Annotated in this window: 101 protein-coding genes, 2 tRNA genes, 4 pseudogenes and 1 riboswitch (2 of these 108 running past the window's edge); of the genes and pseudogenes, 60 read left to right on the top strand and 47 right to left on the bottom strand. The window is 71.4% G+C overall.

The window, feature by feature from the left end; all coding sequences use genetic code 11:
• The 3 genes in view from ABZ478_RS21540 to ABZ478_RS21550 are tightly spaced (each overlapping or abutting the next) and all read left to right on the top strand, a layout consistent with a single transcriptional unit that may run on beyond the window.
• Positions 1–663: the 3' end of a hypothetical protein gene (locus ABZ478_RS21540; protein ID WP_359551813.1), read on the top strand. The gene continues 1,509 nt to the left of window position 1, outside the view; only the last 663 of its 2,172 coding nucleotides appear in the window; its start codon lies off the left edge, out of view; its stop codon occupies positions 661–663.
• Entirely contained in the window at positions 656–1,303 is a 648-nt protein-coding gene (locus ABZ478_RS21545) for a hypothetical protein (protein ID WP_359551816.1), read from the top strand. Before ABZ478_RS21540 ends, ABZ478_RS21545 begins: the two co-directional genes overlap by 8 nt.
• Positions 1,303–1,755 (top strand): hypothetical protein, encoded by a 453-nt coding sequence (locus ABZ478_RS21550; protein WP_359551819.1) that lies wholly within the window; start codon positions 1,303–1,305, stop codon positions 1,753–1,755. Before ABZ478_RS21545 ends, ABZ478_RS21550 begins: the two co-directional genes overlap by 1 nt.
• Before the next feature lie 7 nt (positions 1,756–1,762).
• Here the strand turns inward: ABZ478_RS21550 and ABZ478_RS21555 are convergent, their stop codons facing one another.
• On the bottom strand, positions 1,763–2,218 hold the full coding sequence (locus ABZ478_RS21555) for an N-acetyltransferase (RefSeq protein ID WP_359552046.1): 456 nt from the start codon (positions 2,216–2,218) through the stop codon (positions 1,763–1,765).
• A gap of 264 nt (positions 2,219–2,482) precedes the next feature.
• Between ABZ478_RS21555 and ABZ478_RS21560 the strand changes: the two genes are divergently transcribed.
• On the top strand, positions 2,483–3,250 hold the full coding sequence (locus tag ABZ478_RS21560) for a response regulator transcription factor (protein ID WP_359551822.1): 768 nt from the start codon (positions 2,483–2,485) through the stop codon (positions 3,248–3,250).
• Here ABZ478_RS21560 and tamR read toward each other — a convergent pair.
• On the bottom strand, positions 3,209–3,706 hold the full coding sequence (gene tamR / locus ABZ478_RS21565; protein WP_358928808.1) for a MarR family transcriptional regulator TamR: 498 nt from the start codon (positions 3,704–3,706) through the stop codon (positions 3,209–3,211). The genes ABZ478_RS21560 and tamR overlap by 42 nt on opposite strands.
• Before the next feature lie 89 nt (positions 3,707–3,795).
• Between tamR and ABZ478_RS21570 the strand changes: the two genes are divergently transcribed.
• The gene (locus ABZ478_RS21570; RefSeq protein WP_359551824.1) at positions 3,796–4,611 is read left to right on the top strand and encodes a trans-aconitate 2-methyltransferase; all 816 of its coding nucleotides are present in this window, start codon (positions 3,796–3,798) and stop codon (positions 4,609–4,611) included.
• Between the two features lie 3 nt (positions 4,612–4,614).
• Entirely contained in the window at positions 4,615–4,986 is a 372-nt protein-coding gene (locus ABZ478_RS21575; RefSeq protein ID WP_359551827.1) for a VOC family protein, read from the top strand.
• On the opposite strand, the gene ABZ478_RS21580 is transcribed toward ABZ478_RS21575, so the two are convergent.
• The gene (locus tag ABZ478_RS21580) at positions 4,983–5,660 is read right to left on the bottom strand and encodes a TetR/AcrR family transcriptional regulator (RefSeq protein ID WP_358928813.1); all 678 of its coding nucleotides are present in this window, start codon (positions 5,658–5,660) and stop codon (positions 4,983–4,985) included. The two genes, ABZ478_RS21575 and ABZ478_RS21580, sit on opposite strands and share 4 nt — an antisense overlap.
• Positions 5,657–6,664 carry a fatty acid desaturase gene (locus ABZ478_RS21585; protein ID WP_359551830.1) on the bottom strand — a complete coding sequence of 336 codons (1,008 nt, stop codon included), beginning with the start codon at positions 6,662–6,664 and terminating at the stop codon, positions 5,657–5,659. The genes ABZ478_RS21580 and ABZ478_RS21585 overlap by 4 nt, the downstream gene beginning before the upstream one ends.
• A gap of 304 nt (positions 6,665–6,968) precedes the next feature.
• Between ABZ478_RS21585 and ppc the strand changes: the two genes are divergently transcribed.
• On the top strand, positions 6,969–9,701 hold the full coding sequence (gene ppc, locus ABZ478_RS21590; RefSeq protein ID WP_359551833.1) for a phosphoenolpyruvate carboxylase: 2,733 nt from the start codon (positions 6,969–6,971) through the stop codon (positions 9,699–9,701).
• 71 nt (positions 9,702–9,772) lie between these two features.
• On the opposite strand, the gene ABZ478_RS21595 is transcribed toward ppc, so the two are convergent.
• The 8 genes from ABZ478_RS21595 to ABZ478_RS21630 form a co-directional block, all read right to left on the bottom strand.
• A complete protein-coding gene (locus ABZ478_RS21595) occupies positions 9,773–10,468 on the bottom strand; it encodes a hypothetical protein (RefSeq protein WP_359551836.1) in 696 nt (231 codons plus the stop codon).
• Positions 10,469–10,604: 136 nt separating this feature from the next.
• Positions 10,605–11,108: a hypothetical protein gene (locus ABZ478_RS21600; RefSeq protein ID WP_359551839.1), complete on the bottom strand. Its 504-nt coding sequence runs from the start codon at positions 11,106–11,108 to the stop codon at positions 10,605–10,607.
• Positions 11,109–11,160: 52 nt separating this feature from the next.
• On the bottom strand, positions 11,161–11,763 hold the full coding sequence (gene pth, locus ABZ478_RS21605) for an aminoacyl-tRNA hydrolase (RefSeq protein WP_359551841.1): 603 nt from the start codon (positions 11,761–11,763) through the stop codon (positions 11,161–11,163).
• A gap of 70 nt (positions 11,764–11,833) precedes the next feature.
• The gene (locus ABZ478_RS21610) at positions 11,834–12,433 is read right to left on the bottom strand and encodes a 50S ribosomal protein L25/general stress protein Ctc (RefSeq protein ID WP_359551843.1); all 600 of its coding nucleotides are present in this window, start codon (positions 12,431–12,433) and stop codon (positions 11,834–11,836) included.
• A 204-nt stretch (positions 12,434–12,637) separates the two neighbouring features.
• Positions 12,638–13,618: a ribose-phosphate diphosphokinase gene (locus ABZ478_RS21615; protein ID WP_359551846.1), complete on the bottom strand. Its 981-nt coding sequence runs from the start codon at positions 13,616–13,618 to the stop codon at positions 12,638–12,640.
• Between the two features lie 141 nt (positions 13,619–13,759).
• Complete coding sequence (gene glmU, locus ABZ478_RS21620) at positions 13,760–15,208, bottom strand: bifunctional UDP-N-acetylglucosamine diphosphorylase/glucosamine-1-phosphate N-acetyltransferase GlmU (RefSeq protein ID WP_359551849.1); 1,449 nt, start codon at positions 15,206–15,208, stop codon at positions 13,760–13,762.
• A 131-nt stretch (positions 15,209–15,339) separates the two neighbouring features.
• Positions 15,340–15,415: transfer RNA gene (locus ABZ478_RS21625), tRNA-Gln, on the bottom strand.
• 7 nt (positions 15,416–15,422) lie between these two features.
• Positions 15,423–16,313: a helix-turn-helix domain-containing protein gene (locus ABZ478_RS21630; protein WP_359551852.1), complete on the bottom strand. Its 891-nt coding sequence runs from the start codon at positions 16,311–16,313 to the stop codon at positions 15,423–15,425.
• A 166-nt stretch (positions 16,314–16,479) separates the two neighbouring features.
• Between ABZ478_RS21630 and ABZ478_RS21635 the strand changes: the two genes are divergently transcribed.
• Positions 16,480–17,778: a histidine kinase gene (locus ABZ478_RS21635; RefSeq protein ID WP_359551854.1), complete on the top strand. Its 1,299-nt coding sequence runs from the start codon at positions 16,480–16,482 to the stop codon at positions 17,776–17,778.
• A 142-nt stretch (positions 17,779–17,920) separates the two neighbouring features.
• On the opposite strand, the gene ABZ478_RS21640 is transcribed toward ABZ478_RS21635, so the two are convergent.
• Complete coding sequence (locus tag ABZ478_RS21640; RefSeq protein WP_359551857.1) at positions 17,921–18,415, bottom strand: SUKH-3 domain-containing protein; 495 nt, start codon at positions 18,413–18,415, stop codon at positions 17,921–17,923.
• 94 nt (positions 18,416–18,509) lie between these two features.
• A complete protein-coding gene (locus tag ABZ478_RS21645) occupies positions 18,510–19,022 on the bottom strand; it encodes a YwqJ-related putative deaminase (protein ID WP_359551860.1) in 513 nt (170 codons plus the stop codon).
• Between the two features lie 262 nt (positions 19,023–19,284).
• Here ABZ478_RS21645 and ABZ478_RS21650 point away from each other — a divergent pair, with 262 nt between their 5' ends.
• From ABZ478_RS21650 to ABZ478_RS21660, 3 genes are all read left to right on the top strand, one after another.
• The gene (locus tag ABZ478_RS21650) at positions 19,285–20,280 is read left to right on the top strand and encodes an SMI1/KNR4 family protein (protein WP_359552048.1); all 996 of its coding nucleotides are present in this window, start codon (positions 19,285–19,287) and stop codon (positions 20,278–20,280) included.
• Positions 20,281–20,290: 10 nt separating this feature from the next.
• On the top strand, positions 20,291–23,209 hold the full coding sequence (locus tag ABZ478_RS21655) for an SUKH-4 family immunity protein (protein ID WP_359551863.1): 2,919 nt from the start codon (positions 20,291–20,293) through the stop codon (positions 23,207–23,209).
• 202 nt (positions 23,210–23,411) lie between these two features.
• On the top strand, positions 23,412–24,347 hold the full coding sequence (locus ABZ478_RS21660) for a cellulose-binding protein (RefSeq protein WP_359551865.1): 936 nt from the start codon (positions 23,412–23,414) through the stop codon (positions 24,345–24,347).
• Between the two features lie 30 nt (positions 24,348–24,377).
• Here the strand turns inward: ABZ478_RS21660 and ABZ478_RS21665 are convergent, their stop codons facing one another.
• Both ABZ478_RS21665 and ABZ478_RS21670 read right to left on the bottom strand, forming a co-directional pair.
• The gene (locus ABZ478_RS21665; RefSeq protein ID WP_359552050.1) at positions 24,378–25,958 is read right to left on the bottom strand and encodes a cation acetate symporter; all 1,581 of its coding nucleotides are present in this window, start codon (positions 25,956–25,958) and stop codon (positions 24,378–24,380) included.
• Positions 25,959–26,011: 53 nt separating this feature from the next.
• Positions 26,012–26,419 carry a DUF485 domain-containing protein gene (locus ABZ478_RS21670; protein WP_359551868.1) on the bottom strand — a complete coding sequence of 136 codons (408 nt, stop codon included), beginning with the start codon at positions 26,417–26,419 and terminating at the stop codon, positions 26,012–26,014.
• A 604-nt stretch (positions 26,420–27,023) separates the two neighbouring features.
• Here ABZ478_RS21670 and ABZ478_RS21675 point away from each other — a divergent pair.
• Both ABZ478_RS21675 and ABZ478_RS21680 read left to right on the top strand, forming a co-directional pair.
• Positions 27,024–27,812, top strand: coding sequence for an ABC transporter ATP-binding protein (locus tag ABZ478_RS21675; protein ID WP_359551869.1), 789 nt, complete (start codon positions 27,024–27,026; stop codon positions 27,810–27,812).
• A complete protein-coding gene (locus ABZ478_RS21680; RefSeq protein WP_359551872.1) occupies positions 27,809–30,391 on the top strand; it encodes an FtsX-like permease family protein in 2,583 nt (860 codons plus the stop codon). Before ABZ478_RS21675 ends, ABZ478_RS21680 begins: the two co-directional genes overlap by 4 nt.
• A gap of 79 nt (positions 30,392–30,470) precedes the next feature.
• Here the strand turns inward: ABZ478_RS21680 and ABZ478_RS21685 are convergent, their stop codons facing one another.
• The gene (locus ABZ478_RS21685) at positions 30,471–30,845 is read right to left on the bottom strand and encodes a type II toxin-antitoxin system VapC family toxin (RefSeq protein WP_359551875.1); all 375 of its coding nucleotides are present in this window, start codon (positions 30,843–30,845) and stop codon (positions 30,471–30,473) included.
• Positions 30,842–31,114 carry a type II toxin-antitoxin system prevent-host-death family antitoxin gene (locus ABZ478_RS21690; protein WP_359551878.1) on the bottom strand — a complete coding sequence of 91 codons (273 nt, stop codon included), beginning with the start codon at positions 31,112–31,114 and terminating at the stop codon, positions 30,842–30,844. Before ABZ478_RS21690 ends, ABZ478_RS21685 begins: the two co-directional genes overlap by 4 nt.
• 198 nt (positions 31,115–31,312) lie before the next feature.
• Between ABZ478_RS21690 and mfd the strand changes: the two genes are divergently transcribed.
• The 4 genes and pseudogenes from mfd to ABZ478_RS21710 all read left to right on the top strand — a co-directional run bounded on the left by mfd (position 31,313) and on the right by ABZ478_RS21710 (position 37,240).
• Entirely contained in the window at positions 31,313–34,843 is a 3,531-nt protein-coding gene (gene mfd, locus ABZ478_RS21695) for a transcription-repair coupling factor (RefSeq protein WP_359551881.1), read from the top strand.
• A 217-nt stretch (positions 34,844–35,060) separates the two neighbouring features.
• A pseudogene (locus tag ABZ478_RS21700) lies at positions 35,061–35,522 on the top strand (HNH endonuclease family protein); the annotation flags it as partial.
• 129 nt (positions 35,523–35,651) lie between these two features.
• Positions 35,652–36,434 (top strand): HNH endonuclease family protein, encoded by a 783-nt coding sequence (locus tag ABZ478_RS21705; RefSeq protein ID WP_359551884.1) that lies wholly within the window; start codon positions 35,652–35,654, stop codon positions 36,432–36,434.
• Positions 36,422–37,240 (top strand): hypothetical protein, encoded by an 819-nt coding sequence (locus ABZ478_RS21710; protein WP_359551886.1) that lies wholly within the window; start codon positions 36,422–36,424, stop codon positions 37,238–37,240. The genes ABZ478_RS21705 and ABZ478_RS21710 overlap by 13 nt, the downstream gene beginning before the upstream one ends.
• Before the next feature lie 19 nt (positions 37,241–37,259).
• Here the strand turns inward: ABZ478_RS21710 and ABZ478_RS21715 are convergent, their stop codons facing one another.
• The 4 genes from ABZ478_RS21715 to ABZ478_RS21730 form a co-directional block, all read right to left on the bottom strand.
• Complete coding sequence (locus ABZ478_RS21715) at positions 37,260–37,739, bottom strand: hypothetical protein (RefSeq protein ID WP_359551888.1); 480 nt, start codon at positions 37,737–37,739, stop codon at positions 37,260–37,262.
• An 8-nt stretch (positions 37,740–37,747) separates the two neighbouring features.
• Positions 37,748–39,883, bottom strand: a complete 2,136-nt coding sequence (locus ABZ478_RS21720) for a hypothetical protein (RefSeq protein ID WP_359551891.1) — start codon at positions 39,881–39,883, stop codon at positions 37,748–37,750.
• Positions 39,880–41,613, bottom strand: a complete 1,734-nt coding sequence (locus ABZ478_RS21725; RefSeq protein WP_359551894.1) for a hypothetical protein — start codon at positions 41,611–41,613, stop codon at positions 39,880–39,882. The genes ABZ478_RS21720 and ABZ478_RS21725 overlap by 4 nt, the downstream gene beginning before the upstream one ends.
• 74 nt (positions 41,614–41,687) lie before the next feature.
• Positions 41,688–43,172, bottom strand: a complete 1,485-nt coding sequence (locus ABZ478_RS21730) for a tyrosine-type recombinase/integrase (RefSeq protein ID WP_359551896.1) — start codon at positions 43,170–43,172, stop codon at positions 41,688–41,690.
• Between the two features lie 84 nt (positions 43,173–43,256).
• On the opposite strand from ABZ478_RS21730, the pseudogene ABZ478_RS21735 reads away from it, so the two are divergent.
• A pseudogene (locus ABZ478_RS21735) lies at positions 43,257–43,520 on the top strand (HNH endonuclease family protein); the annotation flags it as partial.
• A gap of 49 nt (positions 43,521–43,569) precedes the next feature.
• The gene (locus ABZ478_RS21740; protein WP_359551899.1) at positions 43,570–44,313 is read left to right on the top strand and encodes a GNAT family N-acetyltransferase; all 744 of its coding nucleotides are present in this window, start codon (positions 43,570–43,572) and stop codon (positions 44,311–44,313) included.
• A gap of 24 nt (positions 44,314–44,337) precedes the next feature.
• Here ABZ478_RS21740 and ABZ478_RS21745 read toward each other — a convergent pair whose 3' ends face one another.
• On the bottom strand, positions 44,338–45,090 hold the full coding sequence (locus ABZ478_RS21745; RefSeq protein WP_359551902.1) for a hypothetical protein: 753 nt from the start codon (positions 45,088–45,090) through the stop codon (positions 44,338–44,340).
• A gap of 126 nt (positions 45,091–45,216) precedes the next feature.
• Positions 45,217–45,891 carry a hypothetical protein gene (locus ABZ478_RS21750; protein ID WP_359551905.1) on the bottom strand — a complete coding sequence of 225 codons (675 nt, stop codon included), beginning with the start codon at positions 45,889–45,891 and terminating at the stop codon, positions 45,217–45,219.
• 189 nt (positions 45,892–46,080) lie between these two features.
• Here ABZ478_RS21750 and ABZ478_RS21755 point away from each other — a divergent pair, with 189 nt between their 5' ends.
• From ABZ478_RS21755 to ABZ478_RS21825, 15 genes are all read left to right on the top strand, one after another.
• The gene (locus ABZ478_RS21755) at positions 46,081–48,168 is read left to right on the top strand and encodes an N-6 DNA methylase (RefSeq protein WP_359551908.1); all 2,088 of its coding nucleotides are present in this window, start codon (positions 46,081–46,083) and stop codon (positions 48,166–48,168) included.
• 147 nt (positions 48,169–48,315) lie between these two features.
• Positions 48,316–48,978 carry a hypothetical protein gene (locus tag ABZ478_RS21760; RefSeq protein ID WP_359551911.1) on the top strand — a complete coding sequence of 221 codons (663 nt, stop codon included), beginning with the start codon at positions 48,316–48,318 and terminating at the stop codon, positions 48,976–48,978.
• A gap of 38 nt (positions 48,979–49,016) precedes the next feature.
• Positions 49,017–50,510, top strand: a complete 1,494-nt coding sequence (locus tag ABZ478_RS21765; RefSeq protein ID WP_359552051.1) for a protein kinase — start codon at positions 49,017–49,019, stop codon at positions 50,508–50,510.
• 125 nt (positions 50,511–50,635) lie between these two features.
• Positions 50,636–51,463 (top strand): glycoside hydrolase domain-containing protein, encoded by an 828-nt coding sequence (locus ABZ478_RS21770; RefSeq protein ID WP_359551914.1) that lies wholly within the window; start codon positions 50,636–50,638, stop codon positions 51,461–51,463.
• Positions 51,464–51,609: 146 nt separating this feature from the next.
• On the top strand, positions 51,610–52,257 hold the full coding sequence (locus ABZ478_RS21775; RefSeq protein ID WP_359551917.1) for a SurA N-terminal domain-containing protein: 648 nt from the start codon (positions 51,610–51,612) through the stop codon (positions 52,255–52,257).
• Positions 52,258–52,402: 145 nt separating this feature from the next.
• The gene (locus ABZ478_RS21780) at positions 52,403–53,371 is read left to right on the top strand and encodes a nucleoside triphosphate pyrophosphohydrolase (protein WP_359551920.1); all 969 of its coding nucleotides are present in this window, start codon (positions 52,403–52,405) and stop codon (positions 53,369–53,371) included.
• A gap of 45 nt (positions 53,372–53,416) precedes the next feature.
• Positions 53,417–54,706, top strand: a complete 1,290-nt coding sequence (locus ABZ478_RS21785; protein WP_359551922.1) for a cytochrome P450 — start codon at positions 53,417–53,419, stop codon at positions 54,704–54,706.
• Positions 54,707–54,854: 148 nt separating this feature from the next.
• The gene (locus tag ABZ478_RS21790; RefSeq protein ID WP_359551925.1) at positions 54,855–55,913 is read left to right on the top strand and encodes a transglycosylase family protein; all 1,059 of its coding nucleotides are present in this window, start codon (positions 54,855–54,857) and stop codon (positions 55,911–55,913) included.
• Between the two features lie 176 nt (positions 55,914–56,089).
• Positions 56,090–56,262, top strand: a riboswitch (cyclic di-AMP (ydaO/yuaA leader).
• A gap of 4 nt (positions 56,263–56,266) precedes the next feature.
• The gene (locus tag ABZ478_RS21795; protein ID WP_359551928.1) at positions 56,267–56,959 is read left to right on the top strand and encodes a transglycosylase family protein; all 693 of its coding nucleotides are present in this window, start codon (positions 56,267–56,269) and stop codon (positions 56,957–56,959) included.
• A 339-nt stretch (positions 56,960–57,298) separates the two neighbouring features.
• Positions 57,299–58,606 (top strand): phosphopyruvate hydratase, encoded by a 1,308-nt coding sequence (gene eno, locus ABZ478_RS21800; RefSeq protein ID WP_359552052.1) that lies wholly within the window; start codon positions 57,299–57,301, stop codon positions 58,604–58,606.
• Positions 58,607–58,728: 122 nt separating this feature from the next.
• On the top strand, positions 58,729–59,205 hold the full coding sequence (locus tag ABZ478_RS21805) for a septum formation initiator family protein (RefSeq protein ID WP_358928874.1): 477 nt from the start codon (positions 58,729–58,731) through the stop codon (positions 59,203–59,205).
• 82 nt (positions 59,206–59,287) lie between these two features.
• On the top strand, positions 59,288–59,827 hold the full coding sequence (locus ABZ478_RS21810) for a DUF501 domain-containing protein (RefSeq protein WP_358928876.1): 540 nt from the start codon (positions 59,288–59,290) through the stop codon (positions 59,825–59,827).
• Positions 59,824–60,780 (top strand): Ppx/GppA phosphatase family protein, encoded by a 957-nt coding sequence (locus ABZ478_RS21815; RefSeq protein ID WP_359551931.1) that lies wholly within the window; start codon positions 59,824–59,826, stop codon positions 60,778–60,780. The genes ABZ478_RS21810 and ABZ478_RS21815 overlap by 4 nt, the downstream gene beginning before the upstream one ends.
• Before the next feature lie 579 nt (positions 60,781–61,359).
• Positions 61,360–62,742, top strand: coding sequence for an NAD(P)/FAD-dependent oxidoreductase (locus tag ABZ478_RS21820; protein ID WP_359551934.1), 1,383 nt, complete (start codon positions 61,360–61,362; stop codon positions 62,740–62,742).
• 211 nt (positions 62,743–62,953) lie between these two features.
• Entirely contained in the window at positions 62,954–64,243 is a 1,290-nt protein-coding gene (locus ABZ478_RS21825) for a cyclopropane-fatty-acyl-phospholipid synthase family protein (RefSeq protein ID WP_359551936.1), read from the top strand.
• Positions 64,244–64,308: 65 nt separating this feature from the next.
• Here the strand turns inward: ABZ478_RS21825 and ABZ478_RS21830 are convergent, their stop codons facing one another.
• Together ABZ478_RS21830 and ABZ478_RS21835 are read right to left on the bottom strand one after the other, a co-directional pair.
• Entirely contained in the window at positions 64,309–66,837 is a 2,529-nt protein-coding gene (locus tag ABZ478_RS21830; protein ID WP_359551939.1) for an FtsX-like permease family protein, read from the bottom strand.
• Positions 66,837–67,607, bottom strand: coding sequence for an ABC transporter ATP-binding protein (locus tag ABZ478_RS21835; RefSeq protein WP_358928886.1), 771 nt, complete (start codon positions 67,605–67,607; stop codon positions 66,837–66,839). The genes ABZ478_RS21830 and ABZ478_RS21835 overlap by 1 nt, the downstream gene beginning before the upstream one ends.
• 391 nt (positions 67,608–67,998) lie before the next feature.
• On the opposite strand from ABZ478_RS21835, the gene ABZ478_RS21840 reads away from it, so the two are divergent.
• The 3 genes from ABZ478_RS21840 (at position 67,999) to ABZ478_RS21850 (ending at position 70,416) form a co-directional block, all read left to right on the top strand.
• Positions 67,999–68,085: transfer RNA gene (locus tag ABZ478_RS21840), tRNA-Leu, on the top strand.
• Positions 68,086–68,237: 152 nt separating this feature from the next.
• Positions 68,238–69,410 (top strand): 4-hydroxybenzoate 3-monooxygenase, encoded by a 1,173-nt coding sequence (locus ABZ478_RS21845; RefSeq protein ID WP_359551941.1) that lies wholly within the window; start codon positions 68,238–68,240, stop codon positions 69,408–69,410.
• A gap of 145 nt (positions 69,411–69,555) precedes the next feature.
• Positions 69,556–70,416, top strand: coding sequence for a Bax inhibitor-1/YccA family protein (locus ABZ478_RS21850; protein WP_359551944.1), 861 nt, complete (start codon positions 69,556–69,558; stop codon positions 70,414–70,416).
• 112 nt (positions 70,417–70,528) lie between these two features.
• On the opposite strand, the gene ABZ478_RS21855 is transcribed toward ABZ478_RS21850, so the two are convergent.
• Complete coding sequence (locus ABZ478_RS21855; RefSeq protein WP_031173022.1) at positions 70,529–70,759, bottom strand: DUF4287 domain-containing protein; 231 nt, start codon at positions 70,757–70,759, stop codon at positions 70,529–70,531.
• Positions 70,760–70,857: 98 nt separating this feature from the next.
• Between ABZ478_RS21855 and ABZ478_RS21860 the strand changes: the two genes are divergently transcribed.
• Positions 70,858–71,169, top strand: coding sequence for a hypothetical protein (locus ABZ478_RS21860; RefSeq protein ID WP_359551947.1), 312 nt, complete (start codon positions 70,858–70,860; stop codon positions 71,167–71,169).
• Between the two features lie 26 nt (positions 71,170–71,195).
• Here ABZ478_RS21860 and ABZ478_RS21865 read toward each other — a convergent pair whose 3' ends face one another.
• The 3 genes from ABZ478_RS21865 to ABZ478_RS21875 form a co-directional block, all read right to left on the bottom strand.
• Positions 71,196–71,987, bottom strand: a complete 792-nt coding sequence (locus tag ABZ478_RS21865; RefSeq protein WP_359551950.1) for a hypothetical protein — start codon at positions 71,985–71,987, stop codon at positions 71,196–71,198.
• A gap of 273 nt (positions 71,988–72,260) precedes the next feature.
• On the bottom strand, positions 72,261–73,481 hold the full coding sequence (locus ABZ478_RS21870; RefSeq protein WP_359551952.1) for an acetyl-CoA C-acetyltransferase: 1,221 nt from the start codon (positions 73,479–73,481) through the stop codon (positions 72,261–72,263).
• A gap of 272 nt (positions 73,482–73,753) precedes the next feature.
• On the bottom strand, positions 73,754–74,773 hold the full coding sequence (locus tag ABZ478_RS21875) for an SGNH/GDSL hydrolase family protein (protein ID WP_359551955.1): 1,020 nt from the start codon (positions 74,771–74,773) through the stop codon (positions 73,754–73,756).
• A gap of 161 nt (positions 74,774–74,934) precedes the next feature.
• Between ABZ478_RS21875 and ABZ478_RS21880 the strand changes: the two genes are divergently transcribed.
• Complete coding sequence (locus ABZ478_RS21880) at positions 74,935–76,326, top strand: cystathionine beta-synthase (protein WP_359551958.1); 1,392 nt, start codon at positions 74,935–74,937, stop codon at positions 76,324–76,326.
• Positions 76,327–76,730: 404 nt separating this feature from the next.
• Here ABZ478_RS21880 and ABZ478_RS21885 read toward each other — a convergent pair whose 3' ends face one another.
• A complete protein-coding gene (locus tag ABZ478_RS21885) occupies positions 76,731–77,162 on the bottom strand; it encodes a hypothetical protein (protein WP_359551960.1) in 432 nt (143 codons plus the stop codon).
• A 177-nt stretch (positions 77,163–77,339) separates the two neighbouring features.
• Between ABZ478_RS21885 and ABZ478_RS21890 the strand changes: the two genes are divergently transcribed.
• Positions 77,340–78,203 (top strand): MurR/RpiR family transcriptional regulator, encoded by an 864-nt coding sequence (locus ABZ478_RS21890; protein WP_359551962.1) that lies wholly within the window; start codon positions 77,340–77,342, stop codon positions 78,201–78,203.
• 96 nt (positions 78,204–78,299) lie between these two features.
• Positions 78,300–78,884 (top strand): hypothetical protein, encoded by a 585-nt coding sequence (locus ABZ478_RS21895; protein ID WP_359552054.1) that lies wholly within the window; start codon positions 78,300–78,302, stop codon positions 78,882–78,884.
• A gap of 12 nt (positions 78,885–78,896) precedes the next feature.
• Here the strand turns inward: ABZ478_RS21895 and ABZ478_RS21900 are convergent, their stop codons facing one another.
• The 5 genes from ABZ478_RS21900 to ABZ478_RS21920 all read right to left on the bottom strand — a co-directional run bounded on the left by ABZ478_RS21900 (position 78,897) and on the right by ABZ478_RS21920 (position 82,607).
• Entirely contained in the window at positions 78,897–79,271 is a 375-nt protein-coding gene (locus ABZ478_RS21900; protein WP_143631312.1) for a hypothetical protein, read from the bottom strand.
• 10 nt (positions 79,272–79,281) lie between these two features.
• Positions 79,282–79,782 carry a roadblock/LC7 domain-containing protein gene (locus tag ABZ478_RS21905; RefSeq protein WP_359551965.1) on the bottom strand — a complete coding sequence of 167 codons (501 nt, stop codon included), beginning with the start codon at positions 79,780–79,782 and terminating at the stop codon, positions 79,282–79,284.
• 34 nt (positions 79,783–79,816) lie between these two features.
• Complete coding sequence (locus ABZ478_RS21910; RefSeq protein ID WP_359551968.1) at positions 79,817–80,635, bottom strand: transcriptional regulator; 819 nt, start codon at positions 80,633–80,635, stop codon at positions 79,817–79,819.
• A complete protein-coding gene (locus ABZ478_RS21915; protein WP_199210805.1) occupies positions 80,632–81,021 on the bottom strand; it encodes a hypothetical protein in 390 nt (129 codons plus the stop codon). Before ABZ478_RS21915 ends, ABZ478_RS21910 begins: the two co-directional genes overlap by 4 nt.
• Before the next feature lie 179 nt (positions 81,022–81,200).
• The gene (locus ABZ478_RS21920; protein ID WP_359551970.1) at positions 81,201–82,607 is read right to left on the bottom strand and encodes a diaminopimelate decarboxylase; all 1,407 of its coding nucleotides are present in this window, start codon (positions 82,605–82,607) and stop codon (positions 81,201–81,203) included.
• 106 nt (positions 82,608–82,713) lie between these two features.
• Between ABZ478_RS21920 and hutU the strand changes: the two genes are divergently transcribed.
• From hutU to hutI, 4 genes are all read left to right on the top strand, one after another.
• The gene (hutU, locus tag ABZ478_RS21925; RefSeq protein ID WP_358928916.1) at positions 82,714–84,378 is read left to right on the top strand and encodes a urocanate hydratase; all 1,665 of its coding nucleotides are present in this window, start codon (positions 82,714–82,716) and stop codon (positions 84,376–84,378) included.
• A gap of 134 nt (positions 84,379–84,512) precedes the next feature.
• Entirely contained in the window at positions 84,513–85,715 is a 1,203-nt protein-coding gene (locus tag ABZ478_RS21930; RefSeq protein WP_359552056.1) for an allantoate amidohydrolase, read from the top strand.
• Positions 85,712–87,064: a formimidoylglutamate deiminase gene (locus ABZ478_RS21935; protein WP_358928920.1), complete on the top strand. Its 1,353-nt coding sequence runs from the start codon at positions 85,712–85,714 to the stop codon at positions 87,062–87,064. The genes ABZ478_RS21930 and ABZ478_RS21935 overlap by 4 nt, the downstream gene beginning before the upstream one ends.
• A 53-nt stretch (positions 87,065–87,117) precedes the next feature.
• On the top strand, positions 87,118–88,293 hold the full coding sequence (gene hutI / locus ABZ478_RS21940) for an imidazolonepropionase (protein WP_359551972.1): 1,176 nt from the start codon (positions 87,118–87,120) through the stop codon (positions 88,291–88,293).
• Between the two features lie 22 nt (positions 88,294–88,315).
• On the opposite strand, the gene ABZ478_RS21945 is transcribed toward hutI, so the two are convergent.
• Together ABZ478_RS21945 and ABZ478_RS21950 are read right to left on the bottom strand one after the other, a co-directional pair.
• Complete coding sequence (locus ABZ478_RS21945) at positions 88,316–89,860, bottom strand: RICIN domain-containing protein (protein ID WP_359551974.1); 1,545 nt, start codon at positions 89,858–89,860, stop codon at positions 88,316–88,318.
• A gap of 284 nt (positions 89,861–90,144) precedes the next feature.
• Entirely contained in the window at positions 90,145–91,038 is an 894-nt protein-coding gene (locus ABZ478_RS21950; RefSeq protein WP_359551976.1) for an RNA polymerase sigma factor SigF, read from the bottom strand.
• Between the two features lie 247 nt (positions 91,039–91,285).
• Here ABZ478_RS21950 and ABZ478_RS21955 point away from each other — a divergent pair, with 247 nt between their 5' ends.
• The 3 genes from ABZ478_RS21955 (at position 91,286) to ABZ478_RS21965 (ending at position 93,507) form a co-directional block, all read left to right on the top strand.
• Positions 91,286–91,663, top strand: coding sequence for an anti-sigma factor antagonist (locus ABZ478_RS21955; RefSeq protein WP_199210801.1), 378 nt, complete (start codon positions 91,286–91,288; stop codon positions 91,661–91,663).
• A gap of 281 nt (positions 91,664–91,944) precedes the next feature.
• On the top strand, positions 91,945–92,505 hold the full coding sequence (locus ABZ478_RS21960) for an ATP-binding protein (RefSeq protein ID WP_359551978.1): 561 nt from the start codon (positions 91,945–91,947) through the stop codon (positions 92,503–92,505).
• A 642-nt stretch (positions 92,506–93,147) separates the two neighbouring features.
• Positions 93,148–93,507, top strand: a complete 360-nt coding sequence (locus ABZ478_RS21965; protein ID WP_359551979.1) for a hypothetical protein — start codon at positions 93,148–93,150, stop codon at positions 93,505–93,507.
• A gap of 84 nt (positions 93,508–93,591) precedes the next feature.
• Here the strand turns inward: ABZ478_RS21965 and ABZ478_RS21970 are convergent, their stop codons facing one another.
• Positions 93,592–95,130 (bottom strand): oligopeptide:H+ symporter, encoded by a 1,539-nt coding sequence (locus ABZ478_RS21970; protein ID WP_359551981.1) that lies wholly within the window; start codon positions 95,128–95,130, stop codon positions 93,592–93,594.
• Between the two features lie 490 nt (positions 95,131–95,620).
• On the opposite strand from ABZ478_RS21970, the gene ABZ478_RS21975 reads away from it, so the two are divergent.
• Positions 95,621–96,298 (top strand): response regulator transcription factor, encoded by a 678-nt coding sequence (locus ABZ478_RS21975; RefSeq protein ID WP_143631351.1) that lies wholly within the window; start codon positions 95,621–95,623, stop codon positions 96,296–96,298.
• Positions 96,299–96,340: 42 nt separating this feature from the next.
• Positions 96,341–97,612, top strand: a complete 1,272-nt coding sequence (locus ABZ478_RS21980; RefSeq protein ID WP_359551983.1) for an ATP-binding protein — start codon at positions 96,341–96,343, stop codon at positions 97,610–97,612.
• A 40-nt stretch (positions 97,613–97,652) separates the two neighbouring features.
• Here the strand turns inward: ABZ478_RS21980 and ABZ478_RS21985 are convergent, their stop codons facing one another.
• Complete coding sequence (locus ABZ478_RS21985; protein ID WP_359551984.1) at positions 97,653–98,162, bottom strand: GtrA family protein; 510 nt, start codon at positions 98,160–98,162, stop codon at positions 97,653–97,655.
• 182 nt (positions 98,163–98,344) lie between these two features.
• Between ABZ478_RS21985 and ABZ478_RS21990 the strand changes: the two genes are divergently transcribed.
• Both ABZ478_RS21990 and purE read left to right on the top strand, forming a co-directional pair.
• On the top strand, positions 98,345–99,505 hold the full coding sequence (locus ABZ478_RS21990) for a 5-(carboxyamino)imidazole ribonucleotide synthase (protein WP_358928940.1): 1,161 nt from the start codon (positions 98,345–98,347) through the stop codon (positions 99,503–99,505).
• On the top strand, positions 99,502–100,026 hold the full coding sequence (gene purE, locus ABZ478_RS21995; protein WP_359551986.1) for a 5-(carboxyamino)imidazole ribonucleotide mutase: 525 nt from the start codon (positions 99,502–99,504) through the stop codon (positions 100,024–100,026). The genes ABZ478_RS21990 and purE overlap by 4 nt, the downstream gene beginning before the upstream one ends.
• 215 nt (positions 100,027–100,241) lie before the next feature.
• Here purE and ABZ478_RS22000 read toward each other — a convergent pair.
• Positions 100,242–100,524 (bottom strand): annotated as a pseudogene (locus tag ABZ478_RS22000) (RNA-guided endonuclease TnpB family protein); the annotation flags it as partial.
• A gap of 161 nt (positions 100,525–100,685) precedes the next feature.
• On the opposite strand from ABZ478_RS22000, the gene ABZ478_RS22005 reads away from it, so the two are divergent.
• Together ABZ478_RS22005 and ABZ478_RS22010 are read left to right on the top strand one after the other, a co-directional pair.
• On the top strand, positions 100,686–101,873 hold the full coding sequence (locus tag ABZ478_RS22005) for a dipeptidase (protein WP_359552058.1): 1,188 nt from the start codon (positions 100,686–100,688) through the stop codon (positions 101,871–101,873).
• Between the two features lie 299 nt (positions 101,874–102,172).
• A pseudogene (locus tag ABZ478_RS22010) lies at positions 102,173–102,355 on the top strand (membrane dipeptidase); the annotation flags it as partial.
• Positions 102,356–102,382: 27 nt separating this feature from the next.
• Here the strand turns inward: ABZ478_RS22010 and ABZ478_RS22015 are convergent.
• Complete coding sequence (locus ABZ478_RS22015) at positions 102,383–102,784, bottom strand: VOC family protein (RefSeq protein ID WP_359551988.1); 402 nt, start codon at positions 102,782–102,784, stop codon at positions 102,383–102,385.
• A gap of 14 nt (positions 102,785–102,798) precedes the next feature.
• Positions 102,799–103,155: a VOC family protein gene (locus ABZ478_RS22020; RefSeq protein WP_358928946.1), complete on the bottom strand. Its 357-nt coding sequence runs from the start codon at positions 103,153–103,155 to the stop codon at positions 102,799–102,801.
• 114 nt (positions 103,156–103,269) lie between these two features.
• Here ABZ478_RS22020 and ABZ478_RS22025 point away from each other — a divergent pair, with 114 nt between their 5' ends.
• Complete coding sequence (locus ABZ478_RS22025) at positions 103,270–103,803, top strand: CGNR zinc finger domain-containing protein (RefSeq protein WP_359551989.1); 534 nt, start codon at positions 103,270–103,272, stop codon at positions 103,801–103,803.
• Positions 103,804–103,895: 92 nt separating this feature from the next.
• Here the strand turns inward: ABZ478_RS22025 and ABZ478_RS22030 are convergent, their stop codons facing one another.
• On the bottom strand, positions 103,896–105,239 hold the full coding sequence (locus ABZ478_RS22030; RefSeq protein WP_359551991.1) for a UDP-glucose/GDP-mannose dehydrogenase family protein: 1,344 nt from the start codon (positions 105,237–105,239) through the stop codon (positions 103,896–103,898).
• A gap of 180 nt (positions 105,240–105,419) precedes the next feature.
• Here ABZ478_RS22030 and ABZ478_RS22035 point away from each other — a divergent pair, with 180 nt between their 5' ends.
• The 3 genes from ABZ478_RS22035 (at position 105,420) to ABZ478_RS22045 (ending at position 107,991) form a co-directional block, all read left to right on the top strand.
• Complete coding sequence (locus ABZ478_RS22035) at positions 105,420–106,577, top strand: acyl-CoA dehydrogenase family protein (protein WP_359551993.1); 1,158 nt, start codon at positions 105,420–105,422, stop codon at positions 106,575–106,577.
• A 161-nt stretch (positions 106,578–106,738) separates the two neighbouring features.
• Positions 106,739–107,101 carry a four-helix bundle copper-binding protein gene (locus ABZ478_RS22040; RefSeq protein WP_359551995.1) on the top strand — a complete coding sequence of 121 codons (363 nt, stop codon included), beginning with the start codon at positions 106,739–106,741 and terminating at the stop codon, positions 107,099–107,101.
• 71 nt (positions 107,102–107,172) lie between these two features.
• Positions 107,173–107,991: a class I SAM-dependent methyltransferase gene (locus tag ABZ478_RS22045; RefSeq protein WP_359551997.1), complete on the top strand. Its 819-nt coding sequence runs from the start codon at positions 107,173–107,175 to the stop codon at positions 107,989–107,991.
• On the opposite strand, the gene ABZ478_RS22050 is transcribed toward ABZ478_RS22045, so the two are convergent.
• The gene (locus ABZ478_RS22050; RefSeq protein WP_359551999.1) at positions 107,988–109,283 is read right to left on the bottom strand and encodes an LCP family protein; all 1,296 of its coding nucleotides are present in this window, start codon (positions 109,281–109,283) and stop codon (positions 107,988–107,990) included. The two genes, ABZ478_RS22045 and ABZ478_RS22050, sit on opposite strands and share 4 nt — an antisense overlap.
• A 119-nt stretch (positions 109,284–109,402) precedes the next feature.
• Between ABZ478_RS22050 and ABZ478_RS22055 the strand changes: the two genes are divergently transcribed.
• Positions 109,403–109,951, top strand: a complete 549-nt coding sequence (locus ABZ478_RS22055) for an acyl-CoA thioesterase (protein WP_358928958.1) — start codon at positions 109,403–109,405, stop codon at positions 109,949–109,951.
• A gap of 95 nt (positions 109,952–110,046) precedes the next feature.
• On the opposite strand, the gene ABZ478_RS22060 is transcribed toward ABZ478_RS22055, so the two are convergent.
• On the bottom strand, positions 110,047–111,432 hold the full coding sequence (locus ABZ478_RS22060; protein ID WP_359552001.1) for an LCP family protein: 1,386 nt from the start codon (positions 111,430–111,432) through the stop codon (positions 110,047–110,049).
• Between the two features lie 295 nt (positions 111,433–111,727).
• Between ABZ478_RS22060 and ABZ478_RS22065 the strand changes: the two genes are divergently transcribed.
• The gene (locus ABZ478_RS22065) at positions 111,728–112,756 is read left to right on the top strand and encodes a glycosyltransferase family 2 protein (RefSeq protein ID WP_359552002.1); all 1,029 of its coding nucleotides are present in this window, start codon (positions 111,728–111,730) and stop codon (positions 112,754–112,756) included.
• A gap of 64 nt (positions 112,757–112,820) precedes the next feature.
• Here the strand turns inward: ABZ478_RS22065 and ABZ478_RS22070 are convergent, their stop codons facing one another.
• Positions 112,821–112,938, bottom strand: the 3' portion of a protein-coding gene (locus ABZ478_RS22070) for an LCP family protein (protein WP_359552004.1). It continues 1,472 nt past the right edge of the window; the window shows 118 of its 1,590 coding nt (coding positions 1,473–1,590); its start codon lies beyond the right edge, outside the window; the stop codon is at positions 112,821–112,823.

Consider the following 112,938-nt stretch of genomic DNA (forward strand, 5'->3'; position numbering starts at 1 on the left):
CCCGGAGGACTCAACGTCACGGATGTCACGCGCTTCCTTTCGGCCACCTCCGCGGATCCCGCCGGACGTGCCGGGATCATCTACGGGGAGAGTATCTACACCGGAAGCCTCCTGGAGGAGCACCTGTCGCACCCCGGTCACTTCGACGGCGACCAGAAGCAGGTTCTCAATGACATCGGCAGAAACGCCGGAATCATCGAGGGGATCGTCGGGCACTCGGCGGCGAACTCGGAAGTCGGTCAGTCCATCCAGGGTGAGAAGGACTACAACGACGCCTTGAAGGCCAAGGGGGACTTCGCCAAGAACTGGGTCAACATCGCCTTCACCGGCCTCAAGGTTCCCGAACATCTGGGCGGCGAGCTCATGGGGTCCGTGGTGGGCGGTGGGGCCGGAGCCGTCGCCGGTGCGGCCATCGACCGCCTGATCGACGGGCAGCAGGCGAGCGGTGCCGAGGACGAGGGGCTGTACTACTCCAGCAAGGACCTGTTCGCGATGCGGAACTCGGTCGGTCAGCAGACGATCTGGTCGGTCGACGACGCCTTGGCCCGCCATCACGTGAATCTGCCAAAGGACGAGATTGACGACTCGGTGGGGCAGGCCGTCAACGACGGCTGGAAAGACGCCGACTACTACCTGAACCGTTCGAAGGTGAAGTATGGCTGAGAGAGGTTCTGGCCGCTGGTGGAAGACCCACTCCGTAAGAGGGTTCTTCGCGGCCACGGTCATCCTCGTGCTGGTGTGCGGCGGTCTCTTCGTGTTCTTCGTGAAGGGGCTGTACCTACTCCCGGACAAGGTGTGCGAAGGCTCGGTCCAGCGGGACGTCGTCATCCGGACCCTTCCGCGGGCGCGGGCGGCGGACGAATGGTCGGATCACCGCGGCAGGGGGACCGACTTCATGTTCGGCTGCCGTGTCTCCACCAGCGGTGACTCGATCCTGTCGGGGAGCGTGAACCTGCGGGAGTCGTCGAAGGACGACTGGGAGCGGGGTTACGGCAGTGACGGGGGCACCCGCGTCGTGCGGACCTCGGCGGGCCGCGTGGCGGGGCTGGCACAGCTCGACGACGACGGCGGCGTCGCCTCCGTGTACGTGCCCTGCGAGCCGAAGGACGCGGAGGAGACGTCCGGGCCCCGTGCCCTGGTGGCGGAGGCCGGTGTGACCGGGAAGAGCAGGGCCTCGGGAACGGCCCGGCGCCAGGACCTGACCGACTTCGCCTATCAACTCACCCAACATGCCTACGCGCTGGCCGGGTGCAAAGGGCCGAGCGACTTTCCCAAGCGGCTGCCGCGCTACGGGGACCACTGATGGACGATGACGAGATCCGGTCGCGCCTCGACGGGCGGGGGCGGGTCGAGATCAGTGGTGGGGCGTCCTTGCGGGAGCGGGCCGTGCCGATCGCGTACGCGCTGGGCTACGAGCTGATCCGCACCGAGCGGACCCGGGGCCCCGGCCGAGTGTTCGGCCTTCCGGCTCCTGTCACCGTGCGTCTGTTCTTCCGGCGCGACGACGATCCCCGGGCCCGGCGCCGGGCCGAGCGGACCATCGAGCGGTTGCGGGCCGGTGGGCCGGTACTGGCGGACGACGAACCGCCGCCTGCTCCGCCACCTCCGCCCGGTCCGCCACCGCCCCTCGTCCACCGGCCGCCCGCGCCCCGGCCCCGGCGCTCGATGGAACCGCAGCCGCCTCCGCCGGTGGGGCCGCCCCGGCCGCGGATCCCGCCCCGCCCGGCGTATCCGCCTCCGCCGCACCCGAGGTGACCCGGCGTCAGGCGAGCCGTTTCGTCAGGGTGTACTCCGTGAGGCCCGGGGGATAGTCGGGGATCACGCACACCACGTCGTAGCCCTGCTTCCGGTAGAAGCCGGGGGCCTGGAAGTCCCAGGTCTCCAGGCGGGCGGTGGCGCAGGCGCGGTCGGTGCGGGCGATGTGTTCGGCGCGGGACAGCAGGCGGGAGCCGAGGCCCGCGCCGCGGTGGCGGGCGTCGACCCACAGGTAGGTGACGTGCAGCCAGGTCGCCCAGGTGTGGCCGACCAGGCCGGCGGCCAGGTCCCCCGATTCGTCCAGTGCCCACACGTGCAGCGGGACCTCGCGCTCGCCGGGCGTGCCCCGCAGGGCCGAAAGGACCGGGGACGCCGCCGTGTTGGTGTCCCGCAGCCGGGAGCGGAGCAGATCACGTCGGCCTCTGTCGACTTCCGCCTCAATACGAAACATGCGGCACACCATAAACGTGCCGGACGGCCAGTTCTGCAAATCGACTTCCGCCGCGTGCCCGCATCCGTACTCTGTGGAGCAGCGCCGGTGGGGGCCGGTGCTGATCAGGGGGCGAGACAGACGGGTACGGCGCCCGTGGTGGGGGTAGCAGTGTCCGCAACGGCGGCGGCCGTGCGGTCGGCGTCTCTCACCGCGGGTGTCGGATCCGAGCGGGTCGTCGTTTCTCCGGACCTTGGTTATCCCCTGCTCCACGCGGAGCCCGGGGAAGGGGGCTTCGTGGTTCGCATCCGAGTGCTGGTCGTCGACGACCACCGTATCTTCGCCGAGTCGCTCGCGGCCGCGCTGGCCGCCGAGCCCGACGTCGACGTCTTCGCCGCGGGCAGCGGCCCGGCAGCGCTGCGCTGTCTGGAGCGCGCGGCCGCCGAGGGCCGCCGTTACGACGTCCTCCTCGTGGACGCCGATCTGGGCGGCGCGCTGCCCGGCGTGCGCCCGGCCGTGCCCGTGCACGACGGCGACGAGGAGGGGCTGGTCGACGGGCTCTCGCTGGTCGCGGGCGTGCGCTCGGCGCAGCCCGGGGTGCGGACGGTGGTCCTCGCCGAGAAGGACGATCCGCGGCGGGCCGCCCTCGCCCTGCAGGCCGGCGCCTCCGGCTGGGTCGCGAAGGACTGCTCGCTGTCCCGGCTGCTGACGGTGATCCGGGGTGTGCTGCGCGACGAGACGCATCTGCCGCCCGCCCTGCTCACCGGCGTCCTCAAGGAAATGACGGCCGCCCGCAAGCACCGCACCGAGAGCGAGCGGCTGGTGGAGTCGCTGACCCCGAGGGAACGGGAAGTGCTGCGGTGCATGGTCGCGGGGCTCGGCCGCAAGGCCGTGGCCGAGCGGCTGTTCCTCTCCCCGCACACCGTGCGCACCCACATGCAGAACGTCCTCGGCAAGCTGGGCGTCCACTCGACGCTCGCCGCCGTCGCCCTCGCCCGCAGGGCGGGAGTGGGGCCGGCCGAACTAACCGGGGATGTTGTCGAACGGGGCGGTCAACTGGCGTAGCAGGCTGGCGAGTTCGGCGCGCTGGGCGCGGGAGAGCTCGGCGAGGATCGCCCGCTCCTGCTCCAGCAGGCCCGCCAGTGCCTGGTCCGCGCGGTCCCGGCCGGTGTCGGTCAGCCGGACCAGCACGCCCCGCCGGTCGCTCGGGTCGGGCAGCCGCTCCACCAGGCCCTTCTTGGCGAGCCGGTCGATCCGGTTGGTCATCGTGCCCGAGGTGACCAGGGTCTGTGTCAGCAGTTGCCCGGGAGAGAGCTGATAGGGGGTCCCCGCGCGCCGCAGCGCGGTCAGCACGTCGAACTCCCAGGGCTCAAGCTGATGTTCGGCGAAAGCGAGCCGGCGCGCGCGGTCCAGGTGCCGGGCCAGCCGGCTCACCCGGCTGAGTACCTCGAGCGGCTCCACGTCGAGGTCCGGGCGCTCCCGGCGCCACGCTGCGACCAGCCGATCGACCTCGTCCTCCATGGAGATCAGTGTAGTGGTTGTGTCGACATGAAGTCTCTTGATGTCGAGTCTCTTGACATCAAGACAGTTCTCTCGGGAGAGTGAACGGCATGACGACACCCACCTGGGATCCCGCCCAGTACCTCCGCCACGCCGGCCACCGCGCCCGCCCCTTCGCCGACCTCCTCGCCCGCGTCCCGGACCTCCCCTCCCACCGGCCCCGCGTCGCAGACCTCGGCTGCGGCCCCGGCAACGTCACCACCCTGCTCGCCGGACGCTGGCCCACCGCCCACATCACCGGCTACGACAACTCGCCCGAGATGCTCGACAAGGCGCACGTCGACCACGAGGGCCCCACGGCCGGCGGCGGCCGGCTCGACTTCGCCCACGCCGACGTCCGCACCTGGACGCCGGGGGAGCCGTACGACCTGATCGTCTCCAACGCCACCCTGCACTGGGTGCCGGGCCACGCCGACCGCTTCGCCGACTGGATCGCGGGCCTCACGCCGGGCGGCACCCTCGCCTTCCAGGTCCCCGACAACATCGACGCCCCGCTGCACGCCCTGATGCGCGAACTCGCCGCCACCCCGCGCTGGAAGCCCCTCCTCGGCGACGTCCTGCGCCCCGAGGACTCCGTGCACACCCCCGGCGCCTACCTGGACCGCCTCGCCCGCCTCGGCTGCGCGACCGACGTCTGGCAGACGACGTACCTCCACGTCCTGACCGGCGAGGACCCCGTCCTCGACTGGGTCAAGGGCACCGGCCTGCGCCCCGCCCTGACCGCACTCGCCGACGACCCCGAGGCCCGCGACGCCTTCGTCACCGAGTACCGCGACCTGCTCCGCGCGGCCTACCCGAGCGCCCCGTACGGCACGGTCCTGCCCTTCCGCCGGCTGTTCGCGGTCGCCGTGAAGAAGGGGGAGTGAGGCATGCTCGCCGCGCTCGACCACGTCCAGCTCGCCATCCCGCCCGGTTCCGAGGACACCATGCGGGCCTACTACGCCGGCGTCCTCGGCATGACGGAGATCCCCAAGCCGCCGGTGCTCGCCGCGCGCGGCGGCTGCTGGTTCCGGGCGGGGCCGGTCCACCTGCACCTGGGCGCCGAGGAGGACTTCCGGCCTGCCGGGCAGGCCCACCCGGGACTGCGGGTCACCGGCATCGAGGCCTACGCGGCCCGGCTCACCGCCCACGGAGCACCGGTCACCTGGGACGACGACCTGCCGGGCCACCGGCGCTTCTTCTCCGCGGACCCGGCCGACAACCGACTGGAGTTCCTGGAGCCCACCCCGGACACCGCCTAGGCCTTCCGGTGCCCTATCAGCCGCGGCTTCTGCTCCAGGCCGTCCAGCCCGTGCCAGGCCAGGTTCACCAGGTGCGCCGCGACCTCCGCCTTCTTCGGGCGGCGCACGTCCAGCCACCACTGGCCGGTCAGCGCGACCATGCCGACCAGCGCCTGGGCGTACAGCGGGGCCAGCTTCGGATCGAAGCCGCGGGACTTGAACTCGCGCCCCAGGATGTCCTCCACCTGGGTGGCGATGTCCGAGATGAGGGAGGCGAAGGACCCCGTGGACTGGGGGATGGGGGAGTCGCGGACCAGGATGCGGAAGCCGTCCGTGTACTCCTCGATGTAGTCCAGGAGCGCGAAGGCCGCCTGCTCGCACAGCTCACGCGGATGCCCGGCGGTCAGCGAGCCGGTCACCATGTCCAGCAGCCGCCGCATCTCGCGGTCGACCACCACCGCGTACAGCCCCTCCTTGCCGCCGAAGTGCTCGTACACCACCGGCTTGGACACCCCGGCCTTCGCCGCGATCTCCTCCACCGACGTGCCCTCGAAACCCTTCGCCGCGAAAAGGGTGCGACCGATCTCCAGCAGCTGCTGGCGACGCTCGGCGCCGGTCATACGGGTCCGGCGGGTCCGCCGCTGCTTGTCGTTGCCCGGAGTGCTGCTGGAGTCGGTCGCCACGGCGTCAATCATGCCGCCTCGGCCGCTTCCTTCCGGAGCCGGGAGTCTCCTTCACCGTCGTTGCGCCGCGAATCGATACGCGAGCGTGACGGCCAGCGCACGTCGTACGCCCAGCCGAGCAGTTCGAACCAGCGGATGAACCGCGCGGAGGAGTCGATCTGGCCGCGCATCACACCGTGCCGCGCCGACGTCGGGTCGGCATGGTGCAGGTTGTGCCAGGACTCCCCGCACGACAGCACCGCCAGCCACCACACGTTGCCCGAACGGTCCCGCGACTTGAACGGCCGCTTGCCCACCGCGTGGCAGATCGAGTTGATCGACCACGTCACATGGTGCAACAGCGCCACCCGGACGAGCGAACCCCAGAAGAACGCGGTGAACGCGCCCCACCAGGACATCGTCACCAGCCCGCCGACCAGCGGCGGAAGCGCCAGGGACACGACCGTCCACAGCACGAACTGGCGGGAGATCGCCCGGAGCGCCGGGTCCTTGATCAGATCCGGCGCGTACTTCTCCTGCGGGGTCTGCTCCTCGTCGAACATCCAGGCGATGTGCGCCCACCACAGGCCCTTGATCAACGCCGGGACCGTGTCCCCGAACCGCCAGGGCGAGTGCGGGTCACCCTCCGCGTCGGAGAACTTGTGGTGCTTGCGATGGTCGGCCACCCAGCGCACCAGCGGCCCCTCGACCGCCAGCGACCCCATGATCGCCAGCGCGATCCGCAGGGGCCGCTTCGCCTTGAACGAGCCATGGGTGAAGTACCGGTGGAAACCGATCGTGATGCCGTGGCACCCCAGGAAGTAGAAGAACACCAGCAGGCCCATGTCGAGCCAGCTCACCCCCCAGCCCCAGGCCAGCGGCACGGCCGCCACCAGTGCCAGGAACGGCACCGTGATGAACAGGAGCAGCGTGATCTGTTCGATCGAACGCTTCTGCTCACCGCCCAGCGTGGCGGAGGAGATGGAGGTGTCGTTGGCCTTGCGGGCTTCGTCGATCACATCGGAACTTGAGGTCATGCGCGTCCCCTGTGGGGTCTCGGGTCGTGGCAGATGCCGGGCCGCCGGAACCGGGCGGGAATGGAGCGACCTTCCCTACGGTCCCGTAACCTACGGCGTCGTAAGTATGGCAGCGTGCTGTTCGGCGGCAAGAGCCCAAGAGCCTGCGCGTCCGAGTGGACACCTATCCTTGTAGTCGGTCGGACAGCGCGGTCCGCTCTGATTCCTTCCCGGACCCCTCGGCCCGTATGCGGCACCCGCCGCGCGGTGGACGGACGTCCGGGTTCCCTCCAGACGAGCTTCAACACTGCAAGGAGCCGCACCTGTGAGCAGTGCCGACGACCAGACCACCACGACCAGCAGCGAGCTGCGCGCCGACATCCGCCGGCTGGGTGACCTCCTGGGCGAGACCCTCGTGCGTCAGGAAGGCCCCGAACTCCTCGACCTGGTCGAAAAGGTCCGCCGCCTCACCCGGGAGGACGGCGAAGCCGCCGCCGAGCTGCTGCGCGGTACCGAACTGGAGACCGCCGCCAAGCTGGTACGAGCCTTCTCCACCTACTTCCACCTCGCCAACGTCACCGAGCAGGTCCACCGCGGCCGCGAGCTGCGCGCCCGCCGCGCGGCCGAGGGCGGCCTCCTCACCCGCACCGCGGACCGCCTCAAGGACGCCGACCCCGAACACCTGCGGCAGACCGTCGAGCACCTCAACGTCCGCCCCGTGTTCACCGCGCACCCCACCGAGGCCGCGCGCCGGTCCGTCCTCAACAAGCTCCGGCGCGTCGCCGCGCTCCTGGACACCCCCGTCCTCGACTCCGACCGCCGCCGCCACGACATCCGCCTCGCCGAGAACATCGACCTCGTCTGGCAGACCGACGAACTGCGCGTCGTCCGCCCCGAACCCGCCGACGAGGCCCGCAACGCCATCTACTACCTCGACGAACTGCACGCCGACGCCGTCGGTGACGTCCTCGAGGACCTCACCGCCGAACTCGAGCGGGTCGGCGTCAAGCTGCCCGACACCACCCGCCCCCTCACCTTCGGCACCTGGATCGGCGGCGACCGCGACGGCAACCCCAACGTCACCCCCCAGGTGACCTGGGACGTCCTCATCCTCCAGCACGAGCACGGCATCAACGACGCCCTGGAGATGATCGACGAACTGCGCGGCCTGCTCTCCAACTCCATCCGCTACGCCGGAGCCACCGAGGAACTGCTGGAGTCCCTGAACAGCGACCTCGAACAGCTGCCCGAGATCAGCCCCCGCTACAAGCGCCTCAACGCCGAGGAGCCCTACCGGCTCAAGGCCACCTGCATCCGGCAGAAGCTGGAGAACACCAAGCAGCGCCTCGCGGGCGGCACCCCCCACCAGGACGGCCGCGACTACCTCGGCACCGGCGAACTCCTCGCCGACCTCCGCATCATCCAGACCTCCCTGCGCGAGCACCGCGGCGCCCTCTTCGCCGACGGCCGCCTCGCCCGCACCATCCGCACCCTCGCCGCCTTCGGCCTCCAGCTCGCCACCATGGACGTCCGCGAACACGCCGACGCCCACCACCACGCCCTCGGTCAGCTCTTCGACCGCCTCGGCGAGGAGTCCTGGCGCTACGCCGACATGCCCCGCGACTACCGGGCCCGGCTCCTCGCCAAGGAACTGCGCTCCCGCAGGCCCCTCGCCCCCACCCCGGCCCCCGTCGACGCCGCCGGCGCCAAGACCCTCGGCGTCTTCCAGACCGTAAAGAAGGCCCTGGAGGTCTTCGGACCCGAGGTCATCGAGTCCTACATCATCTCCATGTGCCAGGGCGCCGACGACGTCTTCGCCGCCGCCGTCCTCGCCCGCGAGGCCGGCCTCGTCGACCTCCACGCCGGCTGGGCGAAGATCGGCATCGTCCCGCTGCTGGAGACCACCGACGAACTGCGCGCCGCCGACACCATCCTCGAGGACATGCTCTCCGACCCGTCCTACCGGCGCCTGGTCGCGCTGCGCGGCGACGTCCAGGAGGTCATGCTCGGCTACTCCGACTCCTCGAAGTTCGGCGGCATCACCACCAGCCAGTGGGAGATCCACCGCGCCCAGCGCCGGCTGCGCGACGTCGCCCACCGCTACGGCGTGCGGCTGCGCCTCTTCCACGGCCGCGGCGGCACCGTCGGCCGCGGCGGCGGCCCGTCCCACGACGCCATCCTCGCCCAGCCCTGGGGCACCCTCGAGGGCGAGATCAAGGTCACCGAACAGGGCGAGGTCATCTCCGACAAGTACCTCATCCCCTCCCTCGCCCGCGAGAACCTGGAACTGACCGTCGCGGCCACCCTGCAGGCCTCCGCCCTGCACACCGCGCCCCGCCAGTCCGACGAGGCCCTCGCCCGCTGGGACGCCGCCATGGACGTCGTCTCCGACGCCGCCCACGCCGCCTACCGCGAACTCGTCGAGGACCCCGACCTGCCGACGTACTTCCTCGCCTCCACGCCGGTCGACCAGCTCGCCGACCTGCACCTGGGCTCGCGGCCCTCCCGCCGCCCCGGCTCGGGCGTCTCGCTCGACGGACTGCGCGCCATCCCGTGGGTCTTCGGCTGGACCCAGTCCCGCCAGATCGTCCCCGGCTGGTTCGGCGTCGGCTCCGGCCTCAAGGCCCTGCGCGAGGCCGGTCTCGACACCGTCCTGGACGAGATGCACGAGCAGTGGCACTTCTTCCGCAACTTCGTCTCCAACGTCGAGATGACCCTCGCCAAGACCGACCTGCGGATCGCCCAGCACTACGTCGACACCCTCGTCCCCGACGAGCTCAAGCACGTGTTCGACACCATCAAGGCCGAACACGAGCTGACCGTCCGCGAGGTCCTCAAGATCACCGGCGAGGACGAACTCCTCGACGCCGCCCCCGTCCTCAAGCAGACCTTCGCCATCCGCGACGCCTACCTCGACCCGATCTCCTACCTCCAGGTCGCTCTGCTCAAGCGCCACCGCGACGCGGCCGCCGCCGACGCCACCGCCGACCCGCTGCTCGCCCGCGCCCTGCTCCTCACCGTCAACGGCGTGGCGGCGGGCCTGCGCAACACCGGCTGACAGCCCCCACCGCACACACGGGTGCCCCCGCGGTCGCACGACCACGGGGGCACCCGTCCGTATCAGCCGGCTCAGCCGCGCCGCACCCGCCGGGCCACCAGATAGCCACCCGCGCCGACCAGCACCGCAGCGGCGGCCGACAGCAGGCCCACCGGAGCACCGTTGCCCGTCTCCGCCAGGTCGCCACCGGCACCCTGGGCGGACGGCGACGAGGACACTGCCGGGGACGGCGAACCGGACGCAGGCGCACCCGGCACCGAGCCGGACGAGGACGACGGCGAAGCGGCGGACGAGGAGCCCGGCGCCGAAGCGGACGGCGACGCCGAACCGGACGGCGCGCCCGCGCCCCCCTCGGAGCCGGCGCAGTCCGTCCAGAACACCTTGTGCTTCGCCGCGCCCTTCTCGCCCTCGAAGTTCCAGAACAGCTTGTAGTGACCGTCCGGCAGCGACAGGTCCTCCGTGCGGCCGTGACCGCCGGTGTCCAGCGTGAGCGCGCCGGACTTCACCGTCTCGCCCTTCACGGACGCCGTCGGCGCCCAGGCCTCGATGTGCCAGTCGACCCGCTGCACGCCGTCGAAGCCGAAGGCGTCCAGGTAGAACGTGCACACGTGCGGCTCGTTGCGGCGCGGCTCCTCGCCGGTCCGGGCATCGTGGATCTTCACAGTGCCGTTGTCACCGGGAGCGGTGGCGTGAGCGGCGGCGGGGACGGCGAACAGCGCCGCCGAGGCGACGGCGGTCAGAGCGCCGACGCGAATGAGGGTGGGCATAGGGCAGTCCATCTACGCGACAGGGACGGGAAGATGTGGAGGGGGCGGTTCAGCTTCCGGCCCGGCCGGGTGCCCGGTCAATCACGAACGGACAACACACAAGTCCCCTACACACGTGAAGAACGCCCCAACACCGTCACAGCGACACGAACGCCGCCGTCAGCAGCGCCGCCCCCGCTCCGGCCAGCGCCCACGCCACCCGGATCCACCGCATCCCGCCGGCCACCACGACCGACGCCAGCAGCAACGCCCCGCCGAACGGCACCCACGCGTACAGCACACCCGCCGGACCCGACCGCACCACCTCGGCCGACCCCGGCTTCACCACCACGTCGTACGTCCGCCCCTTGCGCACCGCGACCGTCCGCTCGATCTCCACGTGCGCGCGCGCCCCGGCACCCGCGGAGGCCGGCGTGAACGGACCGGAGCAGACGTCCCCCGCGCACTCCGCCACCCGCATCGTGCCCCGCTCACGCCCCTTGGTCAGCATCACGTGCTGCGCGGTGCCCCAGGAACCCCACACCCCCGCGAAAAGGATCAGCGCGGCGATGGCGCCCATCGCCGCGACCCGCCCGAACCGCAACGCGGTCACGGAGGCCTGGCGGGCGGTGGTGGCTGAGGCAGGCATGGCGGGGATCATTGGCCATACCCCTACTGCCGGTCAACTCCGGGGCGGGTCAAGACCCGACAAGTCAGGAGTTGTAGGTGCTCTGCGCCCGCTCCAGACCCTCCGTCACCAGACACTCCACCGCATCCGCCGCCCGGTCCACGAAGTAGTCCAGCTCCTTGCGCTCCGACGACGAGAAGTCCTTCAGCACGAAGTCCGCCACCTGCATCCGCCCCGGCGGCCGGCCGATCCCGAACCGCACCCGGTGGTAGTCCGCACTCATCGCCTTCGTCATCGACTTCAGACCGTTGTGCCCGTTGTCCCCGCCGCCCAGCTTCAGCCGCAGCACCCCGTAGTCGATGTCCAGCTCGTCGTGCACCGCGACGACGTTCGCCGGCGGCACCTTGTAGAAGTCCCGCAACGCGTTCACCGGACCACCCGACAGATTCATGTACGACATCGGCTTCGCCAGGATCACCCGGCGGTTCGCCGGCCCCACCGGACCGATCCGCCCCTCCAGCACCTGCGCCTGCGCCTTGCCCGCCCGCTTGAACTTCCCCCCGATCCGCCCGGCGAGCAGGTCCACCACCATGAAACCGACGTTGTGCCGGTTCATGGCGTACTCCGGCCCGGGATTGCCGAGCCCCACGATCAGCCAGGGGGCACCTGCGGGAGTGCTCACGTCCATGTCTCCTTGATACGCGCCAGCCGCCGTCCCCCACGGGGAACAGCGGCTGACGAAACGACGACTACGAGGATCAGGCCTCGGCGACCTCTTCGGCGCCCTCGGTCTCCTCGCCCTCCACGGCCTCCTCGGCCTGCGCGGCCAGGACCTGCAGGACGACAGCGTCCTCCTCGACGGCCAGGGTCACGCCGGACGGCAGGGTGATGTCCTTGGCGTGGATGGAGGCACCGGCCTGCAGGCCCTCGACGGAGACGGTGACGGCCTCGGGGATGTGCGTGGCCTCGGCCTCGACCGGCAGCGCGTTCAGCACGTGCTCGAGCAGGTTGCCGCCCGGGGCCAGCTCGCCCTCGGTCTGCACCGGGATCTCGACCGTGACCTTCTCGCCGCGCTTGACCAGCAGCAGGTCGACGTGCTCCAGGAAGCCCTTGATCGGGTCACGCTGCACGGACTTCGGGATCGCCAGCTCGTTGGTCTTGCCGTCGATGTCCAGCGAGATCAGGACGTTCGGCGTACGCAGCGCCAGCAGCAGCTCGTGGCCCGGCAGGGTCAGGTGCAGCGGCTCGGAACCGTGGCCGTACAGGACACCGGGAACCTTGTCCTCACGACGGATACGACGGGCGGCACCCTTGCCGAACTCGCTGCGCGTGGCGGCGGTGAGCTTCACCTCGGACATGCTGATCACTCCTCGAAAACAGAGACGGACGTGGTCACCCGGCCACGAACGGCCTGCTACGAAGAGCGCGTCGATAACGGATCGCCGTACCCCGTGAAAACGGGAACGGCCTCCCTCGCCGAGCAACTGCAGCAGTCTACTCGGCAGGGGAGGCCGCCTCCAAAAGGATCTTCAGCTAGCCCGCGAAGGCGAACTGCAGAAACCTCACTGCTCGTCGAAGAGACTGGTCACCGACCCGTCCTCGAACACCTCACGCACCGCACTCGCGATCGTCGGAGCGATCGACAGAACCTTGATCTTGTCCAGATCCCCCGCCAGCTCACCCGGCGTCGGCAGCGTGTTCGTGAACACGAACTCACTCACCCGCGAGTTCTTCAGCCGGTCCGCCGCCGGACCGGACAGCACACCGTGCGTCGCCGTCACGATGACGTCCTCCGCACCGTGCGCGAACAGAGCGTCCGCCGCCGCACAGATCGTGCCACCGGTGTCGATCATGTCGTCCACCAGGACACAGATACGGCCCTTCACATCACCGACGACCTCGTGCACCGTGACCCGGTTCGCCACGTCCTTGTCCCGCCGCTTGTGCACGATGGCCAGCGGCGCGCCCAGCCGGTCGCACCAACGGTCCGCCACCCGCACCCGGCCCGCGTCCGGCGACACGACCGTCAGCTTCTGCCGGTCCACCTTGCCGCCCACGTAGTCCGCCAGCAGCGGCAGCGCGAACAGGTGATCCACCGGACCGTCGAAGAAGCCCTGGATCTGGTCCGTGTGCAGATCCACGGTCAGAATCCGGTCCGCACCCGCGGTCTTCATCAGATCCGCGATCAGACGCGCCGAGATCGGTTCACGACCCCGGTGCTTCTTGTCCTGCCGCGCGTAACCGTAGAACGGCACGATCACCGTGATGGAACGAGCCGACGCACGCTTCAACGCGTCGATCATGATGAGCTGCTCCATGATCCACTTGTTGATCGGCGCCGTGTGGCTCTGGATCAGGAAGCAGTCGGCGCCGCGCGCCGACTCCTGGTAACGCACATAGATCTCGCCGTTGGCGAAGTCGAAGGCCTTCGTCGGGACAACCCCGACACCCAGCTGCTGGGCGACCTCCTCGGCAAGCTCGGGGTGGGCGCGGCCGGAGAAGAACATCATCTTCTTCTCGCCGGTCGTCTTGATCCCGGTCACAGCACAGTCTCCTCAGAGGTCTCTAAAAGCCAGCCGGCTGCTCAAGCCACCACTCGGCTCGGCGCGAGAGGCCGAATCAGCTGGTAGGGGTGCGGTTGTCCACTTGTCACGGTACGCCGTGTTCGACGCACTCGTTTCCCGTCAGTCCTCGTCAGGGCCCTGCCGGGACGCCGCCTCGGCCGCCTTCGCGGCCGCGCTCCCAGGACGCTTACGAGCCACCCAACCCTCGATATTCCGCTGCTGACCACGGGCCACGGCCAGCGAACCGGGCGGCACATCCTTCGTGATCACGGACCCGGCAGCGGTGTAAGCACCGTCCCCGACCGTGACAGGAGCCACAAACATGTTGTCCGACCCCGTCTTGCAGTGCGACCCGACGGTCGTGTGGTGCTTGCTCTCCCCGTCGTAGTTCACGAACACACTCGCCGCACCGATGTTCGAGAAATCACCGATCGTCGCATCACCGACGTACGACAGATGCGGAACCTTCGTCCCCTCACCGATCGACGAGTTCTTCGTCTCCACGTACGTACCGATCTTGGCCTTCGCACCGAGACGCGTACCGGGCCGCAGATACGCGTACGGACCCACCGACGCCCCCGCACCGATCCGCGCACCGTCCGACACCGTGTTGTCCACCCGCGCACCCGCACCCACACGGGTGTCGTTCAGCCGGCTGTTCGGACCCACCTCGGCACCCTCACCGACCAGCGTCGCACCCGACAGCAGCGTGTTCGGATACACCACCGAGTCCCGCTCGAACGTCACCGTCACGTCCACCCACGTCGACGCCGGATCCACGACCGTCACACCGTCCAGCATCGCCAGCGTCAGCAGACGGTCGTTCAGGATGCGACGCGCCTCCGCGAGCTGCACCCGGTTGTTGATCCCCGCGATCTCACGGTGATCACCGGCCACCGACGCACCCACCCGGTGCCCCGCCTCACGCAGGATCCCGAGCACGTCCGTCAGGTACTCCTCGCCCTGACTGTTGTCCGTCCGCACCTTCTTCAGCGCGTCCGCCAGCAGCCGCCCGTCGAACGCGAACACCCCGCTGTTGATCTCCCGGATCGACCGCTGGGCGTCCGACGCGTCCTTGTGCTCCACGATCGCCGTCACCGCACCCGACGCCTCGTCGCGCACGATCCGGCCGTAACCGGTCGCGTCCGGAACCTCCGCCGTCAGGACCGTCACCGCGTTGCCGTCGGCGGCATGGGTCTCCGCGAGCCGCCGCAGCGTGTCCGCGGTCAGCAGCGGAGTGTCCCCGCACACCACGACCACGGTCCCCTCGACCGGCCCGCCCAGCTCCTCGAGCCCCATCCGCACCGCGTGCCCGGTGCCGTTCTGCTGCTCCTGCACGGCCGTGCGGACGCCGGGGTCGATCTCACCCAGGTGCGCGGCGACCTGCTCACGGGCGTGCCCCACGACGACGACCAGGTTCGCCGGATCCAATTCACGGGCGGCGGCCAGCACATGGCCCACGAGGGAACGGCCGCAGATCTGGTGCAGGACCTTAGGTGTGGCCGACTTCATACGGGTGCCCTCACCCGCTGCAAGAACGACGACGGCTGCCGGGCGAATGGCGCTCACGGGGTTGCCCTTCGGCTCTGGATCGGTGGGGGTGACAGCCGCAGGATACCGGGGGGACTTGTGGCGGATATGAGTGCGGGCCCTGACGGTGCTGTCACCGGTCAGGGCCCGAACCTGGATCTTGTGTGCTGTGGCTCCCCCGCAAGGATTCGAACCTTGTCCTGCAGGTACCAAAAACCTGTGTGCTGCCAGTTACACCACGGGGGACAGCGCCTCAGACCATACCCGAGGAGGGCGGTGCCGTGATCCCGGAGACACCGTCCACGATGCCTCTCCACCAGCCGTCGATGCGACGGTACAGCTCTGCCCCCTGTAGAACGCTGATCACAAGACAGCCCCGGTAGTCCTCGCCCACATTCTTGCGGACGGTCTTCGGGTTGTGCTTCTTGATGGTCGTCCGCTGGAAGGTGTCGGCTCCGACGCCCACGAGGTCGGCCCAGTACTGGATGGCGCCCTCGACGTCACCTGTCGCGTGGATCATGAGACGGCACCGGCGCCGGTCGGGCTCGACGCCGAGCAGATCCAGCCAGGCGAGATAGACCCGGATCACGCCTGGATCGCTGTTGACGAACTGTACGTTCTCGCGCCGGGCATACGGCTTGTCCTTCGCGCCCTCTGCCCAGTAGAGAGCGACGCCTGTCAGGAACAGATCCCGTTCGGACAGCTTGCCGACCGAGCCGGCCGCTGCCCGCTTCGTTGCTTCACGCTCGCGGTCCACGGCTGCGTATTTGTGTGCCAGCCCCGCACGCATCAGCTCCTGTTGCTCCTCCGGTGTGTAGCGCGGAGTCGGCCTCGGCAGGTCCCGCACCCACAACGAGACCGAGCTCCTGGAGCAGCCCAGCGCCGCCTGGATCCGGTCGTAAGTCCACCCCTGGAGGCGCAGTTCCCGGGCCTTCTCCCGGAGGTCGTCCTTGGCGTTCGGGCGTTTCGTCCATTCCGGGGGCGGTTCGCCCTTCACGAGCTGGTTGAGGATGTCGTTGTTGAAGACCTTCAGCTCGTCGCGGATCTGCCGGAGGCTGTGCCCCTCCCGGCGCAGTGCGACCGCTCGCTTCCGCAACGTTTCGAAGTCCTCGTACCTGCCGTACCTGCCCGGTGAATGTGTCATAGGCATACCGTCCGGGCGGAATGATCGGCTCCGGGGTCGAACGGGTGGGGTTCAGCTGTTCGAGGGATTCCGGCGGGTTCAGGTGCCATTCGATTACGGAGTGTGGTGTGTGGAGGTAGGTGAAAGTCACCGGAAATGGCACGGCCGCCGCCCGTAGGCTGGAGGCATGACCACGACGGGGGAAGAGCGCACCAGGGCCCTGACCGGCCCGTGGTGGTGGGCCAGGTGGCGCAGTGCGGTGCTCGACGGGAGTCTCGCGCTGGTGTCGGCCGTGGAGTGCGGTGCGGAGGGGATTCCGTTCGCCCGGGACGCGGGTGTCCCGGTGTCGGTGGGGATCGTGTTCGGGTTGGTCGCCGGCTCGGTGCTGCTGGTGCGCAGGAAGTGGCCGATCGCCGTCGTGCTGGTCGCGATCGCGATCACGCCGGCCCAGATGGGCTTCCTGATGGGCATCGTGGGGCTGTACACGCTGGCGGCGTGCGAGCTGCCGCGGCGGATCATCGTGGCGCTGGCGGGGATGTCGCTGGTGGGCACGATGATCGTGACGTTCGTGCGGGTGCGGCAGGACATGGCGCGGGGTGATCTGACGCTGGGCGACTGGTTCGTGCCGTTCGCCTCGATCACGACGTCGCTGGGGCTGACGGCTCCGCCGGTGCTGCTCGGTCTGTACGTGGGTGCGCGGCGCCGGTTGATGGAGAGTCTGCGGGAGCGGGCGGACTCGCTGGAGCGGGAGCTCCAGTTGCTCGCGGAGCGGGCGGAGGAGCGGGCCCAGTGGGCGCGCAACGAGGAGCGGACGCGGATCGCGCGGGAGATGCACGACGTGGTCGCGCACCGGGTGAGTCTGATGGTGGTGCACGCGGCGGCGTTGCAGGCGGTGGCGCGGAAGGATCCGGAGAAGGCGGCGCGGAACGCCGCGCTGGTGGGGGACATGGGGCGGCAGGCGCTGACGGAGCTGCGGGAGATGCTCGGGGTGCTGCGGGCCGGGGAGGACGCGGGGCGGCGGGCGGCTGCGGTGCCGTTGGCGGCGGTGGGGGTGGCCGCGGCGCGGGCGGCCGGGGTGGCCGAGGAGGAGGGGCCGTGTCTGTCGGAGCTGGAGGAGTTGGTGGGGCAGTCGGCCGCGGCGGGGATGGCGGTCGATCTGTCGGTGGAGGGGGAGGTGCGGTCGTATGCGGCGGAGGTGGAGCAGACGGCGTACCGGGTGGTGCAGGAGGCGCTGACGAACGTGCACAAGCACGCGGGGGGCGCGAAGACGTATGTGCGGCTCGCGCATCGGGGTGGGGAGATCGCGATGCAGGTGGAGAACGGGCCGCCGCCGGAGCCGGGGTCCGCGTCGGCGGCGGGGCTGCCGTCGGGTGGTAACGGTCTGGTGGGGATGCGGGAGCGGGTGCTGGCGCTGGGCGGGGTGTTCGTGTCGGGGCCGACGGATGTGGGGGGTTTCCGGGTGTCGGCGGTGATTCCGGCGGTGTGAGGGGTGCGGCCGGCGTGGTGTGTGTCGGGTGTCGCCGTCCTCGGCCGAGTCGGGTGCTGCCGGTGGTCCCGGTGGTCCCGGTGGTCCCTGTGATCTCGGTGATCGGCGTGCCCGGGTGCCGGGCGGTGTCTGGTGTCCGGTGTCAGGCGGTGGTGAGGCGGGCGGGTATGGCGCCGGCGACGAGGGTCGACAGGGCCTGGTCGATGTCGGGGCCGAGGTACCAGTCGCCGGTGTGGTCGAGGGCGTAGACGCGGCCTTCGGTGTCGATGGCGAGGAGGGCGGAGGTGTCGGTCTCCTCGCCGAGGGGGGTGACCTCGGTGCCGAGGGCGCGGCCGAGGTCGCCGAGGGTGCGGGCGAGGTGGAGGCCGTGCAGGGGGTCGAGGTGCACGGTCGCGGGGGCGACCTGGCGGCCGGGGCCGGTGGGGGTGATGTGCAGTCCGCCGAACTCGGCCCAGGCTTCGACGGCCGCGGGGAAGACGGTGTGCTGGTGTCCGGCGGGTGAGGTGTGCTCGCGCAGGGTGTCGGCCCAGTACTCCGCTTGCTTTATGTCCCAGCGCCCGGGTTGCCAGCCGGCGGCGCGGAGGGCGGCGTCGACGGGGACGGGGAAGCGGGTGGTGGAGGTGCGGTCGGGGTGCATCTGCCCTTCGATCGTCGTGCGGGTGGTGCGGTGGTGCGGTGGTGCGGTGGTGCGGGTGGTGCGAGGTGTTCTCGTCGTGCGGGGTTCCGGGGGCTCAGTCGTCGGCGGCGGGGTCGACGACGCGGACGCCGAAGTGGGCGCTCAGGGCGGTGCAGGCGCGGCAGGGGGTGGCGAAGTTCCCGTGGAGGGGGTCGCCGTCCTCGCGTATACGGCGGGTGGTGAGTTTGGCCTGTTTGAGGACTTTGCGGGCTTCGCCGTTGGTCATGGGTTTGCGGGCGGCGCGCTTGCTGCGGGCGGCGTCGGCGGCGGTGATGTGCCGGGAGATGAGGATGGTCTCGGCGCAGCGGCCGGTGAAGCGGTCGCGCTGGGCGCTGGTGAGGGTGTCGAGGAAGTCCTGTACGAGGGGGTGCAGGGCGGGGGGCTGGTCGCCGCGGGCGGCGGTGCCGGTGAGGGTGGTGCCGCGGACGGAGAGGGCGGCGGCGATGGTGGGGAGGATGCCGTCGCGGCGGTGGTGGAGGGCGGGGGCGGGGGGTGTGGGGGTGCCGCTCCAGCCGATGCGCGGGTCGCCGGCCCGCACGTCGGTTCCTCCGGTCTGCATCGCGTTCATGTGCGTTTTCCCTCCCCGGGTGTGCCCCGAAGGACACAGAGTGCCAAATGCCGTGGCTGGTGCGGAAGCTGGGGCGGCGCGACACGCCCGGGTCGGGTTATGCCGTCACGTTGGGGTGACGGCTGGTCACGGAAGTGGGGGCGGGATGTGGCGGGGTGGGGCGGCGGGCCGGTGACCGGTGTGCGCGTACCGCTTAGGCTGTCGGCATCCGCGATCGACACCGCCGTTCAGGCCAGAGAGAACGCCGCAGGGGGCAACCGCCATGACGACAGGTCGGCTCGGGCAACAAGCCGCGCCGCCGAACGCGGCATATGCCGGGCAGGTCGTGCACTTCCCGGATCCGGTTCGGGCGGCACGTCACCCGAGAGGGGTACGGGTCGATGAGCATGGTTACCCGGATTTCTCTGCGTACGCGCGCGCGGCGGCGGAGATCGCCGATCCGCCGGAGGGTTTCGGGGTCGACGAGCTTCGGCTGACGGACTATGTGTCGGCGAACGCGGCGTCGGCCGCGGCGGGGCACGAGTTGTGGGACACGGTGCCGGATGTGGCGACGCCGCACGGCTGGACGTGGCATCACGTGGTGGGTTCGCGGCGGCTGGAGCTGGTTCCGGTCGATGTGAAGGCGCTGCTGCGGCATCACGGCGGGGTGGCGACGACGCGGGTGGATCACGGCAAGCGTGGTACGCGCCCGTTGCAGGAGACGCGTCCGGCGCACTTCGGGCTGCCGAAGTCGGGTGTGGCGGTGACGGAGTCGCAGGTGCAGGGCGTGGAGGAGGAGCTGGGGTATCGCCTTCCGGGCGCGTACCGGTCGTTCCTGAAGGCGGCGGGCGGCTGTGCGCCGGTGGGTGCCGCGCTGGACGCCGAGCTGGGGCTGTTGCTGGACCAGCCGTTCTTCACGGTGCGGGACGAGGCCGCGGTCAACGACCTGGTGTACGTCAACAAGTGTCTGCGTGACCATCTGACGAAGGACTACCTGGGCGTCGGTTTCGTGCAGGGTGGTCTGCTCGCGGTGAAGGTGCGCGGTGAGCGGCTCGGTTCGGTGTGGTTCTGCGCGTACGACGACGCGCGGGACGTGGACGCGTCGTGGTCGCCGGCGGAGCGGGTGGAGCGGTTGCTGCTGCCGTGCGGTGACGACTTCGACGCGTTCCTGTCGCGGCTGGCGGGCAATCCGCCGGAGTTGGAGACGGTGGCGAGTCTGATGGTGGACGGCGGTTTCGCGCGTGCCGTTCCGGTGTCTTCCGTGCCGGTGGGGGAGTGAGCTGCGAGCGATGGTGACCTTTGCGCAGGCGCAGGAGCGCGCCGAGGAGTGGATCAACGGTGACGTGCCCGCGTACCAGCATCGTGAGGTGCGGGTGCGGGAGTTCGAGCTGGGCTTCGTGGTGTGGGGCGAGGACCGTGCGGAGGGGCCGCGTTCGGACGCGGGCGGGCAGCGTCTCGTCATCGCCCGGGACAGTGGTGAGGCGACGTTGTGGCCGGCGCTGCCGGTGGGTGAGGTGATCCGCCGGTACGAGGAGGAGTACGGGCGCGTCGACGAGGTGCGGGACGCGGTGCCGGCGCCGGCCCGGGTGGATCTGAATCAGACGTCGTTCCTGCTGACTCCGCCGGAGTGGTTGCAGGAGGCGGCGGACAAGCTGGGTATTCCGGATCGCCGGTCGGGGGAGTCGTCGGGGGCCGCGGCCGCCGCCGCGGATTCCGGTGCTGTCGCCGCCGGTTCGGGTGCGGTGGGCGGGGCGCTCGCCGAGACGCAGGCCGGGGTGCCGGTGGCGGAGCCCTCGGACGCGGTTCCGGGGATGCCGGCCGGTGCGGGTGCGGCGGGTGGTTCCGGGAGCGGTGCCGCGTGGCCGGCCGCCGGGTCGGGCGCCACGCCGGGCGCGGGTGTGGCCGACGCGCCGGGTGCGCCGAGTGCGCCTGCCGGTGGGCCTGTTGCGCCGGGTGCGCCTGCCGGTGGGCCCGTTGTGCCGAGTGCGCCGGAGGCGCCCGCGGGGGCCACGCCGTGGGCGGGTACGGACACCAACGCGGATTCCGGTGAGGATCGTTCGGTGCCGTTGCCGGCGACGGTGTTCGCGCCGCCGCTGGGTGACCCGGACGGCGATGTGCCGCGGCCGCCGGCCGCCGCGCCGGACGCGAAGACCGCGCTGATGTCGGGCGGCAGTGCGCTGCCGCCCACGGCGGTGGCGCCGGCGCTGGGCGCCGAGGGCCGGCCGGGAACGCCGAACGTGCCGCCGGGTGCGCCCGGGACTCCGCCTGCTGCTCCGCCCGCCGCTCCCGCCGGGCCGGGTGCCACGCCTCCGCCGCCTCCGGGCATGCCGTCGTACGGTCATCCGCAGCCGCCGGCGGGACCGGGCGCGCCCGCGCCGGGTGTCGGCGCGCCGCTTCCGGGTGCCACGCCTCCGCCGCCTCCGGGTGCGCCGACGTACGGCTATCCGCAGGCGCCGGGCGCGGTGCCGGACGCGCCGCGGCCGCCGGCCGGTCCGGAGCGGCCGCTCGCGCCGAACGCCGGGGAGATCGCGGACGCGGCGACGAGCAAGGCGGCGCCGCCGCCGCGCAAGCCGCGCGCCGGGCTGGGCACGCCGCCTCCGCCGCCGGGCGCTCCGGGTACGCCGGGCGCGCGTCCGGGGAGTACGCCCGCGCCGCCCGCGCCCGGTGCTCCGGGCGCGCCCGGGGGCGGGTACGTGCCGACGCAGCTGGTGTCGGCGCTCGGCCCCGAGGGCCCCGGTGCTCCGGGCGCTCCCCAGCCGCCCGGTGCGCCGGGTGTTCCCGGGGGTACGCCGCCGGGCGACGCCCCCCACGCGGCCACGGTGCTGGCCACCCCGGGCATGCCGATGCCTCCCGCCCCCGGTGCCCCCCAGCCTCCGGGCGCCCCCGGTGTTCCCGGCGCGCCCGCTGCCCCGGGTGCCCCGGGCGGTGGGCGTGGTGCGGTGCACCACGCGGAGACCGTGCTGGCGGCGCCGCCGGTGGGGGGCCCGGGAGCGCCGCCTCCGCCTCCGCCGCCGCCCGCGGCCGGCCCGCCCGGCCCGCCCGGCCCGCCCGGCATGCCGCCGGGTGCCCCGGGCGTTCCGGGGCCGATGGGCGCCCCGCAGCCGCAGCCGCAGCCGCAGCCGCAGCCCCATCCGCAGCCGATGCCGCAGCAGCAGATGCCGCCGGGTGCGATGCCGCCGCCCGGTGGCCCGCTGCCGGGGCAGCCTCCGGCGTACGGCTATCCGCAGCAGGGGCAGCCGACGGTGGGTCCGGGGTATCAGGCGGTGCTGCGCTACCGCGCGCAGGACGGTTCGGAGCAGCAGCTGATCCGGCGTTCGGCGCCGGGCACGCCGCATCCGGAGTGGCAGATCTTCCATGAGCTGCGGGCGATGAACGTGCCGACGGACCAGGTGCTGGAGCTGCACACGGAGCTGGAGTCGTGCGAGCTGCCCGGGGCGTACTGCGCGCGGATGATCCGGGAGCAGTGGCCGCAGGCGCGGATCACGAGCATCGCGCCGTACGGCACGGACCACGCGAGCCGGCAGCAGGGCATGCAGCAGTTGCTGGCGCACCAGGGTGAGCTGCACCAGGTCGCCGACGGCCCGGCCCGGCCGGCTCCGGTGCGGGCGCCGCTGCCGCCGGTGCAGCCGGCGCCGCCGGTCCCGCCGGAGGTCATCGGGCAGGAGCTGGCGGCGGTGTTCGGGCCGGGGGTGTTCCGGTTCGAGCAGCAGGCCGTGTCGCGGCAGGGTGTGCCGCCGGTCGTGGCGCACACGCTGGTGGTGGCGGGGCTTCCGGTGGACCTGGGTCCGTTCTTCTGGGCGCAGGCCCAGCCGGGCCGTCCGGTGCCGACGCTGGCGGAGCTGGCGGCTGAGCGCGGGGTGCAGCCGGCGCCGGACGCGGGGTCGTACCTGGTGATGGGTACGGACTTCGGCCGGGCGGTCTGTGTGCAGTACGGGACGGCGAACATCGTGGCCGTTCCGGTGGAGGCCGGGCCGGGTGGTGCTCCGGTGCCGCCGCAGTTCGTGAACACCGGTCTGCCGGAGTTCGCGCGGTGCCTGGCGCTGCTGGGGCGGATGTGGCGGCTTCGGCACGGGCTCAACCAGGAGCAGGCGGGCCGCTGGACGGTCGACTTCCAGGCGCAGCTGGCCGCTCTGGACCCGGCGGCGCTGGGTTCGCCGGAGAGCTGGTGGTCGGTGCTGCTGGAGCAGATGTGGGACGGGCTGCTGTAAGCCCTTGCCCGCTGAGGCCCGCTCCTCTCATGCCCTTCACGCGTGTGCGTGGAGGGCATGAGTGTTTTCGCGCGTGTCGTCGCGTGAGATTTCGGCCGTGACATCTCTGCGGAGTGTCGTGTTATGCATACTTACGACCTGTCTAGCAGGATATGCGCTAAATCATTATGTCGTGTATGTCCGGCGGAGAGGGGCTCCCAGGGTGAGCAGCGCATCGACGACGCCGTACGGCCTGGAGACCGTCCGGGGGCGCGGCTACCGCCCCGATCAGGTCGACACCTATCTGGAGGCGCTGTCGCAGGACCGGGACGCCGCGTGGGAGCGCGCCGCGCGGCTGACCGTGCTCGCCAAGGACATGGAGGCGGAGGCGGCGCGGCTGCGCGAGACGGTCGGGGAACTGGTGCCGCAGACGTACGAGTCGCTGGGGGAGCGGGCGGCGCACCTGTACCAGCTGGTGCTGCGGGAGGCGGCGGAGGTACGCGAGGGTGCGCGGCGGGCGGCGCGGGAGGAGATCGCCGAGGCCGAGGCGTACGCCCTGGACGTGCACCAGGCGGCCCGGGAGGCGGCGGACGCGCTGCGCGAGGAGGCCGTGGAGCATGCCCGCCGGCTCGTCCTCGCCGCGCGCGCGGAGGCCGACGAGCTGCGGATCGGCGCGCGGCGCGGGGTGAAGGAGCGGCGCGGGGAGGCGCTCGCCGCGCTGCGTGAGGTGCGCGAGCGCATCGACGGACTCTCCGCAGAACAGGCCGGGCAGCAGGCGGAGCGGCTGGCGGCGGCGCGGCGCGAGGAGGCCGAGCGGCTGGTCGCGCTGGAGGCCTGCCAGGCCGAGCGGATCGCCGGCGCGGAGGCCCGGGTCGCCGAGGCGGAGCGGGCGCTCCGCGAGGCCGAGGAGGCCGCGCGCCGCTGCGAGGAGCAGGCGCGGGTGCGTGCCGTCGAGATCGTCGACGAGGCGCACACGGAGGAGAAGCGCATCGCCCAGGAGACCGAGCGGGTGCTGCGCGAGCACAGCGAGATGTGGGACGAGGTGCAGACGCACATGGACTCCGTGCGCAACAGCCTCCTCACCCTGACCGGCAGGGTGGAGCAGGAGCAGCAGGTGGCGTCCGGGGCGGGGCTGCGCGAACCGGAGGACACCCCCTGACGCGGCGGCGGTGCGCCGCGTCGCGCCGGCTCAGCCGCCCCTGCGGACCGCGCCCGCCAGGATCCAGCCCTCCACCGCCTCGTACTGGCGCCGCTGTTCCTCCGCCTTGCGGCGGCCGGAGGCGACCGTGCCCAGCCAGCCGAAGAAGAAGCCGGCCGGGATGGAGACGATGCCGGTCGTGGTGAACGGGAACCAGTTGAAGTCGGCGCCGGGAAAGGCCGAGGCGGGCGAGCCGGAGACGAGGTTGGTGCCCGGCATGAGCAGCAGCACGGTCAGGGAGCCGCCGAGCAGGGTGCCCATCAGTCCGGCGCGGGTGTAGCGGCGCCAGAAGAGGCTGTAGACGAGGGCGGGGGCGAGCGCGGAGGCGCCGAGGCAGAAGGAGAGCGTCACCAGCGGCTGCAGGCTGTGGTGCTGCACCAGGGTGGCCAGCAGGATCGTGGGCACTCCGATGGCGAGGGCGGAGAAGCGGGCCAGGGCCATCTCCCGGCGGGCCGGCATCTCCTGTACCCGGGCGGCGAACACGTCGTGGGCCAGGGAGTTGGCGCAGGCGAGGATCATCCCGGCGACCGAGGCGAGCAGGGTCAGGAAGAGTGCCGTGGTCACCAGGGTGAACAGGAAGCTCTCCGTCGTGGACACGTCCACGCCGAACGCCGCCCGTGAGCCCAGCAGGTAGGCGGTGTTGCCCTGCTTGTCGGCCGCCGCGATCGCCGAGCGGCCCACCAGGGCCGTGGCGCCGAACCCGACCACCGTGATGACCAGCACGAACAGGGCCACCAGCGACACCGCCCAGGACAGCGAGCGGCGCACCTGACGGGCACTGGAGGCGGTGTACATGCGCATGGTGATGTGCGGCAGGCAGGCGCCGCCGAGGACGATGGTCAGCTCGGAAGTGATCATGTCCAGGCGGGCGCCCGAGTGCCCGGCGAACTGCAGCCCGGAGTGCAGGAAGGCCGGGCCGGCGCCGCTCTGCCGTGCCGCGGCCTGGAACAGGGCGCCCGGGTCCCAGTCGAAGCGGTGCAGGATGAGTACGGCGACGACGGCGCCGGAGCCGAGCAGCATGACGATCTTCAGGATCTGGATGAGGGCGGTGCCCTTCATGCCGCCGATCGCCGCGTAGGCGATCATCAGGGCGCCGAGTCCCACGACGCAGCCGGTCTTCAGCGACTCGTTGGAGAAGCCCAGGATGAACGCGATGAGCTGTCCGGTGCCGGCGAGCTGCACCAGCATCAGCGGCAGCAGCGAGGCGATCGTCACCACGCAGGCCGTGATCCGCACGGCGCGCCCCGGCATCCGGCGGGCCAGCGCGTCGCCCATGGTGAACCGGCCCGCGTTCCGCAGCGGTTCGGCCAGCAGGAACATCAGCAGCAGCAGCGACAGGGCGGTGCTGAGGGCGAGTACGACACCGTCGTAGCCGCACAGGGCGATCACTCCGCCGGTGCCGAGGACGGTCGCCGCGGAGATGTAGTCCCCGGCGATGGCCAGGCCGTTGCGCAGCGGGGACAGGGTGCCGTAGCCGGTGTAGAACTCGTCGAGGTCGTCGCGGTCCGGGCCGGTCATCACGCACAGCAGCAGGATGAGGGTGGCCACGGCGGAGAAGGCGACCAGCGACATGGCCTGGCCGGAGCCGCTGAAGCCGGAGACCTCCGGCGCGAGGGCGCGGGCGGTCACCGGATCGCTCCCCGCCGCGCGTCCAGTTCGGCCTCCTTGCGGATGCGGTCGGCGAGCGGGTCGACATGGCGGCGCGCCGTGTGCTCGTACAGGGCGATCGCCAGCCAGGTGACCGGGAGTTGGAGCAGGGCGAGCAGCAGGCCGGCCGGGATGCCGCCGGCGAGGTCCCGCGTCATGACGTCCGGGGCGTACGCGGACAGCACGAGGAACAGCGTGAAGTAGCCGAGTGCGGTGAGGGTGGCGGTGCGCCGCTGCCAGCGGTAGGCGCCGCGCAGCAGGCGCAGGTCGCTGTGGTGCCCGAGGGGTTCGCGGGCCGGGGCGCGGTGCGGGCGCGGCGGTTCGGGGGGTACCGGCTGCCAGGGGTAGGTCGGGTACGACGGGGAGTGCGGCGGGTCGTAGGACATCCCGGGGCTCCTTGCGTGGCTCGGGTCCGTGGCGGCGGACCGCAGGGAGGTAGGGGGTGGGAAACGGAGTCACGCACGCTACTCGCGGGTGTACGGCCGCGTGGGCTTTTCACCGAACTGGCCGGTCGGTATGCGCTTACTCCACCGAACCGTGTCCCGCCCGTGTTGTTACCCGCGTTAACCAGGGCGTTCGCGATGCCGCACCCGCACCGCCCGCCGGTGTGAAGCCGCGCTGGGCGCCCGTGACTTGAACCTGACGCGACGGGAGGGTGGAGCCTTTCCGGGGCGGAGGGTGGAGCGGACCCCGAGTGTGTCTCCACCCGACGGTGGACGACCCCTAGGGGTATCTCCGTACTACGGGTCGGGGAGGGTTCGTCCCGGCGGAGGACGAGGAACGCCCACCGCCGTCCTTAACCTGGCTTTACGCCGCCGGGGGGCGGCTGACCGAACCGGCGGGGGTGGGGTTTTCCCCCGCACAACAGGGGGCTTCGCACCAGCGCGCGGCACGCCCGCCGCACGCCAGACTCGGCGTCGTACCCGCAACAGGCGCACCGCGACACCGGGGCGCACCCACCGACCTGTCGACCGACATAGGAGACGTACCGTGACATCGGCTGTGACCATTCCCAGGCACGGGGGCACTGGAAGGCCTACGGCCGTTGCCGCGCGGGCCCGGCAGGTCGTCAAGGCGTACGGGTCCGGCGAGACCCGCGTCGTGGCGCTGGACCACGTCGACGTGGACATCGCCCGCGGCCAGTTCACCGCGATCATGGGCCCCTCGGGGTCCGGCAAGTCCACCCTGATGCACTGCCTCGCCGGCCTGGACACGGTGACGAGCGGTCAGATCTACCTGGACGAGACCGAGATCACCGGCCTGAAGGACAAGAAGCTCACCAAGCTGCGCCGGGACCGCGTCGGGTTCATCTTCCAGGCGTTCAACCTGCTGCCCACGCTGAACGCGCTCGAGAACATCACGCTCCCCATGGACATCGCCGGCCGCAAGCCGGACCGGGCGTGGCTGGACCGGGTCGTGGAGACGGTCGGGCTGGCCGGCCGGCTCAAGCACCGGCCCACCCAGCTCTCCGGCGGCCAGCAGCAGCGGGTCGCCGTGGCCCGCGCGCTCGCCGCCCGCCCGGAGATCATCTTCGGTGACGAGCCGACCGGAAACCTCGACTCGCGCGCGGGCGCCGAGGTGCTGGGCTTCCTGCGCCGCTCGGTGACCGAACTCGGGCAGACCATCGTGATGGTCACCCACGACCCCGTCGCCGCCTCCTACGCCGACCGCGTGCTCTACCTCGCCGACGGCCGGATCGTCGACGAGATGCACCAGCCGACGGCCGAGCAGGTGCTGGACCGCATGAAGGACTTCGACGCCCGGGGGCGCACGTCATGACCGTGCTGAAGACCTCGATGCGCAACTTCTTCGCCCACAAGGGCCGGATGGCGCTGTCGGCGATCGCGGTGCTGCTGTCGGTGGCCTTCGTCTGCGGGACGCTGGTGTTCACGGACACGATGAACACGACGTTCGACAACCTGTTCCAGGCGACGTCGTCGGACGTGCAGGTCAGCGCCAAGGACTCGTCCGACACCGGCGAGACCACCTCGGGCACCGGCAAGCCCCCGGTGATGCCGGCCTCCGTGGTCGGCGAGGTGCGCGGGGCGGAGGGCGTCGGCAAGGCCGAGGGAACCGTCTTCTCCACCTCGGTGACCGTGGTCGACCACGACCTCGACAAGCTCTCGCCCACCAGCGGTGCCCCGACCGTCGTCGGCGGCTGGAACGACAACGACGCCCGCACCATGAAGATCACCTCCGGTACGGCCCCCAAGGGGTCCGGCCAGGTCATGGTGGACGCCGACACCGTCAAGAAGCACCACCTGAAGATCGGTGACGAGATCGGCATCATCAGCGTCGTCGGCACGCACCACGCGCGCGTGTCCGGCATCGCCACCTTCACCGTCACCAACCCCGGTGCGGCGATCTTCTACCTGGACACGGAGACCGCCCAGCGGACCCTGGTCGGCCGGACCGGCGTGTACACCAACGTCAACGTCACCGCCGCCAAGGGTGTCACCGACGACCGGCTGAAGAAGAACGTGGTCGCCGCGCTCGGCCGCGGCTACAAGGTGCAGACGGCCAAGGAGATCGCCGACGCCAACCAGAAGCAGCTCCAGGGCGTTCTGAACGTCATGAAGTACGCGATGCTCGGCTTCGCCGGTATCGCCTTCCTGGTCGGCATCTTCCTGATCATCAACACCTTCTCCATGCTGGTCGCCCAGCGCACCCGTGAGATCGGTCTGCTGCGGGCCATCGGCTCCTCCCGCAAGCAGGTCAACCGGTCGGTGCTCATCGAGGCCCTGCTGCTCGGCGTGATCGGCTCCGTGCTCGGTGTCGGCGCGGGCGTCGGCATCGCCGTCGGCCTGATGAAGCTCATGGGCCAGATAGGCATGCACCTGTCCACCGACGACCTGACGGTCGCCTGGACCACCCCGGTGCTGGGCCTGCTCCTCGGTGTCGTCGTCACCGTGCTTGCGGCCTACCTGCCCGCCCGGCGCGCCGGCAAGGTCTCCCCGATGGCCGCGCTGCGCGACGCGCACGCCCCCGCCGACGCCAAGGCCGGGATCGTCCGGGCCGTCATCGGCCTGGTCCTGACCGGCGCCGGTACCGCGAGCCTGTTCGCGGCCGCCACAGCCGACCAGGCCAAGGGCGGCTCCGGCTGGCTGGGGCTCGGCGTCGTGCTCACCCTCATCGGCTTCGTCGTCATCGGCCCGCTGCTCGCCGCCGGCCTGGTCCGCGTCCTCGGCATGATCATGCTGCGGATCTTCGGCCCGGTCGGCCGGATGGCCGAGCGCAACGCGCTGCGCAACCCGCGCCGCACCGGCGCCACCGGCGCCGCCCTGATGATCGGCCTGGCCCTGGTGGCCTGCCTGTCGGTGGTCGGCTCCTCCATGGTGGCCTCCGCCACCGACCAGCTCGACAAGACCGTCGGCACGGACTTCATCATCCAGAACGACAACCAGGGCGGCCTCATCAACCCGCAGTCCGTGCGCGCCGTGAAGAACACGCCGGGCCTGGAACGGGTCACCGAGTACAAGCTCCTGGACGCGTCCCTGACCACCCCCGACGGCCAGGTCTCCAAGAAGGAGACGATCAACGCCGCCGACCCGACCTACGCGCGGGACCTGCGCACCGAGACGGTCGCCGGCACGCTCGCCGACGCGTACAAGCCCGACTCGATGTCCGTCTTCGAGGGCTTCGCCGAGAAGCACGGCATCAAGCTCGGCTCCACGGTCTCCGTCGACTTCAAGAACGGTTCGACGGCCAGGCTGACGGTCCGCGCGATCACCAGCGACGAGGCCGTCGTCGACAAGGGCGCCATGTACGCGTCCATCCCGACGGTCGCGAAGTACGTGCCCGCCGACCGGATGCCGCTGGACATGCTGGTGTTCGCCACCGCCAAGGAGGGCCGGCAGGACGCGGCCTACAAGGCGCTGAAGTCGGCCCTGCACCAGGACCCGAGCCTGACGGTCCGCGACCAGACCGACTACAAGCAGGCCCTGAAGGACCAGATCGGCCAGCTGCTCAACATGATCTACGGCCTGCTGGCGCTCGCCATCATCGTCGCCGTCCTCGGTGTGGTGAACACCCTGGCCCTGTCGGTGGTCGAGCGGACCCGGGAGATCGGCCTGATGCGGGCCATCGGCCTCTCCCGCCGGCAGCTGCGCCGCATGATCCGCCTGGAGTCCGTGGTGATCGCGGTCTTCGGCGCCCTGCTCGGTCTCGGCCTGGGCATGGGCTGGGGCGCGACCGCCCAGAAGCTGCTGGCACTGGAGGGCCTGAAGGTCCTGGAGATCCCCTGGCCGACGATCATCACGGTCTTCGTCGCCTCGGCCTTCGTGGGCCTGTTCGCCGCCCTGATCCCGGCGTTCCGGGCGGGCCGGATGAACGTACTGAACGCCATCGCGACCGAGTAGCCACCCCGGACGGGGGACACGGGGGCACGGGGGGCCCGGCGCCGAGAAGTCACGGGGGACTTCTCGGCGCCGGGCTTTGTCATGCGGGGAGGACCCGGACGTCGTACTTCGGGATCCAGGCGTCGCGGGTGACGATCGTCAGGCCTTCCAGCTGAGCCTGGGCGACGAGAGCGCGGTCGAACGGGTCGCGGTGGTGCAGCGGCAGCCGCCCGGCCCGGAGTCCGTGGCCCATGCTGATCGGAAGAGGCCTCAGCTGGCAGTCACGAACGCGCTCCGGCAGGTCGGCCGGCGCGTCCAGCTTCCCCAGGGCCTGCTTGACCGCGAGCTCCCACGGTGTGACAGCGCTGACGTAGGTCTCGGGCTCCGTGTCGAGCAGTCCCTTGATCTCGTCCGAGAGCTGCGGGGAGTCGAGCAGCCACCAGACCACGACGTGCGTGTCCGCCAGAAGCCTCACGCGTCCGCCTCCCGGCCCAGGCCGAAGGTCTCAGCGAACCCCGGGTCGTCGGACAGGTCGTCGAAGTCGTCGTGGAACACCACCGGCTCCGTCAGGGAACCGCGGGCCGTCCGCTGCACGACGGGCCGAAATGGCACCACCTTCGCCACCGGCTCCCCCGCCCGGCTGATCACAACCTCTTCCCCGGTTTCCACGAGCTGCAGTATCCGGGAGAAGTTGGTCTTGGCGTCGTGGACGTTGTACTGCCGCTGCGCGTCCTGCGTGCTCATCGGGACTCCCGGAGGCTGGACTAGGTGGACTAGCTACTGGGCTAGCCCTGTGTTCACGGTAGCGCCGCCTCCCTCCACCGGGCCAGCGTGTTCACTCCGACGGGTGACAGGAGCCCGGGCGACGTACCCTGGGAACCCCCGGCCCGCCCCGCGTGTCGGGTGGTTCGCGTTGCCCATACCCGGACGGAAAGCCTCTTCATGAGCCTGCACGGTCTGCTCGACGCCGTAGTCAAGGACCCCGCCCTCGCCGAAGCGATCGAGGCGGCGGACGGCAACCGCATGCACGTCGACCTGGTCGGCCCCCCGGCCGCCCGCCCCTTCGCGGTCGCCGCCCTGGCCCGCGAGACCGGCCGGCCGGTGCTCGCGGTCACCGCCACCGGACGGGAGGCCGAGGACCTGGCCGCCGCCCTGCGCACCCTGCTGCCCCCGCAGACGGTCGCGGAGTACCCCTCCTGGGAGACGCTGCCCCACGAGCGGCTCAGCCCGCGCAGCGACACCGTCGGGCGCCGCCTCGCCGTACTGCGCCGCCTCGCCCACCCCAGCGCCGACGACCCCGAGACCGGCCCCGTCTCCGTCGTCGTCGCCCCCGTGCGCTCCGTGCTCCAGCCGCAGGTCAAGGGCCTCGGCGACCTGGAGCCGGTGTCCCTGCGAACGGGCCGGAGCGCCGACCTGAACGAGGTCGTCGAAGCCCTCGCGGCCGCCGCCTACGCGCGCGTGGAACTCGTGGAGAAGCGCGGCGAGTTCGCCGTGCGCGGCGGCATCCTGGACGTGTTCCCACCCACCGAGGAGCACCCCCTGCGCGTCGAGTTCTGGGGCGACGACGTCGAGGAGATCCGCTACTTCAAGGTCGCCGACCAGCGCTCCCTCGAGGTCGCCGAGCACGGCCTGTGGGCCCCGCCCTGCCGCGAGCTGCTGCTCACCGAGGACGTGCGCACGCGCGCACGTGCCCTCGCCGAGGAGCACCCGGAGCTGGGCGAACTGCTGAACAAGATCGCCGAGGGCATCGCGGTCGAGGGCATGGAGTCCCTCGCCCCCGTCCTGGTCGACGACATGGAGCTGCTGCTCGACGTGCTCCCCGGCGGCGCCATGGCCGTCGTCTGCGACCCGGAGCGGGTCCGCACCCGCGCCGCCGACCTCGTCGCCACCTCCCAGGAGTTCCTCCAGGCCTCCTGGGCCGCCACGGCGGGCGGCGGCGAGGCGCCCATCGACGTCGGCGCCGCCTCCCTGTGGTCCATCGCCGACGTCCGCGACCGCGCGCGCGAGCTGGACATGATGTGGTGGTCGGTCTCCCCGTTCGCGGCCGACGAGCAGCTCGACGCGGACACCCTCAAGCTCGGCATGCACGCCACCGAGACCTACCGCGGCGACACCGCGCGAGCCCTCGCCGACACCAAGGGCTGGCTCGCCGACGGCTGGCGCACCGTCTACGTCACCGAGGGCCACGGCCCGGCCGCCCGCACCGTCGAGGTGCTCGGCGGCGAGGGCATCGCCGCCCGCCTGCACGCCGACCTCGGCGAGCTGAGCCCCTCCGTGGTGCACGTCTCCTGCGGCTGCATCGACTACGGCTTCGTGGACCCGGCGCTGAAGCTGGCCGTCCTCACCGAGACCGACCTCTCCGGCCAGAAGGCCTCCGGCCGCGACGGCGCCCGGATGCCGGCCCGCCGCCGCAAGACCATCGACCCGCTCACCCTGGAGGCGGGCGACTACATCGTCCACGAGCAGCACGGCGTCGGCCGCTACATCGAGATGGTGCAGCGCACCGTGCAGGGCGCCACCCGCGAGTACCTGGTCGTGGAGTACGCCCCCGCCAAGCGCGGCCAGCCCGGCGACCGCCTCTACATCCCCACCGACCAGCTCGAGCAGATCACCAAGTACGTCGGCGGCGAGGCCCCCACCCTGCACCGCCTCGGCGGCGCCGACTGGACCAAGACCAAGGCGCGCGCGAAGAAGGCCGTCAAGGAGATCGCCGCCGACCTGATCAAGCTCTACAGCGCCCGCATGGCCGCCCCCGGCCACGCCTTCGGCGCCGACTCGCCGTGGCAGCGCGAGCTGGAGGACGCCTTCCCCTACGCGGAGACCCCCGACCAGCTCACCACCATCGCCGAGGTCAAGGAGGACATGGAGAAGTCGATCCCCATGGACCGCCTGATCTGCGGCGACGTCGGCTACGGCAAGACCGAGATCGCGGTGCGGGCCGCCTTCAAGGCCGTACAGGACGGCAAGCAGGTCGCCGTGCTCGTCCCCACCACCCTGCTGGTGCAGCAGCACTTCGGGACGTTCTCCGAGCGGTACGCGCAGTTCCCGGTGAGCGTGAAGGCCCTCTCCCGCTTCCAGACCGACACCCAGGCCAAGGCCGTCCTGGAAGGTTTGAAGGAAGGCTCGGTGGACGTCGTCATCGGCACCCACCGCCTGTTCGCCTCCGAGACCAAGTTCAAGGATCTCGGCCTGGTCATCGTGGACGAGGAGCAGCGTTTCGGCGTCGAGCACAAGGAGCAGCTGAAGAAGCTCCGCGCCAACGTCGACGTCCTGACCATGTCCGCCACCCCGATCCCGCGCACCCTGGAGATGGCGGTCACCGGCATCCGGGAGATGTCCACCATCACCACCCCGCCCGAGGAGCGGCACCCCGTCCTCACCTTCGTCGGGCCGTACGAGGAGCGGCAGATCGGCGCCGCCGTCCGCCGTGAACTGCTGCGCGAGGGTCAGGTCTTCTACATCCACAACCGGGTCGAGTCCATCGACCGGGCGGCGGCGCGCCTGCGCGAGATCGTCCCCGAGGCGCGGATCGCCACCGCGCACGGCCAGATGTCGGAGTCCGCGCTGGAACAGGTGGTCGTCGACTTCTGGGAGAAGAAGTTCGACGTGCTGGTGTCGACCACGATCGTCGAGTCCGGCATCGACATCTCCAACGCCAACACCCTCATCGTGGAGCGCGGCGACAACTTCGGCCTGTCCCAGCTCCACCAGCTCCGCGGCCGCGTCGGCCGGGGACGGGAGCGGGGCTACGCCTACTTCCTGTACCCGCCGGAGAAGCCGCTGACGGAGACCGCGCACGAGCGCCTCGCCACCATCGCCCAGCACACCGAGATGGGCGCGGGCATGTACGTCGCCATGAAGGACCTGGAGATCCGCGGCGCCGGAAACCTCCTCGGCGGCGAGCAGTCCGGGCACATCGCGGGTGTCGGCTTCGACCTGTACGTCCGCATGGTCGGCGAGGCCGTCGCCGACTACCGGCGGCAGTTGGAGACCGGCGAGATCGAGGAGGAGCCGCCGCTCGAGGTCAAGATCGAGCTGCCCGTCGACGCCCACGTCCCGCACGACTACGCCCCCGGCGAGCGGCTGCGCCTGCAGGCGTACCGCGCCATCGCCTCCGCGAACTCGGAGGAGGACGTCAAGGCCGTCCGCGAGGAACTCACCGACCGCTACGGCAAGCTGCCCGAGCCGGTGGAGAACCTGCTGCTGGTGGCCGGGCTGCGGATGCTCGCGCGCGCGTGCGGCGTCGGCGAGATCGTGCTGCAGGGCAACAACATCCGCTTCGCGCCGGTGGAGCTGCGCGAGTCGCAGGAGCTGCGGCTCAAGCGGCTCTACCCGGGCACGGTCATCAAGCCGGCCGCGCACCAGGTCCTCGTCCCGCGGCCGAAGACCGCGAAGGTCGGCGGCAAGCCGCTCGTCGGCCGCGAACTGCTCGGCTGGGTCGGCGAGTTCCTGGCCTCGGTCCTGGGGTCGTAAGAAGTCCCGGACACGGGGCGGGAGGGCGTGGCCTCCCGCCCCGCCGCCGTGGTGCGGTGGCCGACGGCGGAGCGCCGAATTTCGCGGTGATCGTCCCGATTGCGGCCCTGTCGCCCCTTTGAGCCCCATCTGCTGTGCGCCGCACGCCCGTTACGGTGGACGCGGACACGATCCGCCCGCACAGCGGGGCGGACAGGGCGAGCGAGGGGGACGCACCGTGACGCGTCTGAGGGGCGGGGCGGTCGCCGCGGCGGTCGTCATGGCGGTCTCCGTGGCCGGCTGCAAGAGCGACGAGATCGGCGGGTCCTCCGGCCCCCAGGAGAAGCCGCGCGGGGGAGCGGCCCTGGCCGCCGCCGACTCGCTGACCGTCAAGGGACGCGCCCCCAAGACCGGGTACTCGCGCGAGCGTTTCGGTTCCGCCTGGGCCGACACCGACTCCAACTCCTGCGACACGCGGGACGACATCCTCAAACGCGACCTGGAACAGGTGCGGTTCACCGACGGGGACTGCAAGGTCTCCTACGGCCTGCTGAAGTCTGACCCCTACTCGGGCAAGGACATCACCTACCGGCGCGGCCGCAGCCAGGTCGACATCGACCACCTCGTCGCCCTCTCGGACGCCTGGCAGAAGGGCGCCAAGTACTGGGCGCCCGGCAAGCGCATAGCCCTGGCCAACGACCTTATGTTGGCGGCGTAGATGTCTCACGGTGATGTGCCTCATGAGCGGGGTATGCGTTCCGCCGAGCTGTGTCTCACGGGTGATGGGTTCCGGCTCGGTGGACGAACGGGCCGGTGGAAGGGCGGGAAAATGACAGGGCGCGCGAACCGGGCTGTTCGTGCGGCGGCGGCGGGCTGTGTGGCGTTGGTGCTCGGTGCGGGGCTGGCGGGGTGCAAGGCGAGCGATCTGCCGGAGGCGAAGAACTCGCCGGGCGGCGGATCAGCGACGTCGGCGGGCGCGCACGGGACCAGCCCCCTCGCAGACCCTGACGGAACGAAGCCGGGGCTGGCCGCGATCACCTCCCAGAAGGACAAGGACGCGGCGCGCGAACTGATCTCCAAGCTGGCCACCAGGGGGCGCGGCCCGAAGACGGGCTACGAGCGTGAGAAGTTCGGCTATGCATGGATGGATACGGCGGACGGCGTGCCACTGGCGCACAACGGCTGTGACACCCGGAACGACTTGCTGAAACGCGATGGCCAGAAGGTCACCTTCCGGTCCGGTTCGGACTGCGTGGTCGTCTCGATGACCCTGTACGACCCGTACACCGGCAAGGACATCGCCTGGAAGAAGGCGAAGGCCACCGAGGTCCAGATAGATCACGTGGTCCCGTTGTCGTACGCCTGGCAGATGGGGGCTTCCCGCTGGAGCAAGGACAAGCGGGAGCAGCTGGCCAACGATGTGCTCAATCTGCTGCCGGTCTCGGGCTCCACGAACTCCGCCAAGCGTGACTCCGGTCCGGCGTCCTGGCTGCCGCCGAACAAGACGATCCGCTGCTCGTACTCGGTGCGGTTCGTGCAGGTGGCGGAGAAGTACGAGCTTCCTGTTACGGCGGCGGACAAGCAAGCGATGATGAGGCAGTGCGGCGGGTGACGCGGCAGCCGGCAGCTCTGTTGGCATGGACCGAGAACGGCTCGCTCTGTGGGCTTTCGAACGCTGGGGGCATCGTGGCACAGGCCGATTTCGACTACGAGGGTGCGCTCGCGTACGCGCGCAAGCACCTTGCCTCCCTCGGGGTTACCGCCGAGGCCGGCAATCTGGCCAATGCGGCGGCTATGGGGATCACCCAGATGGTCTGGAGGAATGGGCCCATCGAGGACGCGCACGCGGGCGCCAGAGGCCGACGCAACGGCCTGCACGATGGTGTCATGTTCGCGCGCAACACGTGGGTCTACAGCCAAGCGTTGGAAGCGGTGCGGAGCAGTGACCAGTACGCCCTGCTCCGGTTCGAGAAGCAGATCCTCGACCGAGAGCTCGTCTGGCCAGGCACCTCGGGCAACCTGACACAATTCGGATACGGCGCTCTGGGTGAGATCAAGAAGCATGCCAAGAAGCGCATCGACTACCTGATGTTCCTTGAAGAGCAGTTTCAGCGCGAAGAGTTCATGCTCCTGACCTCGATCCAGGGCTTCGGAGCATCCGACCACTTCGGGATGCCTGGCTGGGAACCACGCGTCCGAGCAGCGATCGAGCGCATCCGCGGGGACGATCCCGAGTTCGTGACGCGCCTCAAGACCGTCTACGACATCGACTTCGGCGAGATCATGAAGAAGGCCCCCGCAGTCGTCCACGACGATCTGCCCGAAGTCGAGCGAGCTTTGCTAGACGCGCCGTACGAGCTGGGTGCTCAAACACTGGACTGGTTCGCCTGGAACCCGGTTCTCGACCGAACCCCGTGAGTGAGACCAGCCAGGAGTCTCACTGCAGCGGGCTGACGATGCTGTGGGGTGCTGTCGACAGGGCTTGTCGCAGTTTGTGCGCATCCGCTTCCAACTCGGCGTTCCGCAGGGCGAGCACCTGGATCTGGTTCGCGTATGCCGCGACTATGGCACGCAACTCCCGGATCTCGGCCCCCTTCTCCCGGCGTAGTTCCCGCTGGGACTGCTTCAGTCGCGTGACTTCCTGCCTGAGCTCGTCGGACTCCGGACGCCTGGCCTCGGGAGCGCTGAGAATCCCCTTGATGACTGCCGCGACGGGCGAGCGGTAGTACGAGGCCCGGGAGACGCCGGCCTCGGCGGAGATGTTCACCGCCGAGGTGCGGCCGTCGGTGATCTCAGGGCGGCCGAGCATGAGCTGCTCGAAGGCGTGCATGATCTTGTGGTCGACATCGGTCAGCCCGAGGTTCTCCCGGGCCAGGCGGGCGAAGGCCGTGCGGACGGTCATGAGGGTCTCGTTCATGGAATCGGTCATCGGTGGGTGTTCTCGTAGTCGATCTCGGCGATCAGGTGGGTGAGCGTGGCCAGGTGCTCGGTGATGGCGAGCTGCTGGAGTCGCGGGAGGTCGGTCGCCTCGCCCAGTTCGGCTTGTGCCATGTCGTGCGCCCGTTCCAAGCGGGGCAGGTGGACGGCGGAGCGCCGTGAGTTGGGGCAGCGCATGCACATGTCCAGCATGGGGACGGGGCGCCCCAGGGGCTTGGCGCGCTTGCGGCACACGGCCGTCTCCGCTTGGTAGAAGCAGTCGTTGAGGACGCCTGGGTGCAGGGTCTTCGTCAGATGTTGCAGCAGCGTCCGGAGCCGGGAAGGACGGGCCACGGCACCGGGCAGGTCGCCGAGTTCGCTGCGGATGCGGTCGAACTCGGCCTCGATGCGCTGGGCGGCGCCACCTGCGGAGTGGCCGCCTTCGTTCCAGTCGTGGTAGAGGTCCTCGACGTAGTCGAGTTTGGCGACGGCCTCCTCGGCCGCGACCTCGTCGGCGAAGCCGGAGGCGGAGGTTCCCGCGTATCCCTCGAACATGGTGATCGCGGCGTGTTTGTACTGGCGGGCGCCCGCGACCACCCCGAAGGGTTGGTGGGCGATGTGCCACGCGAGGGTGCGCCGGAACTGCCTGGTGTCGAAGGCCCAGGGAAGTGCCGTGGGCGCTGGCGTGTCTTCCTCGGCTTCGTCCTCCTCGTCCGGCGAGTGCCCGTTCGGGGACGTCGTCGTCAGCGGGATGTAGAGCTCGTCCGAGGTGCTGAAGAGCTCGTTGAGGTGGTCGCGGAAGGCTCTGATGCGCGGGGGCATGTTGCTGAGGAGGACGTACCCGTTGCGGCCGCCGCCGTCGTAGCCGAAGAGGTGGCCGGGGTCGTCGTTGATCTCCCTGAGAACAGCGACGGCCCGGTGCACGACGTCCAGGACGACCCACTCGGCTTCGTCCCCGCTGAGCTTGCGGTCCTTACCCTTGTATACCCGCCCCCGGAGTTTGTACCGGGGACGACCGTCGGCTCCGATCTCGGTGGACGCGCAGTCGCGGCCCAGCTCACGCACTTCCACGTCCCGCATCCCCGACAGATAGGCGATGACGGTCCAGCAGGCCGTTCGCAGGAAGGACAGCTCGTTGGCCAACGTGAAAGGGCTGAGTCGCGGGCGCCACGGCCTGCCGGTGGCCGGCCACTCGGACATCGGAGTGTCGAGGCCGCCTTCCTCATAGCCGATGTCCTCGCCGGCCTGCGCCATCAGCGGTCGCAGGTGTGCGGCGTTGCCGCAGCCGCTCAGAAGGGAGACGAGGCGGTGGTTCGGGCTCTGTGGTACGCCGTCGACAGTGACGGCGTCGGGCACGGTGTGCGCGGTCTCGCGGGGGAGAGCGGGAATACCCCGACCGGCCGCGCGGCGTTCGGCGATAAAGGCCAGAACCCGTTCGCGTGCCTGGCCGTAACCGAGGTTCTGGCCCTTGCGCGCTGCTTCGAGCGCGGCGATCTCCCGCTGGGCGGCGAGGATGTCGCCGCTGGCCATATCCACGTAGAAGACCGCTGCCCGCAGCAGGGGCGCGACGACGTCCTCGGGGATGCGTGGGGTGGCGTTCTCTCCCTTGACCCGCCGCATCCCGGCGACGGCGTAGGCGCTGCGGCCGTTCCAGGGGAGGACGTTCAGCCGGTCCTGAGACAGGAACGGCCCGTGGGCCGCGAGGTGCTTGAGAAGCGTGATGTTACGAACGGTATTGCTCGGGCTGGGCTTCCACCTCTTCAGCACGGCATCCAGGTGGGTGCGGCCGACGGCGGACAATCGTGGTGCACCCACCTCCCCCAGGTCGTTCATCACGGCAATGAAGACGCGTAGCTCTCCGGCCGCTGCCGTGGCCTTCATGGGGCCGAGGCCCAGGGACCCCCGGCGGAGGCGGGAGGCGACGAACTCCTTCGCTGTACGCCGTGTCATCGGATCGCCGATCTGCGTGAAGTCGAGCCGCCACGTCCGCCACGTGCGGGGCAGCACGCACCGCAGATCCCACACGTCTTCGGACAGGAGCGGACCTCGGCTCGGCAGACCTTGCGTGAGCCGCTCCGGGAGCACGTACTCCGAGGCCGGGGACAGGTCGTGATCACTGGTCCGCGGCTTGGGAACGGCAGTCATGCGATGACCTCCAGGAACGACGGGGGCAGCAACAGGCGATCGCCACCGCCCTCGGCGATGGCCTGCGCCGTGGCGATCTGGCGCGTGCTGAAGCGGGCGCGGACACCGTGGACGATGCGATCCCACGCGAGGCCGAACCGCGCGATCCACTCCGCGGCGGGATACTCCTCGCGCTGCCGCTCCAGGAAGTCCAGGAAGGACAGCAGGCTCGGCAGGTGGCGGCTGGTGAACACCGCGTTCGGGCATTCCAGGCACCCCCAGGCCGGGACGGGGCAGGCCGCCCCGGGCTTGCGCGCGAACGGTGAGGCGAAGAAATCGCGGCAGGAGGCGAGCCATACGTCCTGCTCGCCGGAGAGCGCCGACTCGATCTCCCGCGCGGTCAGCGATGCCTGGCCGTCGTCGAGCCGGGCGCCGTCGTCCGACAGCACCACCGGCGGGGCCAGCGCAACGCCCAGCGCCTGTGCAAGGCCCGCCTCCACCGCCTGGTCGTGGGTCTCTTCGTGGGCGCCGATGTCGGCGTAGTGCTGCGCAGCGACCGGCCGGGTGTGGCCGGAGGCGAAGTCCTCAAGAACTCCGCCGGCCCGCAGGTACTGACGGGACTTGACGGTCTTGCGCACCCGCCGCAGGTCGAGGGCGACAGGCCCGCCGTCGCGGTCGGTGAGGCAGTCGAGCCCACGCTCGGACATCCACTGCCGGGTCACGGCCGACCAGCCGTGAGGACCGTCGTCGAAGGGCGCACGAGCTTGTCCATGACCACCGACGTCGCACCACAGCGCGTTGCTGCCGATCAGCTCACGGGTGTGTTTCGTCAAGCGCAGGGCCAGCCGGATCACGCCACCGGGGAAGCGCAGCGAGCCCCCGTCGGCGACCCTGACCGTCTTGTGCGTGGCACCCGGGGCACGCTTCTTGACGTAGGCGATGCTGACGTAGCCGCGAGCCGGACTCGCCAGGCAGTCGGCGCGCAGCTGCCGGATGCACTCGGGTTCCATGCCCGTCTGGCAGGCGAGCAGGAGCAGGAAAGCCACCAGGTCCCTTGCGGTGAGGTGGAGACGACCGTTGAGTTCCTCTCTTCCGCCCCAGCAGCGGAGGACCTTGTACGAGGCGTCGTCGGCGGTCAGCGGGCCGTGGTGTGCGATGTACCAGAGGACGTTCCCCAGCCGGTCCCACCCGTGTTGGCGCGGGTCGCGGCCCGTAGCCGCCAGCTTCTCACCCTCCAGGATTCGGTCGCGGATGCGGGCGACGTCGTCCCGGGCAGCGGTCTCCAGCGCGTCGAGCACCGGGAACGGATACGCGTCGAGAGGCTTCGACGCTCGGTGGGCCGACGCCGACGTGAAGCCCAGGCGGGCGTGAAAGGCAGCTCCGAAGGCGTGGGGGTGCGCCTCGTGCACCAGCTTCAGCAACCGTACGAGGTACGTCATGGTGAGGTACGGCTCCTTGCTCGTCCCTCCGTACTGAGCGATCAGACGCGTCTCGAACGCGTCCAGAAGATCGGGCTCCAGGTCGCTCAGACGCAGCTCGGCGGCGGAATCCGGCAGGGCAGCAGCCGTGAACTCGACGAACTCCCGGATACGTTTGACGACGTAACGCACGCCACTGCGGTCACGCAGGGTGCCGGGAGCGCTGACGACTTCGGCGAGTGCGGCGGCGAGTGCCCGGGTGAGACGGGGACACGGGAGTCCTGACAGGTCGATGTTTTCGGGACTCCCGTTGAGATCCACGGTGAAGATCACGGGGCCGATCGTCGGCACGGGCTCGGTTGCGGCTGGGGGCTCGACAGCGGTCGGGAAGCGGACGCGACGCGGGCTCACCGGTCCTCCTCCGCATCCAGGCGGATCCGCTCGAAGGCGGCGGCCTGCTCGTCCCAGTCGCCGAGCGCCGCGAGCACGATCTCCTGGGCCTCGTCCAGCACGTCGAGGTACGTGTAGACGGTCGTCTCGTGGCGATGGCCGAGCAGGAGCTGGAGCTTGCGCAGCGGATTGCCGATGAGCAGTCGTTTCACCTCCGCGTGGGTGAACCGGCGGTCCTCACGCATGCCGAGTGCCCGCACGGTCTGTCGCAGCAGCAGGCCGAGCATGTGCACCGCGAACGTGTGCCGCAGCGTGTGCGGGTGGACATCGAAGTCGAGCCCGAAGCCGGCACACCGCTCGTTCGCTCGCTGGAAGACCGACTGCCAGGTACTGCGCCGCAGCGGCAGCCCGTTCTCACCGAGCCACAGGCACAGGGGGCCGACGACGTCTCCTCGGCCGTCGACCTGGACGAGCCGTGCCCGGTCCGCCGCACCGATGCGCGAGTACGACCAGCTCGCTCCGTTCTCGACCACCAGCGCATGCCGACTTGCCCGGCGTACCGGCAGTTGGTCCGCAGCCGCTTCGTACCCGCCTCGGACGCGCCGCCGCTGCACCAGCTCGTCACGCTCCATACCGACGTAGTGGTGCAGGTCGCGGGCCACCCGGGGACGGACGTACACCGTGCGTGCCCTGCCGCGCTTGGCCACGGCGGCCGAGACGGTGATGTCGCCGATCAGGCGTCTGCCGGTCACCGGCGGAAGTTCCGTCGTCAGCAGGCTCGCGGCCTCGCCCAGCCGCATGCCGGTGCAGACCAGGAGATCGGCGAAGAGAGCGTTGCGTTCGCCATTGCGCCCGCGCCACCTGACGTCCGGGGAGCCGTCCGGCAGCAGTCCGCGCAGTCCGACATCCCGCCAGAGCATGAAGTCCTCGTGCGACAGGAACCGGATCGGCTGTCGGGGCACTTCGGGCTCGGCGTCGGCGTTGACCCGTACGCGCTTCGGTCCCTGCGGCGACACCACGGTCTTGTCGATGTATCGGAACGGCTCAGCAGGCAGCAGTTCCTCGTACAGCGACCACTGCACCCACTTGTCGAGTGCGGCGACGGAGCGGTTCCAGGTCGCCACCGAGATGCTGCCCGGTCCGTCGCCGTGCAGGCGTACGGCCTTGTAGGCGCGGAGGTCGGCACCGTCCGTGTCCCAGATGGACTTGCCGCCCCGGGACTCGTGGAGGAAGCGGCAGTAGAGCATGACGTCGGTGCTGTAGGCGATGCGGCTGTTCTCCGATCGCACGCCCCAGTTCTCCAGGTCGCGCAGGAAGCGGTTCAGGCGGAGGTCGTAGCTGCCGTCCGGACCGAGGATGAAGGGTCTGCCCTCGTCGGCGCCGGCTCGCTGAAGGATCGAGTCCCCGTCGAAGGGAAGTGGGTCGATGGCCGGTGCCCCGAGTGCCGTCCGGTGCAGCAGCACTGGCGTCTCGGAACCGGCATCCGCTTCTTCTGACTCCATCGCGTGCGAGCCACCCTCCCTGTGAGACAAGCTGTACGCGCACATAACGGGAAGAGTGGTGAGACAGTTACGAGTACCGACATAAACGACCCGCTCAACCTCCTCGCGGTCGACGCGAGCGCCAACCGCGGCAAGGGCGACGGCGACACGGCCACCTGGCTGCCGCCCGCCAAGGGCTACCGCTGCGTCTACGTCGCCGCCCAGGTGGCGGTGAAGAAGAAGTACGGCCTGTGGGTCACCTCCGCCGAGAAGGCCGCGATGAAGAAGGTGCTCGCCACCTGCCCGGACCAGAAGCTCCCCACGGGCGGCAACCCCACGAACGCCCCGGAGCGCTTCAAGGCCCGGTGAGCGGCAATTCGGTTTCCCGGGGCGATCCGCACCGCCTACGGTGACCCGCATGGACGTGAGGGTAAGCAGCGTCGCCGAGCGGCCCGACCGGCTCCCGGCGGTGTTCGAGATGGCCGACACCTGGCCCGAGTTCGTGACCAGCGACCCCGTGGGCAACGCCCACTACGGCCGCATCCCCACCGAACTGCCCGAGTACGCGCTGTTCGCCGAGGACGAGCGCGGTGAGGTCGTCGCCCACGCCTTCAGCGTCCCCTTCTCCCTCGCCGCCGAGGGCCGGGGAACCCTGCCTGCGCGCGGCTGGGACCAGATCCTGCTGTGGGCCTTCGCCGACCTGCGCCGCGGCACCCGCCCCGACACGGTCAGCGCGATCTCCGTCGTCATCGCCCCGCACGCCCAGGGGCAGGGCCTGTCCGCCCGGATGCTCTCGGCGATGCGGGACAACGCCCGCGCCCGCGGCTTCGGCGAGGTCGTCGCCCCCGTCCGCCCCAGCGCCAAGCACCATGAACCGCGCACCCCGATCGCCGAGTACGCCCACCGGGTCCGCCCCGACGGCCTGCCGGAGGACCCGTGGCTGCGGGTGCACGCCCGCGCCGGTGCCACCATCGACTCCGTCGCCACGGCCTCCATGACCGTCGGCGCCTCCCTCGAGGAGTGGCGCCGCTGGACCGGGCTGCCGTTCGACACGCGGGGGGACGTCGAGGTGCCCGGCGCGCTGGTCCCGGTCCACTGCGAACCGGAGCGCGGGTACGCCGTCTACGTCGAGCCCAACGTGTGGATGCGGCACCCGCTGTGACCCGGCGCCGGGCCCGGCCCGGACTCAGCCGCCCAGGGCGTCCAGGTCGATGACCTTCCCGGCGGGCTTCCGCGCCGGTACGGGCTTGTCGTAGTCGCTGAAGGACAGGTGCACCGGCTCCTTGGCGCCGGCCGCGCTGTCGACCTGGAGCAGATACGGCTTGCCCTCGGTCGCCACGTACAGCGTGTAGCGGTCCTTGCCGTCCTTCTCGTGCAGCACGATCGCCGGGGTGCCGCCGACCGTGGTGGTCTTCCCGCGGGTGGCGTCCGAGCTGACGTCACCCGCGCCGGCCAGCACCGAGTTCAGGTCGCAGAAGCCCGCGATGTCCTTGGCGTCCTGGCCCTTCACCGCCATCTTGGTCCACTTCCCGGCCAGCATGTCCACCGCCGCGTCGGTGTCGGCCTTGGACTCACCCTTGCTCTGGGCGCGCAGGAACGCCTCGTCGTACTTCATGTAGACGGTGCTCCCGGTCTTGACCAGGTCGGCCTTGCCCTGGCCGCCCATGCTCATCGTGCCGGCGCACTCGCCCTTCTTGTCCAGGGCCATGTCGAGCCCGATGGTGCCCGTGCTCTCGTCGTCGGCGACATCGCCCTTCATCCGCAGCGAAGAGGCCCCGGTGGTGGCCTTCAGCGCGCGGTCGGCGATCTCGCCGCCGCTCAGCCCGGCGAACGGGCCCTCCGGCTTGCTGTCCGCCTTGTCCTGCCCCGGCAGACAGCCGGTGATTCCCGCGGTGGCCGCGGCGATGAGACAGATGGCGGCAAGTGCGGTTCGGCGCATGACAGTTCCTTGCTGGGAGAAGTGGGATGAGATGTGGTGGCGAGTGGAGCGGTGCGCCGTGCGGTGCGGTGCGTTGCGCGGTGGGCGCCCGGTGGTGGAGCGGTGCGGTGGTGAACGGGGCGGCGGTCAGGCCGTCTTCTTCCAGTTCCCGCAGCCGGTCGTCTTGAAGTAGGCGTCGCCGGCGCCGACGGTGACGACGGCCGTGCCCTTCACGTTGTTGTTGGCGATGATCGAGTCGAGCCCGTGCTCGGCGTCCTTGTCGCGCTCCCAGTAGCAGGAGTCGTCGCTGTTGCCGGCCGACTTGTAGGTGCCCGGCGCGATGTCGGTGCCGACCTTGAACATGCCGCCGTCGCCGTCCATGGCGGAGGCCGGTGAACCCTTCGCCTTCACGGCGACGGCCTCCCAGTCCGCGCAGCCGTGCGACTTGAACAGCTTGTCGCCGGCCTTGACGGTGACGTAACTCGTGCCCGAGACGTTGTCGTTGGCGAGGATGGAGTCCATCTCGCCCGAGGCGTCCTTGGCCCGCTCCCAGTAGCACATGCCGTCGGTGTTGCCGGTGGTGCGGTAGGTGCCGGGCTTGATGTCGGAGCCGACCTGGAACTCGCCGTCCCCGTCGAAGGCGGCCTTCTTCTTCGCCGCCGCCCTGCCGCCGGCTTCCTTTCCGGCGCCCTTGTCCTGCTTCGAGCCGGGCCGGTGCGCGGCGGACGCCGAAGTGTCCTTGCCGTCGTCGGCGTTGGCGGACACGGCGGCGATGACGACGACCCCGACGACCGCGCCCAGCGCGATCTTGCCCATACCCATGACGGAACCCCTCCCCGATGCGGCGACCGCCCCCTCCGGCCGGCCGCTCGTTCGCTGGGTCAATAAGAGCAGAGCCTGTGAACCGAGTCAACACGGTTCACAAGTTCTCGGCAGTACACGTCCGTGAAGCCGTGGATCTTGTGTACGCCGGTATGCTCGGCGCACAACGGGACGAGGGGAGCGGGGCCGGTGCAGGACAACGCGACAGAGGTGACCGCCGCCGGCATCGCGCGGCTCGCCGGTGTGGGCCGGGCCGCCGTCAGCAACTGGCGCCGCCGGCACGCCGACTTCCCCAAACCGGTCGGCGGCACCGAGACCAGCCCGTCCTTCGCGCTCGCCGAGGTGGAGGCATGGCTGCGCGAGCAGGGCAAGCTCGCCGAGGTCCCGTTGCGCGAACGCGTCTGGCAGCAGCTCGCCGGGCATCCCGAGGGCCCGGTCACCGCGCTGGTGCACGCGGGCTGCGTGCTGCTGCTCATCCATGAGCGCCCCACCGTCTGGCTGGACGTGAGCGCGGGCTCCGACGAACGGCTGGCCGCGATGCTGCCGGGCGCGCTGGAGCAGGTGCTGGCTGTGAACACCCCGCCACCTGTGAACACCGGCGCCCCCGCTCACACCCGGCCGTCCACTCACACCCCGCCCGCCGCCCCCACTCCCGCGCTGCACACCCCGACCGGCCCCCAGCTCCTCCCCTCCGCCCCCCTCCTGCGCGGCGCCGCCGAACTGGCCGCCGAGACGGGGGCGCGGCAGACCTTCGAGTTCCTGCTGGGCCGCCACCTGGACGCCAACCCGCGCCAGTACACGCTGACCCCGGCCGAACTCGCCCGGCTGATGGCCGACCTCGCGGGCCCCGCCCGCACCGTCCTCGACCCGGCCTGCGGCACCGGCGCCCTGCTGCGCGCCGTCGACACCCGCCCCGGCCAGGAGCTGTACGCCCAGGACGGCGCCCCCGACCTCGCCGCCCTCACCGCCCTGCGCCTCGGACTGCAGTCCCGCGCCGTCGTGCACGCCGCCGTCGGCGACACCCTGCGCGCCGACGCCCACCCGGAGCTGCGCGCCGACGCCGTGCTGTGCCACCCGCCGTTCAACGAGCGCAACTGGGGCCACGACGAACTCGCCTACGACGCCCGCTGGGAGTACGGCTTCCCGGCGCGCACCGAGTCCGAGCTGGCCTGGGTGCAGCACGCGCTGGCCCGGCTGGCCGACGGCGGCACCGCCGTACTGCTCATGCCGCCGGCCGCCGCCTCCCGCCGCTCCGGCCGCCGGATCCGCGCCGACCTGCTGCGCCGGGGCGCGCTGCGCGCCGTCGTCGCGCTGCCGGTCGGGGCGGCGCCGCCGTACAACATCCCGCTCCACGTGTGGGTGCTGCGCCGGCCCGACCGGACGCCCGCGGCGCCCGAGGTGCTGCTCGCCGACACCGGGCGGTTCGCCGGTGAGGCGCGCGGCGGTCCCGACTGGCAGGCGGTGCGGGACGCCGTGCTCGACGCCTGGCGCGCCTTCGAACGCGCCGGGCGGCTGGTGGAGCGGCCGGGGCTGGCCCGGTCCGTGCCGGTCATCGAACTCCTCGACGACGACGTCGACCTGGCCCCCGCCCGCCACCTGCCGCCCGCGGCGGCCGCCGACGGCGCGGAGCAGCTCACCGCGGTGCGCGAGCGCCTCGGCGAGACGCTGCGGCTGACCGCCGACCTCACGCCGCCCCCCGCCGACCCGGCGCCCCCCACGCGCTGGCCGCTCACCACCGTCGGTGAACTCGCGCGCGGGGGCACGCTGGTGCTGCGCACCGGCGGGAACGGCGGCCGCGCGCGCGTGCCCGTCCTCACCGACCACGACGTGCTCGCCGGAACGGCGCCCTCCGGGATGCTGCCGGAGAGTGACGAGGAAGCCGTGCTGACGGAAGCCGGTGACGTGGTCGTGCCGGTGCTCGGCGGCGGCACGGTGGCGCGCGTGATCGGCGAGGCGACGCGGGGCGCCGCCCTGGGCCGCAACCTGGTGCTGCTGCGGCCCGATCCGGCGGCGCTGGACCCGTGGTTCCTCGCCGGCTTCCTGCGCGGCTCGGCCAACCACCGCCAGGCCAGCAGCTATGCCTCCACGGCCACCCGCCTGGACGTGCGCCGTCTCCAGCTGCCCCGGCTCCCGTTGGACGAACAGCGGCGCTACGGCGCGCGGTTCCGCGCCCTCGAGGAGTTCGAGCGGGCCGTGCGGCACGCGAGCCGGCTCGGGGAGCAGTTGGTGCGCGGGATGTACGACGGGCTCACGGACGGCACCGTCGCGCCGGATTGACGTTGCTCCCGGACAACGGTTCGGTACAACACGGACCGCTTGTCCGTGCCGGGCCATATGCTCGAAGCGACCATCGCACGAGCGGCGTCAGCCCGGCGGAGCACACCGGGCGGACAGGTACGTCCATTTCAGGCATCAGGAGCAGCCATGCAAGGCCACGGCTACGCACAGCCGGTGAAGCAGCCGCCGCACCCCGCGGGGCTGGTCTTCCTGCGCGTGCTGTTCGTGGCGGTCGCGGTCCTCAGCATCGGCATGCTCGCCTGGGTGATGCTGCTGCGACTGGCCGCCGTCACGCGCAGGTCGCTGGACTGGGGTCTGTTCGTGGCGCTGCTGGCCGCCGACATCCTCAGCATCGTCCTGCTGGGCAGCGAGCCCGGCGACGAGGTCCACACCACCGGTGGTTACCTGGGCGTCCTGCTGCTCCTGGGCGCCCTGGCGGCCGCGCTCGTGTACTACCTCGTGGCGGAGATCCGGCACTACCAGAGGCTCCGGCAGGCGTACGCCGGCGCCGCGGTGTCCGGGTACGGCTACCCGCCGCCCGCGACGCCGTACAGCACCACGGCCGCGTCGCAGACCCCCGTGCCGGCGACGCCCCCGGCGCACCACACACCCGTACCCGCGACGCCCCCCGCGCACCACACGCCCGTGCCGCAGCACCCGCCGGTCGCCCCGCCGCAGCAGCGCCCGGCACCCGCCCGTATCGACCAGGTGCGTGCCGAACTGGACGAGCTGAGCGACTACCTGCGCCAGCACGACGGCCACCACGACGGCGACGGCATGCGGGACGCCGGCCACGAGGGCGGACGGTGAGCGTGGCGGCGGGACGTGTCGTCGCCGGCCGCTACGAACTGTCCACGCTCATCGGCCAGGGCGGCATGGGCCAGGTGTGGACGGCGTACGACCAGCGGCTGGACCGGCGGGTGGCGGTGAAGCTGCTGCGCCCCGACAAGGTGGCCGGGCAGGAGGCGGAGGAACTGCGCCGCCGTTTCGTGCGCGAGTGCCGGGTGACCGCGCAGGTCGACCACCCGGGCCTGGTCACGGTGCACGACGCGGGCAGCGAGGGCGAGGAGCTGTTCCTCGTCATGCAGTACGTCGACGGCGCCGACCTCTCCGACCATCTCGCCGAGCACGACCCGTACCCCTGGCAGTGGGCGGTGGCGGTGGCCGCGCAGTTGTGCGCCGTGCTGAGCGCGGTGCACGCCGTGCCGATCGTGCACCGCGACCTCAAGCCGCGGAACGTCATGGTGAAGCAGGACGGCACGGTCACCGTCCTCGACCTGGGCGTGGCCTCCGTCATGGACACCGACACCACCCGCCTCACCCACACCGGCTCCCCGATCGGCTCGCCCGCCTACATGGCGCCCGAGCAGGCCATGGGCGGCGCGGTCGGCCCGTACACCGACCTGTACGCGCTCGGCGTGCTGATGCACGAACTGCTCAGCGGTGACGTGCCGTTCGCGGGCTCCACCGCGCTCGGCGTGCTGCACCGGCACCTGTACGAGCCGCCGCTGCCGGTGCGCCGCACCCGCCCGGAGGTCCCCGAGGCGCTGGAGTCGCTCGTCCTGCGCCTGCTGGCCAAGGACCCGCAGCACCGGCCGGACTCCGCGCAGGAGGTGTACGAGCACCTGGCGCTGCTGCTGCCCGCGCGCGGCATGCCCACCGGTGCGCCGCTGGACCCGACGCGCCCCTTCCTGCGCCCGCACGCCCCCTGGCCGGACCGCGCGCGCACGCCCGCGCCGCAGCCCGCCCCCGTCGCGCCCGCGCCGCCCGCCGCCGGGAAGCCCGACGTCGCCGCCGCCGTGGACGAGGTCAAGCGCCTGCTCGGGGAGGGCCGCATCACCCAGGCCGTGGACATACTCGGCGCGATCCTGCCCGCCGCGGCCGAACAGCACGGCGAACGCTCCCCGGTGGTGCGCACCCTGCGCAAGCAGTACGCGGCCACCCTCCTGGACGACGGCCAGTACCGGCGCGCGCTGCCCGAACTGCGCCGCCTCGCCGACGAGCGCGCCGCCGAGGCCGGGCAGGCCGACCCGCAGTCCCTGCGCTTCCGCTACGAGGCGGCCCAGTGCCTCGAGCAGCTCGGCGAACCGGCGGCGGCACTCGCCGAGTACCGCGCGCTGCTGCCGTACTACGAGAACCAGTACGTCTCCGGTGATCCGCAGCTCGCCCACGACGTGCGCCGCCGCATCGGCCACCTGCTGCTCGCCCTCGGCGACCGGCCGGCCGCCCACGACACGCTGGCGCGGCTGCTGGTGGACGTCGAGCGCTTCCGCGGCCCCGGCGACCCGCTGGCCGCGGAGATCCGCCGGACCCTGCAATGGCTGGGGCAGGTGCGCGGCTAGTCTTTGCCGTCGCCTGGGAGATTCTTGTGCTCTACAAGGGGTTGGGTTTCCCGAACGCATGATCGGCGCGGGATAGGTTGCGGTTCGTTTTTCGCCACGCACTTTATGAGCAGGGGTGGGGTTCCATGGCCGGTCATCGGCAGTCCAAGAGGCGCAGGTACATCACGTGGGCCGTGGCGGGCACGGCCGTCGTCGCCGGCGGGGGCGTCGCCGCGCAGACCTCGATGGCCGCCACGGCCTGGCCCGCGCAGAAGACGTTCACCGGCCGCGCCTTCGACACCTGCACCGCGCCCTCCAAGGCGACGATGAAGGCCTGGCACACCGGCTTCTACGGCGCGGCCGCCGTCTACGTGGGCGGCAGGAACCGCGGCTGCGCCCAGCCCAACCTGACGTCCTCCTGGGTGACGTACGTCAGCGGCCTCGGCTGGAAGCTCGTCCCGATCTACGTCGGCGCCCAGCCGCCCTGCCAGACCAGCTCCAACCCGGAGAAGCTCACCGCGTCCACCGCCGCCTCCCTCGGCACCAGCGACGCCAAGGACGCCGTGGTCAAGGCCGCCGCGCTCGGCATGAAGGCCGGCAGCGCGATCTACCTGGACATGGAGCCGTACGACGTCACGAACAAGTCGTGCAACGACGCCGTGCTCACCTACGTCCGCGCCTTCGACAAGGAGCTGCGCGTCAAGACGTACCGCGCCGGCTACTACGGCTTCACCAGCTCCAGTGCCAAGGCCATCGCCACCGCGAGCGACAAGACCGACCTGCCGGGCAACCTCTGGTACGCGCTGTGGGACAAGAAGAACACCACCACCTCGGACTGGCCCTGGGGTTCGACCCAGTTCACCAACCACAGCCGCGCCCACCAGTACATGGTCAACAGCAAGGAGTCGCACGGCGGTGTCACGCTCACCGTCGACCGTGACGCGTGGGACGCGCCGGTGGCCATCACCGGCTGACCCGTACCCCGGCCCGGGGAGGCACCACGGTGCCCGAAGCGCGTGCGAATCGTTGGTCGAATGGGTTGGCCACAGGCTGCCCACTGCCTAACATCGATCACCGCAAGACTTTGTGCACCGCCGCACAAGCTCCCCTGGAGGTCTCCTTGCACCGCCGCCGTCGCACCGCGCTCCTCCTCTCCGCCGCGATCGCCGCCGCGGCACCCGCCCTCACCGCTTGCGGAGGCGAGGCGCACCCGGGCGCCGCCGCGGTCGTGGGAGGAGAGCGGATCACCGTCGCCCAGCTCGAGGGCCGGGTCAACGAGGTACGCCAAGCGCAGCGCGCGGCGGTGCGGGACGAGACCCAGTACCAGCAGGTCCTCGCCTCCACCGGCAGTCTGACCCGCGACACCCTGCACAACATGGTCCTGGACCAGGTCCTGCACCGCGCCGCGCGGGACGCGGGGATCTCGGTCACCCGCAAGGAGGTCTCCGGGATGCGGGCCGGCCTGGAGCAGCAGGCCGGTGGCACCAAGGGCCTGGAGACCGCCTGGCTGCAGAAGTACGGCATCGCGCCCGGCCGCCTGGACGACAACCTCCGGCTCCAGCTCGAGGCGCAGAAGCTCGCCGCGAAGCTCGGCTCGGACACCACGCAGCCCGCGTTCTGGAAGGCCCTGTCCCGGGCCTCCCAGGAACTCCACGTCGACCTCAACCCGCGCTACGGCGCCTGGGACGTGCGCAAGAGCAGCCGCGTGGACGCCAAGACGCCCTGGGTGCGGGAGGCCACGGCGACGGGGGCGCAGCAGCCGGCGTAGCGGGCGGTCGGCGCTCCTGTGCCGGGGCGCCGGAGCGGGTACGGCAGGGGGCCGACGGGGGCCGGTCGGTCATACGGTCACACGTTGCCCCCGGCCCTGTGGACAACCGATCCCGTCCCTCTTCCCCGTGGGTTACGTTCGGATGGTGAACGCAACCAGTCCCGAGGCCGCCCCCGGCCGCATCGTCCTGCTCACCACCAGCCACCGCGTCGCACCCGGCCTGCTGTCCTGGCCCGCCTGGCAGGCGCTGCGCGCCGCCGACGCCGTGCTGTGCGCGGACGGCGCCCATCCGCAGCTCCCCTATCTGCGGGAGGCCGGGATATCCGTGGCGGAGGCGGCGCCCACCGCGCAGGAGCTGCTCGACACCTGCGCGGGCGGGCGTACGGTGGTCGTCGTGGCCACGGGGGAGGGCGAGCCCGCCCTCACCGACGGCCTCGCCCGCCTCGCCGGTTCCGGACGGTTCCGGATGCCCGAGCTGGAACTGCTGCCCGCCTCCTACGACCTGCCCGGCGCCCGCCTCCTCGACCTCGTCCAGGTCATGGACCGCATCCGGGTCGAATGCCCCTGGTCGTCCCGGCAGACCCACCTGGGCCTGGCGAAGTACGGGATCGAGGAGGCGTACGAACTGGTCGAGGCGATCGAGGCCGGTGACCGGGAGGAACTGCGCGAGGAACTGGGCGACGTCCTGCTCCAGGTCGTCTTCCACTCCCGCATCGCCGAGGAGGACCCGCAGGCGCCGTTCTCCGTCGACGACGTGGCCGGCGGCATCGTCGCCAAGCTGATCCACCGTCACCCGCACGTCTTCGGCGACGAGACGGCCGAGACCCCGGAGGACGTCAAGGAGCACTGGCTGCGCACCAAGGCCGAGGAGAAGCGGCGCACCTCGGTCACCGAGGGCGTACCCCTCGGCCAGCCCGGCCTGGCCCTCGCCGCCAAGCTCGCCTCCCGCACCCGCACGGCGGGCCTGGAGGTGCCGCTGCCCGAGGGCGAGGGCATCGGCTACGAGCTGCTGGCCCTGGCGGTCCGCGCGGAGTCGGCCGGCGTGGACCCGGAGGCGGCGCTGCGCGCGGCGGCGCGGGTGTACCGGGACGCGATACGGGCGGCCGAGAGCTGACACCCGCGCCGCGGAGCGGGCGTCCGTGACCGATACCGTCGAGGAGTGACCGACCAGCCCGCCCCGCCCAGCACCGCCCCGGAACTGTTCACCTGGGAGTTCGCCGCCGACCCCTACCCCGCCTACGCCTGGCTGCGCGAGCACGAGCCAGTGCGCCGGACGAGGCTGCCCAGCGGGGTCGAGGCCTGGCTGGTCACCCGGTACGCCGACGCCCGGCAGGCCCTCGCCGACCAGCGGCTGAGCAAGAACCCCGCGCACCACGACGAGCCCGCGCACGCCAAGGGCAAGACCGGTATCCCGGGTGAGCGCAAGGCCGAGTTGATGACGCACCTGCTGAACATCGACCCGCCGGACCACACCAGGCTGCGCAGACTGGTCAGCAAGGCGTTCACGCCGCGCCGGGTCGCCGAGTTCGCGCCCCGGGTGCAGGAGCTGACCGACGACCTCATCGACGGGTTCGCGAGGACGGGCTCCGCCGACCTCATCCACGAGTTCGCCTTCCCGCTGCCCATCTACGCCATCTGCGACCTGCTCGGCGTCCCGCGCGAGGACCAGGACGACTTCCGCGACTGGGCCGGGATGATGATCAGGCACGGCGGAGGACCGCGCGGCGGGGTCGCCCGGTCGGTGAAGAAGATGCGCGGCTACCTCGCCGAGCTGATCCACCGCAAGCGTGCGGCACTGCCGGAAGAGCCATCCCCGGGCGAGGACCTGATCTCCGGCCTGATCCGCGCCTCCGACCACGGTGAGCACCTCACCGAGAACGAGGCCGCCGCGATGGCCTTCATCCTTCTGTTCGCCGGCTTCGAGACGACCGTCAACCTCATCGGCAACGGCACCTACGCCCTGCTCAACCACCCGGAGCAGCGCCACCGGCTGCAGAACTCCCTCGCCCGCGGCGAACAGGGTCTGCTGGAGACCGGTGTCGAGGAACTGCTCCGCTACGACGGCCCGGTCGAGCTGGCCACCTGGCGGTTCGCCACCCGGCCGCTGACCCTCGGCGGGCAGGAGATCGCGGCCGGCGACCCGGTGCTCGTCGTCCTCGCCGCCGCCGACCGGGACCCGGAGCGGTTCGCCGGTCCCGACGTCCTGGACCTCTCCCGCGGGGACAACCAGCACCTCGGCTACGGCCACGGCATCCACTACTGCCTCGGCGCCCCGCTCGCCCGGCTGGAGGGCCGGACCGCGCTCGCCACGCTCCTCACCCGCCTCCCCGACCTGCGGCTCGCGGCCGATCCGGCCGACCTGCGCTGGCGCGGCGGGCTCATCATGCGCGGCCTGCGCACCCTGCCCGTGGAGTTCACCCCGGCCACGGAACAGGCCGTACAACCGTAAACATGACGGGCGTTCAACTCTGTGATCTTCACGTGATCTGTGCGGCATGAACTTGTGACAAGTGATCGTATGCCTATACGTTCACCCATCAACGCGGCCCGAGCATTGGGCGCCGCGTCGGTCCCGCTGTCGCACGAAAGGCTTCCGCATGCTCTCCGGGAACGGTCGTCACCGTCGCCCCCGTCAGGCTCCGGCTCTTCTCGTCGCGGCCGGAGTGACCGGCTCCGCCATCGCCATCCCGCTCCTCGGTGCCGCGAGCGCCAACGCCGCCGACGGCACCACCTGGGACAAGGTCGCCGAGTGCGAGAGCGGCGGCTCGTGGAGCGCCGACACGGGCAACGGGTACTACGGCGGACTGCAGATCTCCCAGGACGACTGGAACGCCTACGGCGGCACCAAGTACGCCGCCACCGCCGACCTGGCGAGCCGTTCCCAGCAGATCGCCGTCGCCGAGAAGATCCTCGCCGACAAGGGCACCACGCCCTGGACCACCTGTGCCCTGCTCTCCGGCCTGACCTCCGACTCAGGGTCCCTGGACGTCGACACGGGCGTCGCAGGCTCCGGGAAGTCCGGCTCGGACCACGGCGGGTCCGGCGACTCCTCCGGCTCCACGGACTCGTCCGATTCCGCCGGTGATTCCGACTCGTCCGGTCTGCCGGATTCCTCCTCCTCGCCCGACTCCTCCGACTCCGGCTCCGAGTCCGACTCTTCCTCGGACTCGGTCGGCAAGTCGTCCCCGGACGCGGGCGAGAGTGCCGGCTCCAAGGGGTCGGACAAGGGCACGGACACTCCCAAGTCCGACAAATCCACCTCGCCGCGCGCCGGGGAGTCGCAGGGGAGCGAGTCCGCGACCCCGGACCCGGTCGTGGAGGACTCGGACAATTCATGGCAGACCGGCGGTTCTTGGAGCCTCGTCGACACCGGAGCGCTCAGCAGTGGCGGACGTCACCGCGGCGGCAGTGCGGACGAAAGCGTGACAAACGGTCAGGACGCCTCCTCGTCGGGGAAGCACGCCTCCCGCGGGACGGACACCTACACCGTGCATGAGGGCGACACCCTCGCCTCCATCGCCGACTCCCTTGACGTGGACGGCGGATGGCACGAGCTGTACGCCCGGAACAAGAAGGCCATCGGTACCGACCCGAACCACATCTCCGCCGGTCAGACCCTGGAAGTCGGTAGCGAAACGGGCCAAAAGCAGCGGTAGTTGACGACCGGATTGGGCGTCGATGTCCGTTTCGGTGAAAGTGTGGGATGAGTCTCAGAAGCCCTGATCGTCTTTGAAATTCCCTCGATCGCGTGTCTACGGTCGTGACCGCTCGTCACCACGAGCCCCGGCTGTCGCAACGCCGAATCCTGCCAGCGGCCGCCCGGGAACAGTCGTCGCGTAAAGCGCCGTAGGCAGGAGCGGGGGACCCAAGGTAAGTGCCGGAACCAGCGGTCACGCTGGAACCGGCTAGGGGTGGAGCCGCGGCCCGTGAAAGCGGGCCCGCGGCCGGGCAACTCAACCGGCCCGAACCCGACAGCTCACCTCGCAGGCGTCGGTGAGGGGATCCATCCATGCTGTTCTCCAGCAAGGGCAAGCACCGTCGTCCGTCCAAGGCCACCCGTGCCATCGCGCTCGCCGGTGTCACCGGCGCCGCCGTCGCCGCCCCGCTGATGGCGGCCGGCAACGCCTCCGCCGCCACCACCTCCGAGTGGGACGCGGTCGCCCAGTGCGAGTCCGGTGGCAACTGGTCCATCAACACCGGCAACGGCTACTACGGCGGTCTGCAGTTCTCCGCCTCCACCTGGGCCGCCTACGGCGGCACGCAGTACGCCGGCCAGGCCAACCAGGCCTCCAAGGCCCAGCAGATAGCCGTCGCCGAGAAGGTCCTCGCCGCCCAGGGCAAGGGCGCCTGGCCGGTGTGCGGCAAGGGCCTGTCGAGCACCCCCAACAGCGGCTCCGCCCCGAGCGGCTCCTCCAAGAGCACCTCCTCGGGCAGCACCGCCACCCGCTCCACCGACCAGCAGGCCGCCTCCCGTTCCAGCGAGCGTCCGGCCGCGAGCGCGAAGAAGACCGTCACCACCCCGACCGGCAAGAAGGTCAAGAAGGGCGACGGCGAGTACAAGGTGGTCAAGGGCGACACCCTCGGCACCATCGCCGAGAAGCACAAGGTCGACGGCGGCTGGCAGAAGCTCTTCAAGCTGAACAAGGACATCGTCGAGGACGCCGACCTCATCTACCCGGGCCAGCAGCTGCACCTGAAGTGACACCTGGCTCCGACCGGAACCACAGTGCCCTCACAAGGCCGTCCCCCAAGCTGAAGGCCGCGTGAGGGCCATTCCCCCCGTCCCCCACGGGCTCCCCGCCCCGGTGCGTGTTCCCCCATACGCACCGGGGCGGGGCTGTGTTTTTCCCGGCCCCTTTCCCCATTCGTTCGCGGAACCTCACCGAACCGCTTTGTTCCGGGCAGGAACAATGGGTACCGTCTCCCTGTCCACGGGACGGTCGGTCGGTGGCCGACGCCCCTTGGACGGTTAGGCTCTAGTCGCAAGGCAGAGCCGTAAGGCACCCCGCCCCGCACTTCCAGCGTCACATCCATGAAGGAGATGCTCGTGCCGTCCATCGACGTCGTCGTAGCCCGGGAAATCCTGGACTCCCGAGGCAACCCCACGGTCGAGGTCGAGGTCGGCCTCGACGACGGCAGCACGGGTCGTGCCGCCGTGCCGTCCGGTGCCTCCACCGGTGCCTTCGAGGCCATCGAGCTCCGTGACGGCGACCCCAACCGCTACCAGGGCAAGGGCGTCGAGAAGGCCGTCCTCGCCGTCATCGAGCAGATCGGCCCGGAGCTCGTCGGCTACGACGCCACCGAGCAGCGCCTGATCGACCAGGCCATGTTCGACCTGGACGCCACCGACAACAAGGGCTCGCTCGGCGCCAACGCCATCCTCGGCGTCTCCCTCGCCGTCGCGCACGCCGCCTCCGAGGCCAGCGACCTGCCGCTGTTCCGCTACCTGGGCGGCCCGAACGCGCACCTGCTGCCGGTGCCGATGATGAACATCCTGAACGGCGGCTCGCACGCCGACTCCAACGTGGACATCCAGGAGTTCATGATCGCTCCGATCGGCGCGGAGTCCTTCTCCGAGGCCCTGCGCTGGGGCACCGAGGTCTACCACACGCTGAAGAAGGTCCTGAAGAGCAAGGGCCTGTCCACCGGCCTCGGCGACGAGGGCGGCTTCGCCCCGAACCTCGGCTCCAACCGTGAGGCCCTCGACCTCATCCTCGAGGCCGTCAAGGAAGCCGGCTACGCGCCCGGCGAGCAGATCGCCCTCGCGCTCGACGTCGCCGCCTCCGAGTTCTACAAGGACGGCAAGTACCTCTTCGAGGGCAAGGAGCGCTCCGCCGCCGAGATGACGGAGTACTACGAGGAGCTCGTCGCGGCCTACCCGCTCGTCTCCATCGAGGACCCGCTGTTCGAGGACGACTGGGCCGGCTGGAAGATCATCACCGACAAGCTCGGCGACAAGGTCCAGCTCGTCGGTGACGACCTGTTCGTCACCAACCCCGAGCGCCTCGCCCGCGGCATCGACGAGGGTGCCGCCAACGCCCTGCTGGTCAAGGTGAACCAGATCGGCTCGCTCACCGAGACCCTGGACGCCGTCGAGCTGGCCCAGCGCAGCGGCTTCAAGTGCATGATGTCCCACCGCTCCGGTGAGACCGAGGACGTCACCATCGCCGACCTGGCCGTCGCCACCAACTGCGGCCAGATCAAGACCGGCGCCCCGGCCCGCTCCGAGCGCGTCGCCAAGTACAACCAGCTGCTGCGCATCGAGGAGATCCTCGACGACGCCGCGGTGTACGCCGGCCGCAGCGCCTTCCCGCGCTTCCGCGGCCACACCGAGGTCTCCAAGGGCTGACCTCCGCCGGGCCGATCCGAACGGGACGACCCGGATATCAGCCAGTCGTACGTACGTCCCCGTACCCGGTCCCGTACCGTGTGCGGGGACGTACGCACGTGGAAGGGGAGGCGGAGAGCCAGATGGCCGTCAAGGACCGGGACCGTTTCTCCACCGCCACCAGGCTGCGCGCGCTCGGCGAGCAGACCGCGGCCAGGGTCTACCGCTCCCAGACCAAACGGCAGGCCCGCCGCTCCCGGCTCACCGGCCGCGCGGCCCTGCTGGCACTGGTGCTGTGCTCGCTGATCGTCGCCCTCGCCTACCCGATGCGGCAGTACGTCTCCCAGCGTGCCGAGATCTCCGACCTCCAGCGGGAGCGGGGGCAGGCCCGGCAGCGCGTCGAGCAGCTGCGTGACCTCAAGGCGCGCTGGCAGGACGACGCCTACGCCGAGCAGCAGATCCGGCGCCGGCTGCACTATGTGATGCCCGGCGAGACCGGCTACGTCGTCGTCGACCCGGGTGAGGCCAAGCAGTCCCGCGCGGACCTCGGGGCCGCCCGCCGGCCCTGGTACGCGAACGTCTGGGACGGGGTCGACAAGGCGGACGCCTCCGACCAGTGACCGGACCCCGGCCGGCCACCGGCCGCCACCAGTAACCGGCCCGCGGGCCGGCCACCGACAGAAAGCCACCCTGAAAGCAGTCATGGAAACGCCTCCGCCGCCCACTCCGCGCACCGAGCCCACCGACGCGGACGTCGAGGCCTTCAAGCAGCAGCTGGGCCGCCCGCCGCGGGGCCTGCGGGCCATCGCGCACCGCTGCCCCTGTGGGCAGCCGGACGTCGTGGAGACGGCGCCCCGGCTGCCCGACGGCACGCCCTTCCCGACGACGTACTACCTGACGTGCCCGCGCGCCAACTCGGCGATCGGCACGCTGGAGGCGGACGGCGTCATGAAGGAGATGACCGAGCGGCTGGGGACCGACCCCGAGCTGGCCGCCGCCTACCGGGCCGCCCACGAGGACTACATCAGGCGCCGGGACGAGATCGAGGTGCTGGCGGGCTTCCCCAGCGCCGGCGGCATGCCGGACCGGGTGAAGTGCCTGCACGTGCTGGTGGCCCACTCGCTGGCCGCCGGACCGGGCGTCAACCCGCTCGGCGACGAGGCGATCGCGATGCTCCCCGAGTGGTGGAGCAAGGGACCGTGCGTGACGCCGTGCGAGCCGGCCGGGGAGGACGAGAAGTGACCCGCGTCGCCGCCGTCGACTGCGGCACGAACTCCATCCGCCTGCTGGTCGCCGACGCCGATCCGGTGACCGGTGAACTCGTCGAGCTGGACCGGCGGATGACGATCGTGCGGCTCGGCCAGGGCGTCGACCGCACCGGCCGGCTCGCCCCCGAGGCGCTGGAGCGTACTTTCGCCGCCTGCCGCGAGTACGCCGAGGTCATCAAGGAGCACGGCGCGGAGCGGATCCGCTTCGTGGCCACCTCCGCGTCCCGGGACGCCGAGAACCGGGACGACTTCGTGCGCGGTGTCGTGGACATCCTCGGCGTCGAGCCCGAGGTCATCACCGGCGAGCAGGAGGCCGAGTTCTCCTTCACCGGCGCGACCAACGAGCTCCGGGGCCGCGACGACCTGCCCCGCCCCTACCTCGTCGTGGACATCGGCGGCGGCTCCACCGAGTTCGTCGTCGGCGACGACCACGTACGGGCCGCGCGATCCGTGGACGTCGGCTGCGTGCGGATGACCGAACGGCACCTGGTGCACGAGGGCAAGGTCACCGACCCGCCCACCGAGGAGCGGATCGCGGCCATACGGGCGGACGTCGAGGCCGCCCTCGACCTCGCCGAGCGGACGGTCCCGCTGCGCGAGGCGCGCACTCTGGTCGGCCTCGCCGGCTCGGTCACCACCGTGTCGGCGATCGCCCAGGAGCTGCCCGAGTACGACTCCGCGCGCATCCACCACTCCCGCGTCACCTTGGAGCGCGTCCGCGAGATCACGGACAAGCTGCTGCACTCCACGCACGCCGAGCGCGCGGCGATCCCCTCCATGCACCCGGGCCGGGTCGACGTGATCGGCGCGGGTGCCCTCGTACTGCTCGCGATCATGGAGCGGACCGGGGCCGAGGAGGTCGTCGTCAGCGAGCACGACATCCTCGACGGCATCGCTTTCGGCGCGGCGGAGAACGTGACGCCGTAACGGGCGGTACTGCCGGGTTCCGGCCGTCCCGGACCTCCCGGTCCTGGACGAGGACGGAAAGTAGACCGGTGAGGCCAGGCACGTCGCGGGCGCCGGTGGCCCCACCGCCGGCGCCCTCCGCCAACACCCCGTCCCAGGTGTGTTTTCGGTCCGGATGCTACTGATGAGTAGCCTCTGTTGAGCAGCTCGGATAACGTGTGAGCGAGCCGTTCGGTGCCTCCGGCGACACCCCGTCGGGAAAGTTCGTGAACTTCTTCACAAGGAATTCCGTCCCGTTCGGCCAGGAAGCGGGGCCGGTTGGCCCTTCCGGGGGTTCATCCGCCGTTTGAACATGTTCAGACGGTGAGTGTACGAGGCGCTCGGGAGGGAGGCTCCGAGGACGTTTCCGGCTCCTCACGGAGGCTCTGAATCCACAGAGAGGCAGCTCACGCGGCCTTGACAACGGGTCAGACCGCCCCGCGGTTCCGGGTTCGCGACATGACCTGCGTCACGCGGGCCGCGGAGTTTAGCACAGGGCATGCCGGAGCTTGTGAAGGGGCGCACGAGCAGCCCCCCTGAGCCGGGTGGATACTCGATGCCATGAGCACCACGGAGCGTCCCAGGATCCTCGTAGTAGGCGGTGGGTACGTAGGCCTGTACGCAGCTCGGCGCATCCTCAAGAAGATGCGCTACGGCGAGGCGACCGTCACGGTCGTCGACCCCCGGTCGTACATGACCTACCAGCCCTTCCTCCCCGAAGCCGCCGCCGGCAGCATCTCCCCTCGCCACGTCGTCGTCCCGCTGCGACGCGTGCTGCCGAAGGCGGAGGTCCTCACCGGCCGGGTCACCACCATCGACCAGGACCGCAAGGTCGCCACGATCGCCCCCCTCGTGGGCGAGGCGTACGAGCTGCCCTTCGACTACCTGGTCATCGCGATGGGCGCGGTCTCCCGCACCTTCCCGATCCCCGGCCTCGCCGAGCAGGGCATCGGCATGAAGGGCATCGAGGAGTCCATCGGCCTGCGCAACCACGTCCTGGAGCAGCTGGACAAGGCCGACTCCACGACCGACGAGGAGATCCGCCGCAAGGCGCTCACCTTCGTCTTCATCGGCGGTGGCTTCGCGGGCGCGGAGACCATCGGCGAGGTCGAGGACATGGCCCGGGACGCGGCCAAGTACTACAAGAACGTCTCCCGCGAGGACATGCGGTTCGTCCTCGTGGACGCCGCCGACAAGATCCTCCCCGAGGTCGGCCCCAAGCTCGGCCAGTACGGCAAGGAGCACCTGGAGAGCCGCGGCGTGGAGATCTACCTCTCCACCTCGATGGACTCCTGCGTCGACGGCCACGTCGTGCTGAAGAACGGCCTCGAGGTCGACTCCAACACGATCGTCTGGACCGCAGGCGTCAAGCCGAACCCGGCCCTCGCCCGCTTCGGCCTGCCCCTCGGCCCGCGCGGTCACGTCGACTGCGAGCCCACGCTTCAGGTCAAGGGCACCGACTACATCTGGGCCGCCGGCGACAACGCCCAGGTCCCGGACCTCGTCGGCCGCAAGGCGGGCAACGAGAACGCCTGGTGCCCGCCGAACGCCCAGCACGCGCTGCGCCAGGCCCGCGCCCTCGGCGACAACGTGATCTCCGGTCTGCGGGGCTTCCCGCAGAAGGAGTACGAGCACGCCAACAAGGGTGCGGTGGCCGGTCTCGGCCTGCACAAGGGCGTGGCGATGATCGTCATGGGCAAGATGAAGATCAAGCTCAAGGGCCGTCTCGCCTGGTACATGCACCGTGGCTACCACGGCATGGCGATGCCGACCTGGAACCGCAAGATCCGCGTCTTCGCCGACTGGACCCTCGGCATGTTCCTCAAGCGCGAGGTCGTCTCCCTGGGCGCCATGGAGAACCCGCGCGAGGAGTTCTACGAGGCCGCCAAGCCGGCCCCGGTCGCCACCGCCGGCAAGACCGGCGAGAAGGCCAAGGCCTCCTGACCCACGGTCGCGCCACCGGTCGCCGAACCGGTGCCGCGACCATCCGGAAGACCTCCCGCCATCCGTGGTGCGGGAGGTCTTCCGGCGTTCCGGCGCGCTTCCGGAAGGGGGAGTTCGCCCACCTGTAACTCCTTTGCGGGACTGCGCCGGAGGCCTCCCGGTGTTTTCGTGGTATCGGACATCCGGGATCGTCGTCTTGGAGGTGTGCGCCATGGCCGACGCCGCGTCGCGGCTGAGGAATCTCGCCGAGCAGCTGCTGGGAGCACCGCTACCGGTGCGGATCCGTGCCTGGGACGGTTCGCGGTCCGGCCCGCCGGACGCCCCGGCCGTCGTCGTCCGCAACCGCCGGGCCCTGCGCCGACTGCTTTTCAAGCCCGGTGAGTTGGGCCTGGCCCGGGCCTGGGTCTCCGGAGACCTGGACGTCGAGGGCGACCTCTACGAAGTCCTCGCGGTCATCGCGGGGCTGGTGTGGGAACGCGACGAGGACGCCCGCGGTCTCGTCGAGGCGCTGCGCGACCCCGAGGTGCGGGCCGCCGGGCGCGAGCTGCTGAGGCTCGCCGGGCCGCCGATCCCGCCCGCCCCGCCCCGCGAGGAGGTCCGCAGACGCCGCCACCTGCACACCCGGCACAGCGACCGGCGGGCCATCAGCCACCACTACGACGTGGGCAACGACTTCTACGAACTCGTCCTCGGCCCGTCGATGGTCTACTCGTGCGCCTACTGGCAGGACGGCGGCACCCTGGAGTCCGCCCAGCGGGACAAGCTCGAACTCGTCTGCGCCAAGCTCGGCCTGACGCAGGGGCAGCGGCTGCTGGACGTCGGCTGCGGCTGGGGCTCGATGGCCGTACACGCGGCCCGCGAGCACGGCGTGCGCGTCGTCGGCGTCACCCTCTCCCAGGAACAGGCGGCGTACGCCCGCAAGCGCGTCGCGGACGAGGGGCTGACCGACCGCGTGGAGATCCGCGTCCAGGACTACCGGGACGTCACGGACGGCCCCTACGACGCGATCTCCTCCATCGGCATGGCCGAACACGTCGGCGCCGAGCGCTACCTGGAGTACGCGAGCGCCCTGTACGCCCTGCTGAAGCCCGGCGGACGGCTGCTCAACCACCAGATCGCCCGCCGCCCGCAGCGCGACGAATCCTCGTACGAGGTCGACGCGTTCATCGACGCCTATGTCTTCCCCGACGGCGAACTCGCCCCGATCGGCACCACCGTCACCCAGCTCGAACGGGCCGGTTTCGAGGTCCGGGACGTGGAGTCGATCCGCGAGCACTACGCCCGCACCCTGCGCCAGTGGGTCACCCGGCTGGAGGCCGGCCGGGACCGCGCGATGCGCCTCACCAGCCCCGGCCGGACCCGCGTCTGGCTGCTGTACATGGCGGCCTGCGCGCTCGCCTTCGAACGCAACCGCATCGGCGTGAACCAGGTCCTGGCCGTCCGCACCCCCGACTCGGGCGCCTCCGGGCTGCCCCTGCGCACCCGCACCTGGAACACCTGACACGCCGGGAGACGGCGAGGGGCCCCGTTCCGTCACGCGGAACGGGGCCCCGGTCGTCCGTGCGGCTACTCGCTCTTGATCGCCGCCAGCATGTTCAGCCGCGCCGCGCGCCGGGCCGGCCACAGGGCGGCCAGCACCCCGACCACCCCGGCCAGCAGCAGGAAGAGCGCCATCCGGCCCCAGGGCAGGACCAGTTCGTACGTCGGCATCTTCGTGCCCAGCAGCTCACCGGCCGCCCAGCCGAAGAAGACACCCAGGCCGATGCCGAGCACCCCGCCGAACAGGGAGATCACCAGCGACTCCAGGCGGACCATCCGCTTGACCGACCTGCGGTCCAGGCCGATCGCGCGCAGCATGCCGATCTCCTGGGAGCGCTCGAAGACCGACATGGCCAGGGTGTTGATGACGCCGAGGACCGCGACGATCACCGCCATGCCGAGCAGGCCGTAGACCATGTTCAGCATCAGAGTGAACATCTTCGCGATGTCGTTGGAGATGTCCTTCTTGTCCTGGACCAGGATCGCCGGGTTGGAGCCGAGGGCCTTCTCCAGCCCGTCCTTCGCGCCGTCGGACGCGCCGCCCTCGGTTTTGACCATCACCTGCATGTCGGCCGGGTCGGTCAGGTGCGGGGTGAGGACCTTGTTGTCGAGCATGATCCCGTTGAGCATGTCGTTGCCCTCGTAGATCCCGGCGACCGTGAGGCCGCGCGCCGCGCCGTCCTCGAAGTGCGCGGTGAACCGGGAGCCGACCCGCCAGCCGTGCTCCTTGGCCCGGTCCTTGTCCACGACGATCCGTGAGCCGCCCACGGTGAAGGAGCCGTCGTCCACCTTCAGGTCCGTCAGCTTGCCGATCGCGGAGCCGTCGACGCCGGTCAGGTACTCCGTCTCGCCGCCGATCCGGGACGCCCCGTTGCGCAACGGGCTGCTGGCGGTGACGCCGTCGGCGCCGGCGAGCCTGCGCGCGACGTCCGGGGAGAGCGGGCCGCGGTTGGCCATCGACACGACGTAGTCCGCGCGGATCGCCGAACTGGCCATCCGGTCGATCGACGTCTGCAGGCTGCCCGCCATCACCGTCATCCCGGTGATCAGCGTCAGGCCGATCATCAGCGCGGACGCCGTGGCGGCCGTACGGCGCGGGTTGCGCACCGAGTTCTGGCGGGCCAGCTTGCCCGAGACACCGAACACGCGCAGCACGGGCGCGGCGGCCGCGATCAGCGGGCGGGACAGCAGCGGGGTCAGGATGAAGACGCCGATGATGAGCAGGACCGCGCCGAGCCCCATCGGGCCCTGGGCGGAGTCGGTGTCCATCGTCGTGGCCGCGAGGACCACCGTGACGCCGGCCGCCGAGAACAGCGCGCCGAGCGTGTTGCGCAGCACCAGCGACTTGGTGGTCGCCTTGGCGTGCACGCTGCTCATCGCCGCCACCGGCGGGATCTTCGCCGCGCGGCGGCCCGGCAGCCAGGCGGCCAGGACGGTGATGACGATGCCGACGGCGAGGGCGGTCAGCACGGTGCCCGGTGTGATCACCAGCGGCCCGTCGGGCATGCTCGCGCCGAACGAGCCCAGCAGCGACCGCAGGCCCGCGCCGATGCCGACACCGGCGGCCAGACCGGTCGCCCCGGCGACCGCGCCGACCACCAGCGCCTCGATCAGCACCGAGCGGGTGACCTGCCGGCGGGAGGCGCCGACCGCCCGCAGCAGGGCCAGTTCCCTGGTGCGCTGGGCGACCAGCATGGTGAAGGTGTTGGCGATGATGAACGTGCCGACGAACAGGGCGATGCCGGCGAACACCAGCAGCCCCTGCTTCAGGCCGCTCATCGAGGCGGAGATCATCTCGGCCTGGTCGTCGGCGAGCCGCTTGCCGGTGGTGGTCTCCACCAGGCGTGACGGCAGGGCCTTGTCCAGGGCCGTCTTGAGCGCGCTCTGGCCGGTTCCAGCCTTCGCCTTCACATCGATCTCGTCGTACGTGCCCTTCTTGCCGAACAGGGCCTGCGCGGTGGGCGTGTCGAACAGGGCGAGGCTGCCGCCGGCGGCCACGTTGCCGTCGTCGGTGCTGAAGATGCCGCTGATGCGCGGGGTGAGGACGGGACCGTCCACCGAGAGCCGGACGGTGTCGCCGACCTTGTAGCCGGCCCGCTCGGCGGTTCTGGCGTCGATCAGCACCTCGCCCCGGCCGCTGGGCGCGTGTCCGGCGACCAGGGGGTAGCGGGCGTCCTTGGTGCCCCAGTAGTTGCCGCCCTCGGACTGCCAGCCGTCGCCGAGCAGTTTGCCGTCCTTGCCGGCGATCGCGGTGAAGCCGGTGACGACACCGGTCGCGGAGGCGGCGCCGGGCGTCCCGGCGGCCCGGTCGAGCAGGGCCTGGGTCAGTTCGGGGGTCTTGCCGACCCGGTCTCCCTCGGAGTCCTGGTACTCGGGCCGTACGGCGACGTCGACCTGGTCGAAGCCCTTGGCGGAGCTCTTCTGGTAGGCGTCGGAGATGGTGTTGGTGAAGACGAGGGTCCCGGACACGAAGGCCACGCCGAGCATGACGGCCAGCACGGTCATCAGGAGCCGGGCCTTGTGCGCGGACACGTTGCGCAGGGCGGTGCGGAACATCAGCTGGTACGGCCCTTCGCGTCGAACTGCTTCATGAGATCCAGGACGGAGTCGGCCGTGGGGCCGTGGATCTCGTCCACGATCCGGCCGTCGGCGAGGAAGACCACGCGGTCCGCGTACGCCGCCGCCACCGGGTCGTGGGTCACCATGACCACCGTCTGGCCCAGCTCGCGCACCGAGTTGCGCAGGAAGCCCAGCACCTCGGCGCCGGAGCGCGAGTCGAGGTTTCCGGTCGGCTCGTCACCGAAGATGATCTCCGGCTTGGAGGCGAGCGCGCGGGCGACGGCGACGCGCTGCTGCTGACCGCCGGAGAGCTGCGAAGGCCGGTGGCCGAGCCGGTCGGACAGCCCGACCATCTGGATGACCCGGTCCAGCCACGCCTTGTCGGCCTTCCGGCCCGCGATGTCCATCGGCAGGGTGATGTTCTCCAGCGCGGTCAGCGTCGGCAGCAGGTTGAACGCCTGGAAGATGAAGCCGATCTTGTCCCGGCGGAGCCGGGTGAGCTGCTTGTCCTTCAGGGAGCCCAGCTCGGTCTCGCCGATCCGCACGGACCCGGAGGAGAAGGTGTCCAGACCAGCCACGCAGTGCATCAGGGTGGACTTGCCGGAACCGGACGGTCCCATGATCGCGGTGAACTCCGCCTGCCGGAAGTCGACCGAGACCTGGTCCAGGGCGACCACCCGGGTCTCGCCCTGCCCGTAGATCTTCGACAGCTCGGTGGCGCGTGCGGCCACGGCCGTGGTCCGGCCGGCGGTGGGTGTGGTGGTCACGGGAGGGTGCTCCTGTCGGGACGACGTCTGTTTCGGGGACTGATCCATCGTCCCGGCCGCCGGCGCGCGTGTAGTCAGCCGCTGTTCCGGTTCCGGGGGGCGACTCCGGTCGGACGGAGCGGGCCTGTGTCATACCTGGGGAGGACGGGCGACCCTGACCCGCGCGGTGGCCGGAACGGGACGAGCGCCCTCGTTCGGTAGGTGAAATTCCGTCATTCCGCGTACGCGTGCACCCACGCCCCGTCACGCTGGTGGCAAGTGCGGATGGCGAGTTCCGGGTGCTGATGCACCCTCAGACATCAATAAAATAAGACAACATCGGGTCATCCCCTCGCCTGTCCGAGGGATGCGCCCCGATAGGCTCGGAGCCTCGCAGCGGTGCCCATGGCCTGCCCGGATGGTGGAATGCAGACACGGCGAGCTTAAACCTCGCTGCCCCTTCGCGGGCGTGCCGGTTCAAGTCCGGCTCCGGGCACCAACCCCCTCTTTTCCGGCCCGCTCTCTTGTTTCCCGGGCGTTCTGCCCTGTGATCGTTGACAGCGGTATGTGCGCGGCCGGAGACTCGCAACACAAGAGTGAAAGAAACTTCACCACGCGAACAAGAGTGGGCAGAGAAATAGGGAGCGACCGATGCGCACCACCGTCGGGATCATCGGAGCCGGTCCGGCCGGGCTGCTTCTGGCGCGGCTGCTGCACCGCGCCGGCGTCGACTCGGTCGTCCTGGAGAGCCGGGACCGGGCCTACGTCGAACAGCGGCAGCGGGCCGGGATCCTGGAGCAGGGCACCGTGGACGTCCTGCGGGAGGCCGGCGCCGGTGAGCGGATGGACCGCGAGGGGCTGCGGCACGACGGGATCGAGCTCCGCTTCGACCGGCGGCGGCACCGCGTCGACTTCCCCGGCCTCACCGGCGGGCGGTCCGTGACGGTCTACGCCCAGACGGAGGTGTGCAAGGACCTCATCGCCCTCCAACTGGCAGAAGGCGGCCCGCTGCTGTTCGAGGCGGAGGCGCTGGCCGTCGAGGGCACGGACGGCGGCCGGCCGCGGGTGCCGTTCCGGTACCAGGGGCGCGAGGACGTCCTGGAGTGCGACTACGTCGTCGGGTGCGACGGCTTCTGGGGCGTGGCCCGCGAGGCCTTCCCCACCGCCTCGCGGGTGTTCGAGCGGACCTACCCGTACGCCTGGCTCGGCATCCTCGCCGACGTCGCGCCCTCGCACGACGAACTCGTCTACGCCCGGCACGACCGCGGCTTCGCCCTGTTGTCCATGCGCTCGCCCTCCGTCTCCCGTCTCTATCTCCAGGTGCCCGCCGGCACCGAGGCCGACCAGTGGGACGACGAGGAGATCTGGGCCGAACTGGACCGGCGCCTGGAGACCGACGACGGCTGGAAGCTGGAGCGCGGTCCGATCACCCAGAAGTCGGTCACCCCCATGCGGTCCTTCGTGCACGAGCCGATGCGCCACGGCCGGCTCTTCCTGGCCGGTGACGCCGCCCACATCGTGCCGCCGACCGGCGCCAAGGGGCTGAACCTCGCCGTCGGTGACGTCGTGACGTTCGCCCGGGCGCTCGTCCACGAACGGCGGACCGGGTCGCCGGAACTCCTCGACGCCTACTCCGCCACCTGTCTGCGCCGGATCTGGCAGGCCGAGCGGTTCTCGTACGACATGACGACCATGCTGCACAGCGCCCCCGACGCGACCGCCTTCGACGCCCGCCTCCAGCGGGCCCGGCTGGAACGCGTCACCTCCTCCCGCGCGGCCGAGACCGATCTGGCCGAGGCCTACACCGGCTTCCCGCTGGAGTGAGCGGTTCCACAGGGGGAATCAGGGGTTCGCGTGGCGTGTTGGGCAACACCGCAGGGGAAAGATCCCTCTCAAGTAGTACGGCCGTTCTTTTGCCAATCCATTACTCTTGAGCCAAGGCCGCGCACAGTGGCCATGGAGGAGTGAAATGAGGAGCAGTAACCCGGTCTTCTCGCGACGGGGGTTCAGCCGCGACAACGGCTACGCCGGCTTCAACACCGCAGCGCAGGCCGGGTACGCGCAGGGCAACCCGTACGCGCAGAACCCGTACGCGCAGAACCCCTACGCCCAGCAGGACCTTCAGCAAGGTGCCCCGCCGCAGGCCCCGGCCACCACCGGCCGGATGACGATGGACGACGTCGTCATGCGTTCGGCCCTCACGCTCGGCACGGTCGCCGTCGGCGCCGCCCTGGCCTGGATCCTGCTGCCGGTCTCCACGACCAGCTACGGCCTGGCCTTCGGCGCCGCCATCATCGCGATGGTCCTGGCGCTGGTGCAGAGCTTCAAGCGCACGCCGTCGCCCGCGCTGATCCTCGGCTACGCGGCCTTCGAGGGCGTCTTCCTGGGCGTCATCAGCGAGATGTACAACAGCCGCTGGAGCGGTGCGCCCTTCCAGGCGGTGCTCGGCACCATGGCCGTCTCGGCCGCGACCCTGCTCGTCTACAAGGCCGGCTGGGTCCGCGTCACGGCCCGCTACGCCCGCATCGGCATGGCCATCGCCATGGCCTTCATCCTGGTGATGGCGGTCAACCTGCTGCTGGTCGCGTTCGGTGTCGCCGAGGACGGCGGACTGCGCAGCTTCGGCCCGCTCGGCGCGATCGTCGGCATCATCGCCATCGTGCTCGGCGCCTTCTTCCTCACCCTGGACTTCAAGCAGATCGAGGACGGCATCGCCTACGGCGCCCCGCGCAGCGAGTCATGGCTCGCCGCGTTCGGCCTCACCCTCACCCTGGTGTGGATCTACGTGGAGATGCTGCGGCTGGTGGCGATCTTCAGCAGCAACGACTAGCGCGACCGGCCCACGACCGGGCCGCCGCTCGGGTGAAGTCGTGGGAAAGGGCCCCGGATCCGCCGAAGGCGGATCGCAGGGGCCCTTTGCCGTGCCCGGGTCGCCGCGCGTGCTAGAGCAGCTTGCGGGCGGCCCTCCTCAGGTCGTACTCATGGATGATCGCCTTGGCGTGGCCGTACGCGAGGTCGTACTCGTGCCGGAGCCAGCTGACCTTCTCCTCGAAGCGGAACAGCGCGGGGCCTTCTTCGACGGTGCGCAGCCAGTCGGAGACTTCACGACCGGTGCAATGGGGGATGCGGGCGAGCAGGTTGCGGTGGGTCTCCTCGGAGAAGAGTTGGGACATCGGCGCCTCCGGTGCAAAGGGGATGTAAGCCGGTCCTTCACGTCACCGTGCCTGAGCGTTCGCGTATTGGCAACAGTGCGGCGCGTTACGCTCAGCCCGTGGTTGATACGACGCCCTTGACCCGAGCAGTGGATCACTTCGCCGACCGGTTGCGGGCGGCTCCGCAGAGCCGGCTCCAGCGGGGAGCCGCGGCGGAGGCGCTGGCCCTGGCCAATGAGTTGGCCCAGTGGGCGCAGCGCGTGGAGGAGCCGGCCGCCGAGCCCCGGGAGATGCCGGACGCGGGAATGTTCGCCGCCGCCGACCAAATTCTCGTGGCCGCGCACGACTTGTCGCTGGTGCTGCGCACCGACGACGAGGTCGGCGAGGCGGTCGGGCTGGTGGAGGAGGCGCGCAAGCGGGCCGGCGTCTGAGACACCGCCACGGGCTTCCGCCGCCGTCACAGGGACGCGATGACCCGGTCCGCCAGGATGTAGACCATGTCGCCGCCGCAGGCGAACGTCAGCGTGTAGGCGCCGGAGATGCCCGAGCCGCCGAGCAGGTACGGCGTGTCGCCCTCCCGCACGGCCGCGGCCAGCCGCTCCGCCGTCTCCCGGTGCCCGGGGGTCATGCACAGGGTGGTGCCGTCGGCGAAGACGTAGACGTCCAGGGTGCCCAGGGGGCCGGGCCGGACGTCGGACAGCTCGACCTGCTCTGCGGCAAGCTGCTCCAGGGCGGTCACCGTGCGCTCGTGGTCGTTCACCACCGGCGACTGCACCGGCACGAAGTCGGGGTGCGAGGGGTGACGGCGGCGGGCCGCGGCCAGTTCGGGGGACTCGCCCCCGGAGAACTCGTCGGACTCCGTGGCCGGCTCGGCGACCGGCTCCAGCGACTCCAGGCCCGCGAAATCGGCCTGCCGGGGCAGGAACAGGTCGTTCTCGGAGAGGTTCAGCAGGGACGGCGCGTCGGAGGCGTCCCGGGCCTCCTGCGCGGCCCAGAACGCGCGGGCCTCGGCCAGTTCCCGCTCCCGCTCCTCGGCCAGCGCCTCGGCCACGGCCGCGCGTATCTCGTCCGCGTCGGCGGCGCGGGCGGCGGGCAGCAGCGCACGCCTGGCGGAGGCCTGGTTCTCGGCGAGCTGTGCCTGCAGCTGGGTGAGCTGGCGGCGCAGCTTGAGAACGGTCCGCAGGACGGCGACGCCCACGGCGCCCGTGGCGGCCGTGGTGAGCAGCAGGGCGAAGGGCATGGCGCTCACTGACGTACTCCCAGGTTCAAAGTCGACCCCCGACTTCCTACATCAGCTTGAAGGGCGGACTGACCAGCTGTCAGTGCGTAACGTCACGAAACGGACAGGACTTTCTCGGCGTCGTTCCCCGACCGACGGCGCTGACCTGCAAGGACGCCCTTGTGGGGGACGTAGGTCACATCCTGAGGGAGATTGGATCACAAAACGGCCCAGAACCCGGGGCTTTCCCGGGTTCTGGGCCACCGCCTGACGTAGGGTGCCGCGCCCGCTACCGAGGGTGCGTCAGCTCAGGCGCTCGATGACCATCGCCATGCCCTGGCCGCCGCCGACGCACATCGTCTCCAGGCCGAACTGCTTGTCGTGGAACTGGAGCGAGTTGATCAGCGTGCCGGTGATGCGCGCGCCGGTCATGCCGAAGGGGTGGCCGACGGCGATCGCGCCGCCGTTGACGTTCACCTTGTCCAGGTCGATGCCGAGGTCGCGGTAGGAGGGGATCACCTGGGCGGCGAAGGCCTCGTTGATCTCCACCAGGTCGATGTCGTCGACGGTGAGGCCCGCGCGGCGCAGGGCCTGCTGGGACGCCTCGACCGGGCCGAGGCCCATGATCTCCGGGGACAGGCCGGAGACGCCGGTGGAGACGATGCGGGCGAGCGGGGTGAGGCCGAGCTCGCGCGCCTTGGTGTCGGACATGATGACGACCGCGGCGGCGCCGTCGTTGAGCGGGCAGCAGTTGGCGGCCGTGACGAGCCCGTCCGGGCGGAACACCGGCTTGAGGCCCTGCACGCCCTCCAGGGTGACGCCGGCGCGCGGGCCGTCGTCCGTGGCGACGACCGTGCCGTCCGGCAGGGTCACCGGGGTGATCTCGCGCTCCCAGAAGCCGTTTTTGATGGCCTTTTCGGCCAGGTTCTGCGAGCGGACGCCGAACTCGTCCATGTCCTGGCGGGTCACGCCCTTCCAGCGGGCGAGGTTCTCCGCGGTCTGGCCCATCGCGATGTAGGCGTCCGGGACCAGACCGTCCTCACGCGGGTCGTGCCAGGTGGTGCCCTCCTGCGCGGCGACGGCGGCGGTACGGGCCTCGGCCTCGGCGAAGAGCGGGTTGTGCGTGTCCGGGAGGCTGTCGGAGTTGCCCTTGGTGAAGCGGGACACCATCTCGACGCCGGCCGAGATGAAGACGTCGCCCTCGCCGGCCTTGATGGCGTGCAGGGCCATGCGGCTGGTCTGCAGCGAGGAGGAGCAGTAACGGGTGACCGTGCAGCCGGGCAGGTGGTCCATGCCCATCTGCACGGCCACGATGCGGCCGAGGTTGTTGCCCTGCTCGCCGCCCGGCAGACCACAGCCGAGCATCAGGTCGTCGATGTCCCTGGGGTCCAGCTCGGGGACCTTGGCCAGCGCCGCCTGGATGATCGTGGCGGTCAGGTCGTCCGGGCGCAGGTCCTTGAGGGAGCCCTTGAAGGCGCGGCCGATGGGGGAGCGGGCGGTCGAGACGATGACGGCTTCGGGCATCACGGCTCCAGAGGACGGAGTTGGGCAGGGCCGGTTGGGAAGTTACCCGGCCGTATGGTTCAGGTCACCGGTGTCGCGGTGTGACACTGGTCGCAACTTACTAAGCGCTTGCTTGGGCCTCCGGCGGTTCGCGGGATGGCACGGGTGGGTGGGGGTGGGGGTGGCGGCTCCGGGGCGCTGCCCCCGGAGCCCCGGGTCTTTGCGCACCGGCCCACCCGACTCGGTTCGTCGACAGGGCTCCGTGAGGACGAGGGTCGCGCCCCCGGCCTCCGTCATGCCGTGGGGCGGGCCGGTTCCGCCTCGCTCACACGGCGCCGGCGGCGGCGTTTGAGGAGGGCCCAGGGGCCCCGGGGGCCGGTGGGCATGGCCGCCGTGACCTCGGTGCCCGGCTCCGAGGCGGCCTCCGCGGCCGCCCGGGCCACCGGGAGGAAGCCCTCGCGCCGGGACGCGTCCGGCCGTTCCTCCTCGGCCGGCCACAGGCCGAGCGCCGCGCAGACCGTCGGCAGGACCGCCATCGCCGCCGTCGCGTAGCCCTCCGCCGAGGGGTGGTAGTTGTCGGGGCCGAACAGCTCCCGGGGGTTCGCCTCGAACTCCGGGCCCAGCAGGTCGCCCAGCGACACCGTCCGCCCGCCCTGCTCCACCGCCCCGATCGTCTGCGCCGCCGCCAGCTGCCGCGAGGTCCGGCGGGCCAGCCACCGCAGCGGCTGCTGCACCGGCTCGATGGTCCCGAGGTCGGGGCACGTGCCGACGACCACCTCGGCGCCGGCCGTGCGCAGCCGGCGTACCGCCGCCGACAGATGCCGTACCGAACGCGTCGGCGGCATCCGGTGGGTCACGTCGTTCGCGCCGATCATGATCACGCAGACGTCCGGGACGGGATCGGCGGCCGACAGGACCAGCGCCACCTGCCGTTCCAGATCGTCCGACTGGGCGCCCGGCGACGCCACGTTCCGCAGCTCCACCGGCCGTTCCGCCACAGCGGCCAGCCCCGACGCCAGCAGCGCCCCCGGGGTCTGGCCCGCCCGGTGCACGCCCTGTCCCGCGGCCGTGGAGTCGCCGAGGAGGGCCAGCCGCAGCGGAGGCTCCCCGGGGATGTCGTACACGTGGCCGTACACCCCGTCGGCCACCGGCACCCGGCCCGTGCTGCCGTTGCCCACATGGCGCCGGGCCAGTTGCATCTCCGCCAGCAGCAGGCCGACCGCCGCCGCCCCGACGAGCCCCACCCCGCCGCCGCCGTAGGCCGCTCCGGCCGCGATGCGCCGGGCCACTCTCGCCCTCGACATGCTCGTCATGCGTCGCCGCCACCTCCTCGTAGCCGTACACCCACTCCTTGCCCCGTACGGTCCGTGTGTCAATCTCAACGGGGAGTGAACGCCCGGCCGAGGCCACTTCCGGGGCCGTAGGCTTGCGGAACCACTACGACCAATGTTTTTGCAAGCAACCGGAGACAACGGTGCGATTCCACGACTCGATGATCAGCCTCGTCGGCAACACCCCGCTGGTGCGGCTCAACAACGTGACCAAGGGCATCCAGGCGACCGTCCTGGCCAAGGTGGAGTACTTCAACCCGGGCGGTTCCGTGAAGGACCGCATCGCCCTGCGCATGATCGAGGCGGCCGAGCAGAGCGGGGAGCTCAAGCCGGGCGGCACGATCGTCGAGCCGACCAGCGGCAACACCGGCGTGGGCCTGGCCATCGTGGCCCAGCAGAAGGGCTACAAGTGCATCTTCGTCTGCCCTGACAAGGTCTCCACCGACAAGATCAACGTCCTGCGGGCCTACGGCGCCGAGGTCGTGGTCTGCCCGACCGCCGTGGACCCCGAGCACCCGGACTCGTACTACAACGTCTCCGACCGCCTCGTCCGCGAGACCCCGGGCGCCTGGAAGCCCGACCAGTACTCCAACCCCAACAACCCGCTCTCGCACTATCACTCGACCGGCCCCGAGCTGTGGGAGCAGACCGAGGGGAAGATCACCCACTTCGTGGCGGGCGTCGGCACCGGCGGCACCATCTCCGGCACCGGCCGCTACCTGAAGGACGCCTCCGACGGAGCGGTCAAGGTCATCGGCGCCGACCCCGAGGGCTCGGTGTACTCCGGCGGCTCCGGCCGGCCGTACCTGATCGAGGGTGTCGGCGAGGACTTCTGGCCGACCGCGTACGACCGGACCGTGGCCGACGAGATCGTGGCCGTCTCCGACAAGGACGCCTTCCAGATGACCCGCCGCCTGGCCAAGGAGGAGGGCCTGCTGGTCGGCGGCTCCTGCGGCATGGCCGTCGTCGCCGCGCTGCGCGTCGCCGAACGGCTCGGCCCGGACGACGTCGTGGTCGTCCTCCTCCCGGACAGCGGCCGCGGCTACCTCTCGAAGATCTTCAACGACGAGTGGATGGCCGACTACGGCTTCCTCGAGGACGAGGGCCCCAGCGCCCGCGTCGGCGACGTCCTGCAGGACAAGGTGGCCGGCACCATCCCGTCCCTGGTGCACATGCACCCCGAGGAGACCGTCGGCGAGGCCATCGAGGTGCTGCGCGAGTACGGCGTCTCGCAGATGCCGGTCGTCAAGCCGGGCGCCGGTCACCCGGACGTGATGGCCGCCGAGGTCGTCGGTTCCGTGGTGGAACGCGAACTGCTGGACGCCCTGTTCTCCAAGCGGGCCTCGCTGGAGGACCCGCTGGAGAAGCACATGAGCGCCCCGCTGCCCCAGGTCGGCTCCGGCGAGCCGGTCGGCGACCTGATGTCGGTGCTGGGCTCCGCGGACGCCGCGATCGTCCTGGTCGAGGGCAAGCCGACCGGAGTGGTCAGCCGGCAGGACCTGCTGGCCTTCCTGGCCAAGGGCGGCAACAAGTAGCCGAACCCGCGGTGAACCGCCGGCAACGGCGGCGAACCGCGGGTGACTTGGGCCGGTCGGGCCGTTCCGCAACTGGTACGAGCGTGTCACGTGCGCGCAGCACCCGCTTAACACGGGTCCGGCACATTAGGGGGTGTCGGCAGGGCGAGAGGGGTACCTCCCAGGCGTTCAGCACTGGGGGAGGCTCCCCGCCCAGGCCGGCGCCGTGCGGCGCCAAGGACACTCCGGAGCGGCTCCCGGACCTCCATGGACGCCCAGGGCGCGCAAGCCCGGTCCTGACCCGGCCCGCGTCCCGCGCGGGGACCGCCGTCGTCCCGCCCCCCGGAAACGGGGGTGCGGCGGTCCCCGCGCACAACCCTTCCCCGGGTCTCGGTTCTTCGCCGGGCCCCTTGCTTCGCCGGGCCTCAGTCGTCCCGGGCGGACCGCCCGGAGTCACGCCGGCCGGCGATCAGCTCCGGTTTGTGGCGCACCGCCTGGGCCACGTTCACACCGACGATGCCGAGCCAGGTCGCCACGATCCCGGTCACCCCGGCGAGGGCGCCGGAGATCGCGGACAGCGGGACGGCCAGCACCAGCGACACGATCGCGAGACCGAAGCGGTCCGCCCACGAGCCGGCCGGTCCGGGCCGCCGGGGGCCGCGCGCGTGGTCCATCCGCTGCTCGGCCAGATGCCGCCGCACCCGGCGGTCCACCGTGTCGTCGATCCGCTGCTCGACCTTCTCCAGGAAGGAGTCCACGAGCGCGGAGTCGTACTCCTCGCCCAGCTCCCCGCGCGCCCTTACGGTGGCGTCCAGGTCCTTCTTGAGGTCGGTGTCCCGCGAGTCCAGTGCGCTCATGCGCTTCACGGTAAGGAGCGCCGGTGCCCCGCGCACTGGGGTAAACCCCCCTCTTCGGCACCCGGGAGGTTCGGGCCGGCCGGATCCCGAGACGGGCCTTGCCCGGCTGTATAGGCTCATGCAGAGTTCTAGATGTCTGAATAGGTCATGGATTCACATCCGGAGGGGGAGCACAGCATGAGCGTCGACCGGAGCACGGGCGTGACGGACACCCCGGCGACCCGTCTGCAGGCGCTCTTCGAGGGGCACCGGCTCACGCCGACCCAGCGCCGCATCGCGCACAGCATGGTGCGGCGGGCCGCCGACGTCCCCTTCCTGTCCAGCGTGGAGCTGGCCGAACTGGCCGGGGTCAGCCAGCCTTCCGTGACCCGGTTCGCGGTCGCCCTCGGCTTCGACGGCTACCCCGCCCTGCGCAGGCACCTGCGCGAGGTCGTGCCCGCCGAGCAGGCCGCCGCCGGATCGGGCTCGTACAACGAGTACCAGCAGGCCGTCGAGGCCGAGATCGAGAACCTGAGGCACCTCGCGGAGCTGCTCGCCGACCCCCGGCCGGTGCAGAAGGCCGGCCGGATCCTGGCCGCCTCGCGCCCGCTGCCGGTGCTCGGGTTGCGCGCCGCCGCTTCCCAGGCGTACGGCTTCGCGTACTTCGCCGCCAAGGTCCATCCGGACGTCCGGCTGCTCAACGAGGGCGGCACGATGATCCAGGACCGTATCGACGCGGCCGTCCGCGCGGGCGCCACGGCCCTGCTGTGCTTCGCGCTGCCCCGGCATCCGCGCGAGGTGGTCGACACCCTCGCCTACGCCCAGGAGGCGGGGCTGACCGTCGTCACGGTCGCCGACTCCGCGTTCGCGCCCGTCGCCCGTCACTCCGACCTGCTGCTGCCCGCCGCGGTCGGCACCGGGCTCGCCTTCGACACCGCGTGCGCGCCGATGCTGCTCGGGCGGGTGCTGCTGGAGGCGCTGTGCGACGATCTGCCGGACGCACAGGCCCGGTTGGAGCAGTTCGACGCGAACGCCGCCGCCCGGGGGCTGTTCGTGGAGTGACCCGACGCGCTCTCAGACTCGTCTCACGTTCTGCCGTTAGCGTCGTGGCCGGCCCAGGTGCTGGGTGGAGACGCAGACGTGACACGGGAGGCTGACGTGGCGCGCGGAGGACAGGGACTGGCCCGGGTGGCCGTCGTCGTACGGGCGGGTGCCGCACCGCTGTGGTGGTTCGGGGTGGTGGCCGCCGGTATCGGGGTACTGCCGCCCGGGGTGACCGGGCGCCGGATCGGGGTGATGGCGGGGGCCGCGCTCTTCCTCGTCGCCGCGGCCGTCGTGGCACTGGTGCGCGGGAAGCGGTACGCCGCTCTCGCCCGCGGTGCCGCCCGGGCGGGCAAGTACGACGTGCTGCAGGACCGGGCGGTGACCGTGCGCAACTGGCGCCGGGGACACCGGTGGTGGCTGCTGCTGGCGTTCGCGGTGGCGCTCGGCGGTTCGTTCGCGGTGCCCGCGGCCGGGGGCATGCTGCTGGCCGGGGCCGGCACCGGGCTCAGGCTGAAGGCCGCGTGGCTGGGGCGCCGGGAGCGGGCCGGGCAGACGCTGCTGTGGGTGCGGGTCGACTGGCTCGACCGGAGGGGCGGCGGCCCGGCGGGCAAGGCCGTGAGGGGCCTGCGCGCCACGGGCGTCGCGGCCGGCGACGCGACCCCCGGCGGGTCCCGCCGCCGTACCGCGGCACTGGTCTGACGTCGAGAGGTCCTAGACCTCCAGCTCCTCCTCGATCCTCTTGAGCTGGTGCCGGGCCATCGCCAGGTTGGCCCGGTTCTGCTCCAGGACGAGGTAGAGGAACAGGCCGTTCCCGCCGCGGCCCTTGAGCAGGCGGATCAGGTGGTACTGGTCCGTCAGCGTGATCAGGATGTCGTCGATCTCGGCCTTGAGGCCCAGCATCTCCATCGTGCGCATCTTGGCGCGGATCACGTCCGTGTTGCCCGCGGCGGCCACGTTGAGGTCGAAGGTCTTGCTGCCGCCCATCGTGCCCAGCGCCATGCCGCTGGTGTAGTCGACGAGTGCGACGCCGGTGGCGCCCTCGATGGAGGTCAGAGCCTCTTTCAGGGCGGTCTCGGTGTTGGCCATGGTGGTCCTCTCAGTTGTCGGTTGCGGTGCGCGCTTCGGTGGCCGTGGTGCGTGGCGCGCGCGCGGTGCGAGTACGTGCGGGTGTGGTTCTGGTGGGCCGTGCGGCGGGCGCCGCGGCGCGGGCGGCGGCCTCGGCGGCGTCGAGCAGCTCCCCGATGCGGGCGCCGGACCGGCGGCCCTCCAGGTGGAGCCGGCCGACGTTCACCCGGTCCTGGGTGAGCAGGGTCAGCACGGCGGTGCGGCCTGCCGCGTAGGTGGCGACGTAGCCGTGGTCGCCGCGTACCAGCAGTTCCCGGAAGCCGCCGTTGCCGGTGGCGTCGGCGACCCGTACGGCCACGCCGAGGGCTGCCGCGGTGAGCGCCGCCAGGCCCTCCGGGTCGATGCCGGGTGTGTCGTGGGCGACGACGAGTCCGTCGACGCCGGCCGCGAGGGCGCCGGTGAGCTGCGGGACGCGGGTGCGCAGCCGGCGCAGCTCGTCCAGCACGGTCTCCAGGTCCTGTTCGGGCACCATCAGCTCTCTCCTCTCGGCGGCGGGGTGGTGCCGTTCAAAGCGCCTCCAGCGCATCCCTGAGCCTCTTCAGCAGCGCGATGTCGGGGTCGGTGACCGTGAGCGGGGGAGCCGGTGGGAGCGGCGGCGGGTCGGGTGCCGTGGGCAACGGCCGGATGAGTCCGGCCGCCGCGAGCCGGCGTACGTCCACCAGCGTGTGGAATGCCTGTCTGCCCAGGTCACGGGCGATCTCCGGGGCCGTGCGGACACCGTCCACCCGGTCCAGGACGGCCCGCCGACGCGGTGTGACCTGTGTCCCCGCGGCCGGGTCGGCGCGGATCAGCGGCGCGCTGTCGGCCGCCGGGTCCGGCCACAGCCGGTGCAGCAGCAGCCGGCGGCGCAGTGTCTCGCGCTCCAGCGCGATGACCGGGACCGAGGGCAGCGGGCCGACACGGGGCGTGCCGTCGTACCGGAACCGGCCGGGGGTGCTGCTCGGCGCCAGGGCGAAGTACCCGGCGTCGTACAGCGCGTCCAGATGGCACAGTTCCAGCGCGCCCGAGGGCAGCAGCCCGGCGTCGAGCAGCAGCAGGGCGGCGCCCGCCGTGCCGCCGGCCCGCTCGGCCGCCCGCTGCCACGCGGCCGCCGCGAGGGTGCCGTGGGCGGTGAGCAGGACGTTCAGGCCGGGTGCGAGGGGACTCTCGGCGTGCACGACCCGGCCCCGGGCGAGGTACAGGGTGCCGTGTTCGCGGACGAGCACGCCGGTGGCCTGCTCCTCGGCGAGCCGCCTGAGCATCGGCGACAGCGCGCCCGCGGTCCGGTCGGCCGCGGCCGATCTGTCCCGCACCGGCAGCGGCGGAGGCGTGCCGACCATGGTCATCCCAGCACCAGCCGGTCGGCCATCTCGCCGAGCCGGATGCGGGCGAGGGCCAGGTTGCCCTCCTCGCGGCCCAGCCACAGGTGGAGGAAGACGCTGCTGTCGAAGGACGTGACCACGAACCGCAGCAGGTGGTAGCTGTCGCGGTTGCTGATGATCACGTCCTCGACGGGCGGGCGTCCGTCCTCGGCGTCCCCGGCCGTGAAGGCGCCGTGCTCGGCGGCCAGCCTGGCCAGTTCGGCGGCCTCGGCAGCGGTGGTCTCGTGGTCACCGCCCGGGGCTTCGCCGACGGATCCCAGGGCCAGGCCGCTCGTCCAGTCCACCAGCGCGGCTCCCCGGGCACCGGGCAGCCGCATCGCATCCAGTAGGCACTCGTCGATTCCGGGCACGCCGGTTCCCCTCCCCGCCTGTACTCCGGTTGAGTGACAGCGACACTACGCAACGTGTGCGTGGCGGGTGAGGCCTTTGGCATTTTCCGGTGGAACGTGCGCCCGGCGTACTAGGGTGGGTCAACTGACGGCTGCTTCCCGCCGGTTGGTCCATTTGTTCGACGAGGTCCAGGAGTGTGTCAACGGCTCCCGGACGCGTGCAGGGTGGTGAGCGCGGACGCGTGCGCCCCTCCGGACTCGGCCACGACCTCCGCCACCGTCTGGGGTTCCCGCGCGGTCGCGAAGGCGACGCCCCCGGAGCCGTCCGGCGCGAAACCGTAGATCCCGGGCCGGGCCAGGGAGTTGTAGGCGTAGTGGTGCGCGAAGTAGTACGCGCCCGTGTCCAGCGCCGCCGCGTAGTCGCCCTGCTCCAGCAGGGGCAGGGCGCGCCCCTCGGCGAGCAGGTCGCCCGAGAAGCAGGCCGGCCCCGCCACGTCCTGGGTCACCTCGGGGCCCGCCTTCGGCCGGCCCTTGGCGTCGTACGCGGCGATCCGCAGCGGCCAGGCCCCCGGCGCGTACACCGTCCGTGTGGCCACCTGCACACCCGCGTGCGTCACCGCGATCCGCCGCCCACCGGAGCTCTTCGCGTACTCCACCCGTGCCACCACCGTGCCGTGCTTGGCCAGCAGCGACCGCCCGAACTCGGTGACGATCCCGTACCGCCCGTCGAACAGCCCCGGCACCTCCTCCTCGAGCGTGCGCGCGTACTGCGCGTACGTCGGCGAGGTCGCCTCCGCGTCGAAGTTGACCGGCAGCCCTCCGCCGATGTCGAGCGTGTCGATCTGCCGCCGCCCGATCCGCGCGTTGATCTCCTCGGCCAGCGCGTACGTCTCCGCCACACCCCGCGCCAGCAGCGACAGCGGGATGCCCTGGGAGCCGGTGTGCGCGTGCAGCCGGGTCAGCCACGGCCGGTCGGCGTACGCCCGGACGACCCACTCGCGGGCGCCCTCGTCGCGCAGGGCCACCCCGAACTTCGAGGTCTCGGTCGCGGTCGAGGTCGCCCCGATGGTGCCGCCGCCGATCTGCGGGTTGACCCGGATGCCGAGCGGTGACCGGGTGGCCGCCGGCCGGACCAGCGCGTCGAGCCGGTCCAGCTCCTGCGGGTTGTCCGCGTTCACGGCGACGCCCAGCGCCAGCGCCTCGCGCAGTTCGGCCGGTGTCTTGGCGGGGGAGTCGAGCACCGTGTTCTCCGGCGGCAGCCCCGCCGCCCGCGCCAGCGCCAGCTCGCCCGGACTGGCCACCTCCGCGCCGATGCCCTCCTCGTGCAGCAGCCGCAGCACCGGTACCAGCGGGCTCGCCTTCACCGCGAAGGCGTGCAGCACCGGCGTCCCCGGCGCCACGACCGCGTCGAAGGCCGCCCGCAGCGCGGTCGCCGACTCCCGGATGCCGATGACGTCCAGCAGCCCCACCACGGCCGCGTCCGGCCCCAGCAGCCCCTGCTCCACCGCGCCGCGTACCGCCTCGTCGCGCCGGGCGGCCCGCTCCCGGGCCTCACCGTCGGTGTCGTGGTCCACGACCTCTCCCCTCCTGTCGGCCTTCGTGTACATCCAGCCAAACATCCGGGGCGCCCGGGTGTGAGCGCGGGGAGGTGTTGACTAGTTCTATTCAGGGCGTCAGGATGTGAATAGACGTAGTAACAGGAGGAGGCAGACGATGTCGGGACCCCGCCCCGTACGAGCACCGCGCGGCACGGAACTGAGCACCCTGGGATGGCAGCAGGAAGCCGCCCTGCGGATGCTGCAGAACAACCTCGACCCCGAGGTCGCCGAGCACCCCGACAAGCTCGTCGTCTACGGCGGCACCGGCAAGGCGGCCCGTGACTGGCGCTCCTTCGACGCCATGGTGCGCACGCTGCGGACGCTGAAGCAGGACGAGACCATGCTGGTCCAGTCCGGCCGCCCGGTCGGCGTGATGCAGACCCACGAGTGGGCCCCGCGCGTCCTCATCGCCAACTCCAACCTCGTCGGCGACTGGGCCAACTGGGAGGAGTTCCGCCGCCTGGAGGCCCTCGGTCTGACCATGTACGGTCAAATGACCGCCGGCTCCTGGATCTACATCGGCACCCAGGGCATCCTCCAGGGCACCTACGAGACCTTCTCCGCCGTCGCCGCGAAGAAGTTCGGCGGCACCCTCGCCGGGACCATCACCCTCACCGCCGGCCTCGGCGGCATGGGCGGCGCCCAGCCCCTCGCCGTGACCATGAACGACGGCGTCGCCATCTGCGTCGACTGCGACCCGCGCGCCATCGAGCGCCGCATCGAGCACCGGTACCTGGACGTCAAGGCCGACTCCCTGGACCACGCGCTCCAGCTCGCCACCGAGGCCCGCGATGCCCGCCGCCCGCTGTCCATCGGCGTCCTCGGCAACGCCGCCGAACTGGTCCCGCAGCTCCTGGCGATGGACGCGCCGATCGACATCGTCACCGACCAGACCTCCGCCCACGACCCGCTGGCCTACCTGCCCGTCGGCATCGCCTTCGAGGACATGGCCGACGCCGCCGCGAAGGACCCGGCCGGCTTCACCACGCGTGCCCGTGAGTCCATGGCGAAGCACGTGGAGGCCATGGTCGGCTTCATGGACGCCGGTGCCGAGGTCTTCGACTACGGCAACTCCATCCGCGGCGAGGCCCAGCTCGCCGGGTACGACCGCGCGTTCGCCTTCCCCGGCTTCGTGCCCGCCTACATCCGGCCCCTGTTCTGCGAGGGCAAGGGCCCGTTCCGCTGGGCGGCCCTGTCCGGCGACCCCGCCGACATCGCCAAGACCGACAAGGCGATCCTCGACCTCTTCCCGGAGAACGAGTCCCTGGCCCGCTGGATCAAGATGGCCGGCGAGCGCGTCCACTTCCAGGGCCTGCCCGCGCGCATCTGCTGGCTCGGCTACGGCGAGCGCGACAAGGCCGGCGAGCGCTTCAACGACATGGTGGCCTCCGGCGAGCTCGCCGCCCCGCTGGCCATCGGCCGCGACCACCTCGACTGCGGCTCCGTCGCCTCCCCGTACCGCGAGACCGAGGCCATGCTCGACGGCTCCGACGCGATCGCCGACTGGCCGCTGCTGAACGCCATGGTCAACGTGGCGTCCGGCGCGTCGTGGGTGTCCCTCCACCACGGTGGCGGCGTGGGCATGGGGCGCTCCATCCACGCCGGCCAGGTGACGGTGGCCGACGGCACGAAGCTGGGCGGGGAGAAGATCCGGCGCGTGCTCACCAACGACCCCGGTATGGGTGTCATCCGGCACGTGGACGCCGGTTACGACATCGCGGAGTCCGTCGCGGACGAGCGGGGGGTCCGGGTGCCGATGCGTGAGGGTGACGAGGCGTGAGTTCCGTTCGCGGCGGGGGCGGCGGCACTTCGGCGGGGGCCGGGGTGTCGTCGCCGGGCGCGGCTGCGGCTGCGCCCACCCGCCCCATCGTCCCGCCGAACGGCCCACAGCCTGTGGGTGGCTCCTTCCAGGAGATGTGGCGTGAGCTGCTGCCCATCGGGCGGCACCCGGACTCCGGCGGGTACCGGCGGTATGCCTGGAGCGGGGCCGACGGGGAGTGCCGGGCCTGGTTCGAGGAGCAGGCCCGGGCGCGCGGGCTGGCCTACGAGGTCGACCGGAACGGGAACCAGTGGGCCTGGCTCGGCGACCCGGCCGCCGGGGACGCCGTGGTCACCGGGTCGCACCTGGACTCGGTGCCGGACGGTGGTGCCTTCGACGGCCCCCTCGGCGTCGTGTCCTCCTTCGCGGCCCTCGACGAACTGCGCGCCGCGAACACGCGGTTCACCAAGCCCCTCGCCATCGTCAACTTCGGTGACGAGGAGGGCGCCCGGTTCGGTCTCGCCTGTGTCGGCTCCCGGCTCACCGCCGGAGAGCTGACCGTCGAGCAGGCCCACCGCCTCACCGACGCGGACGGTGTCACCCTCCCCCGGGCCATGGAGGCCGCCGGCTACGACCCCGAGGCCATCGGGGCCGACCCGGAACGGCTGGCCCGGATCGGCGCCTTCGTGGAACTCCATGTCGAACAGGGCCGCGCGCTGGACCTGTCCGGCGACCGGGTCGGCGTCGCCAGCGCCATCTGGCCGCACGGCCGCTGGCGCTTCGACTTCCGCGGCGAGGCCAACCACGCGGGCACCACCCGCCTGGTGGACCGGCGCGACCCGATGCTGTCCTACGCCGAGACGGTCCTCGCCGCCCGCCGCGAGGCCGAACTCGCCGGTGCCGTGGCCACCTTCGGCAAGATCTCCGTCGAGCCGAACGGTGTCAACGCCATCCCCTCCCTGGTGCGCGGCTGGCTCGACTCCCGCGCCGCCGACCAGGCGACCCTGGACACCGTCGTCGGCGGCATCGAGAAGGCCGCGCGCGAGTACGCCGACGCCCACGGCATCGACCTGGACGTCGTCCGGGAGTCCTTCACCCCGGTGGTCGAGTTCGACCACGCGCTGCGCGACGAACTCGGCCGCGTCCTCGGCAAGGACACCGGCCTCACGGTGCCCGTCCTGGGTACCGGCGCCGGACACGACGCCGGAATCCTCTCCGGACACATCCCGACCGCCATGCTGTTCGTGCGCAACCCCACCGGCGTCTCGCACTCCCCGGCCGAGTCCGCGGCCGAGGACGACTGCCTGGCCGGGGTGCGCGCGCTCGCCGACGTACTGGAAGGGCTGGCCTGCACGTGACCGACGCGACCTACTGGCTGGAGCACGCCTGGCTCGGCACCCATGTCGAGCCCGGAGTCGTGGTGGCGGCCGCGGACGGCCGGATCACCGCCGTCCGCACCGGCGTGCCCACCCCGCCGCCCGGCGCCGAGGTGCTGCGCGGACTGACCCTGCCGGGCCTGGCCAACGCCCACTCGCACGCCTTCCACCGGGCGCTGCGCGGCACGGTCCAGGTCGGCAGCGGCACCTTCTGGACCTGGCGCGAGGTGATGTACTCCGTCGCCGACCGGCTGACCCCGGAGACCTACCACGCCCTCGCCCGCGCGGTGTACGCCGAGATGGCCCTGGCCGGCATCACCTGCGTCGGCGAGTTCCACTACGTGCACCACGCGCCCGGCGGCACCCCCTACGCCGAGCCCAACGCCATGGGCGAGGCGCTGATCGCGGCCGCCGCCGAAGCCGGTATCCGCATCACCCTCCTGGACACCGCCTACCTTTCCTCCGCCATCCGGAACAAGCACAGCGGTGAGCCGCCCAACACCCACCAGCTGCGCTTCTCCGACGGCAGCGCGGAGGCCTGGGCCGAACGCTGTTCAGTTCTCAAGGAACGGGATCACGCACGGATCGGGGCGGCGATCCACTCCGTACGGGCCGTGCCCGCGGACCAGATGGCGACCGTGGCGCGCTGGGCGGAGGAGCGGCGGGCCCCGCTGCACGTGCACCTGTCCGAGCAGACCGCCGAGAACGAGGCCTGCCGGGCCGCGCACGGCCGCACCCCCACCCAACTGCTCGCCGACCACGGCGTCCTCGGGCCGCGCACCACCGGTGTGCACAACACCCACCTCACCGACGAGGACATCGCGCTGCTCGGCGGCTCGCGCACCGGCACCTGCATGTGCCCCACCACCGAACGCGACCTGGCGGACGGCATCGGCCCGGCCGTCGCCCTGCAGCGGGCGGGCTCCCCGCTCTCCCTGGGCTCCGACAGCCACGCGGTCATCGACCTGTTCGAAGAGGCGCGCGCGATGGAGCTGAACGAGCGGCTGCGCACCCGCACCCGGGGCCACTGGACGGCCGCGGCACTGCTGCGCGCCGCCACCGCCGACGGCCACGCGGCCCTCGGCTGGCAGGACGCCGGCACCATCGAGGCCGGCGCGCTCGCCGACCTGACGACGATCGCGCTCGACTCGGTCAGGACGGCCGGGCCGCTGCCCCGACTGGGCGCCGAGACGGCCGTATTCGCGGCGACCGCGGCGGACGTGCGGCACACGGTCGTGGGCGGCCGTCAGGTCGTACGGGACGGGGTCCACGCCCTCGTACCGGACGTGCCGAAAGCGCTCGCGGACGCGATCGAAGCCCTGCGCGGCTGACGCCCGCGCGGCCGAACCCCGCCGAACCCCGACCGGCCACCCACGAGGACACCATGAGCAGCAGCACCGTCATCACCAACATCGCCACGCTGGTCACCAACGACCCCTCCCTCGGTGACAGGTCCCCCCTGGGCCTGATCCAGGACGCGGCCGTCGTCATCGACGGCGACCGCATCGCGTGGACCGGTGAATCAAGGAAAGCACCCGCCACTGACAACCGGGTCGACGCGGGCGGCCGGGCGGTGCTGCCCGGCTTCGTGGACTCCCACTCCCACCTGGTCTTCGCCGGTGACCGCACCCAGGAGTTCAACGCCCGGATGTCCGGCCGCTCCTACACCGCGGGCGGCATCCGCACCACGGTCGCGGCCACCCGCGCCGCCTCCGACGCGGAGCTGGAGGCGAACCTCACCCGCTACCTGACGGAGGCACTCCGCCAGGGCACCACCACCTTCGAGACGAAGTCGGGCTATGGCCTCACCGTCGAGGACGAGGCCCGCGCCCTGCGCATCGCGGCCCGGCACACCGACGAGGTGACGTTCCTCGGCGCCCACATCGTCTCCCCAGAACACACCGACGACCCGGCGGCCTACGTCGCCCTGGTCACCGGCGAGATGCTGGACGCCTGCGCACCGCACGCCCGCTGGATCGACGTCTTCTGCGAGAAGGGCGCCTTCGACGGCGACCAGGCCCGCGCGATCCTCACCGCCGGCCGGGACAGGGGCCTGCACCCCAGGATCCACGCCAACCAGCTCTCCTACGGCCCCGGCGTGCAGCTGGCCGTCGAGCTGGACGCGGCCAGCGCCGACCACTGCACCCACCTCACCGACGCGGACGTCGACGCCCTCGCCCACAGCGACACGGTCGCCACCCTGCTGCCCGGCGCCGAGTTCTCCACCCGCGCCGAGTGGCCCGACGCCCGCCGCCTGCTGGACGCGGGCGTCACCGTGGCCCTGTCGACGGACTGCAACCCGGGCTCGTCCTTCACCTCCTCGGTCCCCTTCTGCGTCGCGCTCGCGGTGCGGGACATGGGGATGACCCCGGACGAGGCGGTCTGGTCGGCGACGGCCGGCGGCGCGGCCGCCCTGCGCCGCACGGACATCGGCCGCCTCGCCCCGGGGGCCCGCGCCGACCTGCTGCTGCTCGACGCCCCGAGCCATGTGCACCTGGCCTACCGGCCGGGCGTGCCGCTGGTCGCCGGCGTCTGGCGGCGCGGCGTGCGCGAGATCTGACCCGGGCGTCCGCGCCGGCCGGTCAGGCGGCCCCGGACCGCCACCGCTGCGCCGGCTCCCCGGCCAGCGGCCGCAGCACGAGCCCGTCGCCGCCGTCCGGGGTCACCGCCGTGCCGGTGTCGATCGCCGGACGGATCGTGCCGTCGGGTTCGACGCCGAAGCGAAGGTTCTGGCCGTTGCGGCCGTAGACCGAGTCGCACTCCCAGATGCCCACGCCCCGGTCGGTCGAGCCGCGGCTGTCCAGGCAGAAGTCGGAGTCGGCGGCCGAGCGCAGGACGCCCGGACCGGCGTCGACCCGCCAGCGCTGGGTGTCGGAGGAGTCGCAGGGCGCCATGACGACGTCGTTGCCCTTCCACAGCTCGCCGTCCCGGATGTCCAGGCAGCGGCCCGTGGCCAGGTTCACCACCTGGGCGAAGGCGCTGCCCGGCGGCACGGGCGCCGGGGACCGGGGCGGGGCGCCTCGGCTGGGCGGCGGGGAGGTGGCCGGGCGGTGCGAAGTCCTGCTCGGTGACGGCGACGGCGACGGCGACTCGGTGGTGCGTGACGGCGTCGGTGCGGGCGACGGGGACAGTGAGACCGTGGCCGTCACCGTCACCGGCGGGGGAGTGGGCGTCGCCGCCGACGCGTGCCGGTCGGCGGCCTCGGACGGGGAGAGCAGGAAGACCAGCAGGGGGGCCAGGGCCACGCCCAGCGCCGTCGAGGCCAGCAGGTAGCGGCGGCCGGGCGGCCGGTTCCGGCGGGCGGCACGCGGGCCGGGCGCGGGAACCGGACCGGCGGCCCGTAGGTACGCCGTCCCGTGCCAGGGGAGCAGGCCCTCCGCCAGGGTCTGCCGCGGGGCGTCCCGCAGCGCGGTCAGCTCCTCGACGGCGGCCGTGCAGTGCGGGCAGCGAGCCCGGTGGGCGTCCAGGTCGGAGCTGCGGCGGGGGCCGTCGGGCCGTACCGCCTCCTCGATCAGCCGGCGGAAGTCGGCACAGCGCGGGTCGTCCGAGCCGGCCAGGCGGTGCCGCAGACAGGCCTGGGCCAGCGCCTGCACCGCCTGCGGGGTGTCATGGGTCACGTCCACGCGGCTCAGGCCGAGATGGGCGGCGGTGCGCTCCACGGGCTCCGCTTCCAGGACGCCGTACCAGATCAGGCCCTGGGCGCGGGACGGGAGCGTCTGGAACGCCGGGAGGAGGGGTGGCACGGGCCCCTCGGGCAGGCCGCCGGCGTTCAGCACCAGCAGCAGGCCCGCGTCGACGCCCGCGGAGCGTTCGTCGGCCGCCCAGGCGGCCGCCAGCCGGGCGGTGAGCAGCAGGAGCTGGAGGCGCAGCGGTACGTTCGGCTCCCGGCCGCGAGCCGTCTCACGGGCCGCCTCGGTCAGGGTCTCCGCGGCCAGCCGGCGGGCCGCCGACTCGCTCGACGCGCACAGCCGGGCGTAGGCGAGGACCGCCGGGTGGTGCCGGCGGCGCAGTTCCTGAAGGGCCGGGTAGGCCGTCGGGGACGGGGTGCGCAGCAGCGCCGTCAGCCGCGCGTCCGGCGCTTCGGCGAGTCCCGTGTCCGCCTCGGCCCCGTCGCCGCCCTGAGCCATCGCGTGCCCTCCGTCCCCGAACTCTCCGGCGTACCGGCCGGTTTGGGGGCTCATGGTGGTGGAGCGGCGCGGTTCGGGAAAGACGTTTCCCTCGGTAACCCCGGTAACGGTTCGCGCATGACGCGGGTGCACGGACCCGTGAGCCCGGCTCATGGGCGACCCATGAGCCGACAGGCATGAGGGATGGAGCGCCGGGTACCCGTCGAACCGGAGAGTCCCGTCCCGGAAACGGCGAAGCGGCCCGGCGCCGTGGCCGGGCCGCCTGGCACGCGGCACCAAAGGGATCACTCCTCGACGGTGAGCCCCTTGCGCAGCCGCACCAGCGTCCGCGACAGCAGCCGGGAGACGTGCATCTGGGAGATGCCCAGTTCCTCGCCGATCTCCGACTGGGTCATACCGGCGACGAAGCGCAGTGAAAGGATCTTGCGGTCCCTGGAGGGGAGCTCGGCGATCAGGGGCTTCAGCGACTCGACGTACTCGATGCCTTCCAGCCCGTGGTCCTCGTACCCGATACGGTCCGCGAGCGCGCCCTCGGAGTCGTCCTCCTCGGGCTGGGCGTCCAGGGAGGACGCGGTGTAGGCGTTGGAGGCGGCCATGCCCTCGACGACCTCGTCGTTGGAGATGCCGAGTCGCTCGGCGAGTTCCGCCACCGTGGGGGCGCGGTCCAGCTTCTGCGCCAGCTCGTCCCCGGCCTTGGCCAGGTCCAGCCGCAGTTCCTGCAGCCGGCGCGGCACCCGCACGGACCACGAGGTGTCGCGGAAGAAGCGCTTGATCTCGCCGATGATGGTCGGCATCGCGAACGTGGGGAACTCCACACCGCGGGAGAGCTCGAAGCGGTCGATCGCCTTGATCAGGCCGATGGTGCCGACCTGGATGATGTCCTCCATCGGCTCGCTGCGGGAGCGGAAGCGGGAGGCGGCGAACTTGACCAGCGCGAGGTTCAGCTCGACCAGCGTGTTGCGCACGTACGAGTAGTCGGGCGTCCCTTCCTCGAGCGACTCGAGGCGCTCGAAGAGCGTCCGGGACAGCGCCCGGGCGTCGACCGGGCCGACCTCGTCGAAGGGCGGGATCTCCGGGAGTCCCTCGATCGCCTCGAGGGGATTGATGGGATGATCCAGTTCCGGTGGGGGTGTCGACGTCGCGACCGGGGTATGCGATTCGTCGAGCCGGGGTGACATGGGTGTCCTCCATCGTTCTCGGCATATGGCTGCCGAAGCCAAAAATCGTGCACTGCGGTGTGCGGCGCCTCCGAAGCCGGCTGTAGGGCTGTGTGTCCTTACTAGCCCTACCCGCTTCACCGAGCAGGTCGCAAGTGCGTTCTGTGTCGATATGTCCGATTGTGGGAGGTTGTTCGGGTGTCGGAGTGCGATTGAAAGGCGTAATGTTCGAGGGCATCAGCGGCCACGACCTCGGGAGAGAGACGGCATGGACCACGGGACGGTCGGCAGCGCACAGTCGGGCCGGCTTCTGGTGGAGGTGCGGGAAGAGGGTCCCAGCGCCGTAGTCACCCCTGCGGGTGAACTGGACCACCACACCGCCGATCTTCTGCGCGAGCCCCTCGACGACCTTCTGGAGAAGGGGTTCTCAAGGCTTGTGGTGGACTGCTCACGGCTTGAGTTCTGCGACTCCACCGGACTGAACGTTCTGCTCGGTGCGCGGCTCAAGGCGGAGGCCGCCGGCGGCGGAGTGCACCTGGCGGGCATGCTCCCGGTGGTGGCGCGCGTGTTCGAGATCACCGGGGCCGAGGCGGTCTTCACCGTCCATGACTCCGTAGAGGCCGCACTGGCCGGCGACTCCGACTGAACCCGTGCTTCCGCCGTTCCCGGACGGCCGATGTCTGTACGGGGCACCGGTCATGTCCAAACGGGGGGTGTTCCGCCGGATCCGTCGGGCAGGAGTCATCCTGAAAGCCGTCGACCGCGAACACGCCGAGCCGTCGGGGAACCGATGAACGGCCTGGGCGCGAGGTACGTGCGAAGGGCGGACGACGGAGGAGTCGTGGGCGGACTGTGCAAGACCGCCCGGCATCGAACGGTGCCGGAATGTTGAACTGTGAACTGGTGGATCGGTGAGGTGAAGCGCTGATGAGCACCACCCGGCCTTACTCGCCGGGCGACCGCGGCCCGGAGCCCAGCGGCGCTTCCGGGGCGTCCGAAGGGGGTGCGCCGGAGCCGGGCGCGTCCACGGGGGCAGCCGCGCCGTCCGTGCCGTCCGAGGGCGCGCCCCCGGGACGGGGGCGGCAGGTACGCACGCTGCGCCTGGACGGCGAGAGCGGTGTCGTCCCGCTCGCCCGTGACTTCACCCGCCAGGCCCTGTACGCGTGGGGCTGGCTGCCCGCGGCCGGCGCCGATCAGCGTGCCGCCGCCGAGGACGTGCTGCTCGTGGTGTCCGAGCTGGTCACCAACGCCTGCCTGCACGCCGAGGGCCCGGACGAGCTGCTCCTCGCCTGCGACAACAAGGTGATCCGGCTGGAGGTCTCCGACCGGGGAACCGGCCAGCCGGCCCCCCGCACCCCGCACCGCGCCGGCCGCCCCGGCGGGCACGGCATGTTCATCGTGCAGCGGCTCTGCCTGGACTGGGGCGTCCAGCGCGTCCCGGGCCGCGACGGCAAGACCGTGTGGGCGGAGCTGGGCGCACCGGCGTAACCAGCCGAAGCGCGCCCCCGCCCGCCGCACCGGCGTGACCCGCCCGGGTGGCCCCGCTTTCCGCGTCGGCGTACCAGTGCGCCCACCGCGCGCACCCGCTCTCGTACGCGGGCACAGTCACGGAACGCACCCGCTCACACGCGCGGGCACGGCCACCAGGCGCACCCGCTCACACGCGCGGGCACGGCTACCGGGCGCACCCGCTCGCCCCACTGGTCCACACGCCGTGCGTGCGCGCTGCCCCACCCGCCGCGCACTCGCACCGGCGCTCCCGTCGAGCGCACGTGCTCCCGCACACCCCTCCCGCGCACCCTTCGCGCGCCCCCAGAGGCATCCAGGCCCCCCGAGGTACCCACGCCCCCCGGGGTACCGCGTATCGCCGCACGCCCCTCCGCGACCCGCGCCGCCGTCCTTCCGCACGGCCCGGGCGCGGGGACGGGGACGGGGACGGCCCAGGGTGCGGGGACTACGCACCTCAGATCTTGCTCAGAACCCCCCAGGCGATTTGCCACCAAGATCAAATACGGCATAGCGTCCCCGTCGTTCGTGCAAGCAAAGCGAACAGACATGCTGCCGCCGGGCGAATCAGCAGTTGAGCGATTGACCATCGCTCGCGGGGTCCGGCGGAGGAAAGAGGAGCAAATGATCTGGGGGAAGAAGGTGGCGGGCGGTCTGCTCGCCACCGTCCTCATGGCGACGGGGACCGGCCTTGCCACCGCGGGCACCGCGGAGGCGGCCGGCGCCAAGTACAAGTGCACCGCCGTGGTGCACCTCGACCTGGGCCGGCCCAAGGCCACGTCCTCGTGCAAGAAGTCCGCGTCGGGCAAGACGGTGAGCCGGCACCGGGTGAAGCTGGTGTGCGACGTGATCCGCGGCCGCGGCACCCCGCACGAGATCCCGTGGTACCTGTGGGGGCCCTGGGTGAAGCCCGGTCAGAAGTCCACAGTGATGTGCGGCTTCAGCAGCTTCACCCGGTCCTGGTCGGTCGAGACGAAGTCCTGACCTGCGAGCCGTGGACCCGGACAACGACGCAGGGCCGCCGCACATCCTGTGCGGCGGCCCTGCGTCGTTGTGTATGGGGGTGCGTCAGCGCACGTCGCCCATCAGCGTCTTCACCTTCCGGCGGTACATCCACACCGCGAAGCCGGCGAGCGCCGCGAGGGCCGCCTCCCCGAAGACCGCGCCCGTGCCGCCGAGGTCGACCCCGGCGATGGCCGGGTTGGACAGCAGGCTGGTGATGGAGTCGCCCGCGGTGACCGCGAGGAACCACACGCCCATCATCTGGCTGGCGTACTTGGCCGGGGCCATCTTCGTCGTCACCGACAGACCCACCGGCGACAGGCACAGCTCACCGACGGTCTGGATGAAGTAGATGCCGACCAGCCACATCGGGCTGACCGCGGTGCCGTTGGCGGCCATGCCCAGCGGGATCAGGAAGAAGAAGAACGACACGCCGACCAGGACCAGACCCATCGAGAACTTCACGATGGTGCTGGGCTCCTTGCCCCGGCGGTTCAGCCACATCCAGACCCAGGCGAAGACCGGGGCCAGCGCCATGATGAACAGCGGGTTCAGCGACTGGTACCAGGAGGACGGGAAGTCGAAGCCCAGCAGCGAGCCGGCGGCCTTGCCCTCACCGAACGCCTGGACGGTGGACGCGCCCTGGTCGTAGATCATCCAGAACACGGCGGCCGCGACGAAGAACCAGATGTAGCCGGTCATCTTCGACTGCTCGGTGGACGACAGTTCCTTGTCCCGCTTGATGCGCATCAGCACACCGGCCGGGATGATCAGACCGATGACGGTCAGCGGGATCATCGCCCAGTTCAGGGTGAAGTGGCCGGTGACGCCCACGACGCCGTAGAACACGGCCGCGATGATGACCCAGGTCAGGCCCTTGCGCAGCCAGGAGGTGCGCTCCTCGGTGCTCAGCGGCTTCGGGACGACGCTGCTCTGCGGGTTCAGGTGGCGGGTGCCGAGCAGGAACGCGGCCAGACCGATCGCCATGCCGACCGCGGCCATGCCGAAGCCGAGGTGCCAGTTGACCTCCTGGCCGACGGTGCCGATGGCCAGCGGGGCGAAGAAGGCGCCCGCGTTGATGCCCATGTAGAAGATCGTGAAGCCACCGTCACGGCGCGGGTCGTCCGGGCCGTCGTACAGGTGCCCCACCATCGTGGAGATGTTGGCCTTGAGCAGACCCGAACCGGCCGCGACCAGCGCCAGACCGGCGAAGAACGGCGCCTGACCGCCGGGCAGGGCCAGCACGATGTGGCCGGACATGATCGTCACAGCGGCGATGGCCACCGTCTTGCGCGGGCCCCAGACGCGGTCACCGAGCCAGCCACCGGGCATGGCGAGCAGGTACACCATCGCCGAGTAGACGGACACGATCACCGTGGTGGTGGCCACGTCCATCGCCAGGCCGCCGCCCATGCTGCCCTTGCCGGCATCGGGGCCGCCGGAGAGCAGGTAGACGGTGAGCAGGGCCTTCATGCCGTAGTAGGAGAAACGCTCCCACATCTCGGTCATGAAGAGAGTGGCCAGTCCGCGGGGGTGGCCGAAGAAGGTCTTCTCGGACCCGGGGGTGCCCGGGCGGACCGAGTCCTTCGTCAGGCTGGACGCCATGGTCGTTCCTTGCTGGTCGGGACGCGCGATGGAGCGTTGCGCGCCCGGTGGGGGGTGGCCGGCACCGGCGGGGTCACTCATCCACCCCCACGCCCAGGGGGAGTCCGCTCCGGATCGCGGAGCGGCGGACGGCGACCACCGGGATCCACGCCCCGCACGCGTCACTGCGTCCGGAGCCCGGCGAGAGGTCATTCCTTTCAGGGCTGATCTTCGTCAGCCCGCACACAAAAGAGACCTTCAGCGACAAGTGCCCGCCAAAGGTCCTCGGTGTGCTACAGGCGTTCACGTCACTCTACGTCATGACACTGCCGGATATGGAAGGACTTGAGACACGGATCACAGGTGTCGGGGGAACCGCGGGGCCTGATTCGAAGGTCTTCTCAACGATCGCATCCCCCAGGCAATGGTTCGTACCACTGGTCCGGGAAGGTAAGAATCCCGGGAAGCGATCACACCCCGGCACCGAGCGCGGGCGGTCTACCATCACCTCATGACCCGTGTACTGCTCGCCGAGGACGACGCGTCCATCTCGGAGCCGCTGGCCCGCGCCCTGCGCCGGGAAGGCTACGAGGTCGAGGTGCGCGAGGACGGACCCACCGCGCTCGACGCCGGCATCCAGGGCGGTGTCGATCTGGTCGTGCTCGACCTGGGCCTGCCCGGCATGGACGGCCTGGAGGTCGCCCGCCGGCTGCGTGCCGACGGGCAGTCCGTGCCGATCCTCATCCTGACCGCGCGCGCCGACGAGGTGGACACCGTCGTGGGCCTGGACGCGGGCGCCGACGACTACGTCACCAAGCCCTTCCGGCTCGCCGAACTGCTCGCCCGGGTACGGGCCCTGCTGCGGCGCGGCGCCGCCGAGCCCCAGCAGCCGCCGGCCACGCACGGGGTGCGCATCGACGTCGAGTCGCACCGCGCCTGGATGGGCGAGGAGGAACTCCAGCTCACCGCGAAGGAGTTCGACCTGCTGCGGGTGCTGGTGCGGGACGCCGGGCGCGTGGTCACCCGGGACCAGCTCATGCGCGAGGTCTGGGACACCACCTGGTGGTCGTCCACCAAGACCCTCGACATGCACATCTCCTGGCTGCGCAAGAAGCTCGGCGACGACGCGGCGAACCCCCGCTACATCGCCACCGTGCGCGGAGTCGGCTTCCGCTTCGAAAAGAGCTGAGCCCCCCACCGGGGGCCCGGCACCGCTTCAGGTAACCAGGACATGCGCCGACGTCTCATCCAGTCCACCCTCGCCGTCGTCCTCGTCGTGATCGCCGTCTTCGGGGTCTCCCTGGTGATCGTCGAGACGCGGACCATCACCAGCAGCGCCCAGGAGCGGGTCGAGTCCGAGGCGGTGCGGCTGGCGAGCATCGTTGACAGCCGCATCCTCGCGGAGGAGAACGTCAACTCCGAGGTCCTGCGCAACCCGGTCAGCAAGGACCAGTACGCGGTCATCGAAGTCCCCGGCCGGAAGCCGATCGAGATCGGCAGCAAGCCCGAGGGCGACGTCATCCACGCCACGCAGCGGGGCGAGGAGGGCGAGACGGTCACCGTGCAGGAGCCGCGCTCCGCGGTCACCCGCGAGGTCGGCCGCACCCTGCTGATCATCGGGCTGGTCGCGCTGCTCGCGGTGATCGCCGCCGTGCTGCTCGCCGTCCGCCAGGCCAACCGCCTCGCCTCCCCGCTGACCGACCTGGCCGAGACCGCCGAACGCCTCGGCTCCGGCGACCCGCGCCCGAGGCACAAGCGGTACGGCGTCCCCGAGCTGGACCGGGTCGCCGATGTCCTGGACTCCTCCGCCGAGCGGATCGGGCGCATGCTGACCGCCGAGCGCCGCCTGGCCGCCGACGCCTCCCACCAGCTCCGCACGCCGCTGACCGCGCTGTCCATGCGGCTGGAGGAGATCACCCTCACCGACGACCCGGACACGGTGAAGGACGAGGCGACGATCGCGCTGACCCAGGTCGAGCGGCTGACGGACGTGGTGCAGCGGCTGCTGACCAACGCCCGCGACCCCCGCACCGGCTCCGCCGTCACCTTCGACCTCGACGAGGTCATCCAGCAGCAGCTCGCCGAGTGGCGGCCCGCCTACCGCAGCGCCGGCCGGGCCGTCGTCTCCTCCGGCAAGCGGCATCTGCACGCCGTCGGCACCCCCGGCGCGGTCGCGCAGGTGCTGGCCGCGCTGATCGAGAACTCCCTCATGCACGGCGGCGGGACCGTGGCCCTGCGCACCCGGGTCACCGGCAACCAGGCGGTCGTGGAGGTCACCGACGAGGGGCCCGGTGTCCCGGCCGACCTCGGCGCGCGGATCTTCGAGCGCACCATCAGCGGCCGCAACTCCACCGGCATCGGACTGGCCGTGGCCCGCGATCTCGCGGAGGCCGACGGGGGCCGCCTGGAGCTGCTCCAGGCCAAGCCGCCGGTGTTCGGCCTGTTCCTGTCCCGCACGCCCCCCTCCCGCAAACCGCAGGAGAACGGGCCCACGGTCCGCTAGCGGGACCCGGGACATCCCCGGAACCGGCTGCGGCAGCCGGCTACGGCACGCGCTGCCGGGGCTCGGACGCGGGCTTCCTGGGCTGCTGCGCCAGGATCGACTCCGCGCCCGCCAGCGCCTCCCGGGCGGGCATGGCACGGAACACCCAGGTGCGGTACGACCAGAAGCGGAACAGGGTGGCGACGCCGATGCCCACGAACTTGAAGATGTTGCTCTGCAGCGGGCTGTCCCAGCCGAAGCCGTAGGTCGCCAGGTACAGCACGCCGTTCTCGATCACCAGACCGATCGCGCTGAACAGCAGGAACAGCGTGAGCTCCCGGGTACGGCCGCTCTTCTCACGGTCCCGGTACGTCCAGTAACGGAAGCCCACGTAATTGAAGGCGATGGCGACGACGGTCGCGATGACGCTGGCGCGCACCACCGGCAGGTCGGAGACGTGCCGGACCAGGTTGAACACGCCCAGGTTGACGAGGACACCGGCACCGCCGACGGCACCGAACTTGGCCACCTCGCGTACGAGCCGTTGCAGCCCCGAGGAACGTAGTTCCATGGCTGTGCAGCTCCCGTCCGTAGGTTTCGTCAGCCAAGCCATGCTATCCAGGCCGCACCCCCGGCGCCTGCGGACGAGGCCACAGCTTGGGAACGGGTCGGAAAGAGCCGGGAAAGCCCAGGGTAAGAGGGGGTGTGAGGCCGGTAGGCCGGGCGGGTCGGCGTGGCCGATACGCTAGGGGGGTGACGTTCCCGGTAGTCGGCATGGTCGGCGGGGGGCAGCTCGCGCGTATGACGCACGAAGCCGGCATCCCGTTGGGCATCAGGTTCAAGCTCCTCAGTGACACCCCTCAGGATTCCGCGGCACAGGTCGTGAACGATGTCGTCGTCGGCGACTATCGCGACCTGGACACGCTGCGTGAGTTCGCGCGCGGGTGCGACGTGATCACCTTCGATCACGAACATGTACCCACCGAGCACCTCAGGGCCCTGGAGGCGGACGGTATCCCCGTGCGCCCGGGGCCCGACGCGCTCGTGCACGCCCAGGACAAGGGCGTGATGCGGGCGAGGCTCGACGCGATCGGCATCCCCTGCCCGCGGCACCGCATCGTGAGCGACCCGCGGGACGTGGCCGCCTTCGCACGCGAGGGCCTCGCCGAGGGCGCAGAGGGCGACGGCTTCCCCGTCGTCCTGAAGACCGTCCGCGGCGGCTACGACGGCAAGGGCGTGTGGGTCGTCGACTCCGCCGAGGAGGCCGCCGACCCGTTCCGCGCGGGCGTGCCCGTCCTCGCCGAGGAGAAGGTCGACTACGTGCGGGAGCTCGCCGCCAACGTCGTACGCTCCCCGCACGGCCAGGCCGTCGCCTATCCGGTGGTCGAGTCGCGGCAGGTGAACGGCGTCTGCGACACCGTCATCGCGCCCGCCCCCGACCTCGGTGAGGACCTCGCGCTGCGGGCCGAGGAGATGGCCCTGACCATCGCCAAGGAACTCGGCGTCGTCGGCCACCTCGCCGTCGAGCTGTTCCAGACCCGCGACGGCCGCATCCTCGTCAACGAACTCGCGATGCGCCCGCACAACTCCGGCCACTGGACCCAGGACGGCGCGGTCACCTCCCAGTTCGCCAACCACGTCCGCGCGGTCCTCGACCTGCCGCTCGGCGACCCGCGGCCGCGCGCCCCGTGGACCGTCATGGTGAACGTCCTGGGCGGCGACTACCCGGACATGTACTCCGCGTACTTGCACTGCATGGCCCGCGACCCCAAGCTCAAGATCCACATGTACGGCAAGGACGTGAAGCCCGGCCGCAAGGTCGGACACGTCAACACCTACGGCGAGGACCTGGACGACGTCCTCGAGCGCGCACGGCACGCAGCCGGCTACCTGAGAGGCACGATCACCGAATGAGCCCTGTTGTTGGCATCGTCATGGGGTCGGACTCCGACTGGCCCGTCATGGAGGCCGCCGCCAAGGCGCTGGACGAGTTCGAGATCGCCTACGAGGTCGACGTCGTCTCCGCGCACCGCATGCCGCGCGAGATGATCACGTACGGCGAGCGGGCGGCCGAGCGCGGCCTGAAGGCGATCATCGCCGGCGCGGGCGGTGCCGCCCACCTGCCCGGCATGCTCGCCTCCGTCACCCCGCTGCCGGTCATCGGCGTCCCGGTCCCGCTGAAGTACCTCGACGGCATGGACTCCCTGCTGTCGATCGTGCAGATGCCGGCCGGCGTCCCGGTCGCCACCGTCTCCGTCGCCGGTGCCCGCAACGCCGGTCTGCTCGCGGCCCGCATGCTCGCCGCGCACGACGAGGATCTGCTCCAGCGGATGCGCGACTTCATGCAGGACCTCAACGACCAGGCCACCGAGAAGGGCAAGCGCCTGCGGACCAAGGTCGAGGGCGCGGGCAGCGGCTTCGGCTTCGGGAATTGACCGCTCCCCCGCCATAGCGGGGGATTCCCGGCTCACGCCGCACGATCGCTCGGCGAGCGGTCGAGTCTTACGCGATCAGCGCCAACCGGGTTCGGACCAGCCCGGACCAGCATCACGCGGGCGGAGTTCTTGTCCCTGGGGGACAGGGCTCCGCACGTGGTGCAGCGGCCTTGCGTGCCATCGTGGCGCGACTGAGGAACTTCGGGCGGAAGTCACCGGGACTTGCCGAAGTCGCGAATGATCTGTTGCTGCGGAACAGACCTGCTTCCCGCAGCCAGGGATTGCCTGCCCTCGCTGCTGTGAGCATGCGGTCGAGACGGCCGGGCCGCACGTCTCGCCGCTTTGGTGGGCCTTCGGGGAACGGGCGACACACTCGTCCAGATCCCACCTGCAACGGGCCCACTCGGCCTCCAGCGCGGCGCCGGCGGCCGACGAGACGCGCAGCCGGTAGGTGTGGCGAGCGTGCCCGGCCGATGCGGTCGCCGTCGGATCCCCCATGCCCTCGCCCTCGTGCCCCGTTTCCGCGACCGCTCCCCAAAGGGGTGTGCGCGTGAACGGGTGTGCGCATCGGCCGTGCTCTCCTGAGAAGCTGTCCGGGCGCTTCTCTCCCATGGCCCCGGCGTGAACACGCCGTGGCCCAGTAAGGAACAGGTATGCCCATGACATCAGTGGACGAGGCCCGCGAGCTGCTGCGTGAGTTCCCGGTGGTCGACGGCCACAACGACCTGCCGTGGGCCCTGCGTGCCCAGGTCAACTACGACCTGGACGCCCGGGACATCGCCGCGGACCAGAACGCCCACCTGCACACCGACCTTCCCCGGCTGCGCGCCGGCGGGGTCGGCGCCCAGTACTGGTCGGTCTTCGTGCCCTCGGACCGCCCCGGCGCGGTACCGGCCACGCTCGAGCAGATCGACTGCGTTCGGCAGCTGATCGACCGCTACCCGGCCGACCTGGCCCCCGCGCTGACCGCGGCGGACATGGAGGCGGCGCGGCAGGGCGGCCGGATCGCCTCCCTGATGGGTGCCGAGGGCGGTCACTCCATCGCCAACTCGCTCGGCACCCTGCGCGGCCTGTACGCACTCGGCGTGCGGTACATGACGCTCACCCACAACGACAACAACGACTGGGCGGACTCCGCGACCGACGAGCCCAACGTCGGCGGCCTGTCGGCGTTCGGCCACGAGGTCGTGCGCGAGATGAACCGGCTCGGCATGCTCGTCGACCTCTCCCACGTGGCGGCGACGACCATGCGGGACGCGCTGGACACCTCCACCGCGCCGGTGATCTTCTCGCACTCCTCCTCCCGGGCCGTCTGCGACCACCCGCGCAACATCCCGGACGACGTCCTGGAGCGGCTGCCCGCCAACGGCGGCATGGCGATGGTGACGTTCGTGCCGAAGTTCGTGCTCCAGGCGGCGGTCGACTGGACGGCGGCGGCCGACGCGAACCTGCGCGCCCACGGCTTCCACCACCTCGACACCACCGCCGAGGCCATGAAGGTGCACCGCGCCTTCGAGGAGAGCACCCCGCGCCCGGTCGCCACGGTGTCCACGGTCGCCGACCACCTCGACCACATGCGCGAGGTCGCGGGCATCGACCACCTCGGTATCGGCGGTGACTACGACGGCACGGCGTTCACCCCGGACGGCCTGGACGACGTCTCCGGCTACCCGAACCTGCTCGCCGAACTGCTCGACCGCGGCTGGTCCCGCCCCGACCTGGCCAAGCTGACCTGGCAGAACGCGGTACGCGTGCTGGGCGCGGCGGAGGACGTCGCCCGCGACCTCCGGGCCACCCGCACCCCGTCCAACGCCACGATCGAGTCCCTGGACGGCACCGGGGCCTGACGGCAGGCAGCGGACGGCAGGCCTGTTTGGCGGGCCTGCCGTCCGGCGGGTCTGCCTGTCCGGTGGTCGGGCCCGTGTGGACCGGCCCGTGTGGACCGGCCCGTGTGGTGGTCGCGCTCGTTCGGTGGTTCGGCGTGGCCGGCGGCCGGCCCTTGTGAGCGGGCCCGCCTGTACGCCGGCCCGCCTGTCCGGCGGCTCGTCGCGGACCCGGCCGGAGGCCTCCGTACGAGGGTGGCCGACGTGGCGGTGAAGGCCCCCGGCGGTACCCCCGAACGCCCCACTCACCAGGACGACACCTCTCCCGCTACCCCCAGCTGATCGCCGAGCTGCTCCGCCGCGGCTGGGCCGAGTCCGAGCTGGCCGAGCTGGCCCTGCTGACCTGGCAGAACGTCCAGCGGGTGCTGCGCAGGGCGGACTTCACCGCCAAGACCGCACAGCACCGCCGCGGCCCGTCGACCGCGAGCATCACGGAGCTGGACGGCTGGGCGGCCAGGCCCTTCCAGCGGCCGTCAGTCGAGCCCGTCCGGCCGCTCGATCCGGCACAGGCAGAACGGATGCCCGGCCGGATCGGCGTACACCTGGAAGTCCTTCTTCTCCCGGTCCTCCAAGTCCAGCGGCCGGGCTCCCAGCGCGAGGACCTTCTTGTGGGCCGCGTCCATGTCCGTCCAGGTCGGCCCGCCGTCGAAGTCCAGGTGGAACTGCTGCGAGTCCCGGTCGGCGCGCGGCCACTGGGGCGGAGTGAATCCCTCGGCCCGCTGGAAGGAGAGCCGCGGCCCGTCCGGGACCCGCAGGACGACCCAGTTGTCGTCCTCGGCGTCCGGAGTGCCGCCCGCCACCGCCGCGTAGAACGCGGCCAGCGCCTGCGGGTCGGGGCAGTCGAGCACGACGCTGCGCAGACGGGCGATGGCCATGGGTCCTCCAGGTGTCAGCAGGCGCAGAGGCAGAACGGGTGCCCGGCCGGGTCGGCGTAAACCCGGAAGCTGTTCCCGCCCTGCTCGGCCAGCGGCTTCGCGCCCAGCGCCAGCACCCCCTTCTCCGCCTCGTCCAGGTCCTCCACCACCAGGTCCAGATGCAGCTGCTGCGAGGCGTCCGGCGACGGCCAGCGCGGCGGGACGTGTCCGGGGGCCCGCTGGAAGGCGAGCGCCTGCCCGCCCGGCACCTTCAGGTCCACCCACTGCGCGTCCCCCTCAGGGGTGCCGCCCAGTACCTCGGCGTAGAAACCGGCGAGCGCGTGCGGGTCCGGGCAGTCCAGGACGACCACACCCAGCTTGGCGAGAGCCATGACTTCCTCCACGACGTTCGAGTTACCGTTGAACCCGGTTATCCGGTAACGGTTACCGCATGCTCCCGCAAGGCGGGTAACGTCGCAACCGGATTGCGGAGAAGAGAGGCGGACATGACCGAGCGATCACCCGCCCCGGAAGGCCTGGCGCTGATCGAGTCCCTGGTGAACACGCTCGACATCGAGAGCGGGCGGGACGCGCTCGACACGGCCGACGGCCGGCGGCTCCTCGGGCTCACCGAGGACGAACTGCCCGGCGCCCGCACCCTGCGCGAGTCACTGCGGGCCACCCTGCTCGCCCACGCCGGCCACCCGCCGCACCGCGAGGTCACCCCGCTCGGCGAGCTGCTGGCCCACGCCCCCCTGCACGTCACCGTCGACCCCGGCGACGGCTCGGCGGCCCTCGCCCCGGCCGACACCGGCCCGCTGCTCTCCCGGGTCGCCGCGGCCGTCGCCCAGGCCCTGGTCGCGGGCACCTGGACCCGGCTGAAGGCCTGCGCCGCCGACACCTGCCACTGGGCGTACTACGACCGCAGCCCCGCCGGCCGCGGCCGCTGGTGCTCGATGCAGGTCTGCGGAGCGCGCGCCAAGATGCGCCGGTACCGGGCGAAGGAGCCGTACACGACAGAAAGTTCGACGGCCACATAGCCGCCCAGTGGGGCAGAATGCGGGAGGACGCCGGTTCGGCCGACTGAGCCTCGGCCGAACCGGCGTCCTCCGGAACGCACTCGGAGCCGGCGCTACGCGGTCGGGCGGCCCATCGCCCGGTACGTCCACCCGGCCCGCCGCCACAGCTCCGGGTCCAGCGCGTTGCGCCCGTCCAGGATCAGCCGGGCCGCCGCCGCCTCGCCCAGCGCCGCCGGGTCCAGCTCGCGGAACTCCCGCCACTCCGTCAGGTGCAGCACCACGTCGGCCCCCCGGACCGCCTCCAGGGCGGAATCCGCGTAACCCAGCGTCGGGAAGATCTTGCGGGCGTTCGCCATGCCCTTCGGGTCGTACACGGTCACCTGACCGCCCTGCAGATGGATCTGCCCGGCCACGTTCAGCGCCGGCGAGTCCCGCACGTCGTCCGAGTCGGGCTTGAAGGCGGCACCCAGCACCGCCACCCGCTTGCCCAGGAACGAGCCGCCCCCGAGCGCCTCCCGGGCCATCTCCACCATCTGGCCGCGCCGGCGCATGTTGATGGAGTCGATCTCCCGCAGGAAGGTCAGCGCCTGGTCCGCGCCCAGCTCACCGGCGCGCGCCATGAACGCCCGGATGTCCTTCGGCAGACAGCCGCCGCCGAACCCGATCCCGGCGCGCAGGAACTTCCGCCCGATCCGGTCGTCGTAACCGATGGCCTCCGCGAGCTGCGCCACGTCACCGCCGCCCGCCTCGCAGACCTCCGCCATCGCGTTGATGAACGAGATCTTCGTCGCGAGGAACGAGTTCGCCGCGGTCTTCACCAGCTCGGCCGTCGGGAAGTCCGTCACCACGAACGGGGCGCCGTCGCCGACCGGCGTCGCGTACACCTCGCGCAGCAGCTTCTCCGCCCGCTCGCTGCGCACCCCCACCACGATCCGGTCCGGGTGCAGCGTGTCCTGCACCGCGAAGCCCTCACGCAGGAACTCCGGGTTCCAGGCCAGCTCCGCGTCCGCGCCGGCGGGCGCGTGCTCCGCGAGGTAGTCGGCCAGCCGGTCCGCCGAACCCACCGGCACGGTCGACTTGCCGACCACCAGCGCCGGGCCGCGCAGATGCGGGGCGAGCGAGGCGATGGCCGCGTCGACGTACGACATGTCGGCCGCGTAGTCCCCGTGCCGCTGCGGAGTGTTCACGCACACGAAGTGCACATCGCCGAACTCGGCCACCTCGGCCCAGTCCGTGGTGAACCGCAGCCGCCCCGAGGACCCCTCGAAGCCCGTCACGTGCCTGCGCAGCAGCTCCTCGAGCCCCGGCTCGTACATCGGGGTCTCGCCGCGCTCCAGCATGGCGATCTTCTCGGGCACGACGTCGAGCCCCAGCACCTCGAAGCCCAGCTCGGCCATGGCCGCGGCGTGCGTGGCGCCGAGATAGCCGGTGCCGATCACGGTGATCTTCAGGCTCATGGGTGCGCTCCAGCTCGGGGACTCGGTCATGCGGTGCCTGAGCATAGTCGGGCCGCCCACCGGGCATTTTCCCCGCTGTCGCCAAGCTCACGTAGGCGGGTTCCGGGCGGCCCACTAAAATTTGAGTTACTTAACGGTAATTAGCGTCAGTATCACTGTGTCTTTGGAGCGTGAGAGACCGTGGCCGGAACGGCTGACTTCGACCTGTACCGCCCGTCCGAGGAGCACGACATGCTCCGGGACGCCGTCCGCTCGCTGGTCGAGGCGAAGATCGCGCCGTTCGCCGCGGCGGTCGACGAGGAGGCCCGCTTCCCCCAGGAGGCCCTCGACGCGCTCGTGGCGAACGACCTCGCCGCCGTGCACGTCCCCGAGGAGTACGGCGGCGCCGGCGCCGACGCGCTCGCCACGGTCATCGTGATCGAGGAAGTCGCCCGCGCCTGCGTCTCCTCCTCCCTGATCCCCGCGGTGAACAAGCTGGGCTCCCTGCCGGTGATCCTCTCAGGCGGCGAGGAGTTGAAGAAGAAGTACCTGACCCCGCTCGCCAAGGGCGACGCGATGTTCTCGTACTGCCTCTCCGAGCCGGAGGCGGGCTCGGACGCGGTCGGCATGAAGACCAAGGCGGTCCGCGACGGCGACCACTGGATCCTCAACGGCGTGAAGCGCTGGATCACCAACGCGGGCGTCTCCGAGTACTACACGGTGATGGCGGTCACGGACCCCGCCAAGCGCTCCAAGGGCATCTCGGCGTTCGTGGTCGAGAAGTCGGACGAGGGCGTCTCCTTCGGCGCCCCGGAGAAGAAGCTCGGCATCAAGGGCTCCCCGACCCGCGAGGTCTACTTCGACAACGTCCGCATCCCCGCCGACCGCATGATCGGCGAGGAGGGCACCGGCTTCGCCACCGCCATGAAGACCCTGGACCACACCCGCATCACCATCGCCGCCCAGGCGCTCGGTGTCGCCCAGGGCGCCCTCGACTACGCCAAGGGCTACGTCCAGGAGCGCAAGCAGTTCGGCAAGCCGATCGCCGACTTCCAGGGCATCCAGTTCATGCTCGCGGACATGTCCATGAAGATCTCGGCGGCCCGCGCCCTCACCTACCAGGCCGCCGCCGCCTCCGAGCGCGGCGACGCCGACCTCACCTACCTCGGCGCCGCCGCCAAGTGCTTCGCCTCGGACACGGCGATGGAGGTCACCACCGACGCCGTCCAGCTCCTCGGCGGCTACGGCTACACCCGCGACTATCCGGTGGAGCGCATGATGCGCGACGCGAAGATCACCCAGATATACGAAGGCACCAACCAGGTCCAGCGCATCGTCATGGCGCGCAACCTGCCGTAGCCGGTCGCGGTTCCGCTCTCCTCGGAAGGCGCCCCACGGGGCGCCTTCCGTCTGTCCCGGGGGGCCTTACGACCGGTCGGTCACATGCGGGCCGGGGTGGGTGGGCGTAGGACGGAAGCACACGGGGCCCGATCCGGGTCCCAGCCTTCCCAGGAGGAGCCATGACCCAGCCCGGAACCATGACCCCGATGAGCAAGGAGATGCAGGACTGCGTCGAGGCCTGCATGACGGCGCACACCATGTGCGAGGAGACCATGAGCTCCTGCATGCACATGGGCGGCCAGCCCCAGATGCAGATCATGCGCGCGCTCATGGACTGCTCCGAGATGACCCGCATGTGCTCCGACATGATGATGCGCCGCTCGCCCATGGCCCAGGAGATGTGCGCGATGTGCGCCAAGGCCTGCGACATGTGCGTCGAGGCGTGTATGTCCATGCCGGACGACCAGCAGCTCATGCGCTGCGCCGAGGCGTGTCGCCGCTGCGCGGAGATGTGCCGGACGATGGCGGGCGCCCGGATGTGACCTCGCGCGCCTGCGTGTGATCAAGGGCACCCACGGGGTGCCCTTGATCGTTTGTACGGCAGGCTGGGCGCATGACCGATACGGATGCGACGACGGCTTTCGACGCCGCCGAACGGACCATGTGGGCCGGGCGGACCGAGGCGTACGCCATGAGCTTCGGGCGCCTGTGCGCTCACACCGTGCCCACCCTGCTGGACGCCGCAGGCGTCGGCGCGGGGACCCGGGTGCTCGACGTGGGTACCGGGACGGGCACGGCCGCGCTGGCGGCGGCGGAGCGGGGCGCGCTGGTGCGGGCCGTGGACGCCGACGCCGGGATGGTCGCCGAGGCGCGTCGGCGCGGGGTGGCCGCCGAGGTGGCGGTCCTGCCCGACCTGCCTTTCCAGGATGGCGAGTTCGACGCGGTCGTCGGGAACTTCGTGCTCAACCACGTGGGCCGTCCGCGCACCGCCCTCGCCGAGTTGCGGCGGGTGCTGCGGCCGGGAGGTCGGCTCGCGGTGACGCTGTGGGGCGCCCGGCGCGGGGGCGGGCAGGAGCTGCTCGGTGCCGCGTGCGCGGCGGGCGGCGCGGTCCCGCCGTCGTACCTGCCCCGCCTCGCGCCGGACGAGGACTTCGAGCGGACCCCCCGGGGCCTGGCCGGGCTGCTCTCGGAGGCCGGCTTCGGCGGTGCCGGGGCGGAGGAGCTGGAGTGGAACCACCGGGCGACCGCCGGGGAGTGGTGGGGCGGGGTGGCCGCCGGGGTCGGCACCGTCGGTCTGGTCGTGACCTCGCAGGACGCGGAGACCACCGGACGCGTCCGGCGCGAGTACGAGCGGCTGTGCGCCCGGTACGACGAAGGGGAAGGGCTGCTCGCCCTTCCCCATGTCGCGCTGCTGGCCTCCGGGACCGCCTAGTTGCCGGAGACGGTCACCGTCTCGTCGTTCTTCAGCTCGTCCACCAGGGTCTTCACCTTCGCCTTGTCCCAGACGAGGTTGCCGCCGGAGGAGCCGGAGATCGGCATGTTCATGGACTTGCCGTCACCGCTGCTGACGCCCTTCATCGCCCAGAACATCGACGCCAGGTCCCACAGGCTCATGTCCTTGTCGACGGTGAGGGAGTCCAGGCCGGCGCCCATGGTCGGGTAGAACTTGAACGGGTTGAGGATCGTCGACGGGGTGGCGACCTGGTGGGCCAGCGCGGCCAGGAACTTCTGCTGGTTCTTGGTGCGCTGCAGGTCGCTCGCCGCGAAGGCGTGCCGGGTGCGGACGAAGGCCAGGGCCTGCTCGCCGTTCAGGGTCTGCTTGCCGGCCTTGAAGTCGGCGCCCGACCACTTGTCCTTGAATCCCTGGTCGAGGTTCATCTCGACACCGCCCACCGCGTCCACGATCTTCGCGAAGCCGCCGAAGCCGATCTCCACGTAGTGGTCGATGTGCAGGCCGGTGTTGAACTCGATCGTGCGGACCAGCAGGGTCGGGCCGTCCTCGGCGTAGGCCGCGTTCAGCTTCGTGTGGCGGCCCTGGTTCGCGTAGACCTTCCCGGACGTCGACCCCTTGTAGGAGGGGATCGCCACGTCGGAGTCGCGCGGCAGCGAGATCAGGGTGTCGCCGTTGCCGCCGACGTGCAGGATCATCATCGAGTCGGTGCGCTGGCCCGGCGCGGAGCCGGTGTGCAGCTTCTTCTTGTCCTCGGCCGTCATGCCCTTGCGGCTGTCGGAGCCGACGATCAGGTAGTTGGTGCCCTCGCCGGTCTCGGGCCGGTCGATGACCTTGGAGAGGTCGACGTCCCGGTTCAGCTTGGAGTCGGCCCAGAAGTAGGTCGCCACCGACGTGACGATGAGCACAGTCACGAGCGTCAGGGCCGTCAGCTTGATCCGCCGCCGCCAGTTCGGGGCGGGGCGGGGGCCTCTGCCGTAGGGCTCCTCGGGGCCGCCGGGGCCGCCTCCCCCGTAGACCTGGCCGGTGTTGTAGCCGCTGTCGTAGTCGTCGTATCCCTGTCCGTCGACGTACGACGGCTGCTGCGGGACCCCGGCGCCGTAGGGCGGCGCCGACGGGCCGGGCGTGCCGTACGGGCGCCGGCCGGGCGGTACCGCCGGGCCGCGCTGCACCTGACGCATCACGCGGGCGCCTTCCGGCTGCGCACCGCCGCTGCCGCGTCCGTAGCGCGGGCCGCGGTTGTCGTCGGACCATCCCTGGGGCCAGTCATTCATGCGCCCCAGTGTGCAGGTCGGGGGAGTGTGCCCCACAAGGGTTGTCGGAAAATAAGGGCGGCGCTGTTGCGAAGCTGACACAAATTCCGCGAATGTCACTTCGTCATAAGGTAGGGGCCATGACAGATCAGGCCCCGGACGCGGATCCGGACATCCCGGGCAAGCCCACATCCGCTTCCCGCACCACGCTCAGCCACATCATGACCCACAACGACACCAACCTGCTGGGGACGGTGCACGGCGGGGTGATCATGAAGCTGGTCGACGACGCCGCGGGCGCCGTGGCCGGCCGGCACTCCGGCGGACCCGCCGTCACCGCGTCCATGGACGAGATGGTGTTCCTCGAGCCGGTCCGCGTGGGTGATCTGGTGCATGTGAAGGCCCAGGTGAACTGGACCGGCCGGACCTCGATGGAGATCGGTGTGCGGGTGCTCGCCGAACGCTGGAACGAGTCGGCCCCCGCCACCCAGGTCGGCTCGGCCTACCTGGTCTTCGCGGCCGTGGACGCCGACGGCAAGCCGCGCCGGGTGCCGCAGGTGCACCCGGAGACCGACCGCGACCGCCGCCGCAACCAGGAGGCGCAGATCCGCCGCACCCACCGCCTGGCCCGCCGCCGCGCGATCCGCGAGCTGCGCGAGAAGCGGGCGGCGGAGGGCTTCGAGGACTGACCCGGCGCGGCGGGCCCGGCGCCGGCCGGTGACCGCCGGGCCGCGGCCCGCGCCGGTGAGCCGCTCACCGCTCCCGCGCCGGTCGGGGCGACGGATCAGGTGTCCCGCGAGCACACCACCTCGTTGCCGCGCACCACGCTGTGCTCCGGCCTCGCCGGGTCCCCGGTCCGCACCTTGCGCACCTTGCGGGCGTCCAGGAAGTCGGACCCGGTGGTCACCTTCATCAGCGGCCCCTGGCCGCGCACCGCGCGCAGCTCGCTGCCGGGCAGGGCCGCCGCCAGGGAGCGGGCCGAGCGGTCCCAGCGGGGGTCGTAGGAGATCACCGTGTGCGAGACGTCGTGGGCGGCCGCGGTGACCGGCCGGTGGGTGGCGGCGAAGCCCACCGCGGCGAGCGCCGCGTCGAGCCGTTTGGCGACCCCTTCGGTGCGGGTGCCGTTCTCCACCTGGACCCGGATCCGCCGCGGGTCGACCTCCACCGGGACCGGCCCGACGGCGGGCCGCGGCCGTTCCGCGCTGAGCGGCTTGTCCTCGCGCAGCGCCGCGAAGAGCGCGCCGGACGTCGCGTCGTCCCACTTCAGGGTCGAGCCGAGCCCCTTGACCTGGTAGTTCATCTGCCCGATGGGCACGGTGGTGAACTCGGAGGAGGACGGGGAGAAGTTCCGCATCGCCCGGCCGAGGTCGAGCAGCTCGTCGGTGCCGAAGCCCACGTCGGCGCGGACCGAGCCGAGCACCGCCCGGGTCACGTCCCGGAACCGCATGGGGTTCAGCAGCACCCCGGAGGAGGTGGCCCGGTCGATCAGCGCGGCCAGGAAGTGCTGTTGCCGCTTCATCCGGCCCAGGTCGCTCGCCCCGTCGACGTGCCGGGCGCGCACGTACTGCAGTGCCTGCCCGCCCATGAGGGTGTGGGTGCCGGGCGCGAGGTCGAGTCCGGTGTACGAGTCCTTCAGCGGTGTCGCCGTGCAGACCCGGACGCCGCCGAGCACGTCCACGGTCCTCATGAAGCTGGTGAAGTCGACCTCCAGATAGTGGTCGATCTTCACATGGGTCATGTTCTCCACGGTGCTGATGGTCAGCTGGGGACCGCCCTCAGCGTAGGCCGCGTTCAGCCGGGCGGGGTGCGCGGCGCGCTGCCGGCCGGTGGCCGTGTCGGTGTGCGCGGGCACCTCGGCGTAGGAGTCGCGGGGCAGGCTCACCACGCTCGCCCGCTCCCGGTCCGCCGAGATGTGCACGATCATCATCGTGTCGGTGCAGTGGCAGGGCTGGCCGCCGAGGTGGTACGCCCGCCGCTCCCGGTCGCCGATCTTGTCGCGGCCGTCGGTGCCGACCAGCAGGACGTTCGTGCCGTGCCCCGCCCGGGGCCGGTTCTTCATGTCCTTGAAGGCGTCGACCCGGGTGATGCCGGCGTCCAGGCTGGTGACGACCGCGTGGCCGATCCCGGCCGAGGCGAGGACGACCACGGACAGTGTGGTCACCGCACGCATCGCCCAGCGCGGCCGCCTGGGCCGCATCGCCCGGCCGGCCGGCCGGCCAGGCCGGGGCGGCCGGGGCGGCCTGGGCACGCGGGGGGACGGCTGAGGCCGGCGTTGCGGCCTGGTGGCGTCTCCCACACCCTTGGCGGCGGGGGAGGGGGACCGTGGCGGGCTGGGCAAAGGGAACCTCCGGACGACGGCCGTACGTGGGATCCGTGAGCACGGTAGGGCGATACGATCCTCAGCCCGCCGATCGGCCCCGGCGGCGCGCACCGGTGTCCCCCGTTCGCGGTAACGTGAGCCCCCTATGAACACCAAGCCCGACGTGCGGCACCCCGCCGTGTCTGTGATCATGCCCGTCCTCAACGAGGAGCGGCATCTGCGCGGGGCCGTCCAAGCGATCCTCGCGCAGGAGTACGCCGGCGAGCTGGAGGTCGTGATCGCCCTCGGTCCGTCCACGGACCGTACGGACGAGATCGCCGCCGAGCTGGTCGCGGAACATCCCCGCGTACACACCGTCCCGAACCCGACCGGCCGCACCCCCGCCGCGCTGAACGCGGCGATCAAGGCCTCCCGGCATCCGATCGTGGTCCGCGTCGACGGCCACGGCATGCTCTCGCCGAACTACATCGCCACCGCCGTCCGGCTCCTGGAGGAGACCGGCGCGCAGAACGTCGGCGGTGTCATGCACGCCGAGGGCGAGAACGACTGGGAGCACGCGGTCGCCGCCGCCATGACCTCGAAGATCGGCGTCGGTAACGCGGCCTTCCACACCGGTGGCCAGGCGGGCCCCGCCGAGACGGTCTACCTCGGGGTGTTCCGCCGCGAGGCCCTGGAGCAGCAGGGCGGCTACAACGAGGAGTTCATCCGGGCCCAGGACTGGGAGCTGAACTTCCGCATCCGGGAGGCGGGCGGCCTGATCTGGTTCTCGCCGGAGCTGAGGGTGTCGTACCGGCCGCGGCCCAGCGTGAAGGCGCTGGCCAAGCAGTACAAGGACTACGGCCGCTGGCGCCATGTCGTGGCCCGGTACCACGAGGGCTCGATCAACCTGCGCTACCTCGCCCCGCCGACGGCGGTGTGCGCGATCGCCGCGGGCCTGGTGGTGGGCGCCGCCCTGACCCCGTGGGGTCTGCTGATACCCGGCGGCTATCTGGCCGCGATCCTGGCGGGCTCGGTCCCGGCGGGCAAGGGGCTGCCCCTCAAGGCCCGGCTGCGCATACCGGTGGCTCTGGCGACCATGCACATGACGTGGGGCTGGGGCTTCCTGACCAGCCCCAGGTCGCTGGCGAAGCGGGTGATCGCCTCGCGGCGCCCGGCGGTGCTCGAACCCCGCTGACGACGGAACACGAAGAGGGCCCCACCTGTCCGAGGCGGGGCCCTCTTCTCATGCGCTCACCGCGCTACCACTGGTAGGGCTTGTACACGTCCATGCACTTGGAGGTGTCCGAGCCGTTGAGGGCGTCGGAGTTGCTCGGCAGGTCGCCGGCCTTCGGGGCCGACTTCTTCGGGTAGACGGAG

Origin of the sequence: Streptomyces sp. NPDC005706 (genome assembly GCF_040631045.1) — a bacterium.
Classification (GTDB): domain Bacteria; phylum Actinomycetota; class Actinomycetes; order Streptomycetales; family Streptomycetaceae; genus Streptomyces.

Bases quoted from the DNA above. Each gene is read 5' to 3' on its own strand.
- ABZ478_RS21705 (WP_359551884.1), top strand. From the start codon at position 35,652: ATGACAGGGCGCGCGAACCGGGCTGTTCGTGCGGCGGCGGCGGGCTGT.
- ABZ478_RS21810 (WP_358928876.1), top strand. From the start codon at position 59,288: ATGGAAACGCCTCCGCCGCCCACTCCGCGCACCGAGCCCACCGACGCG.
- ABZ478_RS22030 (WP_359551991.1), bottom strand. From the start codon at position 105,239: ATGAGCCTGAAGATCACCGTGATCGGCACCGGCTATCTCGGCGCCACG.
- ABZ478_RS21640 (WP_359551857.1), bottom strand. From the start codon at position 18,415: ATGCACCCCGACCGCACCTCCACCACCCGCTTCCCCGTCCCCGTCGAC.
- ABZ478_RS22065 (WP_359552002.1), top strand. From the start codon at position 111,728: ATGAACACCAAGCCCGACGTGCGGCACCCCGCCGTGTCTGTGATCATG.
- ABZ478_RS21555 (WP_359552046.1), bottom strand. From the start codon at position 2,218: ATGGTGTGCCGCATGTTTCGTATTGAGGCGGAAGTCGACAGAGGCCGA.
- ABZ478_RS21900 (WP_143631312.1), bottom strand. From the start codon at position 79,271: ATGGCCAACACCGAGACCGCCCTGAAAGAGGCTCTGACCTCCATCGAG.
- ABZ478_RS22015 (WP_359551988.1), bottom strand. From the start codon at position 102,784: ATGGCCATCGCCCGTCTGCGCAGCGTCGTGCTCGACTGCCCCGACCCG.
- ABZ478_RS21635 (WP_359551854.1), top strand. From the start codon at position 16,480: ATGACCACGACGGGGGAAGAGCGCACCAGGGCCCTGACCGGCCCGTGG.
- ABZ478_RS22055 (WP_358928958.1), top strand. From the start codon at position 109,403: ATGACAGATCAGGCCCCGGACGCGGATCCGGACATCCCGGGCAAGCCC.
- ABZ478_RS21610 (WP_359551843.1), bottom strand. From the start codon at position 12,433: ATGTCCGAGGTGAAGCTCACCGCCGCCACGCGCAGCGAGTTCGGCAAG.
- ABZ478_RS21970 (WP_359551981.1), bottom strand. From the start codon at position 95,130: ATGGCGTCCAGCCTGACGAAGGACTCGGTCCGCCCGGGCACCCCCGGG.
- ABZ478_RS21545 (WP_359551816.1), top strand. From the start codon at position 656: ATGGCTGAGAGAGGTTCTGGCCGCTGGTGGAAGACCCACTCCGTAAGA.
- ABZ478_RS21790 (WP_359551925.1), top strand. From the start codon at position 54,855: ATGCTCTCCGGGAACGGTCGTCACCGTCGCCCCCGTCAGGCTCCGGCT.
- ABZ478_RS21930 (WP_359552056.1), top strand. From the start codon at position 84,513: ATGTGGCGTGAGCTGCTGCCCATCGGGCGGCACCCGGACTCCGGCGGG.
- ABZ478_RS21825 (WP_359551936.1), top strand. From the start codon at position 62,954: ATGGCCGACGCCGCGTCGCGGCTGAGGAATCTCGCCGAGCAGCTGCTG.
- ABZ478_RS21750 (WP_359551905.1), bottom strand. From the start codon at position 45,891: ATGGGTATGGGCAAGATCGCGCTGGGCGCGGTCGTCGGGGTCGTCGTC.
- ABZ478_RS21960 (WP_359551978.1), top strand. From the start codon at position 91,945: ATGAGCACCACCCGGCCTTACTCGCCGGGCGACCGCGGCCCGGAGCCC.
- tamR (WP_358928808.1), bottom strand. From the start codon at position 3,706: ATGGAGGACGAGGTCGATCGGCTGGTCGCAGCGTGGCGCCGGGAGCGC.
- ABZ478_RS22005 (WP_359552058.1), top strand. From the start codon at position 100,686: ATGACATCAGTGGACGAGGCCCGCGAGCTGCTGCGTGAGTTCCCGGTG.
- ABZ478_RS22050 (WP_359551999.1), bottom strand. From the start codon at position 109,283: ATGAATGACTGGCCCCAGGGATGGTCCGACGACAACCGCGGCCCGCGC.
- ABZ478_RS21820 (WP_359551934.1), top strand. From the start codon at position 61,360: ATGAGCACCACGGAGCGTCCCAGGATCCTCGTAGTAGGCGGTGGGTAC.
- ABZ478_RS21600 (WP_359551839.1), bottom strand. From the start codon at position 11,108: ATGATCCCCGCCATGCCTGCCTCAGCCACCACCGCCCGCCAGGCCTCC.
- ABZ478_RS21650 (WP_359552048.1), top strand. From the start codon at position 19,285: ATGACGACAGGTCGGCTCGGGCAACAAGCCGCGCCGCCGAACGCGGCA.
- ABZ478_RS21655 (WP_359551863.1), top strand. From the start codon at position 20,291: ATGGTGACCTTTGCGCAGGCGCAGGAGCGCGCCGAGGAGTGGATCAAC.
- ABZ478_RS22060 (WP_359552001.1), bottom strand. From the start codon at position 111,432: ATGCGTGCGGTGACCACACTGTCCGTGGTCGTCCTCGCCTCGGCCGGG.
- ABZ478_RS21770 (WP_359551914.1), top strand. From the start codon at position 50,636: ATGGCCGGTCATCGGCAGTCCAAGAGGCGCAGGTACATCACGTGGGCC.
- ABZ478_RS21665 (WP_359552050.1), bottom strand. From the start codon at position 25,958: ATGTCGCTGGTCGCCTTCTCCGCCGTGGCCACCCTCATCCTGCTGCTG.
- ABZ478_RS21805 (WP_358928874.1), top strand. From the start codon at position 58,729: ATGGCCGTCAAGGACCGGGACCGTTTCTCCACCGCCACCAGGCTGCGC.
- ABZ478_RS21875 (WP_359551955.1), bottom strand. From the start codon at position 74,773: ATGACGAGCATGTCGAGGGCGAGAGTGGCCCGGCGCATCGCGGCCGGA.
- ABZ478_RS21745 (WP_359551902.1), bottom strand. From the start codon at position 45,090: ATGCGCCGAACCGCACTTGCCGCCATCTGTCTCATCGCCGCGGCCACC.
- ABZ478_RS21720 (WP_359551891.1), bottom strand. From the start codon at position 39,883: ATGACTGCCGTTCCCAAGCCGCGGACCAGTGATCACGACCTGTCCCCG.
- ABZ478_RS21955 (WP_199210801.1), top strand. From the start codon at position 91,286: ATGGACCACGGGACGGTCGGCAGCGCACAGTCGGGCCGGCTTCTGGTG.
- ABZ478_RS21575 (WP_359551827.1), top strand. From the start codon at position 4,615: ATGCTCGCCGCGCTCGACCACGTCCAGCTCGCCATCCCGCCCGGTTCC.
- ABZ478_RS21890 (WP_359551962.1), top strand. From the start codon at position 77,340: ATGAGCGTCGACCGGAGCACGGGCGTGACGGACACCCCGGCGACCCGT.
- ABZ478_RS21740 (WP_359551899.1), top strand. From the start codon at position 43,570: ATGGACGTGAGGGTAAGCAGCGTCGCCGAGCGGCCCGACCGGCTCCCG.
- ABZ478_RS22045 (WP_359551997.1), top strand. From the start codon at position 107,173: ATGACCGATACGGATGCGACGACGGCTTTCGACGCCGCCGAACGGACC.
- ABZ478_RS21760 (WP_359551911.1), top strand. From the start codon at position 48,316: ATGCAAGGCCACGGCTACGCACAGCCGGTGAAGCAGCCGCCGCACCCC.
- ABZ478_RS22025 (WP_359551989.1), top strand. From the start codon at position 103,270: ATGACCGAGCGATCACCCGCCCCGGAAGGCCTGGCGCTGATCGAGTCC.
- ABZ478_RS22040 (WP_359551995.1), top strand. From the start codon at position 106,739: ATGACCCAGCCCGGAACCATGACCCCGATGAGCAAGGAGATGCAGGAC.
- ABZ478_RS21795 (WP_359551928.1), top strand. From the start codon at position 56,267: ATGCTGTTCTCCAGCAAGGGCAAGCACCGTCGTCCGTCCAAGGCCACC.
- ABZ478_RS21630 (WP_359551852.1), bottom strand. From the start codon at position 16,313: ATGACACATTCACCGGGCAGGTACGGCAGGTACGAGGACTTCGAAACG.
- ABZ478_RS21580 (WP_358928813.1), bottom strand. From the start codon at position 5,660: ATGATTGACGCCGTGGCGACCGACTCCAGCAGCACTCCGGGCAACGAC.
- ABZ478_RS21975 (WP_143631351.1), top strand. From the start codon at position 95,621: ATGACCCGTGTACTGCTCGCCGAGGACGACGCGTCCATCTCGGAGCCG.
- ABZ478_RS21850 (WP_359551944.1), top strand. From the start codon at position 69,556: ATGAGGAGCAGTAACCCGGTCTTCTCGCGACGGGGGTTCAGCCGCGAC.
- ABZ478_RS21595 (WP_359551836.1), bottom strand. From the start codon at position 10,468: ATGCCCACCCTCATTCGCGTCGGCGCTCTGACCGCCGTCGCCTCGGCG.
- ABZ478_RS21945 (WP_359551974.1), bottom strand. From the start codon at position 89,860: ATGGCTCAGGGCGGCGACGGGGCCGAGGCGGACACGGGACTCGCCGAA.
- hutU (WP_358928916.1), top strand. From the start codon at position 82,714: ATGTCGGGACCCCGCCCCGTACGAGCACCGCGCGGCACGGAACTGAGC.
- ABZ478_RS21570 (WP_359551824.1), top strand. From the start codon at position 3,796: ATGACGACACCCACCTGGGATCCCGCCCAGTACCTCCGCCACGCCGGC.
- ABZ478_RS21855 (WP_031173022.1), bottom strand. From the start codon at position 70,759: ATGTCCCAACTCTTCTCCGAGGAGACCCACCGCAACCTGCTCGCCCGC.
- ABZ478_RS21585 (WP_359551830.1), bottom strand. From the start codon at position 6,664: ATGACCTCAAGTTCCGATGTGATCGACGAAGCCCGCAAGGCCAACGAC.
- ABZ478_RS21985 (WP_359551984.1), bottom strand. From the start codon at position 98,162: ATGGAACTACGTTCCTCGGGGCTGCAACGGCTCGTACGCGAGGTGGCC.
- pth (WP_359551841.1), bottom strand. From the start codon at position 11,763: ATGGACGTGAGCACTCCCGCAGGTGCCCCCTGGCTGATCGTGGGGCTC.
- ABZ478_RS21965 (WP_359551979.1), top strand. From the start codon at position 93,148: ATGATCTGGGGGAAGAAGGTGGCGGGCGGTCTGCTCGCCACCGTCCTC.
- ABZ478_RS21905 (WP_359551965.1), bottom strand. From the start codon at position 79,782: ATGGTGCCCGAACAGGACCTGGAGACCGTGCTGGACGAGCTGCGCCGG.
- ABZ478_RS21845 (WP_359551941.1), top strand. From the start codon at position 68,238: ATGCGCACCACCGTCGGGATCATCGGAGCCGGTCCGGCCGGGCTGCTT.
- mfd (WP_359551881.1), top strand. From the start codon at position 31,313: ATGAGCCTGCACGGTCTGCTCGACGCCGTAGTCAAGGACCCCGCCCTC.
- ABZ478_RS21550 (WP_359551819.1), top strand. From the start codon at position 1,303: ATGGACGATGACGAGATCCGGTCGCGCCTCGACGGGCGGGGGCGGGTC.
- ABZ478_RS21730 (WP_359551896.1), bottom strand. From the start codon at position 43,172: ATGGAGTCAGAAGAAGCGGATGCCGGTTCCGAGACGCCAGTGCTGCTG.
- ABZ478_RS21715 (WP_359551888.1), bottom strand. From the start codon at position 37,739: ATGAACGAGACCCTCATGACCGTCCGCACGGCCTTCGCCCGCCTGGCC.
- ABZ478_RS21690 (WP_359551878.1), bottom strand. From the start codon at position 31,114: ATGAGCACGCAGGACGCGCAGCGGCAGTACAACGTCCACGACGCCAAG.
- ABZ478_RS21830 (WP_359551939.1), bottom strand. From the start codon at position 66,837: ATGTTCCGCACCGCCCTGCGCAACGTGTCCGCGCACAAGGCCCGGCTC.
- ABZ478_RS21980 (WP_359551983.1), top strand. From the start codon at position 96,341: ATGCGCCGACGTCTCATCCAGTCCACCCTCGCCGTCGTCCTCGTCGTG.
- ABZ478_RS21870 (WP_359551952.1), bottom strand. From the start codon at position 73,481: ATGCCCGAAGCCGTCATCGTCTCGACCGCCCGCTCCCCCATCGGCCGC.
- ABZ478_RS21910 (WP_359551968.1), bottom strand. From the start codon at position 80,635: ATGACCATGGTCGGCACGCCTCCGCCGCTGCCGGTGCGGGACAGATCG.
- ABZ478_RS21645 (WP_359551860.1), bottom strand. From the start codon at position 19,022: ATGAACGCGATGCAGACCGGAGGAACCGACGTGCGGGCCGGCGACCCG.
- ABZ478_RS21885 (WP_359551960.1), bottom strand. From the start codon at position 77,162: ATGAGCGCACTGGACTCGCGGGACACCGACCTCAAGAAGGACCTGGAC.
- ABZ478_RS21950 (WP_359551976.1), bottom strand. From the start codon at position 91,038: ATGTCACCCCGGCTCGACGAATCGCATACCCCGGTCGCGACGTCGACA.
- purE (WP_359551986.1), top strand. From the start codon at position 99,502: ATGAGCCCTGTTGTTGGCATCGTCATGGGGTCGGACTCCGACTGGCCC.
- ABZ478_RS22020 (WP_358928946.1), bottom strand. From the start codon at position 103,155: ATGGCTCTCGCCAAGCTGGGTGTGGTCGTCCTGGACTGCCCGGACCCG.
- ABZ478_RS21920 (WP_359551970.1), bottom strand. From the start codon at position 82,607: ATGTACACGAAGGCCGACAGGAGGGGAGAGGTCGTGGACCACGACACC.
- hutI (WP_359551972.1), top strand. From the start codon at position 87,118: ATGAGCAGCAGCACCGTCATCACCAACATCGCCACGCTGGTCACCAAC.
- ABZ478_RS21670 (WP_359551868.1), bottom strand. From the start codon at position 26,419: ATGTCCTACGACCCGCCGCACTCCCCGTCGTACCCGACCTACCCCTGG.
- ABZ478_RS21680 (WP_359551872.1), top strand. From the start codon at position 27,809: ATGACCGTGCTGAAGACCTCGATGCGCAACTTCTTCGCCCACAAGGGC.
- eno (WP_359552052.1), top strand. From the start codon at position 57,299: ATGCTCGTGCCGTCCATCGACGTCGTCGTAGCCCGGGAAATCCTGGAC.